109 protein-coding genes, 3 tRNA genes and 1 pseudogene (2 of these 113 cut by a window edge) are annotated in these 109,438 nt (G+C 64.7%); 55 read left to right on the top strand and 58 right to left on the bottom strand.

Annotated elements, in window-relative coordinates; all coding sequences use genetic code 11:
- The 5 genes in view from IEY28_RS13475 to IEY28_RS13455 are tightly spaced (at most 4 nt apart) and all read right to left on the bottom strand, a layout consistent with a single transcriptional unit that may run on beyond the window.
- On the bottom strand, positions 1-453 hold the 5' portion of the coding sequence (locus IEY28_RS13475) for a 50S ribosomal protein L2 (protein WP_188998581.1). The gene continues 270 nt to the left of window position 1, outside the view; only the first 453 of its 723 coding nucleotides appear in the window; it begins with the start codon at positions 451-453; its stop codon lies beyond the left edge, outside the window.
- A 2-nt stretch (positions 454-455) separates the two neighbouring features.
- Positions 456-713, bottom strand: a complete 258-nt coding sequence (locus IEY28_RS13470) for a 50S ribosomal protein L23 (protein WP_166971534.1) — start codon at positions 711-713, stop codon at positions 456-458.
- Complete coding sequence (rpl4p, locus tag IEY28_RS13465; protein WP_188998578.1) at positions 710-1,450, bottom strand: 50S ribosomal protein L4; 741 nt, start codon at positions 1,448-1,450, stop codon at positions 710-712. Before rpl4p ends, IEY28_RS13470 begins: the two co-directional genes overlap by 4 nt.
- Before the next feature lie 3 nt (positions 1,451-1,453).
- A complete protein-coding gene (gene rpl3p / locus IEY28_RS13460) occupies positions 1,454-2,470 on the bottom strand; it encodes a 50S ribosomal protein L3 (RefSeq protein ID WP_188998575.1) in 1,017 nt (338 codons plus the stop codon).
- 4 nt (positions 2,471-2,474) lie between these two features.
- Entirely contained in the window at positions 2,475-3,320 is an 846-nt protein-coding gene (locus IEY28_RS13455) for a putative RNA uridine N3 methyltransferase (RefSeq protein WP_188998572.1), read from the bottom strand.
- 298 nt (positions 3,321-3,618) lie between these two features.
- Between IEY28_RS13455 and IEY28_RS13450 the strand changes: the two genes are divergently transcribed.
- Positions 3,619-3,690 (top strand) — tRNA-Gly (locus IEY28_RS13450).
- 406 nt (positions 3,691-4,096) lie between these two features.
- On the opposite strand, the gene IEY28_RS13445 is transcribed toward IEY28_RS13450, so the two are convergent.
- Positions 4,097-4,648, bottom strand: coding sequence for a response regulator (locus IEY28_RS13445; RefSeq protein WP_188998569.1), 552 nt, complete (start codon positions 4,646-4,648; stop codon positions 4,097-4,099).
- 90 nt (positions 4,649-4,738) lie between these two features.
- On the opposite strand from IEY28_RS13445, the gene IEY28_RS13440 reads away from it, so the two are divergent.
- From IEY28_RS13440 to IEY28_RS13430, 3 genes are read left to right on the top strand one after another with little or no spacing between them, the layout of a single operon-like run.
- The gene (locus IEY28_RS13440; RefSeq protein ID WP_188998564.1) at positions 4,739-5,071 is read left to right on the top strand and encodes an MTH1187 family thiamine-binding protein; all 333 of its coding nucleotides are present in this window, start codon (positions 4,739-4,741) and stop codon (positions 5,069-5,071) included.
- Between the two features lie 24 nt (positions 5,072-5,095).
- On the top strand, positions 5,096-6,028 hold the full coding sequence (mch, locus tag IEY28_RS13435; RefSeq protein WP_188998561.1) for a methenyltetrahydromethanopterin cyclohydrolase: 933 nt from the start codon (positions 5,096-5,098) through the stop codon (positions 6,026-6,028).
- Positions 6,028-6,504 (top strand): double winged helix-containing putative transcriptional regulator, encoded by a 477-nt coding sequence (locus IEY28_RS13430; RefSeq protein WP_188998557.1) that lies wholly within the window; start codon positions 6,028-6,030, stop codon positions 6,502-6,504. Before mch ends, IEY28_RS13430 begins: the two co-directional genes overlap by 1 nt.
- A gap of 112 nt (positions 6,505-6,616) precedes the next feature.
- Here the strand turns inward: IEY28_RS13430 and IEY28_RS13425 are convergent, their stop codons facing one another.
- The 3 genes from IEY28_RS13425 to IEY28_RS13415 all read right to left on the bottom strand — a co-directional run bounded on the left by IEY28_RS13425 (position 6,617) and on the right by IEY28_RS13415 (position 9,873).
- The gene (locus IEY28_RS13425; protein ID WP_188998553.1) at positions 6,617-8,254 is read right to left on the bottom strand and encodes a GTPBP1 family GTP-binding protein; all 1,638 of its coding nucleotides are present in this window, start codon (positions 8,252-8,254) and stop codon (positions 6,617-6,619) included.
- A gap of 263 nt (positions 8,255-8,517) precedes the next feature.
- A complete protein-coding gene (locus IEY28_RS13420) occupies positions 8,518-9,198 on the bottom strand; it encodes a phosphoglycolate phosphatase (RefSeq protein ID WP_188998550.1) in 681 nt (226 codons plus the stop codon).
- 120 nt (positions 9,199-9,318) lie between these two features.
- Positions 9,319-9,873, bottom strand: coding sequence for a J domain-containing protein (locus IEY28_RS13415; protein WP_166971514.1), 555 nt, complete (start codon positions 9,871-9,873; stop codon positions 9,319-9,321).
- Between the two features lie 84 nt (positions 9,874-9,957).
- Between IEY28_RS13415 and IEY28_RS13410 the strand changes: the two genes are divergently transcribed.
- Positions 9,958-10,158: a hypothetical protein gene (locus IEY28_RS13410; protein ID WP_166971512.1), complete on the top strand. Its 201-nt coding sequence runs from the start codon at positions 9,958-9,960 to the stop codon at positions 10,156-10,158.
- A gap of 1 nt (position 10,159) precedes the next feature.
- Here the strand turns inward: IEY28_RS13410 and pyrF are convergent, their stop codons facing one another.
- On the bottom strand, positions 10,160-11,035 hold the full coding sequence (gene pyrF / locus IEY28_RS13405; RefSeq protein WP_188998547.1) for an orotidine-5'-phosphate decarboxylase: 876 nt from the start codon (positions 11,033-11,035) through the stop codon (positions 10,160-10,162).
- Between the two features lie 123 nt (positions 11,036-11,158).
- Here pyrF and IEY28_RS13400 point away from each other — a divergent pair, with 123 nt between their 5' ends.
- A complete protein-coding gene (locus IEY28_RS13400) occupies positions 11,159-11,641 on the top strand; it encodes a hypothetical protein (protein ID WP_188998544.1) in 483 nt (160 codons plus the stop codon).
- Here the strand turns inward: IEY28_RS13400 and IEY28_RS13395 are convergent, their stop codons facing one another.
- Both IEY28_RS13395 and IEY28_RS13390 read right to left on the bottom strand, forming a co-directional pair.
- Positions 11,642-11,995 (bottom strand): DUF7993 family protein, encoded by a 354-nt coding sequence (locus tag IEY28_RS13395; protein ID WP_188998541.1) that lies wholly within the window; start codon positions 11,993-11,995, stop codon positions 11,642-11,644.
- Positions 11,995-12,435 (bottom strand): DUF2240 family protein, encoded by a 441-nt coding sequence (locus tag IEY28_RS13390; protein WP_188998538.1) that lies wholly within the window; start codon positions 12,433-12,435, stop codon positions 11,995-11,997. The genes IEY28_RS13395 and IEY28_RS13390 overlap by 1 nt, the downstream gene beginning before the upstream one ends.
- Positions 12,436-12,683: 248 nt before the next feature.
- On the opposite strand from IEY28_RS13390, the gene IEY28_RS13385 reads away from it, so the two are divergent.
- The 3 genes from IEY28_RS13385 to ppk1 all read left to right on the top strand — a co-directional run bounded on the left by IEY28_RS13385 (position 12,684) and on the right by ppk1 (position 16,563).
- Positions 12,684-13,055 (top strand): 30S ribosomal protein S8e, encoded by a 372-nt coding sequence (locus IEY28_RS13385; RefSeq protein WP_188998534.1) that lies wholly within the window; start codon positions 12,684-12,686, stop codon positions 13,053-13,055.
- 344 nt (positions 13,056-13,399) lie between these two features.
- Positions 13,400-14,110, top strand: coding sequence for a metallophosphoesterase family protein (locus IEY28_RS13380; RefSeq protein ID WP_188998531.1), 711 nt, complete (start codon positions 13,400-13,402; stop codon positions 14,108-14,110).
- The gene (gene ppk1 / locus IEY28_RS13375; RefSeq protein ID WP_188998527.1) at positions 14,107-16,563 is read left to right on the top strand and encodes a polyphosphate kinase 1; all 2,457 of its coding nucleotides are present in this window, start codon (positions 14,107-14,109) and stop codon (positions 16,561-16,563) included. The genes IEY28_RS13380 and ppk1 overlap by 4 nt, the downstream gene beginning before the upstream one ends.
- Here the strand turns inward: ppk1 and IEY28_RS13370 are convergent.
- Entirely contained in the window at positions 16,560-17,558 is a 999-nt protein-coding gene (locus tag IEY28_RS13370) for a phosphate uptake regulator PhoU (RefSeq protein WP_166971495.1), read from the bottom strand. The two genes, ppk1 and IEY28_RS13370, sit on opposite strands and share 4 nt — an antisense overlap.
- A gap of 308 nt (positions 17,559-17,866) precedes the next feature.
- Here IEY28_RS13370 and IEY28_RS13365 point away from each other — a divergent pair, with 308 nt between their 5' ends.
- From IEY28_RS13365 to pstB, 4 genes are all read left to right on the top strand, one after another.
- Entirely contained in the window at positions 17,867-18,892 is a 1,026-nt protein-coding gene (locus IEY28_RS13365; RefSeq protein ID WP_396275527.1) for a phosphate ABC transporter substrate-binding protein PstS family protein, read from the top strand.
- A gap of 92 nt (positions 18,893-18,984) precedes the next feature.
- A complete protein-coding gene (gene pstC, locus IEY28_RS13360; protein ID WP_188998521.1) occupies positions 18,985-19,992 on the top strand; it encodes a phosphate ABC transporter permease subunit PstC in 1,008 nt (335 codons plus the stop codon).
- Positions 19,993-21,645, top strand: a complete 1,653-nt coding sequence (gene pstA, locus IEY28_RS13355) for a phosphate ABC transporter permease PstA (protein ID WP_188998518.1) — start codon at positions 19,993-19,995, stop codon at positions 21,643-21,645.
- Positions 21,645-22,526 carry a phosphate ABC transporter ATP-binding protein PstB gene (gene pstB / locus IEY28_RS13350; RefSeq protein ID WP_188998515.1) on the top strand — a complete coding sequence of 294 codons (882 nt, stop codon included), beginning with the start codon at positions 21,645-21,647 and terminating at the stop codon, positions 22,524-22,526. Before pstA ends, pstB begins: the two co-directional genes overlap by 1 nt.
- A gap of 24 nt (positions 22,527-22,550) precedes the next feature.
- On the opposite strand, the gene IEY28_RS13345 is transcribed toward pstB, so the two are convergent.
- Both IEY28_RS13345 and IEY28_RS13340 read right to left on the bottom strand, forming a co-directional pair.
- Positions 22,551-23,396, bottom strand: a complete 846-nt coding sequence (locus IEY28_RS13345; RefSeq protein ID WP_188998512.1) for a TatD family hydrolase — start codon at positions 23,394-23,396, stop codon at positions 22,551-22,553.
- A 36-nt stretch (positions 23,397-23,432) separates the two neighbouring features.
- Complete coding sequence (locus IEY28_RS13340) at positions 23,433-23,897, bottom strand: NYN domain-containing protein (protein WP_166971483.1); 465 nt, start codon at positions 23,895-23,897, stop codon at positions 23,433-23,435.
- A 144-nt stretch (positions 23,898-24,041) separates the two neighbouring features.
- Between IEY28_RS13340 and IEY28_RS13335 the strand changes: the two genes are divergently transcribed.
- From IEY28_RS13335 to IEY28_RS13310, 6 genes are all read left to right on the top strand, one after another.
- Complete coding sequence (locus IEY28_RS13335) at positions 24,042-24,740, top strand: YqjF family protein (protein ID WP_188998508.1); 699 nt, start codon at positions 24,042-24,044, stop codon at positions 24,738-24,740.
- 371 nt (positions 24,741-25,111) lie between these two features.
- Positions 25,112-26,203, top strand: coding sequence for a glycine cleavage system aminomethyltransferase GcvT (gcvT, locus tag IEY28_RS13330; protein ID WP_188998505.1), 1,092 nt, complete (start codon positions 25,112-25,114; stop codon positions 26,201-26,203).
- Positions 26,200-26,583 (top strand): glycine cleavage system protein GcvH, encoded by a 384-nt coding sequence (gcvH, locus tag IEY28_RS13325; protein ID WP_188998502.1) that lies wholly within the window; start codon positions 26,200-26,202, stop codon positions 26,581-26,583. The genes gcvT and gcvH overlap by 4 nt, the downstream gene beginning before the upstream one ends.
- A gap of 118 nt (positions 26,584-26,701) precedes the next feature.
- Positions 26,702-28,045, top strand: coding sequence for an aminomethyl-transferring glycine dehydrogenase subunit GcvPA (gene gcvPA / locus IEY28_RS13320; RefSeq protein ID WP_188998499.1), 1,344 nt, complete (start codon positions 26,702-26,704; stop codon positions 28,043-28,045).
- Positions 28,042-29,466 carry an aminomethyl-transferring glycine dehydrogenase subunit GcvPB gene (gcvPB, locus tag IEY28_RS13315; protein WP_188998496.1) on the top strand — a complete coding sequence of 475 codons (1,425 nt, stop codon included), beginning with the start codon at positions 28,042-28,044 and terminating at the stop codon, positions 29,464-29,466. Before gcvPA ends, gcvPB begins: the two co-directional genes overlap by 4 nt.
- A 54-nt stretch (positions 29,467-29,520) precedes the next feature.
- Entirely contained in the window at positions 29,521-32,991 is a 3,471-nt protein-coding gene (locus tag IEY28_RS13310) for a PAS domain S-box protein (RefSeq protein ID WP_188998493.1), read from the top strand.
- On the opposite strand, the gene IEY28_RS13305 is transcribed toward IEY28_RS13310, so the two are convergent.
- The 3 genes from IEY28_RS13305 to IEY28_RS13295 form a co-directional block, all read right to left on the bottom strand.
- On the bottom strand, positions 32,988-33,356 hold the full coding sequence (locus IEY28_RS13305) for a response regulator (RefSeq protein ID WP_188998490.1): 369 nt from the start codon (positions 33,354-33,356) through the stop codon (positions 32,988-32,990). The genes IEY28_RS13310 and IEY28_RS13305 overlap by 4 nt on opposite strands.
- 38 nt (positions 33,357-33,394) lie before the next feature.
- Positions 33,395-33,601, bottom strand: coding sequence for a DUF7511 domain-containing protein (locus IEY28_RS13300; protein ID WP_188998487.1), 207 nt, complete (start codon positions 33,599-33,601; stop codon positions 33,395-33,397).
- 73 nt (positions 33,602-33,674) lie between these two features.
- The gene (locus IEY28_RS13295; protein WP_166971461.1) at positions 33,675-33,845 is read right to left on the bottom strand and encodes a DUF7838 family putative zinc beta-ribbon protein; all 171 of its coding nucleotides are present in this window, start codon (positions 33,843-33,845) and stop codon (positions 33,675-33,677) included.
- Between the two features lie 105 nt (positions 33,846-33,950).
- Here IEY28_RS13295 and msrA point away from each other — a divergent pair, with 105 nt between their 5' ends.
- From msrA to IEY28_RS13260, 7 genes and pseudogenes are all read left to right on the top strand, one after another.
- Positions 33,951-34,619, top strand: coding sequence for a peptide-methionine (S)-S-oxide reductase MsrA (gene msrA, locus IEY28_RS13290; RefSeq protein ID WP_188998482.1), 669 nt, complete (start codon positions 33,951-33,953; stop codon positions 34,617-34,619).
- 173 nt (positions 34,620-34,792) lie between these two features.
- On the top strand, positions 34,793-35,674 hold the full coding sequence (locus tag IEY28_RS13285) for a hypothetical protein (protein ID WP_188998476.1): 882 nt from the start codon (positions 34,793-34,795) through the stop codon (positions 35,672-35,674).
- Between the two features lie 111 nt (positions 35,675-35,785).
- Positions 35,786-36,322 carry a cob(I)yrinic acid a,c-diamide adenosyltransferase gene (locus tag IEY28_RS13280; RefSeq protein ID WP_188998471.1) on the top strand — a complete coding sequence of 179 codons (537 nt, stop codon included), beginning with the start codon at positions 35,786-35,788 and terminating at the stop codon, positions 36,320-36,322.
- 47 nt (positions 36,323-36,369) lie between these two features.
- Positions 36,370-37,224, top strand: coding sequence for a M14 family metallopeptidase (locus IEY28_RS13275; RefSeq protein ID WP_188998468.1), 855 nt, complete (start codon positions 36,370-36,372; stop codon positions 37,222-37,224).
- A gap of 96 nt (positions 37,225-37,320) precedes the next feature.
- A pseudogene (locus IEY28_RS13270) lies at positions 37,321-37,494 on the top strand (HVO_2922 family protein); the annotation flags it as partial.
- A gap of 51 nt (positions 37,495-37,545) precedes the next feature.
- Positions 37,546-38,520, top strand: a complete 975-nt coding sequence (gene mvaD, locus IEY28_RS13265; RefSeq protein WP_188998462.1) for a phosphomevalonate decarboxylase MvaD — start codon at positions 37,546-37,548, stop codon at positions 38,518-38,520.
- Between the two features lie 60 nt (positions 38,521-38,580).
- Positions 38,581-39,777 carry an NAD(P)/FAD-dependent oxidoreductase gene (locus IEY28_RS13260; RefSeq protein WP_188998459.1) on the top strand — a complete coding sequence of 399 codons (1,197 nt, stop codon included), beginning with the start codon at positions 38,581-38,583 and terminating at the stop codon, positions 39,775-39,777.
- A gap of 6 nt (positions 39,778-39,783) precedes the next feature.
- Here IEY28_RS13260 and IEY28_RS13255 read toward each other — a convergent pair whose 3' ends face one another.
- Positions 39,784-40,752: a chemotaxis protein CheW gene (locus IEY28_RS13255; RefSeq protein ID WP_188998456.1), complete on the bottom strand. Its 969-nt coding sequence runs from the start codon at positions 40,750-40,752 to the stop codon at positions 39,784-39,786.
- On the bottom strand, positions 40,749-41,642 hold the full coding sequence (locus IEY28_RS13250; RefSeq protein ID WP_188998454.1) for a ParA family protein: 894 nt from the start codon (positions 41,640-41,642) through the stop codon (positions 40,749-40,751). The genes IEY28_RS13255 and IEY28_RS13250 overlap by 4 nt, the downstream gene beginning before the upstream one ends.
- Before the next feature lie 172 nt (positions 41,643-41,814).
- Here IEY28_RS13250 and IEY28_RS13245 point away from each other — a divergent pair, with 172 nt between their 5' ends.
- Both IEY28_RS13245 and IEY28_RS13240 read left to right on the top strand, forming a co-directional pair.
- On the top strand, positions 41,815-42,312 hold the full coding sequence (locus tag IEY28_RS13245) for a FlaD/FlaE family flagellar protein (protein WP_188998447.1): 498 nt from the start codon (positions 41,815-41,817) through the stop codon (positions 42,310-42,312).
- 72 nt (positions 42,313-42,384) lie between these two features.
- The gene (locus IEY28_RS13240; RefSeq protein WP_166971443.1) at positions 42,385-43,449 is read left to right on the top strand and encodes an actin-like salactin; all 1,065 of its coding nucleotides are present in this window, start codon (positions 42,385-42,387) and stop codon (positions 43,447-43,449) included.
- Here IEY28_RS13240 and IEY28_RS13235 read toward each other — a convergent pair whose 3' ends face one another.
- The gene (locus IEY28_RS13235; protein ID WP_188998444.1) at positions 43,450-43,626 is read right to left on the bottom strand and encodes a hypothetical protein; all 177 of its coding nucleotides are present in this window, start codon (positions 43,624-43,626) and stop codon (positions 43,450-43,452) included. It abuts the gene before it with no gap.
- Positions 43,627-43,831: 205 nt separating this feature from the next.
- On the opposite strand from IEY28_RS13235, the gene IEY28_RS13230 reads away from it, so the two are divergent.
- Both IEY28_RS13230 and IEY28_RS13225 read left to right on the top strand, forming a co-directional pair.
- On the top strand, positions 43,832-45,718 hold the full coding sequence (locus IEY28_RS13230; protein WP_188998441.1) for a hypothetical protein: 1,887 nt from the start codon (positions 43,832-43,834) through the stop codon (positions 45,716-45,718).
- 483 nt (positions 45,719-46,201) lie between these two features.
- Positions 46,202-48,367 (top strand): GH32 C-terminal domain-containing protein, encoded by a 2,166-nt coding sequence (locus IEY28_RS13225; protein ID WP_188998438.1) that lies wholly within the window; start codon positions 46,202-46,204, stop codon positions 48,365-48,367.
- Position 48,368: 1 nt separating this feature from the next.
- Here IEY28_RS13225 and IEY28_RS13220 read toward each other — a convergent pair whose 3' ends face one another.
- The 3 genes from IEY28_RS13220 to IEY28_RS13210 all read right to left on the bottom strand — a co-directional run bounded on the left by IEY28_RS13220 (position 48,369) and on the right by IEY28_RS13210 (position 52,418).
- Positions 48,369-49,688, bottom strand: coding sequence for a glycoside hydrolase family 68 protein (locus tag IEY28_RS13220; protein ID WP_188998435.1), 1,320 nt, complete (start codon positions 49,686-49,688; stop codon positions 48,369-48,371).
- An 89-nt stretch (positions 49,689-49,777) separates the two neighbouring features.
- Positions 49,778-52,087 carry a heavy metal translocating P-type ATPase gene (locus IEY28_RS13215; RefSeq protein WP_188998432.1) on the bottom strand — a complete coding sequence of 770 codons (2,310 nt, stop codon included), beginning with the start codon at positions 52,085-52,087 and terminating at the stop codon, positions 49,778-49,780.
- A gap of 91 nt (positions 52,088-52,178) precedes the next feature.
- Entirely contained in the window at positions 52,179-52,418 is a 240-nt protein-coding gene (locus IEY28_RS13210) for a DUF7996 family protein (protein ID WP_188998429.1), read from the bottom strand.
- Between the two features lie 162 nt (positions 52,419-52,580).
- Between IEY28_RS13210 and IEY28_RS13205 the strand changes: the two genes are divergently transcribed.
- The 3 genes from IEY28_RS13205 (at position 52,581) to IEY28_RS13195 (ending at position 54,526) form a co-directional block, all read left to right on the top strand.
- Entirely contained in the window at positions 52,581-53,627 is a 1,047-nt protein-coding gene (locus IEY28_RS13205; RefSeq protein WP_188998426.1) for a phytoene/squalene synthase family protein, read from the top strand.
- 91 nt (positions 53,628-53,718) lie between these two features.
- Complete coding sequence (locus IEY28_RS13200) at positions 53,719-54,096, top strand: hypothetical protein (protein WP_188998423.1); 378 nt, start codon at positions 53,719-53,721, stop codon at positions 54,094-54,096.
- Positions 54,097-54,175: 79 nt separating this feature from the next.
- Positions 54,176-54,526 (top strand): TRAM domain-containing protein, encoded by a 351-nt coding sequence (locus tag IEY28_RS13195; RefSeq protein WP_188998421.1) that lies wholly within the window; start codon positions 54,176-54,178, stop codon positions 54,524-54,526.
- Positions 54,527-54,553: 27 nt separating this feature from the next.
- On the opposite strand, the gene IEY28_RS13190 is transcribed toward IEY28_RS13195, so the two are convergent.
- The gene (locus IEY28_RS13190) at positions 54,554-55,117 is read right to left on the bottom strand and encodes a hypothetical protein (RefSeq protein WP_188998418.1); all 564 of its coding nucleotides are present in this window, start codon (positions 55,115-55,117) and stop codon (positions 54,554-54,556) included.
- Between the two features lie 134 nt (positions 55,118-55,251).
- Between IEY28_RS13190 and IEY28_RS13185 the strand changes: the two genes are divergently transcribed.
- Entirely contained in the window at positions 55,252-55,533 is a 282-nt protein-coding gene (locus IEY28_RS13185) for a hypothetical protein (protein ID WP_188998415.1), read from the top strand.
- Positions 55,534-55,772: 239 nt separating this feature from the next.
- Here the strand turns inward: IEY28_RS13185 and IEY28_RS13180 are convergent.
- Both IEY28_RS13180 and IEY28_RS13175 read right to left on the bottom strand, forming a co-directional pair.
- Positions 55,773-55,847, bottom strand: a tRNA-Val gene (locus tag IEY28_RS13180).
- Positions 55,848-55,897: 50 nt separating this feature from the next.
- Positions 55,898-56,167 carry a DUF7553 family protein gene (locus IEY28_RS13175; protein ID WP_188998412.1) on the bottom strand — a complete coding sequence of 90 codons (270 nt, stop codon included), beginning with the start codon at positions 56,165-56,167 and terminating at the stop codon, positions 55,898-55,900.
- Between the two features lie 89 nt (positions 56,168-56,256).
- On the opposite strand from IEY28_RS13175, the gene IEY28_RS13170 reads away from it, so the two are divergent.
- Positions 56,257-57,207 (top strand): MBL fold metallo-hydrolase, encoded by a 951-nt coding sequence (locus IEY28_RS13170; RefSeq protein WP_188998408.1) that lies wholly within the window; start codon positions 56,257-56,259, stop codon positions 57,205-57,207.
- On the opposite strand, the gene IEY28_RS13165 is transcribed toward IEY28_RS13170, so the two are convergent.
- The 14 genes from IEY28_RS13165 to IEY28_RS13100 form a co-directional block, all read right to left on the bottom strand.
- Positions 57,199-58,764, bottom strand: a complete 1,566-nt coding sequence (locus IEY28_RS13165) for an NADH-quinone oxidoreductase subunit N (protein ID WP_188998404.1) — start codon at positions 58,762-58,764, stop codon at positions 57,199-57,201. The two genes, IEY28_RS13170 and IEY28_RS13165, sit on opposite strands and share 9 nt — an antisense overlap.
- Complete coding sequence (locus IEY28_RS13160; protein ID WP_188998400.1) at positions 58,765-60,294, bottom strand: complex I subunit 4 family protein; 1,530 nt, start codon at positions 60,292-60,294, stop codon at positions 58,765-58,767. It lies immediately after the preceding gene.
- A complete protein-coding gene (nuoL, locus tag IEY28_RS13155; protein WP_188998397.1) occupies positions 60,295-62,388 on the bottom strand; it encodes an NADH-quinone oxidoreductase subunit L in 2,094 nt (697 codons plus the stop codon).
- A gap of 3 nt (positions 62,389-62,391) precedes the next feature.
- Positions 62,392-62,694, bottom strand: a complete 303-nt coding sequence (gene nuoK / locus IEY28_RS13150) for an NADH-quinone oxidoreductase subunit NuoK (protein ID WP_188998394.1) — start codon at positions 62,692-62,694, stop codon at positions 62,392-62,394.
- Positions 62,691-63,107, bottom strand: a complete 417-nt coding sequence (locus tag IEY28_RS13145; protein WP_188998390.1) for a proton-conducting membrane transporter — start codon at positions 63,105-63,107, stop codon at positions 62,691-62,693. The genes nuoK and IEY28_RS13145 overlap by 4 nt, the downstream gene beginning before the upstream one ends.
- On the bottom strand, positions 63,104-63,373 hold the full coding sequence (locus IEY28_RS13140; RefSeq protein WP_188998387.1) for an NADH-quinone oxidoreductase subunit J: 270 nt from the start codon (positions 63,371-63,373) through the stop codon (positions 63,104-63,106). Before IEY28_RS13140 ends, IEY28_RS13145 begins: the two co-directional genes overlap by 4 nt.
- A gap of 127 nt (positions 63,374-63,500) precedes the next feature.
- The gene (locus IEY28_RS13135; protein WP_166971403.1) at positions 63,501-63,962 is read right to left on the bottom strand and encodes a NuoI/complex I 23 kDa subunit family protein; all 462 of its coding nucleotides are present in this window, start codon (positions 63,960-63,962) and stop codon (positions 63,501-63,503) included.
- A 40-nt stretch (positions 63,963-64,002) separates the two neighbouring features.
- The gene (locus IEY28_RS13130; RefSeq protein WP_188998384.1) at positions 64,003-65,049 is read right to left on the bottom strand and encodes a complex I subunit 1/NuoH family protein; all 1,047 of its coding nucleotides are present in this window, start codon (positions 65,047-65,049) and stop codon (positions 64,003-64,005) included.
- Entirely contained in the window at positions 65,049-66,731 is a 1,683-nt protein-coding gene (locus IEY28_RS13125; protein WP_188998381.1) for an NADH-quinone oxidoreductase subunit D, read from the bottom strand. The genes IEY28_RS13130 and IEY28_RS13125 overlap by 1 nt, the downstream gene beginning before the upstream one ends.
- 2 nt (positions 66,732-66,733) lie before the next feature.
- Entirely contained in the window at positions 66,734-67,426 is a 693-nt protein-coding gene (locus tag IEY28_RS13120) for an NADH-quinone oxidoreductase subunit B (protein ID WP_166971396.1), read from the bottom strand.
- Positions 67,419-67,832 (bottom strand): NADH-quinone oxidoreductase subunit A, encoded by a 414-nt coding sequence (locus tag IEY28_RS13115; protein WP_188998378.1) that lies wholly within the window; start codon positions 67,830-67,832, stop codon positions 67,419-67,421. The genes IEY28_RS13120 and IEY28_RS13115 overlap by 8 nt, the downstream gene beginning before the upstream one ends.
- A 117-nt stretch (positions 67,833-67,949) precedes the next feature.
- A complete protein-coding gene (locus IEY28_RS13110; protein WP_188998374.1) occupies positions 67,950-68,597 on the bottom strand; it encodes an AIR carboxylase family protein in 648 nt (215 codons plus the stop codon).
- A gap of 49 nt (positions 68,598-68,646) precedes the next feature.
- On the bottom strand, positions 68,647-69,039 hold the full coding sequence (locus IEY28_RS13105; protein ID WP_188998371.1) for a hypothetical protein: 393 nt from the start codon (positions 69,037-69,039) through the stop codon (positions 68,647-68,649).
- A 6-nt stretch (positions 69,040-69,045) separates the two neighbouring features.
- Positions 69,046-70,692, bottom strand: coding sequence for a uracil-xanthine permease family protein (locus IEY28_RS13100; RefSeq protein ID WP_188998367.1), 1,647 nt, complete (start codon positions 70,690-70,692; stop codon positions 69,046-69,048).
- A gap of 133 nt (positions 70,693-70,825) precedes the next feature.
- On the opposite strand from IEY28_RS13100, the gene IEY28_RS13095 reads away from it, so the two are divergent.
- Both IEY28_RS13095 and IEY28_RS13090 read left to right on the top strand, forming a co-directional pair.
- Positions 70,826-72,097, top strand: coding sequence for a HEAT repeat domain-containing protein (locus IEY28_RS13095; RefSeq protein ID WP_188998362.1), 1,272 nt, complete (start codon positions 70,826-70,828; stop codon positions 72,095-72,097).
- 39 nt (positions 72,098-72,136) lie between these two features.
- Positions 72,137-73,807 (top strand): phospholipase D-like domain-containing protein, encoded by a 1,671-nt coding sequence (locus tag IEY28_RS13090; RefSeq protein ID WP_188998360.1) that lies wholly within the window; start codon positions 72,137-72,139, stop codon positions 73,805-73,807.
- Between the two features lie 27 nt (positions 73,808-73,834).
- Here IEY28_RS13090 and han read toward each other — a convergent pair whose 3' ends face one another.
- A complete protein-coding gene (gene han / locus IEY28_RS13085; protein ID WP_188998359.1) occupies positions 73,835-75,748 on the bottom strand; it encodes a Hef-associated nuclease in 1,914 nt (637 codons plus the stop codon).
- A gap of 153 nt (positions 75,749-75,901) precedes the next feature.
- Between han and IEY28_RS13080 the strand changes: the two genes are divergently transcribed.
- From IEY28_RS13080 to IEY28_RS13065, 4 genes are all read left to right on the top strand, one after another.
- Positions 75,902-76,399 carry a Mov34/MPN/PAD-1 family protein gene (locus IEY28_RS13080; protein ID WP_188998356.1) on the top strand — a complete coding sequence of 166 codons (498 nt, stop codon included), beginning with the start codon at positions 75,902-75,904 and terminating at the stop codon, positions 76,397-76,399.
- Positions 76,396-76,824 (top strand): FAD synthase family protein, encoded by a 429-nt coding sequence (locus IEY28_RS13075; RefSeq protein ID WP_188998353.1) that lies wholly within the window; start codon positions 76,396-76,398, stop codon positions 76,822-76,824. The genes IEY28_RS13080 and IEY28_RS13075 overlap by 4 nt, the downstream gene beginning before the upstream one ends.
- A 95-nt stretch (positions 76,825-76,919) precedes the next feature.
- On the top strand, positions 76,920-77,633 hold the full coding sequence (locus IEY28_RS13070) for a hypothetical protein (protein ID WP_188998350.1): 714 nt from the start codon (positions 76,920-76,922) through the stop codon (positions 77,631-77,633).
- A gap of 46 nt (positions 77,634-77,679) precedes the next feature.
- Entirely contained in the window at positions 77,680-78,966 is a 1,287-nt protein-coding gene (locus IEY28_RS13065; RefSeq protein ID WP_188998348.1) for a PGF-CTERM sorting domain-containing protein, read from the top strand.
- On the opposite strand, the gene IEY28_RS13060 is transcribed toward IEY28_RS13065, so the two are convergent.
- Positions 78,963-80,123 (bottom strand): pyridoxal phosphate-dependent aminotransferase, encoded by a 1,161-nt coding sequence (locus IEY28_RS13060; protein ID WP_188998347.1) that lies wholly within the window; start codon positions 80,121-80,123, stop codon positions 78,963-78,965. The genes IEY28_RS13065 and IEY28_RS13060 overlap by 4 nt on opposite strands.
- Positions 80,120-80,524 (bottom strand): 6,7-dimethyl-8-ribityllumazine synthase, encoded by a 405-nt coding sequence (gene ribH / locus IEY28_RS13055; protein ID WP_188998345.1) that lies wholly within the window; start codon positions 80,522-80,524, stop codon positions 80,120-80,122. Before ribH ends, IEY28_RS13060 begins: the two co-directional genes overlap by 4 nt.
- Positions 80,525-80,616: 92 nt before the next feature.
- Here ribH and IEY28_RS13050 point away from each other — a divergent pair, with 92 nt between their 5' ends.
- The 3 genes from IEY28_RS13050 to IEY28_RS13040 all read left to right on the top strand — a co-directional run bounded on the left by IEY28_RS13050 (position 80,617) and on the right by IEY28_RS13040 (position 84,401).
- Complete coding sequence (locus IEY28_RS13050; protein ID WP_188998343.1) at positions 80,617-82,554, top strand: flippase activity-associated protein Agl23; 1,938 nt, start codon at positions 80,617-80,619, stop codon at positions 82,552-82,554.
- Between the two features lie 66 nt (positions 82,555-82,620).
- On the top strand, positions 82,621-83,778 hold the full coding sequence (locus tag IEY28_RS13045; RefSeq protein WP_188998340.1) for a 5-(carboxyamino)imidazole ribonucleotide synthase: 1,158 nt from the start codon (positions 82,621-82,623) through the stop codon (positions 83,776-83,778).
- Between the two features lie 185 nt (positions 83,779-83,963).
- A complete protein-coding gene (locus tag IEY28_RS13040) occupies positions 83,964-84,401 on the top strand; it encodes a plastocyanin/azurin family copper-binding protein (protein WP_188998338.1) in 438 nt (145 codons plus the stop codon).
- A 21-nt stretch (positions 84,402-84,422) separates the two neighbouring features.
- On the opposite strand, the gene IEY28_RS13035 is transcribed toward IEY28_RS13040, so the two are convergent.
- Genes IEY28_RS13035 through IEY28_RS13020 form a run of 4 tightly spaced genes read right to left on the bottom strand, consistent with a single transcriptional unit; the run spans position 84,423 to position 86,884 of the window.
- Positions 84,423-85,067, bottom strand: coding sequence for a 30S ribosomal protein S3ae (locus tag IEY28_RS13035; protein ID WP_166971362.1), 645 nt, complete (start codon positions 85,065-85,067; stop codon positions 84,423-84,425).
- Positions 85,060-85,299 carry a KEOPS complex subunit Pcc1 gene (locus IEY28_RS13030; RefSeq protein WP_188998335.1) on the bottom strand — a complete coding sequence of 80 codons (240 nt, stop codon included), beginning with the start codon at positions 85,297-85,299 and terminating at the stop codon, positions 85,060-85,062. The genes IEY28_RS13035 and IEY28_RS13030 overlap by 8 nt, the downstream gene beginning before the upstream one ends.
- On the bottom strand, positions 85,296-86,414 hold the full coding sequence (locus IEY28_RS13025) for a hypothetical protein (RefSeq protein ID WP_188998332.1): 1,119 nt from the start codon (positions 86,412-86,414) through the stop codon (positions 85,296-85,298). The genes IEY28_RS13030 and IEY28_RS13025 overlap by 4 nt, the downstream gene beginning before the upstream one ends.
- Entirely contained in the window at positions 86,414-86,884 is a 471-nt protein-coding gene (locus IEY28_RS13020) for a 30S ribosomal protein S15 (protein ID WP_166971356.1), read from the bottom strand. Before IEY28_RS13020 ends, IEY28_RS13025 begins: the two co-directional genes overlap by 1 nt.
- A 227-nt stretch (positions 86,885-87,111) precedes the next feature.
- Here IEY28_RS13020 and IEY28_RS13015 point away from each other — a divergent pair, with 227 nt between their 5' ends.
- The 3 genes from IEY28_RS13015 (at position 87,112) to IEY28_RS13005 (ending at position 91,413) form a co-directional block, all read left to right on the top strand.
- On the top strand, positions 87,112-87,657 hold the full coding sequence (locus tag IEY28_RS13015) for a DUF4382 domain-containing protein (RefSeq protein WP_188998330.1): 546 nt from the start codon (positions 87,112-87,114) through the stop codon (positions 87,655-87,657).
- 70 nt (positions 87,658-87,727) lie between these two features.
- Entirely contained in the window at positions 87,728-89,437 is a 1,710-nt protein-coding gene (locus IEY28_RS13010; RefSeq protein WP_229783138.1) for a DUF7289 family protein, read from the top strand.
- 131 nt (positions 89,438-89,568) lie between these two features.
- A complete protein-coding gene (locus IEY28_RS13005) occupies positions 89,569-91,413 on the top strand; it encodes a DUF7289 family protein (protein WP_188998328.1) in 1,845 nt (614 codons plus the stop codon).
- On the opposite strand, the gene IEY28_RS13000 is transcribed toward IEY28_RS13005, so the two are convergent.
- Genes IEY28_RS13000 through IEY28_RS12980 form a run of 5 tightly spaced genes read right to left on the bottom strand, consistent with a single transcriptional unit; the run spans position 91,414 to position 94,760 of the window.
- On the bottom strand, positions 91,414-92,163 hold the full coding sequence (locus IEY28_RS13000) for a DUF7289 family protein (RefSeq protein ID WP_188998326.1): 750 nt from the start codon (positions 92,161-92,163) through the stop codon (positions 91,414-91,416).
- Positions 92,156-92,599 carry a DUF7266 family protein gene (locus tag IEY28_RS12995; protein ID WP_188998324.1) on the bottom strand — a complete coding sequence of 148 codons (444 nt, stop codon included), beginning with the start codon at positions 92,597-92,599 and terminating at the stop codon, positions 92,156-92,158. The genes IEY28_RS13000 and IEY28_RS12995 overlap by 8 nt, the downstream gene beginning before the upstream one ends.
- Complete coding sequence (locus IEY28_RS12990; protein ID WP_188998321.1) at positions 92,592-93,647, bottom strand: DUF7261 family protein; 1,056 nt, start codon at positions 93,645-93,647, stop codon at positions 92,592-92,594. The genes IEY28_RS12995 and IEY28_RS12990 overlap by 8 nt, the downstream gene beginning before the upstream one ends.
- Positions 93,635-94,222: a DUF7288 family protein gene (locus tag IEY28_RS12985; protein ID WP_188998318.1), complete on the bottom strand. Its 588-nt coding sequence runs from the start codon at positions 94,220-94,222 to the stop codon at positions 93,635-93,637. The genes IEY28_RS12990 and IEY28_RS12985 overlap by 13 nt, the downstream gene beginning before the upstream one ends.
- A 1-nt stretch (position 94,223) precedes the next feature.
- The gene (locus tag IEY28_RS12980) at positions 94,224-94,760 is read right to left on the bottom strand and encodes a DUF7287 family protein (protein WP_229783137.1); all 537 of its coding nucleotides are present in this window, start codon (positions 94,758-94,760) and stop codon (positions 94,224-94,226) included.
- Between the two features lie 246 nt (positions 94,761-95,006).
- Here IEY28_RS12980 and IEY28_RS12975 point away from each other — a divergent pair.
- The 7 genes from IEY28_RS12975 (at position 95,007) to IEY28_RS12945 (ending at position 100,937) form a co-directional block, all read left to right on the top strand.
- Positions 95,007-95,078, top strand: a tRNA-Ala gene (locus IEY28_RS12975).
- Between the two features lie 472 nt (positions 95,079-95,550).
- Positions 95,551-97,368, top strand: a complete 1,818-nt coding sequence (locus IEY28_RS12970) for a DUF8148 domain-containing protein (RefSeq protein ID WP_229783136.1) — start codon at positions 95,551-95,553, stop codon at positions 97,366-97,368.
- Positions 97,369-97,464: 96 nt separating this feature from the next.
- Positions 97,465-98,151, top strand: coding sequence for a hypothetical protein (locus IEY28_RS12965; protein ID WP_188998315.1), 687 nt, complete (start codon positions 97,465-97,467; stop codon positions 98,149-98,151).
- On the top strand, positions 98,151-99,212 hold the full coding sequence (locus IEY28_RS12960; protein ID WP_188998312.1) for a GumC domain-containing protein: 1,062 nt from the start codon (positions 98,151-98,153) through the stop codon (positions 99,210-99,212). Before IEY28_RS12965 ends, IEY28_RS12960 begins: the two co-directional genes overlap by 1 nt.
- The gene (locus IEY28_RS12955; RefSeq protein WP_188998308.1) at positions 99,205-99,657 is read left to right on the top strand and encodes a thiamin pyrophosphokinase; all 453 of its coding nucleotides are present in this window, start codon (positions 99,205-99,207) and stop codon (positions 99,655-99,657) included. Before IEY28_RS12960 ends, IEY28_RS12955 begins: the two co-directional genes overlap by 8 nt.
- Positions 99,658-99,812: 155 nt before the next feature.
- Positions 99,813-100,493: a hypothetical protein gene (locus tag IEY28_RS12950; RefSeq protein ID WP_188998306.1), complete on the top strand. Its 681-nt coding sequence runs from the start codon at positions 99,813-99,815 to the stop codon at positions 100,491-100,493.
- Between the two features lie 78 nt (positions 100,494-100,571).
- Complete coding sequence (locus IEY28_RS12945; protein ID WP_188998304.1) at positions 100,572-100,937, top strand: hypothetical protein; 366 nt, start codon at positions 100,572-100,574, stop codon at positions 100,935-100,937.
- Positions 100,938-101,316: 379 nt separating this feature from the next.
- On the opposite strand, the gene IEY28_RS12940 is transcribed toward IEY28_RS12945, so the two are convergent.
- The 5 genes from IEY28_RS12940 to IEY28_RS12920 all read right to left on the bottom strand — a co-directional run bounded on the left by IEY28_RS12940 (position 101,317) and on the right by IEY28_RS12920 (position 109,104).
- On the bottom strand, positions 101,317-102,441 hold the full coding sequence (locus IEY28_RS12940; RefSeq protein WP_188998301.1) for an MBL fold metallo-hydrolase: 1,125 nt from the start codon (positions 102,439-102,441) through the stop codon (positions 101,317-101,319).
- A gap of 290 nt (positions 102,442-102,731) precedes the next feature.
- Complete coding sequence (locus tag IEY28_RS12935) at positions 102,732-104,771, bottom strand: type II secretion system F family protein (protein ID WP_188998299.1); 2,040 nt, start codon at positions 104,769-104,771, stop codon at positions 102,732-102,734.
- A complete protein-coding gene (locus IEY28_RS12930; protein ID WP_188998297.1) occupies positions 104,768-107,281 on the bottom strand; it encodes a type II/IV secretion system ATPase subunit in 2,514 nt (837 codons plus the stop codon). The genes IEY28_RS12935 and IEY28_RS12930 overlap by 4 nt, the downstream gene beginning before the upstream one ends.
- 186 nt (positions 107,282-107,467) lie before the next feature.
- Entirely contained in the window at positions 107,468-108,613 is a 1,146-nt protein-coding gene (locus IEY28_RS12925) for a pyridoxal phosphate-dependent aminotransferase (protein ID WP_188998294.1), read from the bottom strand.
- Positions 108,610-109,104 (bottom strand): Lrp/AsnC family transcriptional regulator, encoded by a 495-nt coding sequence (locus tag IEY28_RS12920; protein WP_188998290.1) that lies wholly within the window; start codon positions 109,102-109,104, stop codon positions 108,610-108,612. The genes IEY28_RS12925 and IEY28_RS12920 overlap by 4 nt, the downstream gene beginning before the upstream one ends.
- 121 nt (positions 109,105-109,225) lie before the next feature.
- Here IEY28_RS12920 and IEY28_RS12915 point away from each other — a divergent pair, with 121 nt between their 5' ends.
- A protein-coding gene (locus IEY28_RS12915; protein WP_188998287.1) for a hypothetical protein crosses the window boundary here: on the top strand, positions 109,226-109,438 show its 5' portion. 120 nt of this gene lie beyond the right edge of the window; 213 of the gene's 333 nt are visible here — the first part of the coding sequence; it begins with the start codon at positions 109,226-109,228; its stop codon lies beyond the right edge, outside the window.

Genomic DNA, 109,438 nt, shown 5'->3' with positions numbered 1-109,438 from the left:
CGGGTCGAGGCGCTTCATCTCCCCGGAGGGGAGCTTCACGACCGCGACGTTGCGGTCGTGGGTCAGCAGCGTCGCGTTGACACCCGACGAGCGGGCGAAGCGCCCACCGTCGCCGGGGCTGGACTCGACGTTACAGACCGGGACCCCTTCGGGAATCTCCGCGAGTGGGAGCGTGTTCCCGGGGGCGATCTCGGCGCTGACGCCGACCTGCAGTTCGTCGCCCACGCCGACGCCTTCCGGCGCCAGCACGAGGCGGTGGTCGCCGTCCTCGAACTCGACGGCCGCGACGGGCGCCGAGCGAGCGGGGTCGTGTTCGATGTCCACGACGGTCCCGGCGACGAGGTCGCCGTCTTCGACTTTCCGGTGCTGAAGATCGGCCTTGTAGCGGTGCGAGGGCGCCCGGAACGTGGACGTCCCGCGACCGCGTCGTTGTCCCTGAATTCGTCGTCCCATCGTTAGAACACCCCGATTCTGGAGGCGACTTCCTGGGCGTCGTCGTCCTCGGAGAGGCGAACGACGGCCTTCTTCTCGCCGTCCATCGTGTTCTGTGTGTTCACGTCGACGACGGTGACGTCGTACTGGGACTCGACGGCCTCGGCGACCTCGGGTTTCCCAGCGGCGTCGTCGACGACGAACTGGAGCTTGTTGTCGAAGTCCATGTCGTTCATGGCCTTCTCGGTGACGTGCGGGTACTTGATGACGTCCCAGCTCATCGGTCACCAACCTCCTCGAGTGCGGACTCGGTGAAGACGGTGAGTCGACCGGGCTGTGCGCCGGGTGCGAGGTCCTCTGCGTTGACCTCCCGGGCCGTAGCCACGTCGACGCCCGCGAGGTTGCGGGCGGCCTTCGACGGCTCGTCACTGGTCACGAACAGGATAGAAGACGGGCGGCGGTACTTCCGGCCGCGTGCCTTCCCCTGTCCGGCCTTGATCTTCGTGTCGTCGGCGCGCTCGATGTCGGCGTGAACGTCCAGCGCTTCCAGGAGGGAGACGACCTCCTGGGTCTTGACGAGGTCCTCGAAGTCGTCGGAGACGACGACGGGCACCTCGTCGCGGTCGAACTCGTGACCGCGTTCGGCGACGAGTTCGGCGTCCGTGGTGGCGGCGAGCGCCGAACGGACGGCGAGCTGGCGTTCCTTGTCGTTCAGGTCGAGCGACCGGTCCGTCTCGGCTTTCGGCGGGTGGGCGCGTCGCCCCTTGACCGCCTGCGGGACGCGGCGGGCACGACCGTCCTGTTTCGGGACGTGTGCCTGACCGCGACCGCTACCGAACGACTCGGCCGGCGTACGGAGGCCGGCGTAGTCGTCGGACCCGTAGTCCTGCTTCCGGTTTGCCTGGGCGGCGCGAACGGCCTTTCCGATGAGGTCGGGTCGCACGGGCGTCTCGAAGACGTCCGGCAGGTCGACCTCGCCGTCGGCCTCGCCGTCCAGAGTGTAGATAGTTGCCTGCATAGGTTATCCCTGGTTCGATTCTGTGGAGACGTAGCGCACCTCGGGGTCGAGGCGCGGCTGGTCGTTCGGACGCACCGCGGGCCGGAAGCGAACCAGACGCTTGTCCGGACCGGGCACCGACCCCTTCACGAGCGTGTAGGGGCCGTCGACCTCGCCGTAGTTGACGAAGCCACCGTCGACGGTCGCGTCGTCGCCCTCGCCGATGTCGATGAGGCGCTTGTTCAGTTCCGTGCGCTGGTGGTAGCCGGTCTGCCCCTGCTGGGGGACCGTCGAGCGCACGCGGGAGGGGTTCCACGGGCCGAGGTTACCGATTCGGCGCCGCCAACCCTGCCGGGCGTGCTTGCCCTTCCGCTTCTGGACGCCCCAGCGCTTGACGGGACCCTGGGTCCCTTTACCCTTCGTGACGCCAGCCACGTCGGCGTACTCGCCGGCGCGGAAGACGTCGTTCATCGAGTGCTCGCCGCCGTCTGCGACGAGTTCGAGGGCGTGACTGAGGCGGTCCTCGAGGGAACCACCGCCGACGCGAGTCTCCATCACGTCGGGCTTTTTCTTCGGGACGCTCGGGACGGCGTCGGGGACGGTGTGCGTGATGAGACGCACGTCCCCGAGGGTTCCGGCCTCGAGTGCGTCGCGTACCTGTTCCTCTGCAGCGTCCGGGTCGTGGTCCTCCGGCAGGTTCAGTGTCCGGTCGAGTTCCCCGTGGAACTCGTCCGTCCAGACCTCCGTCAGCGGACGCTTGCCGTACGGCGTATCTTCGTACGCTCGCAGGGCGACGGCGCGCATCGGCGGCGTCTCGACGACCGTCACCGGGACGGTCTCTTCCATCCCCTCGCGTGGGGAGTTGGGTTCGTCGTTGACGAGCACGACGTGAGTCATGCCCGCCTTGTAGCCGGCGAACCCTTGAACGCCGGGCTGGCCGTCGTCGGACGGCCAGCTGTTGAAGCGCGGCGTCTCGCTCGTCGAGCGCTTGCGCGGGCCGAAGCCCAGCGAGCCTTTGCGTGGTCTGCTTGATTGTGGCATACGTTTACTCCGTGAGGGTTAGACAGGCGAGGGAGGCGAACAGTGCTTCTTCCGTTCGCACGACCTCGCTGCCCTGGTTCGGAACCGTATTCAGCCAGAGGTCGAACCCTGTGGGGTCGTCGTCTGTCTGGTCTCGTCCGACGGAGCCCGGGTCCACGTCGAGTATCGACGGTAACCCACGCTCGGGGGCTCCGAAGGCGACTGTCATGCCGCCCTCGGCGTCCCGTCGCTCGGCCAGACGGCCGAGACGGTGTGTCGTTGCCGGCTCTCCGTACCTCGAAGAGGCGATGGTGAGCCCGGCGTCGTCACGCGAGAGTGCTGCATCGAGGTCCGCGGAAACGACGTCGAACCCCGGCGTGGGGTGGTCGACGAGTTTCGCCCGGACCGGCCGTCGCGAAGAGACCCTGACGGTCACGCGCTCCCCCTGACCCACGTCCAGACCGTCTGGAACGGGGAGGGAGATCGGGTGTTGCATGCCGCAATTGACCCGGACGCGCCCATCAGCTCCGACCTCGGTCACGATTCCCTGTCTTAACGACCCCGAACCCTCAGATCCGGAGCCGGTCTGTGAACGCACGCGGAGCGGCGGCAGGACGCCGACGTACTCTAGTTCGTCCCGCTTGCCCCACATCTCCTTTCGGAGGTGCGGGGGCGTCGCGGCGTACCGCAGGACGGTTTCGACGAACCCGTCTTCCCACTTTCCCGCCCCGTCTGGGTCGGGGAACACTGTCAGCCGGTCGACCCGGAACACCGTGGCCGCGCGGGCCACGTATCCGAGTTTGCGAGTCGCCTCGCGGCGGTCTTCGGCTTCCCGTGTGAGGGAAGACGGCACGAGTACGCTGGTCGTCATGCCGTGACGCTTCCACGTCACGCCACTAGACTGTGCCGATACTTCTCCGCCCCTACCGTAAAAAGACCCCGCTTCGGGCACGCGTTGAGACGCGTTCACACGGCCCGTCACAGCCCCTCGCCCGTGAACCGCCTGCACGGGCCTTGCCGGTTCCGAAAGGTCGTGGCGTGCTATTCACTCCCGGGAAATGTATGCGCCGAATGCCCTCACGTCCCACGATTGGGCTCGGAAAACGGAAGGCTTTTTACTATCACCCCCACCAGATTAGAATGCAGAGAGGCGCGGTGCGCCACGCTGGGCGCTGGTAGTGTAGTTGGTATCACGTGACCTTGCCATGGTCACAACCTGGGTTCAAATCCCAGCCAGCGCATTTCTTCGACGAACTATCTCGGTGAGCACCGCGTAGCGTGTGCTCGTCATCCGGTGAGCCGTGAAATCGCACTGGTTTGAAGCCTATCAGTCGCGCGCAGCGAAGCGAGCACGTCTGATTTCGGTTCAAATCCCAGCCAGCGCATTTCTTCGACGAACTATCTCGGCGAGCACCGCGTGGCGTGTGCTCGTCATCCGGTGAGTCGTGAAATCGTACTGGTTTGAAGCCTATCAGTCGCGCGCAGCGAAGCGAGCACGTCTGATTTCGGTTCAAACACCGACGGACGGCGTCCGTCGGGGCTCGCAATCGCGGAGCGATTGCGCACTCCCAGCAAGCGTATTTCTCCAAATTCCAACCGATGAGCGGTCGCGCTACGTGCCATCACGCGAGCGCCGGTCCCGCGTGCCTACTGTTCTAGTTCGCGTTCTACGTCCGCACACTTGTCGGCTATCTCTTCGAGTTGGGCTTCTAAACGCTCGATGTCCGCCTGCAGGCGGCGGAACTCCTCGCTTTCGCCGAGTTCCGGCGGTGCTTTCTCCTGTTCGAGGACGTTGCGTTTCACGCGCTTCTGACTCAGCTCCCTGTAGGTCTCGTCGTATTCGGCCAGCGACAGCAGTCGTTCGACGGCGTCTCGAATCGCATCGGTGGTCACCGGTTTGACGAGGTAGTCGTCGACGCCCATGTCGATGATCTCGAAATCGGGCTCGACGGCGGTGACCATCGCGACGTAGCAGTGGTAGTTTCGGGCCTGAACCTCTCGGAGGACGTCTTCGCCGTCGGCGTCGGGGAGTGCGCGGTCGAGGAGGAGGATGTCGGTCCCGTCTCCGAGACGGTCGATAGCCATCGCTGCAGTCGCGGCGGTCGACACGTCGTAGGACTGTGAGAGGACGCGGGCGTAGGTCTCACGGAGAGGGGTGTCGTCCTCGACGACGAGGACAGTTGGGCGGGTATCGCTCACGACAGTGGTTTTTTCTGTCGGCTGTATAATAAATCTAGGTGCGAGGTCGCGAACGCCACTGTTAGGGTGTCCCCTACTTGATTGTCACGTATGACCTGTATCGGGTTCCTGTCCGTCGCACCGGTCGTCGAAGAGAGCATGGCTCCCTACGTCGCCGACGCCGTCGCGGCCTTAGAGGCGTTCGACGTCGAGTACGAGACGACGCCGATGGGGACAATCATCGAGGCCGAGGACAGCGAGGAACTGTTCGCGGCGGCCCACGCCGCACACGAGGCCGTCGGCGCGCAGTCCGACCGCGTCGAGACGTTCCTGAAGATAGACGACAAGCGCGGCGTCGACCAGCGTGCGAGCGAGAAGGTCGACGCCGTCGAATCGCAACTGGGGCGGGCGGCGCGAAGCGAGCGGTCCGAAGGTGGAGATTAAAAGGCAGGCTGCCAAAGGCGGCGTATGGACAGCCTCAATCGGATGGCCACGGAACTCGTCGACGAGGCCATCGACTTCGCCGACGAACTCACGATAGACGTACACGCACTCTCTGGCGACGCCGCGGTGCTCGACTTCGGCGTCGACGTCCCCGGTGCCGTCGAGGCGGGGATGGTGCTCGCAGAGATACAGACCGCTGGGCTGGCGACGGTCCAGTCGACGATGGACACCGTCGCCGGCGCGCCGCTGACACACGTCGAACTCTCGACTGACCACCCGGCGCTGGCCCTGCTGTGTTCGCAGAAGGGTGGCTGGGAGCTCTCGGCCGACGGCTTCGAGGGCCTCGGAAGCGGCCCGGCCCGCGCGCTGGTCGCCGAGGAGGAGGCGTTCCAACGTATCGGGTATCGAGAGGAGGCCGACTTCGCGGTCCTCGCCGTCGAGACGGACCAACTGCCCGACGAAGCCGTCGCTGCACAGGTCGCAGAGCGTACCGGCGTCCCCGAGACGGGCGTGTTCCTCCCGGCGTTCTCGACGGCGAGTGTCACCGGGAGCGTCGCCGCCGCCGCCCGCGCGGCCGAACTGGCCGTCTTCCGGCTAGCCGAACTTGGCTTCGACCCCGTCTCGGTGCTCTCGGCGAACGCACGCGCCCCCGTGGCACCCGTCGCCGGCGACGAGGCGACGGCGATGGCCCGGACGACGGACGCACTGGCCTACGGCGGCGAAGTCCACCTCACCGTCGACGAGTCGTTCGACCGGTTCGAGGAGGTGGCCTCCGTGGCAGGGGCCGAGTACGGTGAACCGCTGGCGGCCGTCTTCGAGGACGCCGACTGGGACTTCGCCGACCTCCCCGTGGGGCTGTTCGGGCCGGCACAGGTCACGATCGACGTCGTCGGCGGCGAGACACACGTCGTCGGTGAGACCCGCGAGGACGTGTTGGCCGAGAGCTTCGGGCTCTGATGCGGTACAAGGTGGCCCCGCCGGCGCGGTCGCTATCGTTTCTCGCGGACGCGCGGGCGGCGATTCCGCTTGTCCCGGACGACGAGGCGGACTGCTGTCGGGCTATCCAGCGGACGACAGACGTCCCGGACCGCGAGACGGCCCGCGAGTACCTGACGTTTCTGCGAGCGCTGGCCCTCCTCGAAGAGAGCGACAGAGGGTACTACCGGACGCGGACTGCTCTGGAGCGGGACACGCTGGCGGCGGCGTTCCGAGAGAACGTCTTCGGCGCCGCCGAGGTACTGGACGTACTCGGCACCGACCCACGAACGGCCGACGACGCCTTCGAAGCCGTCCGGAACATCGTCCCCCGCTGGGAGCGCGAACGCCGCGCCAACTGGGAACCCGTCTGGCGCACGCGGGTCGAACACCTGCTGGCGTGGGCGGCAGTGTTCGGGGCGGCACGGCACACGGACGCAGGCTTCGAGGCACCGTAGTGTCCCGTCGGGCATCTGGGGCGGACAGACCAGCGTCCGCTCGCGCCGACGACGTGCATATCTACGCCACGGCGAAAACGACCGACGGATAACGGCGTCGTACCTAACGGAGTCAGTCTGTGACGATATCGGTGACGGTGCCGACGCCTTTCGACCGCCCTTCGCGGAAGACGAACTTCTGGCCCTCCTCGACGAGGTACGACCGGAACTTGAACTCGACGGTGGTCTCGCCGGCGTCGCCGGGGAGGAGTTGGCCGTCTTCAGGGTGGAACGCCGCCGCTTCACTGACCGTTTCGAGGTGGACGACCGGTTCGTAGCCGTCGCCGATGCGTGTCGGGTGGTTCAGCACCATCACTTCGGCCTCGAACTCGCGGACGGGCGTCGGGTCGGCGTCCCGCGGGAGTAAAACCATCCCGCGTTCGATGTCCGCCTCGCGGACGCCTTTGAGTGCGATACCGACGATGCGGCCCGCTTTGGCCTCGTCGACCCGGTAGTAGTGCATCTCGATGGATCGGACTTCTACCTCGCGGAAGGTCCCGTCCTGCATCGGTCCTAACAGGAGTTCGTCGCCGGCTTCGACCTCGCCGGACTTGATCGTGCCCGACGCGACGGCGCCGACGCCCTGTACGTTGTACGTGCGGTCGACGTACATCCGGAACTCACCGACTTCGCCGGCCGTCTTCGGGAGCGCCTCGAACATCGCGTCGAGGGCGTCGAGGCCCGCCTGTGTGACGGCACTCGTCGTCACGACTGGGACGACGGTCTCGGATATCTCCTCGATAGCGGCCTCGATGCCGTGGCGCTCGACCCGGAGTGGCGTCTTGTCGACATCGCGGAGCGCTCGCTCGACGCTTCGCTCGACCTCGGTCACTCGTTCGTCGGGGACGAGGTCGACCTTGGTGATGGCGACGATAGTCGGGAGGTCAGTCGCCAGCAAGATGCCTAGGTGCTCCCGGGTCGTGTCGGTCACGCCGTCGTCTGCCGCGACGGTAAGCAGGCCATAATCGAGTTTCTGGCCGACCAGTCCGCGGATCGTCGTCCGGAGCCACGGTTCGTGGCCGACCGTGTCGACGAACGACACCAGTCGGTCGGACTCCTCTACGACGCGTGCGCGGTCACTTTTCCGATGTGGGTTGTCCATCCGGACCGGTCCGTCCTCGTCGAAGCCGTAGACGCCATAGGAGAGGTCCGCCGAGAGGCCGCGTTCGACCTCGTGGGGCTGGACGTCGAGGAAGCCGCGCGTGTTACCCTCGCCGTCGTCGGCCTCGCCGGTGACGAGCGACCCGACGAGCGTGGACTTGCCGTGGTCGACGTGACCGGCGGTCCCGACGACGATGTGGTCGTCGTCTTCGAGAACGGCGCCCTCTCTGACGGTGGCGACCCCGACGATGCCTTCTGGCCCGTCACCACCGCCTGCCGAGTTCGTCTCCGGGACGCCGTCTGTGCCCCACGTCTGGACGTCTTCGATGTGGGCACCGGCCTCCTCGGCCAGTAGGCTCAACACGTCCATCGACTCAGAGAACTCCTCGGGAGCGATCCCGGCGAGGCCGCCGTCGTCGGTGACGCCGACGACGTAGGTCGCTTCACCGTCGCCCGAGAGGACGCGGTGGCGAAGTTGCGCAGTCAGGGATTCGAGCCGGCCCTCCGAGAGGTGCAGATCCTCTGTGAGCCGTTCTTTGAACTCGACGCTGCCGCCCTCCTGTTCGCCGCGCTCCAGCGCGCGCCGGAGGACAGCCCGGTCGGGGCTCATGCGAGTCCGTAACGGAGGACGAGATAAAAGCCTTCCCCGGGTTTGGGGCCGCTTACCGGTGTTTTGGCGGGTGAATGGGTCTGTCTCTCACAATAGTTTCGCCCGAGGATTTATGTACGTGTACGGAACGATGCCCGGGCCGTGCCCAGACTCGCCGCACGGAACTCGCGGGCGCGCGACACCCACTCGTGCGGACGGTAGCGGGGGACTCCCGTGACGACTCCGACGATTTCCGGGTGTCGCCAGTTCGCCCCTGAAGGCCGCTACGGGCGGTACGGAGCGACGGCTTCGAGAAACCCGTCGGCGTACCGGGCTTCGGTCACCCGGTCGGCGCGCGCCTTCGCCGTCTCGTCAGCGTTGGCCACGGCGATGGCCTCCCCGGCCACGTCGAACGCCTCGGCGTCGTTCTCGGAGTCGCCGACGGCGAGGAACGACGACGGGTCCATCTCCAGTTCCGCACAGATGGCCGCCAGTCCCGTCCCCTTGTCCACGCTCGGGTCGGTGACGTGATACGCGAATCCGGTGTCGAGGACGACGAGGCCGAACTCCTCGGCCACCCGTTCCAGTGGCTCGAGCGGTTGGTTCAGACTGACGACGATCTCCGTCTCGCGCCAGCGGTTCGCCAGATCGACGGCCCCGAAGCCGAGTTCGTGTCCCAGTTCGCGGTAGGCTTCCGCGACGGCGAGACTCGCCTCGTGGTCGCCGCGCAACTGGAGTTCGTCGGTCGCCTCGACGAACACCACGCCGCCGTTCTCCGCGACGACGGTGCGTTCGATGCCGAGGAACTCACAGAGCGCGATGGGGAACGGCATCGCCTTCCCGGTGGCGATAACGACGGTTTCGGGCCACTCGCGTAACACGGGGAACACGCGCGGGTCGATGGCGCGTGACTCGTCGGTGAGCGTCCCGTCGATGTCGACGAGCAACGGCGGCGTCTCGGACATACGCCAACTGACGCCCGAGGCGGTTTGGCCGTTGCGATTACACGGGTTGGCGTCGGTCACGACCGGTGGGTCCCCCGACCGGTTCGGCGAACCGCCGGGACACAGTTACAACCACCCGTATCAGTCGTCGGTCAGCCTCTCGTAGGCGGCTTTGACCCGTTTAAACTCGGCCTCGCTCCCGGTGTCTGTGTCGGGATGGACCTCTTTGACACGTTCTCGGTAGGCCTGCTTGACCGCTTGCTCGTCCGCGCTGGGGTCTAGTCCGAGGCGGTCGTAGGCCTCCGACGGACTGGGGCCGCTCGACTGGCGGACGCGACGGTGCTGGCGTTGCTGGGTCCGCTGTCGACGCTGCTGCTGTCGGGCCTGCTGAGCGCGTCGACCGAATCCGTCTGCACGTCGGCCGTCCCTCGGCGGGGTCCACTCCTCGCGCGGCCCGGCACCGAACCCGCCTCGACGACTCCCGCGGGACTGTGTGGCAGCGCGCCGTTCGACTCGTTCGTAGAGGTTAGCGGCCATCTTGCCGCTTAGATGGTAGTACATGACGTACGTGGAGACAGCGAACATCAGGGCCAGAAAGAGCACGGCCGGGTTCACCAGTATCCCCACCACCGTCAGCACCGCTGTCAGTACCGCGAACACCGCGGCGACGCCCGTGATGAGCCGGTCGTACTGCACGAATCGTGGTTCGGTCCACAGGACTGTAAGCGTCTCGCCTGTCGCCCCCAAGCGTTCAAGACTCCGAGCGTGCTAGAGTGTAGCATGAGCGTCTCCGGGCTCTGTGACCTGTGTGACCGGCCCGACGTCGACCACGGCTGTGACCGTTGTGGCCGACTCGTCTGTGACCGCCACTGGGACGAGACTACAGGACTGTGCGTCGAGTGTAGCGTCGAGGCCGGAAAACCGGGCGAGCGAACCGACCCCGAGAACCTGCCGGACGGCGTCGACACCTACCGGTTCTGAGCTACCGGTACTGGTTGAGTTGGGCCTTGAGTCGCTTCGCCGACTGGCCAGCCGCTTCGAAGAACTGCTCGGGCGACCCGCGGCCGGCGGCGTCTCCCGGCCCCGTCGCTCGACTGTCCGAGGCGCGTCGCGCCTCGCTATCTTCGCCGGCGAAGATGATACCCCGCGAGGAGTTCACGAGGCCGACGCCGTCGGCCAGTCCGTACTCCACGGCGGCCTCGGCGTCGCCGCCCTGCGCACCGACACCGGGGACGAGAAACGGGATGTCGGGGACGAGTTCACGTATCTCCTCGAGTTCTTCCGGTGCGGTAGCGCCGACGACGAGGCCGACGTTCCCGTTGTCGTTCCAGCGGTCCGCGAGGTGGACGACGCGCTCGTACAGTTTCTCGCCGGAGGCCAGTTCGAGGTCCTGCAGGTCGGCGCCGCCGGGGTTCGAAGTGCGTCCGAGGACGAACACGCCCTTGTCCTCGTGCTGGAGGAACGGTTCCAGCGAGTCCCGGCCGAGGAACGGGTTGACCGTGATGGCGTCGGCGGCGGGACCGTGGTCCTCGTCCAGAATCGTCGCGTACTGCCGGGCCGTGTTCCCGATGTCGCCCCGTTTGGCGTCCAGCAGGACCGGGACGTCCTTGCCGTGGGCGTACGCGATGGTCTCCCGAAGCGCCCGCCAGCCGTCGGGGTCCTCGTAGAACGCCGCGTTGGGTTTGTAGCAGGCGGCGTGTTCGTGGGTCGCGTCGATGATTCGGCGGTTGAACTGCCAGCGCGGCAGGTCGGCGTCCTGTACCGCCTCGGGCAGGCGGTCCGGGTCCGGGTCCAGTCCCACCGAGACGACGCTATCCGCGGCCACGATGCGGTCGTGGAGGCGGTCGAAGAAGTGCATAGGTACCGCGCCGACGGCGACGGATACAAGCGTTTCCCTCTGCCGCCGCGACCGGCGTCTTCTAAAATCAACGTTGAGAATCAGACCCCGCGTCTATTTCATACCGGACGTGGAACGGTAGCTATGGATCGATCCCTCGATGTCGGGCACGTCGCGGAGACGCTCCCGAACCTGTGGCAGGCACTCGAGGACCCCCGGTTACGGCCGTTCGGACTCGTCGGCGGCGTCGGACTGCTCGCCGTCGGTGCGGTGCTCTCTCTGGCACCGACCTCTGGTACGTCTGCGTTCTGGTCGAACGCGGTCGCTGCCACGCTCGTCTTCGTCGGGGTCCCGCTCTTCTGCCTCGGCCTCGCAGCACGGGAACCCGCGTCGGACTCGTGGTTTCACATCGGTGTCGACCTCTCGACTAAACAACGCCAAGCCGTCGCTATCGGCACGTTCTGTATCACGCTCGCTCCGATAGTGATGGTTCTTGGCTCGCCACTCGGACTCAAGACCGTGGTGCTCGCGACGGCGGCGACGATGACCTTCGTCGGGTCGGCGCTGATACTCACCGGGTTCGTCGCGTGGACGGCCGAAACGCTGGCAGAACCGGGGTCGAACTGACTACCCGAGTCGGTCGGCGAGGACGTCGACGAGCGCTTTGACTGCGGCGCCGCTGTGTGCGACGACGACGGCCCCGTCGTCCGCTGCTTCGACCGTGACGTCCTCGCGGCCTACGTCGACGGTCACTGGTTCGGTCAGCGTCAGGCGTGCCGTCTCGGGCGTGACGTGGACCTCGCCCAGGCGAGTTCCGTCGGCCTCGACCCCGAAGGCGAAGGCACCACCCGGTGTCGGGTCCACGTCCGGGTCGGCGTCGACCACCGACAGCGTCCCGAGCGCACCCCGTTCCAGTCCGGTCACCTCCGAGGCGAGCAACTGGCCGATGCGTTTCCCGTCGGTGATGCGATCGTCGACCATCAGATTTCCTCCCGCGCCTCCGCGGCGATGCTCTCTACGGTGACGCCCTCGCTGCGGGCGTAGACGACCGCCGCGGCCTCCAGCGTCACGCCGAGGGTCGACTGCAGCGAGTTGATCCCGGCGACGGCCGTCTGCTTTTCGACGCCGCTCTCGACGACGGCGTCTAACACTCGTTCGAACGTCGAGCGTGACTGGAGGACCGCTTCCCCCGGGGCGAAGCCGTCCGGAATCTCGACGTTGCCGGCGTCGAACGTGACGACGAGGGCGTCGTCCGCGCGTTCGACGAGGCCCTCGCTCGCCGCGACGTCGACCAGCGACTTCGCCTGATCCGGCGAGAACCAGTTCCGGTCGAGCGACAGGGCGACGACGAACTCACTCTCGGCCATCCGGTCGGTCCCCCGCTGACGGAACGGCGCGGCCACGGCCGTCTTCAGACTCATCGTTCGGGTAACCGTCTCGCCCCCGGGTAACGATTACGATCACTGCTCTCTCACCCTATAGTAACAATTGAAACGATTCACACACCGACCGCACCGCCGTCGTGCGGTCGGGTGTGCATTGATTTTCAATGGCTACGATAGACGGCCGTTGGCCCAGCGCCGATGCGGACTCAGAACGCCCGTCATACAGCTACACACCCCGGCCGGTCATCGAACGGTTCAAGTAGCCGCTGGTTTATGAATCGGGTATGAAAGACCAGGGACGCTCCCCTCGCAAGCGCACAGGCGGTCGACGACGCCCGAACCACAAGAAGAAAAAGCACGAACTCGGCCGTGAGCCGACCGAGACGCAGGTCGGCGACCAGAAACTGAAGGTCGTCGACTCCCGCGGCAACACGCAGAAGGTCCGTGCGGTCACGACCGACGTCGCGAGCGTCGCCGACGGCGCCGAGACCATCGAGGCGACCATCGAGAACGTCGTCGAGAACCCGTCGAACCCGAACTACGCCCGCCGAAACATCATCACGAAGGGCGCTATCGTCGAGACCTCCGAAGGCGAGGCCCGCGTCACCTCCCGCCCCGGGCAGGACGGACAGGTCAACGCTGTTCTCGTCGAGTAACCACTCTCCGAGCATTCTACCGCATCCGACGGCCCGATACCGACTGGTACGTCAGGAGAGCCCTCGCGCTGCGAACCGTTGACGGCGGCTGGTGCAGGGCCGCCGTCGAGGTGACGTGCTCGAATCGACTGACGAAGTAGTGGCTGGTTGGGTGCCAACAGCACGTCACCGAGAACTACACAATCGGTCATGATAAAGAGCTAGGGCGGGTACCACGCGGTCACAGCGAGTGCTGCCGTGGACACGGTAGTGGTACGTACCGGTATATACCGCTATTATAAAGCATCTAACTGGGATCCACCGTCCTGACTGGTAAGGCCAACCCAAGCGGTGGCTACTCGCACATGGTACTGCAACCGACACTGAACCCGACCATCGACGCCTCGCATCGACGCATCGACAGCGGCCAGTGGGACGACATCTACGTCGTCGGCGACGTCCACGGCTGTCGAGGAACGCTGGAGCAGTTGCTCGACGAACTCGACCCGGATCACGACGACCTCGTCGTCTTCGTCGGTGACCTCGTCAGGAAGGGACCGGACAGCAAGGGCGTCCTCGATATCGTCCGCGACCGTCCGAACCTCGTCAGCGTTCGGGGCAACAACGAGCAGAAACTCGTCGACGGTCGCAAGACCATCGACGCGCTCACCGACGACGACGTGGCGTACGTCGAGTCGATGCCTGCGGCCGTCTCGTGGGACGACACACTCGTGGTCCACGGCGGCGTCGACCACCGGAAACCGCTGGTCGAACACTCCCTGACCGAACTGCTGAACAACCGCTCGCTCGTTCCCGACGCGAGTTACGAGCGACCGTACTGGTTCGAGACGCGGCGGGAGACCCCGCGCGTGTTCTTCGGCCACACCGTCCTCGCCGATCCGTTCGTCAGCGACTACGCCGTCGGACTCGACACCGGGTGCGTCTACGGCGGGCAGTTGACCGCATACGACTACCGCGCCGACGAACTGATCTCGGTCGACCCGCCGGAGACGTACGTCTCGCGCTCGTCTGACAGCATCGTGGAGCCACGACTTGCGTCGCCGACAGATCAATGACAGCGGAGGAAACTCTCGACATCTCGCCGTACGAGCCAGCTAGCGTCGATCTCTCGGACCCGGACCTGTACCTCAATCGCGAACTGAGCGAACTCGCCTTCCAGCGCCGGGTGCTCCACGAGGCCCTCGACGACCGGAACCCGCTCTTAGAGCGAGTTCGGTTTCTCTCTATCGTCACCCGGAATCTGGACGAGTTCGTCATGAAGCGCATCGGCGGCCTGAAACAACAGGTGGAGGCGGGCGTCACCGAGCGAACGGCCGACGGACGGACTCCGAAAGAACAGTGGGCGGAAGCCCACGAAACGCTCGGGCCGATGCTCACCAAACAGGCCAACTGCTACAGCGAGATGCTCCGCCCGGCGCTCGCCGAGGCGGGTATCGACGTCCTCGACTACGACGACCTGAACGCGGCCGAACGCACGGAGATGCGTGAGTACTTCGAGGAGTCCGTCCTGCCGACGCTGACGCCGCTCTCGTTCGACCCTGCCCACCCGTTCCCGTTCATCTCGAACCGGTCGCTCTCGCTCGCGGTGTTGACCCGACGACCCGACAGCGACGACCCGACGTTCACTCGCATCAAGATCCCGCCGAACCGGCCCCGACTCGTCCAGCTCGGCGACGACTCGCGGTACGTTCTCGTCGAGGACGTGGTTCGGCACAATCTCGACCTCCTCCTCCCGAACGTCGATATCGTGGACACGGCGCTGTTCCGCCTGACCCGTAACGCCGAGGTCCGGCGCAACGAGGAGGTCGCAGAGGACCTCATCGACATGATAGAGGAGGTGCTCGAACAGCGCCGCTTCGCCAGCGTCGTCAGGATGGAGATAGAGAGCAACGCGCACCCGCGTATCCGCGCGACCCTACGGAACCAACTCGACCTCGACGAGCGCGAGATATACGACCTCGACGGACCGCTCGACTACCGGGAGTTCGCGTCGCTGACGGACCTCGAACGACCGGCCCTCAAACTGGAGTCGTGGACGCCACAGCCACACCCACGGCTTCGGGACCGCCGACCCGCGGCCTTCGAACGCGACGAACACGACCACCACCAGAGCGTCTTCGACGACATCGACGAGGGCGACATCCTGTTGCACCACCCGTACCACGATTTCGGGGACACCGTCCAGCGGTTCCTGAGCGAAGCCGCCAACGACCCCGACGTCCTCGCGGTGAAGGCGGCGATCTACCGGACCGCGAGCGACTCGCAGATCATCCAGTCGCTCATCGAGGCCGCCAAGAACGGCAAGCAGGTGGCCGTGATGGTCGAACTGAAGGCCCGCTTCGACGAGCAGAACAACCTCGAATGGGTCCGTAGACTAGAGGAAAACGGTATCCACGTGGCCTACGGCACCATCGGGCTGAAGACCCACACGAAGACGGCGCTGGTGGTCCGCGACGCCGAGGACGGCGTCAACCTCTACTCCCACGTCGGGACCGGCAACTACCACTCCGAGACGGCAAAGGGGTACGTAGACCTCGGCCTGTTGACGGCCGACCGCGACGTCGGGCAGGACCTCGTCACGCTGTTCAACTTCTTCACCGGGCCGGGACTGGACGAGGAGTTCAGGAAACTACTCATCGCGCCGGTGACGATGCGACCCGAGTTCACTCGGTGCATCCGACGGGAGGCCCAACACGCACAGGCCGGTCGGCCCGCCCGCATCGTGGCGAAGGTCAACGGACTGGAAGACCCCGACATCGTCGCAGAACTGTACCGGGCGTCGATGGCGGGGGTCGACATCGACCTCATCGTCCGCGACATCTGCCGACTTCGGCCGGGACTGGAAGACGTCAGCGAGAACATCACGGTCCACTCGGTCGTGGGACGGTTCCTCGAACACTCTCGCGTCTTCTACTTCGAGAACGGCGCACGCGCCACGGACTGTGAGACGACCGGCCCGGAGTACTACATCGGGAGCGCCGACTGGATGACTCGGAACCTCGACTATCGCGTCGAGGCGGTCACGCCGGTCGAAGACCCCGCTATTCGTCGGCAGTTGCGCTTCGTACTGGCGCTCATGCTGGCGGACAACCGCAAACGCTGGACGATGAACGCCGACGGAAGCTACGACCAGCAGTATCCGAAAGACGGCGAGGCCGTCGTCAACACGCAGGAGATTCTGATGCGTGAGACGCTGAAAGCGAGTCGCCGGGAGGACGCCGAGACGGGGATACTCGCGGACTACCCGGTCGACAGCGACCTCCTCGTCCAAGCGAGTCGTGGCGAGAGCGAAAGCGCGGGGACGGCGTCCGCTGACCGGACGGACGCGCCGGTCCAGAGTTTCGATGGCGGACAGTTGCTCTCGGACCCGCTCGACCGCTATCCTGAGAAGTGGTACCGACCAGACAGCGACGTCTACGACTACGCCGTCCGGACACCGGACGGTGAGCGGCGATACCTGAAAACGAGAGACGGCGTGGCGTCGCTGCTGGAACGACTCTACGACTAGGGGCGCGGGGCTGCTTTCTGGAGCGCGCTCTCGGCGATGTTACCGCCGTAGTCGGCCGTCCGGGAGAGGGAGTCGACGACGCGGCCGAGAATCTGGGCGCTCTGTGGGTCCTGTTCTCGGACGTCGGTATCGACTTCCCGGGCCGTCTCGTCGACGCTGGGTATCTGGCTGCGTGCCTCGTTCGCCAGTTCGACGGCGTCGTCGGAACTCTCAGCGAGGAGTGCGTCCATCGCCGTCTCCGAGACGGAGGTCGCTTCCTGCTCTAGCTGTCGGAGCAACTCGGCCGTCTCGCCGGTGATCTCGCCGATCTCCTGGGACAGGCCGGCTATCTTCGTCGCGTGGTCGGCGATGCGTTCCAGTTGCCGGGCGCTGGACTGGTAGTCGAACACCGTCTCGCGGGGGAACCCGATCTCGTTGGCCGCCGTCGGGTTCCGGAGGACCGTCCGAAACACCCGAGAGACCATGTACCAGAGGCGGTCGACGTCGTCGTCGCGTTGCATCACGTCCGCTGCGAGGTCGTCGTCGTCCTCGATGAGCGCCTCGACGGCGTCCGAGAGCATCGTCAGCGAGACCAACCGCATCCGAGTGATGGCGTTGTGGACCGACAGTTCCGAGGAGTCGAGGAGGTCCTGTAACACGACGCGGTCGGACGTCTCCTCGATGACTTCCAGCCCCACGAGCCCCTGTGTCGCGTCCCGGATGATACGCCGCTGTTCGGCGGTGATACGTGGTGCTTCGAGGCGGATGACGTCGAACCCACTGACGTACATCGTCATCACCGCACGCGTGAGTTCGTGTTTGTTGTCCAGACCGCCCACGTCAAGCGTCCCCTCGACTCTGTCGTCGTCTCGCTTCGGTGCGAGCAACAACAGGTCCTCTTCGGCGTGGAACTCGACGACGCTGCCAGCGCTCACGTCGTTCTCTGTCGCCCAGTCTTTCGGGAGCGAGACGGTGTACGTCGAACCACCAGTCACCTGCACCTTGCGGGTCTCCATGTACGTCCGTATCAGCCCCCCTTTGACATAAATCCACCCCCATCTATATATCCGGAAAATATTTCACCTTCAACGGGACGAATGCCATCCTGAAGGGCTCTATAGTCGTTTTCTACCTCCGAGCGCGTTCCCACAACTGGTTTCAGAACGCCCGTCGAGAGTCGCGCGCTACCGGCAGAATTCCGCTGTTAGACGTATATTCGGCACTAATTTCGATACCCTTGACACACACCCTCAACATTTGACTATATAGATAACGTAGCAATCTATACACGTCATAGTAGAGTACTTATTTATCACTGGCCTCGATTGGGGCGATGACAGACTCACCGAACGGCGGCGTCTCGCGTCGTAGTTTTCTGGCAAGTACCGGTGCAGTCGGAGCACTCGCTCTCGCAGGCTGTACGGAAGGGCCCTCCAACGGTGGCTCCGGTGATGGCAGCGGTTCCAGCGGTGACAGCGGTTCGAGTCAGCTCTCCGGCGAGATAAACATCACGGGGAGCAGTACGGTCTACCCCATCGCGTTCGCCGTCGCGAAGAAGTTCCAGAGCGCCCACTCGGGCGTCGATATCAGCGTGAGTCCGACCGGGTCCGGCGGCGGGTTCAGCAACCACTTCTGTGTCGGCAACGCCGCGTTCAACAACGCGTCCCGGCCCATCACGAAAGAGGAAGAGCAACTCTGTAGCGACAACGGCGTCGAGTACCACGAGATTAACATCGCCACGGACGCGCTGACGGTCATCGTCAACTCGGAGAACGACTGGGTCGACTGCATGACCCCCGATCAACTGAAACAGATCTGGCGCGCCGACGGGGCTTCGACGTGGGCCGAGGTCAACAGCGACTGGCCCGACGAACCCATCAGCCGCTTCGGCGCCGCCGAGACGTCCGGGACGTTCGACTACTTCAACGAGACTATCCTCGGCGAAGAGACGAGCCACACCACGAAGTACGAGGCCACCGAGAAGGACAACCTCATCCTCCAGGGCGTCCAGAAAGACCAGTACGGCATCGGCTACTTCGGCTTCGCCTACTATCAGGGCAACAAGGACGCCGTCAAAGCGCTGGGCATCGACAACGGCGACGGCTGCGTCAAGCCGTCGCTGGAGACGGCCAAGTCCGGCAAGTACAAGCCCCTCTCGCGCTCGCTGTTCACGTATCCGAAGAAGAGCGCCCTCGCGGAGGAACACGTCGCCGAGTTCGCCCGCTACTACGTCGAGCAGAGCGCCAACTCCTCGCTCATCGCCGACGAAATCGGTTTCGTCCCGAAGACGGAGGAGGACATGCAGGCCGAACTGGACGCGCTGAACGCGGTCATCGACGAGGTCCAGTAACCGTCACATAGGCGAGTATTGAGAGACAATAGAACTATAGATACAATCCGGGTACTTTTTCCCGAGATACAGTATATGACACAACGACCACGATGAGCAACGAGGGACAGACTCCCGACCTCACAGGGGACCGGGGGTTCAGGACGGTTCGGGAGTCGACGTACAGATACGCCCTTGCCGGGTGTGCCGTGTTGTCCGTCCTGACGACCGTCAGTATCATCGCGGTGCTGGTTCTCGACGCGGCCGACTTCTTCTCGGTCGTTCCCATCGCGGAGTTCCTGACCGCGACGGAGTTCAGCGCCAGCGAACCGACGACGTTCGGGGTCCTGCCGCTGGCGCTCGGGACGATGCTCATCACCATCGGTGCGGCCGTCATCGCGCTCCCGGTCGGACTGCTGACGGCCATCTATCTCAGTGAGTACGCGACCGAACGGACGCGCTCGGTGCTGAAGCCGATGCTCGAAGTGCTGGCAGGCGTCCCGACGGTCGTCTACGGCTACTTCGCTATCGTCTACATCACGCCCGCGCTCAACGTCGTTATCGGCTGGCTGAACGGGGCACTGGGCCTCGGCTTTCCGAATCTGGGCCTGTTCAACGGGCTCTCGGCCTCGCTGGTCGTCGGTATCATGATCATCCCGATGGTCTCCTCTATCAGCGAAGACGCGATGAGTTCGGTGCCGGACTCGCTGCGACAGGCCGGCTACGGGCTCGGTGCGACGAAGTTCAACGTCTCGCTCCGCATCGTCGTCCCGGCCGCCATCTCCGGCATCGCCTCGTCGTTCATCCTCGCTATCTCGCGGGCCATCGGCGAGACCATGGCCGTGGTGCTCGCCGCCGGGTCACAGCCACCGGACATCCCGGCGGTCCAGTCGGCCTTCGGCATCCCCTACGTCGCACCGGGTGACCTCATCGGACTCTACACCGAGAGTTCCGCGACGATGACCGTCGCGATGATTAACATCGCCAGCGGGGACATCTCCGGGGGGTCGACCGCCTACAAGTCACTGTTCGCCATCGGCCTCACGCTGTTCGTCATCACGCTGGCGATGAACGTCGTGAGCGACGTCGTGGCGAGCCGCTACCGGGAGGAGTACGAGTAAATGGCGACACAAACACCGACACAGACGGAGTTCGGCGAGGTCAGCCGGCTCAAGGGCATCGCGTTCAAATACATCTCGTTCGGGGCGTCCATCGTCGGTATCCTCGCGCTGGGTGTCCTGCTCGCGTACGTGTTCTGGGACGCCTTCGGGCTGGAATCGGCTGGCACGACGTGGTACCTCTCTTACACCGCGACGCTGCTGGTGCCACTCCTCGCGTTCTTCGTGTACGCACGCACGAGGCCCGACGTCGTCGCTGGCGCCTTCGAACTGTTCAGTATGACGCTGGGCGGGGTGATGCTCACCGTCGCGACGGTCATCATCCTCTCTGTCATCGCCAGCCCGCCGGTCTGGTTCGCCTACTTCCTGACCGTCGTCGGCCCGACGCTCGGCCTGTTCGTCTACGGGCAGTACAACCGCGAGGCGACGTGGGTCGGGCTGGGGATGCTCGCCGCCGTCGTCCTCGGCCCCGTGGCCGGGACGCTTGGGTTGGGCGTCCTCAGTTCGCTCGGCGGGATGCTGGGCGCACCGGGCGTCTACTTCCTGTCGCTCGTCCTCCCCGCCGCGGGACTGGCTGCCTTCCTCGCGCACGACCGACTGGAACTCTCGAAACGACAGAGCATCGGCATCGGCGTCGGCCTCCCGGTGCTGGCTATCGTCGGCGTGCCGGTCGTCGACATGGTTCCCCAGATAGCTCGCTCGGTGTGGCTCATCGGCCTCGTGATGTTCGGCCTCCCGGTCGGGTTCGCCGCCATCGACACGGCGCGCCACCGCGAGCGCTGGGCCGCCTTCGCGTTGCCGGCCATCGCCGTTCTCGGCTTCCTGCTCGGTGAGTTCATCGTCGGCGCGCTCGGTGCGACCGAACCGACGCCGTGGCTCACGTGGCAGTACGTCACCAGCCCGCCAGCGATTCAGGCCTCGAACGCGCGAGAAGCGGGGCTGTACCCGGCCATCATCGGGTCGGTGTTCCTCATCGTGCTGGTCAGCGTGTTCACCTTCGTCTTCGGCGTCGGCACGGCCATCTATCTCGAAGAGTACGCGCCGACGAGCGGCCCGTTCTCTAGCGTCTCCCGAATCATCAAGGTCAACATCTCGAACCTCGCTGGCGTCCCGTCGGTGGTCTACGGACTGCTGGGCCTGGGTATCTTCGTCAACGTCGAAGCCAGTCTCGGTCCGGTTACCTACGGCGGGTTCGGGGTCGGGACGGTGCTCACGGCAGCGCTGACGCTCTCTCTGCTCATTCTCCCGATCGTCATCATCTCCGCGCAGGAGGCGATTCGGTCCGTGCCGGACTCGCTCCGGCAGGCCTCCTACGGAATGGGTGCGACCCGCTGGCAGACCATCCGGAACGTCGTCCTCCCTCGGTCGATTCCGGGCATCCTGACGGGGACGATTCTGGCGCTCGGCCGCGCCATCGGCGAGGCGGCACCGCTCATCATGATCGGCGTGGCGACGACGAAGTTCTCGCCGCCGTCGGGGCTGTTCAGCCAGTTGACCGCGATGCCGTTGCAGATCTACGCGTGGGCGTTCCAGCCCTCGCCTGACTTCCGGTACGGCGTCGTCGCTGCGGGCGTGGTGACCCTGCTCATCGTGATGCTGACGATGAACAGCGTGGCGATTCTCGTGCGGAACAAATACCAACAGGAGGCTCATTAATGACCACAGAGGACATGGCGACAGAGACCGAGGCACAGCACGACGAGGCAGAGGAGGAGTCGCTCATCAGTACCGATCCCGGCAAGGGCGGGTTAGACGAGAACGCCGAACGCGGCGGCGTCACGTCGGGTAAGACCGTCATCCGCTCGCGAGACCTCGACGTGTTCTACGGGGAGACGCAGGCGCTCCAGCACATCGACCTCGAAATCCCCGAGAATCAGGTGACCGCGATGATCGGCCCCTCCGGGTGTGGGAAGTCGACGTTCCTGCGGTGTATCAACCGCATGAACGACCTCATCGATATCGCCCGCGTCGAGGGAGAACTGACCTTCAAGGGCAAGAACGTCTACGACGACGACGTCGACCCGGTGGCGCTCCGCCGGCGCATCGGGATGGTGTTCCAGCACCCCAACCCCTTCCCGAAGAGCATCTACGACAACGTCGCCTACGGCCTGCGCACGCAGGACAAGACCGAAAATATGGACGAGGTCATCGAGGAGTCCCTGAAGAAGGCGGCCCTGTGGGACGAGGTCAAAGACCGCCTCGACGAATCCGCACTCGACCTCTCGGGTGGCCAGCAACAGCGACTCTGCATCGCGCGGGCCATCGCCGTCGACCCCGAAGTCGTGCTGATGGACGAACCGGCCTCGGCGCTAGACCCCATCGCCACCTCCCAAATCGAGGACCTAATCGAGGAACTCTCCGAGGAGTACACCGTCGTCATCGTCACGCACAACATGCAGCAGGCGGCCCGCATCTCCGATAAGACGGCCGTCTTCCTCACCGGCGGCGAACTCGTCGAGTTCGACGACACGGACAAGATATTCGAGAACCCCGAGAGTCAGCGCGTCGAGGACTACATCACCGGGAAGTTCGGATAACGTCCCAACCGCTTCGTTCTGTCCTCACTCGGTGAGCGTCGCTTCGGTGTCGATACCGTACACCGCACGCGGCGTCTCGACGTGTGCGGTCCGCACCGCCTCCTCGTGCCCCGCTTCTAACAGCCACCGGACGCGCCGTGGCACCGTCTTCGGCCCCAGTACTGCGCCGGGTCGGTCCGGGTCGTCGATGTAGTCCGTCTCCATGAGGAACGGGTCGCCCTCCTCGATAGCGATCTCCAGTTCGTCCTTGTCCGCGAGGACGGACTTCGTGGGGCCCTGTAACCGGCCGCCGGAGTAGTGCTTGACGACCTGTCGGCGGTCCATGCCACGTTCCTCGGCCCACTGTGCCACCTGCTCGAAGTCCTCGCCACCTTCAGTGTGCAGCTGGACCGCGAAGTCCCCGTCGGCGGCCAGTTCGAAGGCGTGACACATCACGGCGTTCGAGGCGTCCCACACGTCCTCGTCGACGTCGTAGTGGGGTCGCCCCGACTTGATGGCCAGCGCCGGGCCGTCTCTGACGTACTCCGCGGCCACGTCCAGCCCCGTCTGCATGATGTCGCGGGCCGCCGCGGGCGTGTAGCCGTCTTCGACCAACTTCGAGACGAGTGCCGGGTGGACCCCCAGCACCGGCCACGCCCGGCCGGGCAGTACCTCCGTCGCGGACTCGACGGCGCCGACAGTCAGGTCGAACGCCTCGCGGAACGTCGACTCGTCGGTCGCGGCCTCGACGAGGTGCCACGACGGTTTGTTGAGGACGAGCAGGTGGGTGCCGCCCTGTTCGGCGAACTCCTCTACGGCCTCGACGTTCCGGCCCTGCACCGGGTCCAGATGCATGTGGTTGTCGAGTACCGGCGTCTCCTCGATGTCCATATCCGGTGGTCCGGTGCCCGCACAAAAAGGCGTTCGCTATTCGACGTCGGCTTCCAGCGAGAGGGCGTCCTGGGCGGCGTTCTGGAGTGCATCGGACTTCCCGTGTTCGCCGGGTGCAAGCGCGACGGTCCGGACGTCGTTCCGGGCAGCGACCTCCAGTGCTGGTTTGAAGTCCGTATCGCGCGAGGCGACGACGAGCACGTCGATACGGTCGGCCGCGACGGCCGCCGTCGCGTCGACGGCCAGACGCACGTCCACGTCGCCGCTCGTGGTGACGACTTCGAAACCGCGGGCTTCGCCGGCCTGAATCAGCCCCGGCGAGGCGTTCTCGTCGAGGTACAGTCTGGTCGTTGCTAACGGCCCGTACGATTCTGCGATGGTCCGAACCTCGTCTAAGTCGACGTCGAACTCCGAGCGCAACACGTTCGGGCCGTCGACGTACAACCCGACGCGCGTCCGGTCGTCGGCGTCGTCACCGACGAGGCGACGAAACAAGTTCATGCGCCCTCTCGCCCGCCGCTGGGCTTATGTGTGGCGTTTCGGGTCTCGGTGGTCGTTCGAGTAATAAATCAAATACCGCTATATCGAATCGAGTGCTTGGCCCGCTGCCCAAAGGGATTTTCCTCCGGACCGCAGAGTGGCTCTATGGTCCTCCCGCTGGAGATGGGATGGCGGCACCTTCTGTTCGAGAACTGGCCGGTCGACCCGGCGGTGATGGACGCACACCTCCCCGACCGGTTGGTGCCCGACGTGTTCGACGGGTCGGCGTGGCTCTCGATCGTGCCGTTCACCAACGTCGCCGTCCGGCCGAAGGGCCTTCCCGAAGCGTTCGGTATCCGGTTACCCGAACTCAACGTGCGGACGTACGTCACACGCGAAGACGTCCCGAGCGTCTACTTCTTCAGCCTCGACGCGCAGGGTATCTCGAGCGTCGTCGGCGCGCGCCTGTTTCATCACCTCCCGTACTACTACGCGCGCATCTCGCTGTGCTGGGACGACGGCCGAGTGCGGTTCAGCGGCCGCCGTCGACATCCGGGCTCCCGCCCCGCGCAGTACGCGGGGGCCTACTGGCCGACCGGCGTGCCGTTCTCGGCATCCGACGACCCGTTCGGCGAATTCCTCGTCGAGCGCTATCGGTTCTACACCGAAGCACAGGACGGGTCGCTCAGATACACCGACGTCGAACACGACCCGTGGACGCTGTACCCCGCCGCCGCCGACGTCGAGACGAACACCTACCTCTCGGCACACGGGTTCGCACGACCCGACGGCGACCCAGTCTACTACTACAGCCCCGGCCTCGACGTGGTCGCATCACGGAGCAAGCACGTTCGCGACGACTAGGTCTCGTCGGTAGGGTATCGAAGGTAGCGACGCGAGGCGGAACAGTGAGGCCGATGAACCCCACGTCGACGAGCCAATCACCGGTCTGCGACCCCGCGTGTCGCTTCATCGCCGCCCCGAGGAACGTCATCCCGCGCCCACACGAGAAGCGGTCCGCAGCCCCGCAGACGCCGTCTACCGCTACGACTCTCCGTCTGGTGTCGTCACCGCCGTATACCGAACCGCCGTTCTATCGCTCCGCTCCGCAGGCCGCCCGTGACGCCACGAACGTGATTTGATATCGCGATATGTGATTTATGAGTTCTGTCGAAACCGTCCCAGACCGCGACCAGAGGCCAAGTAGTAAGGTGACCGGGGGCGATTTCTCGGCTATGTCACTGCGGACACCCCCGCTCTCGGGGGTCCACGAGGAGGCCGGTGCCAGCATGACGGACTTCGGCGGGTGGGAGATGCCCGTCGAGTTCGAGTCGATTCGCGAGGAACACGCCACCGTTCGGTCCGCCGTCGGGAAGTTCGACGTCTCGCACATGGGCGAGGTAACCGTCGACGGGCCCGAGGCAGAACGCCTCACCCAGCGGTTGACGACCAACGACGTGGCGGCGCTGGACCCCGGAGAGGCACAGTACGCCGCGATAACGGACGGCGACGGCGTCATGCTCGACGACACCGTCGTCTACCGATTACCGGCGGAAGCAGACGACGAGTTCCTGTTCGTTCCCAACGCGGGCCACGACGAGGAGATGGCCGAGCGGTGGACGAGCCACCGAGAGCAGTGGGGCCTGGACGCGACAGTCACGAACCGGACCACGGAGTACGCCATGATCGCACTTCAAGGGCCGGACGCGCCGGATCTGCTGGCCGAGCGAACCGATATTCGCCTCGCCGAGATGGACCGGTTCGGCGTCGAACGCGGACCGGTCGCTGGCGTCGACTCGCTGGTCGCGCGAACGGGCTATACGGGCGAGCGCGGGTTCGAGATACTGTGTCCGTGGGACGCGGCCGAGACGGTGTGGACAGCACTGGAGTGTCCGCCCTGTGGCCTCGGTGCGCGGGACACCCTTCGTCTGGAGATGGGGTTTCTCCTCTCGGGACAGGACTTCGACCCCGAGGACGAACCGCGGACGCCATACGAGGCCGGCATCGGCTGGACGGTCAAACTCGACACCGAGTTCGTCGGCCGCGACGCGCTCGAACAGCAGGACGCCGAGGGCATCACGGAGAAACTGGTCGGCATCGAACTGGTCGACCGAGGGATTCCGCGCCACGGCTACGAGGTGCAGACTCCGGACGGCGAGTCGATAGGCCACGTGACGAGTGGGACGATGAGTCCGACGCTCGGCGAGGCTATCGCGCTGGCGTATCTCCCCGTCGAGTACCGCGACCCCGGCACGTCGCTGCGCGTCGTCGTTCGCGGCGAACCGAAGAAGGCACGTACCCGGGCCCCCCCATTCATCGACAGATGAGCTTCGACGTTCCCGACGACCTGCGATATCTGGAGTCCCACGAGTGGGTGCGCGTAGACGACGCGACCGCTCGTGTCGGCATCACCGACTTCGCTCAGGACGAACTGGGCGACGTGGTCTTCGTCGAACTGCCCGACGACGGCGAGGAACTGACCGCCGGCGAGGAGTTCGGCGTCGTCGAGTCGATAAAGGCCGTCTCTGACGTGTACGCCCCGGTTTCGGGGACGGTGACCGCCGTCAACGACGCCCTGTTCGACGAACCGGAACTGGTCAACGAGGACCCCTTCGGCGAGGGCTGGATGCTCGAAGTCGAACTGGCCGACGCGGGCGAACTCGACGACCTGCTCTCGCCCGAGGAGTACGGCGACCAGATCGCGTAGTCACGCGTTCGACCGCGTGGGACTCTCTCGCGCGGACCGGGGGAAGGAGTAGGCTAATGTACAGTCGGTTGCTAGCATCAGCCATCATGTCCACCCGTGCGGATGGGCGTTCCTACCAATGAGCGAGAGTGACGTATCCACGACTGGCAGTCCGTACGCACCGCACACGCCGGCCGAGACGGCGGCGATGCTGGAGGCGCTGGGAGTCGACGACGTCGAGGCACTGTTCGACGTGCCCGACGCCGTCGCCTTCGACGGCGACTTTGGCATCGACGCCCGGGGCGAGCGTGAGACACGCCGGGAGGCGGCCCGTCTCCTCCGGCGCAACGACGACCTGACGGAATTTCTCGGTCGGGGCCACTACGACCACTACGTGCCGAGCGTCGTCGACGACCTCTCGAAACGGTCCGAGTTCCTGACCTCCTACACGCAGTATCAACCCGAAATCGCACAGGGGTTCCTGCAGGCGCTGTTCGAGTACCAGTCGATGCTGGTCGAGTTGACCGGACTGGGGGTCGCCAACTGCTCGATGTACGACGCCGCGACGGCGCTGGGCGAGGCGGCGACGCTCTCCCAGCGGGTCCGCTCGGTGTCGGGCGACCGGATTCTGGTCCCCGAACACCTGCGTGACGGCAAGCACGCGGTGCTGGAGAACTACGCGGATGGCCCCGACCTCTCTGTCGAGTCGTATCCGATGGACGACGGGCAAGCCGACGTCGCCGCCCTCGCCGAGATGGCCGACGAGGACGTGGCGATGGTGTACGCCGAGACGCCGAGCGTGCGGGGCGTCGTCGCGGAGAATCTCGCGAGCGTGGGCGACGTGACCGACGACCACGACGCCCTGTTCTGTCTCGGATCGGACCCGGTCGCACTGGCCCTGCTGGAGCGCCCGGCCGACGTGGGCGCCGACGTGGTGGTCGGCGACGCCGCCTCGCTGGGCATCGGCACCGCATACGGCTTCGGTCTCGGGATGTTCGTCACCCGCGAGGAGTACCTCCGGCAGGTCCCCGGTCGTCTCGTCGGCGCCAGCGAGGACGCCAACGACCGCCGGGCCTACACGCTGACGCTCCAGACGCGCGAACAACACATCCGCAAGGAGCGTGCCACCTCGAACATCTGTACGAATCAGGCGTGGGTCGCGCTCCGCACCGCGATGCACGCCGCGTGGCTGGGTCCGCAAGGACTGGTCGACCTCGCCGAAGAGTGCGTGACGCGCGCCGAGGGTCTCGCCACCCGACTCGACGAAGTCGTGGGCTTGCAGGCGCCGGTCCACGACGGCCACCACTTCCGAGAGTTCGTCGTCCGCACCGACCAACCGGCGCGGGCGGTCGTCGAGGACCTCGCCGCGCGCGGCTACGCCGTCCACGCCGTCGACGAACACCTGTTACAGGTGTGTACCACCGAGGTGACCGCCGACGAAGAGGCGGCGTTCGTCGAGGCGATGGCGGAGGTGGCCCGATGAAGTACGATCAGGCCCGGTGGACGGACGACGACGACGAGCGCTACGAACCGCTCCTCTCGGAGAAGGCAAACCGCGAGGTCGCCGTCGAAGATTCGCCCCTCCCGGACGACCTGACGCGGGACTCGCTGGAACTGCCCGACCCGGCCGAACCGGAACTCGCCCGACACTACACGCGCCTCTCGCAGATGAACTACGGCGTCGAGAGCGGGCCGTTCCCGCTGGGGTCCTGTACGATGAAGTACAACCCGTCGTTCACCGAGGACATCTCGCGCCGTGCCGACGCCGCCGTCCATCCGGACCGACCGGACAGTACTGTACAGGGGACGCTCGCGCTCTGTCACCGCCTCCAGGACTATCTCGGTCGCATCGGCGGGATGGACGCGGTGACGCTCCAGCCACCGGCCGGGGCGGCGGGTGAGTTCACCGGCATCCAGATAGCGAAGGCCTACCACCAGCACAACGACGACGAGCGCTCCGAGGTCGTCATCCCCGACTCGGCCCACGGCACGAACTTCGCCACGGCGGCGATGGCAGGGTACGACGTGGTCGAACTCCCGAGCGGCGAGGACGGCCGGGTCGACATCGAGGCGCTCGAAGCGGCCGTCAGCGAGGAGACGGCGGCGCTGATGCTCACCAACCCCAACACGCTGGGCCTGTTCGAGCGCGACATCGAGGCGATCGCCGACGTCGTCCACGACGCCGGCGGTCTGCTGTACTACGACGGCGCGAACCTCAACGCCCTGCTGGGGAGGGCGCGCCCGGGCGACATGGGCTTTGACGTGATGCACTACAACGTCCACAAGACGTTCGCGACGCCCCACGGCGGCGGTGGGCCGGGTGCCGGCCCCGTCGGCGTGACCGAGGATCTAGCCGGGTTCCTGCCGGACCCGCACGTCCGCTCGAAGGACGGCGGGTTCGAGTACTACACGCCCGACCACTCCGTCGGGAAGGTCCACGGCTACTACGGCAACTGGCCGGTCCTCCTGAAGACGTTCGCCTACGTCACCCGTCTGGGCGATGCGGGACTGATCGACGCCAGCGCCAAAGCGGTGCTGAACGCCAACTACCTCGCCGAACAGATTCCCTACGAGGTGCCCTTCGGGCCGTTCCACCACGAGTTCGTCGCCAGCGCTAGCCCGCAGGACGCCGCCGACGCGGCCAAGCGGATGCTCGACCACGGCGTCCACCCGCCGACGACGAAGTGGCCCGAAATCGTCGACGAGGCGCTGATGACCGAACCGACGGAAGGCGAGAGCAAGCGCTCGCTGGACCAACTGGCGGCCGCCTTCGAGGCCGTCCACGGCGAGGACGACGAGACGCTAGCGTCGGCCCCGGAGCGCACGGCGGCGGGGCGCATCGATCAGGTCGAAGCCGCGAGAACCCCACGGCTCTCGTGGCAGGCGCTCGATTCTGAAACCTGATAATCTGGGCCGAGTTTATTAGTTCCCGGCCCCCGGTTACGACGTACCACCAGCATGTCCGAGCAGTCCGTCGTTTTGCACGTCCGTCCCGCCACCGTGGCCGACGGTGTCACCTCGCTCTCAGGGGGCACCGCCGTCGAGGTGACGTCGGTCACGTCTCGCGATGCAGCCCTCGACACTGCGGCCGCCATCGACCCCGACGTCGTCGTCTGCGACCACGTCCCCGGCGCCGGCCTCGACGGCCTCGCCGTTCTCGACGCACTCAGCGACCGGCACCCCGACGTTCCGGTGTTGCTGTGTACCCCCGACCTCGACGGCAGCGTGGCCGCCGAGGCGACGCGCCGCGGCGCCACCGAGTACGTTCCCCGGAGCGAGACGGACCCCGCCGAGCGGGTCCGGGCGGTGCGAACGGAAGGGGATGGCCCCGAGAGGGCGACGGACGACACCGGGCAAAAAGAGCGGGAACGCGAACTCCGGACGAACAACGAGGCCCTGCGGGACCTGACACGGCTGGCGACCCGGGACGACCTCACGAACGCGGAGACCATCGACGCGGTGCTCGAACTCGGCGCGGAGCGGTTGAACCTGTCGCTGGGGTACATGAGCCGCATCGAGGGACAGGACTACGAGGTGGTACAGGTCGTCGGTGACAGCGAGGTCATCCAGCAGGGCGCGACCACGGACCTCGCGAACACGTACTGCAAACGTATCGTCGAAACGGGGGAGACCCTCGACGTCCTCGACGCGCCGGCAGAGGGGTGGGCCGACGAACCCGCCTACCAGACGACCGGGTTCGCCTGTTACTTCGGCGGCGCGATTCACGTCGACGGTGACCTGTACGGGACGCTGTGTTTCGCCGACGCGGAGTCCCGGACCGAACCGTTCAGCGAGGCCCAGCAGACGTTCGTCGAACTGCTCGTCGAGTGGGTCAGCCGGGAACTCGAACGCCGTCAACGAGAGAGCGAACTCGAACGCTACGAGGGCATCATCGAGGCGGTCGACGACGGCGTCTACGCCCTCGACGACGAGGGTCACTTCGAGTTCGTCAACAGCGCGATGACGGCCCTCACGGGGTACGACGAGGACAGCCTGTTGGGTGCGTACACCGGGGCCGTCAAAGACGATGCGAGCGTCACGCGCGCGGAGTCGGTCATCCGGGAGATGCTGTTCGGTGACCGCGACGACGAGGCCACCTTCGACCTCGAAATCCAGCGGGCCGACGGCACGGCGTTCCCCGCCGAGGACCACATGACGCTGCTGTACGGCGACGACGGGGAGTTCGTCGGCAGTGCAGGCGTCGTCCGGGACGTCACCGAGCGAAAAGCGCGCGAACGGGAACTCCGCGAGGCGCGCCGGCGTATCCAACAGATACTCGACCGCATCGGTGCGGCCTTCTTCGCCGTCGACGACACGTGGCAACTCACCTACTGGAACCACCGTGCCGAGGAGGTGCTAGAGCGGGACGCCGAGGACGTACTCGGCGAGAACCTCTGGGAGATGTTCCCCGAGGCCGTCGGGAAGACGTTCCACGAGGCCTACCGCGAGGCGATGGCGACGCAAGAACCGGTCTCGTTCGAGGAGTACTACCCGCCCGTAGAGAAGTGGTTCCGGGTCAACGCCTACCCCTCCGAGAACGGCCTCTCGGTGTACTTCCACGACGTCACCGACCAGAAGGAACGCGACGAGAAACTCTCTGGACTCCTCGAAACCACGCGGTCGCTGATGCAAGCCCACACCGCCTCCGAGGTGGCCGAGACGGTCGTGGCGGCCGCGGAGGCTCAACTCGAGTTCGACCTCAACCTCGTCAGACTCCACGACCCGGAGACGGACGTTCTGCGGCCGGTGGCCGGGTCCAGTTCACTGCCTGACCGGCCGCTGTACGACGCCGACGAGGCGTTCCCCGGCGAGGCGTTCCAGCGCGGCGAGACCATCCGTGTCGACGACTTCGACGACGTCGAGCGGTACGACAACCGCGACGCCAACGCCGCGATGTACGTCCCCCTCGGCGACCACGGCGTGCTGAGCGTCGCCGCCGTGGAGACGCCCGAGTTCGACGACGCCGACGTCTCCGTGGCCGAGATTCTCGCCTCGAACGCCGCTGCCGCGCTGGACCGCGTCGAGCGCGAGGAGGACCTCCTGCGCTACGAGACGGCCGTCGAGAACGTCCGTGACATGGTGTACGTCCTAGACGAGGACGGCACCTTCCAGCTCGTCACCGAACCGCTCGCCGAATGGCTCGGCTTCGAGCGCGAGGAGATGCTCGGCGAACACCCGCGGTCGGTGCTCGACGACCGCTCTGTCGCTGCCTTCGAGCAGCGCATCCGTGACCTCCGAGCGCAGACCGACGACGCGTCGATGCAACTGGAGACGTCGCTGGTCACCGCTGCGGGCGTCGAACGTCCCGCCGAAATCGAGGTGTCGCTCATCGACGACGACGTGTTCCGCGGGACCGTCGGCGTGGTCCGGGACCTGACCGAACTCAAACAGGCCCGCGAAGAGCTCCGCGACGAGCGCGACCGCTTCTCGTATCTCTTCAACAACCTCCCGGACGCGGTCGTCGAGACGGAGTTCGTCGACGACCAGCAGGCGGTGCGCTCGGTCAACCCCGCGTTCACCGAGGTGTTCGGGTACGACCACGCGACGGTCCTCGACCGGGAACTGACGGACCTCATCGCCCCGCCGGACGAGGCGGCCCGGGCAGAGGCCGACCGTCTCGCCGCTGTCAACGCGACCGGGGAGTCCGTACAGGCCGAGATTCGACGCCGGACCGACCAGGGGTTCCGTGACTTCCTCTATCGGGGCGTTCCCTACCGGCGCGACGACGGACGGATGTGGGGCTTTAACATCTACACGGACATCACCGACCAGAAAGAACGCGAGCGTCGACTGGAGGTGCTCAACCGCGTGTTGCGCCACAACCTCCGGAACGACCTCACCGTGGTGATGGGGCTTGCCGACGAACTGGCCGAGCGACTGGACGATACCGACCGACTCTCGCTGGTCGAGCGACTCCAGCAGAAGGCCGCCGACGTGGCCTCGGTCAGTGACCGGGCCCGCGACATCGAGCGTGCCGTCCGCCGGGACGACGCCGGGACGAAACCGGTCGACGTCCCCGACGCCGTGGCCTCGCTGGTCGACACCTACGACGAGGCCGACGGCGCTATCGAGACTGCCATCCCGCCGGTCGACGCGGCGGCCGCCGACGGGCGGTTCACGCGCGTCGTCACCGAGTTACTGGAAAACAGCCTCGACTACGCCGGCCCGGACCCGTCCATCACCGTCGACGTCAGCGTGGCCGACGAACGCGTCTCGGTGACGGTAGCCGACGACGGGACGGGAATCCCCGAGTACGAACTGGACGTCCTGACTGGTGACGAACCCATCACGCAGTTGAGTCACGGCAGCGGCCTCGGCCTGTGGCTCGTCATCTGGGTGACGGAGTCCTACGGCGGGACGGTGACGTTCGAAGAATCGGACGCAGGCGGTGCGTCGGTCACGCTCACTCTCCCACGGACGGACGTCTAGACCGCGTCCCGGATGCGGTCGGCGAGGACGCTGTACTGTTCGGTCCCGGTCCCTTTCTGGACGAACGCGGTCACGCCGGCGTCCGCAGCCGCCGGCTGGACGTCCTCGGGTTCCCGGGCACTGAACAGGAAAAACGGGAGCGACTCGTCGTGTTCTCGAATCGCCGTACAGAGCTCTACCCCGTCGAGTTTCGGCATCTTGAGGTCGCTGACGACGGCGTCGTAGTCGCCAGTCAACGCCATCTCCAGCGCCGCTTCCGGGTCAGACTCGCTCGTCACAGAGAGATCGTCTTCTTGGCCGAGGAACGTCGCTACGATTTCGAGTACGTCATGGTCTTCGTCAACCAGTAGGACCTCCACACTCATCATATAATGCTTTCGGCCCGAGGTGGTAAAACTCCCGGTCACCGCATCTCGTCCAGCGCGACGAACGCCGACCGGTCGGCAGTGAGCCACGTCGACATCCGCGGCACGCCGGACAAACCGGGCGGATAAATCGTACACCGGTCGGGGCCGTCGGAGTACTGCACGACCGTCAAGGACAGTTCGACGTCGGGGTCGCCGGGACCGCTCCGAGTCTCGGCGGTCTCCCAGTCCGGGTCGAGGCTCATTGCGTCTACGTGACGTTCCACTGACCACCGATAAAACGGCTGCTAAGAACACTCTATACGGCTATTGAGGCGTCTATGCCGTCTGTCCGGTGTCGACTTCGCCGTCGATACGGACGAACCCGTACTCACACTCGGGGCAGTGCCACTTGACTTTCGTCCCGAGGTGCATCGTGGTGCTTGCGACCTTCCAGAAGTTCCGGTACTCTTCGCACTCCGGGCAGTAGTGCTCCAATTCGAGGCTCATACACCCCGATTCTTCACGGGCCCAATTGAAGGTCCCGGTTTCCGCCGGTTCGCGGTCGTCTCGCCGGTCCCGAACACGCAAACCGCTCGCGCCCCTGTCGTCCGTATGGGACTATCGGACCGAGAGTCGACGCGACCGACGGCACTGGGCGTAGACGCCGAGGCGCTCCCGCCCGAGGAGACGGCGACGGCGACGTTCGGAATGGGCTGTTTCTGGGGACCCGACGCCCGCTTTGGCGCGATGCCGGGCGTGGTCCGTACGCGTGTCGGCTACGCGGGCGGGAGCGACCCGGACCCGAGTTACTACGCGCTCGGCGACCACACCGAAGTGATACAGGTCGAGTACGACCCCGCGGAGCGCGCTTACGAGGACCTACTGGGCGTGTTCTGGGCGAACCACAGTCCGTTCTCCGCGCCGCACAAGCGCCAGTACCGCGGCGTCGTCCTCGCACACGACGACGCCCAACGGGAGGCGGCAGCGGCCTCGAAGACGGCCCTCGAGGAGCGAACCGGCAAGACGGTTCAGACGCCCGTCGAGACGCTAGCGCGGTTTCACCGGGCGGAAGAGTACCACCAGAAGTACGAACTCCGGTCGACGCCGGTCGTCGCCGACGAACTCGAAGACGTCTACGGGCCGGCGTTCGTCGAGTCGACGGTCGCCGCCCGCCTCAACGGCTTCGTCGCCGGCCACGGCGACGCGGACCAGCGACGGGAACTGCTCGCCGAGTTGGACCTCTCGCCGGCGGCCCTCTCGGAGGTCCGGCGACGGATTTGATAGTTGGGAAATTCTAAGGGTAGTTTTGCTATAGAGTATGATGATCTAGTTCGTTCACATATAATCAACATAAATACTGTCGAGAATGGCGATGTTCTCAATAAGAATATTATATTAATACTAATATGTAACTAACAGAAAATATATGCGTGCTTGGCGTAATATCCATTTTTATGATGGAACACTCGATTCGAGGAATACGAAAGGAAGCGCATCGGTATCCGATCTGGGTTGCGACCATCCTGTCAACTCTCTATTATTTTGGTGTGCGTGATGGGGTTAGATTTGGGATTTCACGACATATCGCTGATATTGTCGGCCCAGACATGGTGGTGTTGGAGGCCATCAATGCCATTTCACCGACGGTTTTCGTTGGAGGGATGTTGCTTGGATGGTGGCGAGTAACGGCAATTCTCGAATCCGATGCGGAGGGCAGACGGACAGACGCCTTTGAGATGTGTGCAGGAATCACTGGCCTATTGAGTGTCTTCGTCATCGGAATCGTAGTGGTAACAGTCTGCGTCAATATTCCTCGCTATGGAGTACCATCACTGGTATTGCTACTACCGCTTTTCGCGGTGACAGTTGCGTACACTGCTGTAAGCACAGTTATTGGAGCCGCTATCGGCACGGTAATGGGCCGGTCGATTACGGGCCGTGTTGGTGCGGGATTTACCTTTATCATCATGTTGTTTCAAGAGATATTTGCAAATTTCGCGTACGTCCTTATTTCAAACACATCGCTGAATCCGTTTAATCAACCCGCCGACCCTGTTCTCTTCTTTTTCCACCGGAGTTCCCCACTCAATCTGTATAACGTACTGACGAACTGGCTATACGGAATCGGAAATTCCAGCAGTGCAGCGTACATTACGACCAAGCAATTGTACCCACGGCCTGGGGTCCACGAGGTTCGGACGAATGCGTACATCGTACAGCATACGTTCGATGGGTCAGCCCCATGGTTTCTCTCCGAGTGGGTCGGATTGTTGCTCATGGGAGGGTGGTTCGTCGCCTCGGTCGGACTTATGTACTGGCGACTGCCTTCGTCGTAAATCACCCTGTGGCTGTGTGCATCGCGTACAGGAACCAGATTGTTCCCCGAGTCGAGAGCGCCCCAAACGGTTCGCCCACGGCTATAAGAGCGTGGCAGACCCACCTCCTGTATGACCATCTACACCGGCCGCGGCGACCAGGGGCAGACGGACCTCCGGACGATGGAACGAGTCTCGAAGGACTCCCGCCGCATCGAGGCCTACGGCACCGTCGACGAGGTGAACGCCCTCGTCGGCGTCGTCCGACCGACGGGCTACGACGACTTAGACGACCACCTCCGGGCGGTGCAGAACCACCTCCACATCGTGCAGGCCGACTTCGCGAATCCCCAACCCGACGAGGACGACCCGCAGATAACCGAGGGACACGTCGAGGAGATAGAGGCCATTATCGACGAGGCCAACGAGGAACTGGACCCGTTGGAGTCGTTCATCCTCCCGTCGGGGTCCGAACCCGGCGCGAAACTCCACCACGCGCGAGCGGTCTGTCGCCGGGCGGAGCGACGGTCCGTCTCGCTGGCCGCCGAGGAGGCCGGCGTCAACGAGACGGCGATCGTCTATCTGAACCGCCTCTCGGACGCCCTGTTCACCCTCGCGCGACTGGTCAACAAGCGCGAGGGCGTCCGCGAGGAGAGCCCCGAGTACTGAGCGAGTGCCCCACGTTTTTCGACGTCCAGCCCGGTAGGTCAGCGTAGATGTCCCAGATAGAGTCCCCCGAAGTGACGGTGCGTGGCCCGGACGGCGACCCGGCGGTGACGGTCATCGCAGGGGTTCACGGCGACGAACCCAGCGGCGTGCGAGCTATCCAGCGGGTCCTCGACGCCGACCACGAGTTTGAGCGCCCGGTGCAGTTCGTCTACGCGAACCCCGCCGCGCTGGCGGCCGACCGTCGGTACGTCGACGTCGACATGAACCGGGCCTTCCCCGGCGACGCGGAGAGCGACGAACTGGAGGAGCGCCTCGCGGCCGAACTGCTCGACGTCGTCGGCGAGACGCCGACGCTCTCGTTGCACGCGACGCACTCCCAGCCGGAACCGATGGCGCTGGTCTCCCGGGAGTATCCGACGGCGCTCGAAACGTCCGCGGCCCTCCCCACGCCGTCAGTCGTCGACACGAGTCAGACCGTCGATGGGACGCTGAACCGATGCGCGCCGGTCGTCACTGTCGAGTCCGGCCGACAGCGGACCGAGGACGCGACGGACACGGCCACGATGGTCATCGAGACGTTCCTTCGGCTCCACGACGCGCTCCCCGGCACCGTCGCAACCGGCGACCCGAGGTTCTACGAACTCGACGACGTCGTCGAGAAACCCGAGGACGCCCCGCCGGGGACCGCCTCCAGCGAACTGTACGACCTCGAGGCCGAGAACTTCGAACTGGTCTCCGAGGGGGCGGTCTGGGCGACGATAGAGGGTGAGGAGGTGACTGCCGACGAACCGTTCGTCCCTATCCTGATGTCCGAGTGTGGCTATCAGGACATCTTCGGCTACAAGGGCGTCCCCGTCGGCGAATCGCTCGCTGACGCACGCGAGTACTGGGGGATGGGCTGACGCCTCTCGGCGTCGACGGTGCCCGCAGTGCCCCGTCGTCTCGGTTGGCCCACACTTTCTTGCCCGTCGGTTACGTGTTCGGTGGTAGTCATGGCAGCGACCTTCGAACTGTACACCGACAAGTCCGACCAGTGGCGGTGGCGGCTTCGCCACTCGAACGGGAACATCATCGCAGACAGCGGCGAGGGATACGCCAGCAAGGCGAAAGCGAAGCAGGGCATCGAGAGCGTGAAGTCGAACGCGCCGGACGCCGACGTCGAAGAGCAGTGACGACCGGCGCGGGTTCGCAATAGCAAAGTGACCGGCCCGGAAGGGTGAGGTATGAAAGCGACCGCGAAGGCCCACCCGATTCAGGGCTTGGTCAAGTATCACGGGATGCGCGACGAGGAGCTTCGGCTCCCCTACCACGACAGCATCTCGGTCTGTACGGCGCCGAGTCACTCGAAGACGACCGCCGAGTTCGACCCGGCCCGCGAGGACGACACCTACGTCATCGACGGCGAGGCAGTCGAGGGTCGCGGGGCCGAGCGCATCGACGCCGTCGTCGACCACGTCCGCGAGTTGGCGGGCATCGACCACGGCGTCCGCTTCGAGTCGACGAACAACTTCCCGACCAACATCGGCTTTGGCTCTTCCTCGTCGGGCTTTGCCGCCGCGGCGATGGCGCTCGTCGAGGCGGCCGGACTGGACATGACTCGCCCGGAGATTTCGACGGTCGCCCGCCGTGGCTCCTCGTCGGCGGCCCGCGCCGTCACCGGCGCGTTCTCGCACCTCCGGACCGGGATGAACGACGAGGACTGCCGGAGCGAGCGCATCGAGACCGACCTCGAAGACGACCTGCGAATCGTCGCCGGGATGGTCCCCTCCTACAAGGAGACGGAGGCCGCCCACGAGGAGGCCGCCGACAGCCACATGTTCGAGGCCCGGATGGCCCACATGCACGGCCAGATCTCCGACATGCGTGATGCCCTGTACGACGCCGACTTCGACCGGGCGTTCGAACTCGCCGAGCACGACTCCCTCTCGCTCGCGGCGACGACGATGACCGGCCCCGCAGGGTGGGTGTACTGGCAACCGCGCACCATCGAGATTTTCAACGCCGTGCGGGACCTCCGCTCCGAACACGACGTGCCGGTGTACTTCTCGGTCGACACCGGTGCCAGCGTCTACATCAACACCACCGAGCAGTACGTCGACCGCGTCGAGGAGACGGTCGCCGACTGCGGCGTCGACACCCGCGTCTGGGAGGTCGGCGGCCCCGCCCGCGTCCTCGACGAGGACGCCGCGCTGTTCTGACCCGACTTCTGACCGACGGGCTGGAACAGGATTATCCCGCTCCGGACACAACCAGCGGCCATGCGCGTCGCCGTTCTCGGTGCCGGATACGCCGGCCTGACACTCGCACGGTCGCTCGAACGGACACTCCCCGAGGCCGTGGACCTCGTCGTCGTCGACGAGCAACGTGACCACCTCGTCCAGCACGAACTCCATCGAGTCGTCCGACGGCCGTCGCTCGCCGACGACATCACCGTCCCCCTGACCGACGTGCTCGACTGTGAGGTTCGGCGGGCCGAAGTCACGGGCCTCGACGCCGACGACGGGCGCGCGACGCTCCGGACGGCCGACGGGGAGGAGACGCTGGAGTACGACGTCGGCGCGGTGTGTCTGGGTGCCGAGACGGCCTACTACGACCTCGACGGGGTTCGGGAATACGCGACGCCGCTGAAACGCCTCGAAGACGCCCGAGAGATCCGCAAGGACTTCCTCGGACTCGGCGACGGTGACAGGGTAGTCGTCGGCGGGGCGGGCCTCTCCGGCGTGCAGGTCGCCGGCGAACTCGCGGCGCTGGCCGACGAGGAAGCCGTCGACGTGGCGGTCGTCCTCGTAGAACAGGCGGCCCACGTCGCGCCGACGTTCCCCGAGTCGTTCCAGCGAGCGGTCCACGACTCGCTACTCGACGCCGGCGTCACCGTCCACACGGGCACCGGTGTCTCGGGGGCCGACGCCGACGCCATCGCGCTCGAATCCGGCGCGGACCTCGCCTACGACCAGTTCGTCTGGACGGGCGGGATTCAGGGGCCGGAGGCGCTGCACGACGAGCGACCGGTCGTGCGGGCGGACCTCCGTCTGGGCGAGTCGACGTTCGCCGTCGGGGACGCCGCCCGTGTCGTCGACAGCGACGGTGAAGCGGTGCCAGCGAGCGCCTCGGCCGCAATCCGTGAGGCCCGCGTCGCGGCGGACAACGTCGCGGCACTCGTCGACCACCGTCGCGACGGCGACGACGGGTTCGAACCGCGCCTGACGCAGTACAACTTCGACGTGCCCGGGTGGCTCGTCTCCGTGGGGAACGACGCCGTCGCGAAAGTCGGTCCGACGGTGTTGACCGGCCGGGCGGCGCTCGCGCTGAAGACGACGGTCGGTGCGGGCTATCTCGGTAGCGTGGGTGCCATCCAGAACGCGACGGACCTCGTCCGGGAGGAACTGAACGTGGCCGTCGACGAGGCCGACGTCGACGCGGACGTGCCGGACGTCGTGGACGTCTCGGAGAAGTAGGCCGCTTCAGTCCTCGCCGGTCGCCGATTCGAGGGCGTCGTCCGGTTCGACCCAGATGACGAACTGGTCGTGGTCTTCCCGGTCGACGACGCCGCGGACGTACTCGGCGTCGACCGGCGGGTCGTTGACCTCGGATTCGGCGACAGGGACGACCTGCCGAACGTTGTCGACGACCCATCCGACCGCGCCCTGTTCTTCGAACATATCGGGGTCGAAGACGACGATGAGGTCCTGACTGCCGTCCGCGTCGATGTCCATCATCTCTTTCGGTTCGAGGATGGTCGTAATCTGCCCGCGCAGGTCGACGACGCCCTCGACGTAGTCGGGGGTGTTCGGGACTCTGGTCACCGCGTCCCGTTTGACGATCTCCTCGACGTACTCGATGTCGAGACAGTAGTACTCCTCGCCGAGTGCGAACTCGAGGACCCGGACGAGTTCCTCCGTCTGTGTCGATTCCTCTTCCAGTGCGGCGGCGCGGGCCCCGCCCTCGGTTCGGCCGACGTCGCCGGTCGCCATCGCCTCCTCTAGAAGTTGCTGGTCCGGGAGTTCGACGCCGGTCGGCCCCTGCATCGGCGACGCCGTCGCGGAGACGTCGCCGGTCTGTGTCGCGGGCGTGGCGTCGGCGTCGCCACCCGTAATCTCTTCGGCGGCGGCCGCCGCTCGCTGGGCGACTTCGGCCGGGTCGACCTCGGCGTCCGACTCGTCGGTCACCGCCGCCTCGGTGCCGGTTCCGTCGACCGATTCGTCGGCAGGTTCGGCCGCCGTGTCCTCGGCCGTCTCCGTCGTCGGTTCCTCGGACGCCGACTCGCCGTCCGACTCGGCCTCGGCCGCTCCGTCGCTCGCGGCGTCGGTCGCCCCGTCGTTCGCGGCCTCGGCCTGTTCGTCCGTCGGCGCTGCCGATTCGTCGTCGTCCCTGTTCCCCGCGCGCATCTTGCTGATGCGCTCTGCTCGGTCCATGCGGTCGTCGTCACTCATGCTGTTACCTCTGTGTAGCCGAACTGCTCGTCGAACGTCGCGGCGACGTCGCTGAAGACCTCGGCCATGTCACAGCGCTCGTCGGTCGCGAAGATGGATTTGCCCTCGGTGTAGGCCCGCTGGAGCGCGACGCGCTTGCGGACCTCCCACACGGGACTGTCCGGGAACGCGGCGTCGAACCACTCCAGCATCATCTCGTCCTCGGACGTCGTCTCGATACGGTTCGCGACGACACCCAGCGTCCCGACGGTGGTCCCGGTCTGGCGCTCCATGGCGGCCATCTGGTCCATCAGGAGTTCGATGGCTCGCTCGGAGGTGGCTTCGGCCAGCGCCGGGATGAGGATGTGTCCCGCGGCGAACACCCCGGTGTCGGTCAGTTTGCCGTAGAACGGCGGCGAGTCGATGATGACGTAGTCGTACCCCGACACCGTCGAGAGCGCACGGTCCAGCGTGTCCAGCGCGTGGTCGCCGGTCACCGTCTCCGGCGTGACGTTGAGGGCGAACCCGGCCAGCGCCGCCGGGTCGACGCCGTGATCCTGCGTTCGGATCCGGGCGATGAGGTCGGCGATGGTCAGTTCGTGTTCCGCCTGGAGCATGTCGATGCTGGAAGGAATCACGTCCATCTCCTCGTGTTCGACTACGAGGTCGCCCAGCAGCGAGGGGTCCCGCGTCAGCGCGTCGAACAGTGTCGGTGGCTGGGCGTCGTAGGCGTCGGTCAGCCCCAGTCCTTCCGTAGCGTTGCCTTGCGGATCGAGGTCTACGAAGAGGACGTCCCGACCTCGGTCGTTCAACGCACCGGCTACGTTGATGGCTACCGTCGTCTTACCGGTCCCGCCCTTCGCGTTGGTCACGCAGATACGGGCAGGGTCGGTCGTTGCGTGCCGGCTCATCGTCGAAGTGGCTCCACCTCGGTCGTGGGTCCCTATAAAAATACGCCCCCGATTATCAACCGCGTAATTCGGGTATCAGCGACGGAATCGACTGGCAAGGGGCGTGAGCGAGTGTCTGACGGCCGTCAGACGGGTGCAAGATTTAACTTGACGTAGGTGAAACAGTTGTGCCATGACTATCAACCCGCGCGACTACGATCTAGACGAGTTGCGCAAGATGGCCCGCAAGCGCGGCGATCGTAACGGCGGGCTGGGTGAGGACGAGGAGGTGCCCGACCCATCAAATCTCGAAATGGGACTCGAAGACGCCGACGAAGAGGTACTGGCCGGCAGTTCCTTCCGGTCGGGGCTGTACCGCGAACTGCTCCCGTTCCTCGCGGGTGACAGTCAGGAGAAACCGTATCTCGCCTCGCTCCCGGAGACGTACGCCGCCGAGTTCGTCGTTTTCGAGTGGCTCGAGTTCCTGTTGATGCACTCGGGGTATCAGGGCGCAGACGAGGCACTGGCCTACTACGAGTCCATCGATTGGATAACCGAGACGGTCGAGTCGGACCTCTCCGATTACCTGCTGGGCATCGATGAGTCCGCCACCAACGACGGCAACGACCTCAGCGTCGACGACCACATGCTGAGTCTGGTGTACATCGCGAAACTCACCGCGATGACGTAGGGCCGGGTCGCTATCAGCGCTGATTCTTGACGTGAGGTTATATACCGAGGCGGCGACAACACGCCATCGTACATGAGTGACGACGACGCGGAGGCAGGCGGTGGGAGCGGCCGTTCGGTGCCGATCGGTGTGAAACTGGGTAGCACGCGGACGGTCATCGCCCTCCCCGACGAACACGGGACCGAGAACCGCATCATCAAGACCCTGACCTGCATGGCCACCTACGAAGACGCGCTGACCGGCGAGGAGAAGATCCTCTACGGCGAGGAGGCGGCCCGCGAGTACCCCGACCGAGTGCAGTACATGCTCCGGTCGGGCCTCCCGGAGGACGAAGACCGCGCGGCGATGACCAAGACGTTCTTCGAGGCGCTCATCGAGGAGAACGACATCCCGGCCGACAGCGGCGTCGTCTACGCCATCCCGACCATCGACAACCCCGCTGGATTGGACAACCTCAAAGACGTCATCGAGGGGTCCTCTATCGGTCTGAGTATGGTCGAGAGCTATCCCGAGTCGCTGTGTGGCTCGATTCCCGCCTTCGGCGACGACCTAGAGGCCATCGACGAGATATTCATCTCGGTCAACATGGGGTCGACCAACCTCGAAGCCTCCGCGTACCGCCGGGGCGAGCAACTCGCTCCCTTCACGACGGGCGCGGTCACCGGCAACGAAGTCGACCGGATGATAGCGAACTACGTCGAAGAAGAGACGCAGGGCCGGGTCAACATCGACACCCAGACCGCCCGCGAGTACAAGGAGGCCCACGCCGACTTCGTGGAGTTCGAGCCGTTTACGGACATCATCCAGCAACCCGGTGGCGGCACCCACGAGTTCACCATCGAGCGCTCGGTGATGGACGCCGTCGACGAGTATCTGGACGACGCCGTCGACGAACTCGCCAACACGTTCCTGCCGGAGTTGGCCAACGACTACATGAAGGTGTACCAGTTGGCACTGGACCGCCCCGTCGTCCTCACGGGCGGGATGGCCTGCATCCCCGGCATCGTCGAGGAGTTCGAGCGGCGACTCAGCGAGGAACTGAACCGAGAAATCGAGGCGACGGCCGCGGACGAACCGGACGTCGCACCGACCGTCGGCGCACAACGTATCGCCGCACGACTCGTCGAGAACAGCTAATCAGCCGCTCCAGCAGTCGAGCCACTGCTCGATGACCGGTCGCATCGCTCGGTCGCGCCGTGGGCGCTTCCCCGAGAGGATATCGAACACGTCGGTGTCGATTCGGACGTCGAGTCGCCCCTCGACACGGTTCTGTCCCCCGCTGTGGTCCGTGGTATTCAGCCGTACCCGTGGCATGGAACTGGCTATGAAACCCTGAGTTGTAAACCTCAGTCAGACGCCCGTCTGCCGTCTCGGCGACGAGCGGACGACACGAAATTGTGAGACGGGCTCGGTTCTCGCGACCGAACTGTCAGACCACCGACGGAGCCGAAAAATTCCACCTAGTATTATCGGATTAGATGAGTGAGTATCATAGTCACCGACGCTGTAGGCCGTATCGATGGGTCAGGTTATCAAGGTAGATAATCGAGGGGGTACGCTGCCAGACGTACTCACTCGGACCGGACAGGGTGGGTTCCTGTCCACGGGCTATCTCCGCGACCAACCGGCAGCAGCGGTACTCGACGACGACGAGACACCACAGTTCGTCCTCACGAACCGCAAGAACGGCGTCACTATCGAGTCGCCGGATTCGACCGACCACGTCACGCCCGGAAGCGGGTATCGGACGGTCGCCGTGCTGACCGACCGCCGCGTCGTCGTCTTGGTGGGCGACGCGGACGGCGACACGCAGTTCGTGGTGCCGCTGGTCGAAATCGAACAGGTCGAACACACCACGAGTATCCGGCGTGGTCGACTCACCTTCCGCCGCGAGGGCGGGTCGACGTGGCACGTCCACACCGGGACCGACGGACTGGCCGAGGTTGCCGACTACCTCGCCGCCGCGTCACAGGCGTGGATACGCGTCGAGAACGAATGCAACAGGGTCACACAGACGCTCGTCACCGCCACGGACTACAGAGACGACGGCGAGTACGACGAGGCGCTTTCGACCGCTGAGAGTGCCGAGGACCACCTCGAAACTGCGCGGGCGACGGCGCTCCGATTCTCGACGGCCCGGCCCGGCGATGCCCTCCGGAAGCGACTGGACCCCGTCGAATCGCGCTGTGTGAACACTGTCGCAGAGATTCGGGTCGGCCGCGCCAGACAGGCCACGGACGAGGGCGAATCCCTCTGGCGCGAAGACGACTACGAGGCCGCCTACGAGGCCTACGAGCGGGCCCGTGAGGAGTACGAAGCGGCGCTGGCACTCGATCAGACCCGTCTCGACGACGTCGACGGGATACGCGAGGAACGGGAGCGCCTCGACCGCATCGTCGGCCACCTCGAACAGTCCCCGCTCCGCCACGCCGTCAGGGCCGACAACGCGGCCGTCGACGCGGACGACCCGGCGGTCGCGGCCGACCGCTGGACAGAGGCGATGGCTCACTACCGGCGCGTGCTGGAACTGGACTGGGGTAGCGGTGACCGGCGCTTCGCGGGTGACCCCGAGAAGGTGCGCGAGCGACTCGGGACCGTCGCGGAGCAACTGACCGGGGCCCAGCGAGCGATCGCCGTCGACGCGATGCGGGCCGGCGACTGGTACAGCGACGCCGAGCAGTACGATGCGGCCCTCACGGAGTTCGAGGCCGCTGCAGAGGCTTTCGAGACGGCGCTGGCGACCGCCCGAGACTGCTACCCGGACGCGGTCGACCACCTCGAAACCGAACGGGACGCGGTCACACAGCGTATCGAGCGAACCGAGGCGATACTGGCCGGCGACGAGGTCACGGACCACATCGAGGGCGGCGTGGAACCGGCCGATTCGGTGACAGCGACCATCGGTGATCCGGTTCCCGACGACGACGGTCCCACGGCCATCGAGGCGGCTATCGAGGCCGCGGAGTCGGAGTTCGGGCCGTCGCTCACCGGACAGGGTGCGCCCGAGTCGACGACGGAGCGCCTTCGATCGCTCGACCGGCAGGAACTGACGGCGGTGGTCGCCGACGCACTCGACGAGACGGTGTGGTCGACCCAGCGCGGGGCCGGCGAGTCGCCGTTTGACCTTCTGGTCCGGCGGGACGACGGCGACGTGATGGGTGTCGTCGTCGAGGACCCCGAGGCGGACTCGGTCGGCGCGGCCACACTCGACCGCTGTGCCGACCTCGCGTCCTCGGACGACGCCGACGCGGTGTTGCTCGCGGCGGCGGTCCCCTTAGAACAGGAACGCTCCTCGCTCGCGGGCGACCGGGAGGTTCGAGTCCTCGATGGCGACTCGCTCTCGGCCATCGTCGACGCGCAGGACGTCGCCTTACCCGAGTCGACGCGGCGCATCCTCGAAGAGTGACTGGCGGGTACTCCCCGAATCCGCGCGAGCGGGTGGCCAGACCAGAGACCAGACAGACGAGTCGACCGCCCGCTGTCCCGTCGAAGTCCCGGGATTCGGACTGCGCAGGACCGCGAGCCGGCGTATAGGCCCGACCCAGCCCGGTTTGCCGATATGGGGGCGTTAAATTAAACGGAATTTGCATGGGGGAAGCAACGCTTAATACTGCCCAAAGACCATCATCAACTATAATGTACTGTTCGAACTGCGGTACACGGATGACGTACAACGACGAGACGACGAAACTGACAGAGTTCGTCTGCCCGAACTGTCACGACACGCTCATCGACTGGAAGGCCGAGGCTCGGAACGCGCGTATCGACTGACGCGACGGCACCGTCTTCGCCGGTAGGACGGTGCTTCCGCCGACCCACTCACGATCGGTCAGTAACAGACACGAACGATTGCCGAATGTTTTTATATTTGAGAGGGTGAGTACCTCCAATGGTAGAGTCGCGACGCGTCGGCTGCCTGTTCGTCGACTCCTGTTCCGACGAACAAACGGCAGCGTACGAATGGTGCGAGGAGGCGTTCGACGACGTCGAGCGGTGTTCTCTCGCAACTGTCGACCCGACCGACTACGACGTGCTCTGGTGGCACCGTGACGACCCCTTCGACGGGGCGGCCGTTGCGGGCCCCCAAGGGGAGGCACTCGCCGCCTACGTCCGGTCCGGTGGGTCGCTCCTGCTGACTCTCGGCGCGATGGCCGCCGTCGAACCGCTCGGCTTCGACGCGGTCGGTCCCGACGCGGTGGGCTGGGAGGAGATTCCGGAACCCACGGGTCCGCTCTGGAAGACCCTCTATGCCGACCACCCGGTCGCAGAGGGGTTCGACACGCTCAGAGTCCACACCCGCGGCCCCGGGATAACGGTGCCCTACGCGCGCTATGAACACGTCGCGCCGATGGAGGGTGACGTTCTCGCCAGCACGGTGCGGGGCGACACCGACGTGGTGAAAGGAATGGCCACTGTCGTCTGGGAACCCGGCGACGGCCACGTCCTCGGCATCGGTTCGGCCGTCTCCTTTCGCCAACCGACCCACGACATCTGTCACCGTAACCGCGAGACGCTGGTGTCGAACGCGCTGGGGTACCTCGCCGACGGCGACGGTGTTCGGTTCACCGGTCGTCCGAAAGACGTCGAGACGCTTACCGCGATGCGCGAGGGGCTGGCCGACGACCCGCTCCGGCCGACGTTCCACGTCACCCCGCCGGCCAACTGGCTCAACGACCCGAACGGACTCATCCACTGGAACGGGCGCTATCACCTGTTCTATCAGTACAACCCGACCGGGCCGTTCCACAACACGATTCACTGGGGCCACGCGGTCAGCGACGACCTGATACACTGGGAGGACCGGCCGGTGGCGCTCTCGCCGTCGCCGGACGGTCCGGACCGCGACGGCTGTTGGTCCGGGTGTGCGGTGGACGACGACGGCACCGCGACCATCCTCTACACCGGCGGCCGGGACAAGAAACAGTTGCCGTGTATCGCGACGGCGGCCGACGAGACGCTCTCGTCGTGGGTCAAGGACCCCGCGAACCCCGTCATCGAGGAGACGCCCGCCGAACCCGAGGTCCTGCGGACCGAGGACTGGGAAGGCGAGTTCCGCGACCACTGCGTCTGGCGCGAGGACGGCGTCTGGCACCAGCTCATCGGCGCCGGCATGGAGGGCGGCGGCGGCGCGGCCCTGCTGTACGTCTCCGAGAACCTCCGGGACTGGGAGTACCGCGGTCCCATCCTCAGCGGCGACCGCGACACCGCCGGCACCGTCTGGGAGTGTCCCGAACTGCTGGACTTCGGGGACCGACACCTCCTGCACGTCTCGAACTACGAGGACGTGGTGTACTTCCTCGGTACCTACGACGACGGCGAGTTCACCGCCGAGCGCCGGGACAAACTCGATCACGGCGACTTCTATGCGCCCCAGTCGATGTGGACGGACGACGGCCGCATCCTCACGTGGGGCTGGATTCCCGAGGCGCGTGACGTAAGCGCCCAGTGGGACGCGGGCTGGTCCGGGACGATGTCGCTCCCGCGCGAACTGACGCTGGCCGACGACGGCGGCCTCTGTCAGCGGCCCGCGCCGGAGCTGACGGCCCTCCGCGGGGCGAACACCCACCACGACGAACTCCGCCTGTCGAGCGGCGACCGACAGCGCGTAGACGTCGAGAGCCGGGCGTTCGAACTGCGCGCGACTGTCCGACTGGAGGACGCCGAGGCCGTCGAGCTCTCCGTGCTGGAGACACCGAACCGGGCCGAGCGAACGCCGATTCGCTACACGCGCGACAGCGAGATGTACGTCGACCGCTCGGAGTCGAGCCACGACCCGGAGGCGACCACCGCCACCCAGCGGATGCGGGTCACGCCGTACGATTCGCCGCTCTCGCTGCGCGTGTTCGTAGACGGCAGCGTCGTCGAGGTGTTCGCCAACGAGCGCCACTGCCTGACCAGTCGCGTCTACCCGACCAGCGAGGACGCCACGGGCATCTCGCTTGCGGCCGACGGCGGGCGTGCGACCGTGGCGTCGCTCGACGTCTGGGAGATGCAGAGCGCGTGGGACGCAGAACGCGAGCCGAGTGTCCGCGAAAAACCGTCGACCCGTCCCTGAGTCAGTCCTCGGAGACGTAGCCGCCGCGGCCGTCCTCGTCGGTCCGCGCTCGACGAATCAGTTCTCGCTCGGTCGGCGGTAGTTCCTCACCGGCCATCGGGACGTGCCAGTGACCGAGTTTCCCGATGATACGCGTCTCCGTTCCCTGCACGTCCAGTCGGAGCGTCGGCCCGAGCGTCCCGCCGAACCGGCGCATCTGTTCGGACTCCGGGAGGTGAGCGATCTCGTCGAGCGTCTCGCCCGCGAAGTCGAAGTAGTTGAAGAAGCTCTGTACGAGCACCTCGTCGTCGTGAGGGAACGCCATCCACGAGTACGACTGGAACGGTGCGTTCTCGGGGTTAGTGACGACGAGGCCCGACTCGTTCAGCGGGACGTAGTCGCCGCGCAGTTCCTCGGCGACGAAACCATAGAGCGCGTCGTACCCCTCGAGTCCCGGCGCGAACGTATGGAGGTGACTGGAGACGAAGAGGTAGTACAGGTCGTCCTTGTAGACGATGTGGGGGCGTTCGAGTTCCTGATTGACGCCCACGGCGTCCAGCAGCGGGTCTTCGAGTTCCCACGAGAGCGGGTCGCCCGTCGGCGAGCGTGCGATGCCGACGCTGCCGTTGTACCCCTGCTGGGCGGCGTCGCCGTCACAGACGTCGCTCCCTTCGGGCACGGGGGAGTTGGCCTCGAAGAGGAGCCACGTCTCGCCCGTCTGGGGGTCCTCGAAGAACCACGGGTCGCGGAACGTGTAGATCATCGCGCGCGATTGATCTTCGCGCTCGTACCGGTCGCCGTCCGGACGGAGCAGTTCGTGGTGGGTCCACGGGCCGCGAAGGGCGAACCCCTCGCTCGTGTCGACGGTGCCACCGCCGGCCCCGACGATGCGCTGGGAGTACGTCAGGTCCTCGGCCCCTTCCTCACCAGCGGCGGTGTAGAACAGGTAGACCGACCCGTCGTCGTACAGCGCGGAGCCGGCCCACTGGCGCTGGCCCAGTGCGTCCTCGAAGACGGGGCCGCCGTCGTGCCAGTTGCGGCCGTCAGCAGAGTAGAAACAGCGGACGCTCGCCACGTCGTGGCGCTTACCCGGCAGGAGGTCCGATGGCGCGGTCAGCGAGAAACAGACGCGGTAGCCGTCGACCTCGGCGAGGGTGCCGTCCCGGTTCCGGAGGAACCACGTATCCCAGATGTGGAGATGGGGTATCTGGTCGCTCTCGGGCGGGTAGACGATGGGCCCCACCGTCTCGTCGGTCCGTTCGATGCGTGCCGCTTGCTCACGTGTCCAGCCGGCGCGGGCTCTGAAACCGGGTGCCCCGTCGCCGAGCGAGTGGTCGTCCATGCATCCGTGTGCGTCCACGACCGGGATAAGGGTTTCTGGATGACTACAACTGCTGTTGTATACGCGTTTCTGATCGGTTCTCCGTGTGCCTACTCACGGGCCTCGCCGAACTCCTCGGCCTCGACTCGCGAGAGACGCATCGCGTTGCCGGTGACTCCGACGGTCATCCCCGCGTCGCCCAGCAACACCGCCAGCGCGACGCCGACGTATCCGGTGACCGCACCGACCGCCAGCAGGAGTTTCAGGCCCAGACTGGACCAGACGTTCTGCCGGATGACGCCGGTGGCCTTCTTCGAGAGGGTGGCGAGATAGGGCAGTCGCCCGATGTCGTCGCCCAGCAGGGCGATGTCGGCCGTCTCGATGGCCGCGTCGCTGCCGGCCGCGCCCATCGCGATACCCACCGTCGCCGTCGCCAGCGCCGGCGCGTCGTTGACACCGTCGCCGACCATCGCCACGCTGTCGTACTCGCCTAGCAGTTCCTCGACGGCGGCCACTTTTTCGTCGGGCATGAGTCCTGCCCGGTAGTCGGTGATACCGACCTGTTCGGCGATAGCGCGGGCCGTGCGCTCGTTGTCGCCGGTGAGCATCACCGGTTCGATACCGAGGTCGCGTAGACGCGCGACCGTCTCGGCGGCGCCCGGGCGCAGTTCGTCGGCGACGGCGACGATACCCTCTAGCGAGTCCTCCGTCCCCACCAGCACGACGGTCTTGCCCTCGTCCTGCAGTCGGGGGATGGTGTCCTCGACGAGGTTGAGACAGCCCTGTCGGTCACACATCTCCCGGACCTCGCCGGCCAACTCGCCGGAGGGGTCGACGACGTGGGCGTGGTCGAGTTCGAAGCCGAGGTCGTCGAACAGGCCGGGCTTGCCGGCGTAGTGGCGCGTCCCGTCGAGCGTCGCCTGCACGCCCTCGCCGGTCAGGCTCTCGAAGCTCGTCGGTTCGGTGACCTCGACGGCCGCCGCCTCGGCGTGGGCGACGATGGCCTCGCCGATGGGGTGTTCCGACCGGGCTTCGAGGCCCCGCGCACAGCGCAGGACGTCCGTCTCGGTCCGGTCGCCGACGGGGACGACGTCGGTGACGGAGAGTTCGCCCTTCGTGAGCGTCCCCGTCTTGTCCAGCGCTATCGCGTCGACGCCGCCCATCGCTTCGAGGTGGGTCCCGCCCTTCACGAGGACGCCGTGGCGGGCGGCGCTGGTGATGCCCGCGACGACGGTGACAGGCGTCGAGATGACGAACGCACAGGGGCAGGCGAGCACCAGCAGGGTGATACCGGTGACGAACCACTCCAGCCACGGTGCGCCCAGCAAGAGGGGCGGGCCGACGGTGACGGCGACGGCCAGCGACACCATCAACGGCGTGTAGTAGTTCGAGAACCGCTCGACGAACTGCTCGCGGTCGGTCTTCTTCGCCTCGGCGTCCTCCACGAGGCGGATGACCTGCGAGAGGGTGTCCTCGCCCGGCGGCGCGGTCACTTGCAGTTCGAGGTAGCCCCCCTCGTTCATCGTCCCGGCGTAGACGGCGTCCCCCGGTTGCTTGTCGACGGGGACGGACTCGCCGGTGACGGGCGATTCGTCGACGGCGGACTCGCCTTCCAGAACGTCGCCGTCGGTCGGTATCTTCTCGCCCGGCCGGACGACGACACGGTCGCCGACGGTCACCTCGTCGACGGGGACCGTCACTTCCTCGCCGTCCCGCACGACAGTCGCCTCGTCGGGCGCGAGGTCGACCAGTTCCCGGAGGGAGTTCCGGGCGCGGTCCATCGCGTACCCCTCCAGCAACTCGGCGATGCTGAAAAGCACTGCGAGCGTCGCCGCCTCGACGTACAGCGTCTCGTCGCCGACCAGCGAGGCGGTGATGGCGCCGACGATGGCCGCCGACATCAGGAAGTCGATGCCGAGGTTGCGCTGCCGGGCGGCGACCACTCCCCCGCGCAGAATCTCCTGTCCGGCCGCGGCGACCGCTCCCAGAAAGAGGAGGTCCGCGAGGACGAACTCGACGAGGCCGACCGGTCCGACCGGACCGACGGTGGCGACCGGTATCGGGGCCAGACCGAACTCGGCGACGAGGCCGACGGCGAGCAACACGCCGCCGACGGCCGTCTTCTTCGCGCGGGCCGACCGCCAGACCGAGGCGCGGGCCTCGCTTCTGGGTACGTCGGTCGCGTCGTCGTCGCTCGCGCCCTTGACGGCGTAGCCCGCCCGTTCGACGGCCGAGACGAGCGTCTCTCGCTCGACGGCGCCGGGGTCGTAGGTCACTACCGCGATACCGCTCCCCGGCCGCGTGTCCACGGATTCGACGCCCGGCAGGTCGGTCATCGCCGAACCGACCGTCGTCGCACAGGACGAACAGTCCATCTCCGGGACACGGAGGCGGAGCGTGCGCGTATCCTCGCTGCTCATATGCGAGGGTAGACGACGGTGTCTTATTAATCCAACTGCTACAAAACGGGGTACAGTTGGTCGAAATTATTAAAAAATCCGCGATGAGTTATTATCGATCTTCGACGGCGTCCTCGTCCTCGGGCAGGCCCACGCCCTCGGGGGCGCTGATGTCGAGCGGCCGGATCCACTCGTACCAGATGTACACGACCCCGAGGCCGTAGCCCAGCGCCCAGACGGCGCTGCCGACCCACGGATACCCCATCTGGCTCAGGAACCCGTTCGCGAGGCCGGGGACGATTACCACGGCGGCGATGGTCACGGCGAGCGCTATCGTGTCGTCGCGGTTCATCGACCCTTCACCACCGCACGGAGGACAGTCATGGGTTATCGTACGTACTTGCTCGGCTTAGGCGTGGCGTTTGCCGCCACGCCGGTGACTACCGGACCGTCTCTCGGCCGCAACATAGCCGCCCCATTTTTATCACAGTACGCCCTACGCCGGGTGACGGGAATGTCTCAGAACCACACTGGCCGGTCGTCACAAGAAGATATTGAGTGGTGCTACGACGCCGTCCACCGGGTCTCGCGGACGTTTAGTTTGACAATTGCGGAACTCGACGAGCCGATGGCACGCGACATCTGTGTCGGCTATCTCCTCTGCCGCGTCGCCGACACTATCGAGGACGCCGGGCACATCCCTCCGGGGGTACAGGCGGACCTCCTCCGACTGTACAGTCGGACGCTCGATCCCTCTGCCGACGCCTCGGTTCGCGCGTTCGACGAGGCGGCGTCGGAGTGGCTCCCCGCCACGATGACCGACGACTGGGAGGTCGTCGACAACGCCGGTCGTGCGGTCGGTGTCTTCCGTTCGCTCGACAGTCACTCGCTCGACGCGATTCGCGGCCCGGTCCGCGAACTCGTCGACGGGATGGCGATGTTCGTCGACCGCTACGCCGACGAGGGTGGCCTGCGCATCAAGAGCCTCGAAGAACTCGAAGAGTACTGCTGGTACGCCGCCGGTACCGTCGGGACGCTGGTGACGGGGCTCGTCTCCCACGAAGCCACCGACGAGCAGGTCCAGCGGATGGAGGAGAACGCACGCTCCTTTGCCCTCCTGCTCCAGTTGGTCAACGTCGCGAAAGACGCCGCGACCGACATGGAGGAAGAGAACAACGTCTACCTCCCGCTGGAACTGCTCCGCGAGGAGGGCCTCGACCACGGCGACGTGGGCGACCCGAGCAACGTCGACTCGCTGGTCCCGGTCATCGAGCAGGTGACCGCTCGGGCCGAGAGCTACCTCGACGGGGCCCAGACGTGGCTCGACGCCATGCCCGAGACGCGGGGCAACTCGCTGTCGGCGTGGGCCATCCCCTTCCTGCTCGCCGTCGGCACCATCCGCGAACTCCGCACTCGCCCGGCCGACGTCATCGAGCAAGGCAACGTGAAGATAACTCGCGAGGAGGTTCACGCGGTGTGCCAGCAGTTCGTCGGCGACGGCGACCCCGCTATCGGCGACCTGCGGAGCAAGATTCGCCAGCGACCCCTCCACGAGTACTGATCCGGCGACCGACCAGCCGACTCGACATTCCTCTCTCGGGCCGAGCGTGGTCCGCACAACCCTGAAACGTCGCCCACACGTACTGCCGTCCATGAGCGAGACGCTCGAACTCCCGAACGGCGACGAGGTGTCGCCCGACGACGTCTTCCTGTACAACGATTACCCCTACCGACTCGTCTGGCTCGATAGCGAGACGCACGCCTTCGAACTGTCGCCGCTGTACTGGGGCGACAGCGGCATGGACATCCCGTTCCGTGACCGAGAAGCGCTCGTCGACCAGTGGGAGTCCGACTCCAGAGGCCTGCTCTCGGCCGAGGAATGGGCTGGCTGGCTCGACGACGCCACAGCGGACCCGCGGTTCGGCGAGGAGGAAGTGGCCGAACTGGCCGCGGAACTGCCGACGGAGTGGGAACCGCCCGGCAGTGACTCGTCGTCGACCGGCGGCCTCCGCGACAAACTCGGGCTCTGAACTCGGGCGGTTCGCCCGGTCGACGCGACGCCGTACCGACTCTGTAACCTATTAGAACGCGGAACCTGAGACACCGCACATGGAACTTATCTGGTTCGCGGCCGGCGGGGGATTGCTCGCTCTCGTACTGGGTGTAGCGGCGCTCCGGCATCGCGGCACCTCGGACGCACGTGCGTCTAAGCGTGCCCACGACGAAGCCAAAGCGCGTGCGCCACCGGTCGACATCGGCGAGACGTACGCGTTCGGTATCACGGAGTTTACCGACCACCACTCCGGTGAGCGCGTCGCCGTCGGGAAAGTCGAGGGGTTCGTCCTCTTCACTGAGGACGTCCCGTCGTCGCTCTCAGAGGGCGACGTCGTTCGTGCGCAGGTGCTGTCGTTCAACCGCGGTCACACCTCCGCCGACGCGAAGTTCGTCGAGACGGCATAATCCAGAGCGCCCCGGTCCGTGCCCCGCTCAGTACCGTGAGAAGTTCTCGTCGGGATACACCCGGCCGTCGGCGATGTCGACGATGTCAAGCGTCGCCAGTCGACTGAGGCGGTCGGCGGCGTCGCTCCGCTCGACGCCCAGTTCCGCGGCGCGTTCGAGGACTGTCTTACGAGACGGCACCGACTCGATGAACCCGTCGGCGTCCATCACCGTCGCCTCGGCGACGATCGCCTTCAAGATAGCCCCGTGTTCACGCTTCGATGGCGTCCGGTCGTCGCCGGTCCACTCGATACCCAGCGACCCGTCGTCGTTGACGTTCGAGACGACGAAGCCTTCCGGGAGGCTCTCGGTCAATCTCGCGACCAGTGCAGCCCTATCCAACCGCGCTGTGAACCGGTAGCGGTGTCCGTCAGCGGACCGGTCGAGTGGTACCACGTTGGTTCCTTCGACTTCGACTGCCTCGGTAATCACGTCGGCGAGAGCAGCGCCGACCTCGTTCGCTACTTCGTCGCGCTTTCGCTCTGCGTCCGCCGCCTCGGCGGCCAGCGTCTCGTAGCGGTCCATCCGTTCGTGGAGTGGTTCCTCGGCCATACTGTGTTCCCCGGACCCAGCGGATTACGTGTTCCGCTGATCGGCGGGCCGCCGGCTCTGCCCGTCTCACCACCGAGCCACCGTAATTATAATAGTACTAATATTTATCCTCGTGGTTCGTAGGCGGATACGGTATGGTACAAACACTCACCCGGACCGCCGTCACGCTCGCCGTCCTCGCCATTGCCGTCGTGGGCCTCCCGATGCCTGCCGCTGCCGTTCCGCTGGACGGCGACGACGGCGACGTGGCCGTGATGCCGGGGGACAACGTGCAGGCCCCCGGTCAGGTCGGGGTGATGCCCGGCGACAATCCGCAGATTCCCGACGGAACGTTCCTGAAAGCCAAGAAGGCCTTCGACGAGAACGTTCCCAAGACGAGTGCGTGGACCGCTCGAGACCGACTCTTTACCGAGTGACTGGGCGGCTTCCCGCCGTCTCGACGCACGCTACGGTACTCCCAGCGTGAGTCGGGGCGGAGTCGAACCGACGCGAGATTCGCCGTGTTCGTCCCGCAAGCTGCTCGCTCGTCGCGTCGTGCCGGCAGACTATGGGTTGGGGCGGATTCGAACCGACTGAAGACTCGCTCTGCTCGTCTTCCGGGGTTCGAATCACCCAGACCATACCAGTCGCTCACGGATTCGTTCGCGACAGGATATGGGTTGGGGCGGATTCGAACCGCCGACTTCCTCCGTGTGAAGGAGGTATCATAACCGGACTAGATCACCAACCCCGGCTACACCCGAGGCTATTCGACCGGATACATTAAGAATTGCGTTCCGACTACGCTTCCGTCTCGTCTTTCTGCCGGTAGGAGTCGATCTTCTCGCGGGCGTCGGCGATGGCCTGTTCGGCCTCGCCCTCGGCGTTCTGCTGGAGTTCCTTCAGGTCAGATTTGACCGTATCGAGGCGTCCGGCTTCCGGTTCGCTCTCCTTACCGGTCAGTTCTCGGAATCGCTGCTCGACGGGTTCGAGTTCCTCTTTGACGCCCTTGCTCGCGGTTTCGCCCGCGCGCTTGAGGTAGTACCGAGCGTCTTCGAAGTGCTTGTTCATATCTGTCCCTTGGCGGACGACGAATAAATCCTTTGTGCCCGACTGGGCGTGTACGAACTGTTTTCCATCCTGCCACACATCATCGTGGTATGTTCACACGTGTATCTATTCCGACGCCGTTTCAGGTCGGGGCGGTCAACGCGTACGTCGCCGGCCGAACCGTCGTCGACCCGGGACCCGACAGCGAGGAGGCGTGGTCGCGGCTGCTGGAGACGCTGGAGGCACGCGAACTCACGCCCGCTGACGTCTCGCAGGTCCTCGTCACCCACCCCCATCCCGACCACTTCGGACTCGCGGCCCGCCTGCGCTCGGAAGGGGCACGTGTCATCGCCAGTCCCGACGCCGCGGGCATCATGCACGACTTCGCCACCCGTCTGAAGTACGAGCAATCGTACTTCTCGGATTTCTTCGAGCGCTGTGGCATCTCCCGAGAGACCGCGGAGGCGGTCACACAGCTTCCAGAGGCGTTTCTGGCGTACGCCCAGAGTGTTGCCACCGACCGCGAGGTGACGGCCGGTGATACGCTTACCGTAGACGACGAGCGACTCACGGTCGACAGCGTCGCCGGACACGCCGTTGGGGAACTCATCTTCTCGTACGACTGGGACGGCCGCCGCGAGGCCATCGTCGGCGACAACGTGCTGGGCGACATCACGCCGAACCCGTTCCTCCAGCCACCCGAGGACCGCGGCGGTCAGCGTCCGCGCGTCCTCCCCGCGTTCAACGAGTCGTTACGCTGGCTCCGAGAGCAGGGTCACGACCGCTTTCTCACCGGCCACCGAGAACCCGTCGAGTCACCGACGGAGCGTATCGACGCCATCCTCGCCGAACACGACCAGCGAAGCGAGGAAGTCACCGACATCGTGAGCGAGGGCGCGACGACGCCCGCGGACGTGATGACGGCGCTGTTCGGTGACCTGCCGGCGACGGAGTACTTCTCGGGGATGAGCGAGGCTATCGGGCATCTGGACGTGCTGGAAGCACAGGGTCGCGTCGAAAAGCGGGAGAGCGGCGGCGTCTTCGTCTACGAGTTACAGTAGTTCGACGGCCCGGAACGCGAGACTGGAGACGTAGTCGAACCCGGGGACCAGCAGCACCGTCACGACGGCGGCCGAGACGATAGCCGTGTAGAGACCGGTCGGGTACGACTCGATGGACCGGTCGCCGGTCGGCTCCTCGATCCACATCGCCTTGACGACCCGGGAGTAGTAGAACAGCGACAGCGCGCTGTTGATGACGAGCGCGGCCGCGAGCGACCACGCGCCGACGTCCAGCGTCGCCGAGAACAGGTAGAACTTCGAGAAGAACCCGCCGCCGATGGGCAGGCCGGCCAGACTGAAGAGGAAGATCGTCATCGCGGCACAGGCCAGCGGGGCCTGCCGGCCGAGGCCGTTGTAGTCCTCGAAGCGGCGGCCGACGCCCCAGTACTCGGCGAGCGCGATGAACAGGAACGCGCCGGTGTTCATGAACCCGTAGACGAGCAGGTGGGCCATCCCGGCGCTCATCGAGAAGGCCATCCCGTCACCGGAGGCCGACAGCGCGGCCAGGCCGATGAGGATGTAGCCGGCGTGGCCGACGCTGGAGTAGGCCATCATCCGCTTGACCTTCTCTTGGGTGGCCGCGGCGAAGTTCCCGATGAACATCGTCGCGATGGCCAGCACCTGGAAGACGACGAACCAGTTCAGCGCCTCGCCGCTGGAGACGAGCGCCCCGATGGGGAACGCGACGGCGAAGGTGCGGAACGCGAGCACGAACCCGGCGGCCTTCGAGGCCGACGAGAGGAACGCCGAGATGGGCGCGGGCGCGCCCTCGTAGGCCTCCGGCGCCCAGAAATGGAACGGGACGGCGGCTATCTTGAACGCGACGCCGCCGATGACCATCATGATGCCGACGCCCAGAATCGACATCGGGACGGCGGGCGACCCGGACTGGGCCTGCACCGTGCCGTCGACGATGGTCTGGACGGTACCGCTCTCGATGGCCGTCGCGATGCCGTCGAACCGGAGGACGCCCGTCGCGGCGTACACCAGCGAGATGCCGTAAGCGAACACCGCCGAAGACACCGCGCCGATGAGGAAGTACTTGAGCCCGGCCTCGACGCTGCCGCGGTTCTTCTTGAGGAACGCGACGAGCGCGTAGGAGGGCAGCGAGACGAGTTCCAGTGCGACGAACGCCGTCGCCAGACTGTTGGCCGCACTCAGGACGGACATCCCCGTCGCAGCCAGCAAGACGAGGGCGTAGAACTCCGCCTGATAGGCGTGTTCTCGCACGTAGTCCGTACTGGCGAGCGTCACGAGCGCCGTGACGCTCGCGACGATGATCATGAAGAACAGGGCCATCTGGTCGACGACCAGTTGCCCGTTGAACAGCACGGGCGTGCCGACCCCGCCCTCGCTGGTGGGGATGCCGGTGCCGCCGAAGATGAACCACACGGCGAACGCCAGCGACGCCAGCGATCCGACGACGGAGACGCCGCCGAGGAGACTCGTGTTCGTCGTATCGGGGTCGACGCTGTCGATCAGTAGCAGGACCAGCGCCGTCACGGCGAGTGCAAGCGCAGGTGCAAGCCCCGCCCAGCTAGGTAGCTGATGAACCATCTATGCACCACCTCCAGTGAGCGGCGTAATCGCGTGTTGAATCATATCGTAGGAGAGGTCAGGGGCGACACCGAGTGCGATGACTAGCAGGAGGAGGACCGCGAGCGGTGCGACGTCGTGGAACGCGGCCGGACCGACCTCGTAGTCCGTCTCCAGACTGAAGCCACCGAACAGCGTGCGCTGCATCGCCCACAGCAGGTAGCCGGCGACGACGACGATACCGAACATGGCCAGCGAGGTTAGCACCGGCGCGGCGCTACCCAGCGTGGCCGCGTCGAACGCGCCCTGGAAGATGAGGAACTCTCCGGCGAACCCGGCCATCAGCGGCAGGCCCATGTAGCCGAACGCGGCGGCCACGAAGATGCCGACCGTCCACGGCATCCGGTCTGCGAGGCCGGACATGTCGCCGACCATGCGCGTGTGTGTGGTGTTGTAGATGACGCCGACGGTCATGAACATCAGCCCCGAGATGAGGCCGTGTGCGACCATCTGGAAGGTCGCACCGCCCATGCCGTGGGGCGTGAACGCGACCAGTCCGAGGATGACGTACCCCATCGACGAGATGGAGGAGTACGCGACGATGCGCTTGAGGTCGCGCTGTGCCAGCGCCAGCATCGCGCCGTAGATGACGCTGACGACGCCGACGATGGCCAGCGGGACGGCGAGTGCCTGTGCCGTCTCCGCGAGCATCGTGAAGTTGAACCGCAGCAGTGCGTAGGTCCCCATCTTCAGGAGGACGCCCGCCAGCATCACCGACACCGGCGTCGGCGCCTCGACGTGAGCGTCGGGCAGCCACGTGTGCAGCGGGAAGACGGGCACCTTCACTGCGAATCCGAAGAACATCAGGACGAAGGAGATGGTCGCCAGACTGAACCCGGCGATGGTCGGCAGTCCGGAGGCGTTGCGGAACGCTTCGGCCATCGCCGGCAGGGCCAGCGACGTGAGGTCGGTGTTGAACACCAGCGCGAACAGGCCCGCGAACATGACGAGCGAGGCCACGTTCGTGTAGACGAAGAACTTGATCGCGGCGTACTTCCGCCGGGGGCCGCCCCAGACGCCGATGAGGAAGTACATCGGGATGAGGACGCCCTCCCAGAAGACGAACCAGAGGAAGAAATCGAGCGCCGCGAAGACGCCGATGAGGCTCGTCTCCATGAACAGCATCAGCCCGTAGAACTGGGACTGTCGCTCGTCGATGGGCGTCCACGCCGAGACGATGGCCAGCGTGGTCAGGATGGTCGTCAGCGCGAGCAGCGGCATACTGACGCCGTCCAGCCCGACGTAGTAGGCTATCTGGTAGCCCGCGAGGTCTATCCACGGGATCTGCTGGCCGAAGGCCACCTCACCGGGCGAGAGGAGCGCGTTGCCCGCACCGCCGTTCTGGGTGAGGAACACGTAGTACATGTACACCGACGCCAGCGCCGGGACGGCGCTGACGGCGGCGGCGAGTTTGCCGGCGTAGCGGTCCGGCGAGAGCATGACCGCGGCGCTCCCGAACAGTGTCACCGCGAGGAGTGCAGCGACCCACATTCAGAACCACCCCCCGGCGAGACCGAAGATAGCCAGCAGGAGCACCAGCCCCAGCGTCAGCAGCGTCGCGTAGTTGCTGACGACGCCCGACTGGATGCGGCGGATGCGACTGCCACCGAAGAGGCTCACGCTGGAGATGCCGTTGACGACGCCGTCGACGACACCCTGATCGAACTTGTCCATCGCGCGTGCGAGCGGGTACGTGAGACCCGTCGCGAGCCACACCTGATACTCGTCTTGGTAGTAGTTGTGCATGAGTAGCGTCTTCAGACTGCCCAACTTGTCCGTGTGTTCGACGGGGTCGGATCCGCGGTACAGCGCGGTCGCGGCGCCGGCACCGGCGAGCGCCAGCCCCAGCGAGACGGCCGCCGAGGCGAGCAGCGTCGGCGTCTCGTTGAGCGGGTACCCCGCGGTGACGTGGGCCACGTCGTGCAGCAGTCCCTCGTAGTGGTGGGAACTGGTCACGAGTGCGGCCGGCCAGCCACCCTCGTCGGGCCCGGCGAGCCACGCGTGCAGGAAGTCGATGTGCGCGCCGGTCAGTTTCGCGACGGGTTTCATGTTGATGAACCCGACCGTCGCGGCCAGCACGCCCAGCACCGCGAGCGGCCCCTTGACGTTCCAGCGAACGCCGTGGGGGTTCCGCGCGGTGTCGGAGCGAGCGTCGCCGTGGAAGGTGAGGTACACCATCCGGAAGGTGTAGAAGCCGGTGAAGAAGACGGCCAGTAGCCCCATGGCGTACGCGACGAGGTAAGCCGTTCCGAGACCGCCCTCAGTTCCGAACCCGTGGATGAGCGCCTCGTACAGCACTTCGTCTTTCGACCAGAAGCCGGCGAAGGGAACGATGCCGGCCAGCGCCAGCGACCCGGAGAGGAACGTCCAGTAAGTCACCGGCATCTTCTCTTTCAGACCGCCCATGTCCCACATGTTCTCGTTGTGGTGCATGGCGATGATGACCGACCCGGCACCGAGGAACAGCAGCGCCTTGAACACGGCGTGGGTGGTCAGGTGGAAGACGGCGGCGATGTAGCCACCCGAGCCCAGCGCGAGCATCATGTACCCGTACTGGGAGATGGTGGAGTACGCGAGCACCTGTTTGATCTCCTGTTTGACCAGCCCCATCGTCGCGGCGAACAGGGCCGTGAAGCCACCGATCAGCGCGATGACCGCGAGCGCCGTCGGCGAGATGGCGTAGAACCCGTACATGCGCGCGACGAGGTAGACGCCGGCCGCGACCATCGTCGCTGCGTGGATGAGCGCGGAGACGGGCGTCGGGCCCTCCATCGCGTCGGGGAGCCACGTGTGCAGCGGGAACTGTGCGGACTTCCCGACGACGCCACCGAGGACGAGCAGTCCCAGCACCGTGAACCACGCCTGCGCGGAGAGGCCGACGGTGTCGAGCATCGCGATGGCCTCCGTCTCGCCGTCGACGACGGCGTGCTCTGCGAGCACGGGGAAGCTCTGGGCGACCACCTCGCCGTTCTGCGTGATGGGGGCGAAGAGGCCAGTACCGAAGGTGGCGAAGATGCCGACGACGCCGATGAGGAAGAAGTAGTCACCGAAGCGGGTGACGAGGAACGCCTTCTTCGCGGCGCTCGGCGGGCCGTCCTCGCGGAACCAGAACCCGATGAGCAGGTACGAACACAGGCCCACCAGTTCGAAGAACATGAAGGCCATCAGCAGGTTGTTCGCGACGACGAACCCGAGCATGCTCGCCGTGAACAGGCCGAGGCCGGCGTAGTAGCGCGGCAGGCCGGTCTCGTCCTCGTCGTTCATGTAGCCCAGCGAGAAGATGTGGACGAGGAACGAGATGAGCGTCACGATGAGCAGCATGAGCGCCGACAGCGGATCGAGCAGTAGCCCGAACCGGAGGGTGACCGACTCGACGCCGGCGACCCACGTGTAGACGAACTCGTTGTGGTAGCCCCCACCGGCGACGGTGAGCGCGACCCAGATAGAGAGCAGCAGCGACCCGCCCGTCGCGGTGATGCCCGCGAGCGCGCCGCCTTTCGGCATGCGGTCGCCCGCGAACAGTGCGACGAGGAACGATACGAACGGCAGCAGGACGATCGCCGGAGCGTATGTGAATGCAGCCATCTGTTACCACCTCATCGTCGTCGCCTTCGTCACGTCCACGTCACTGAAGTTACGGTACAGCACGAGGATGATACCGATGCCGATAGCCACCTCGGCGGCGGCAAGGGCCATCCCGAACAGCGCGAACACCTGCCCGGTGAGGTTGCCGTGCTGGAGCGAGAAGGCGACGAAGTTGATGTTCGCCGCGTTCAACATTAGTTCGACGGACATCAGGAAGACGAGCGCGTTCCGTCGGGTCAGAATGCCGAACAGGCCGATACAGAACACGGCAGCCGAGAGCAGGAGGTACGTCTCGGCGGGGATCACGCACCGTCACCTCCGTGACTGTCGTCGGACTCCGCACCGCCGTCGGCCGCGACGGCCGGTTCGTCGGTGTCCGTGTTGTCGACGCCGAGGTCGACGATTTCGCCGGCCTCCTCGCGGCGGGCCAGCATGACGGCGCCGACCAGCGCCGCGACCAGCACGACGTCGATGATCTCGAAGGCCACGAGGAACCCTTCGGAGGGGACTGCGGCCTCGTTCTCACCCATTATCGCGCTCGGCGCGATGTCGAACATCGCCGCGCCCAGACTCTTCGTAATCGCGGCGGACTCGCCGAACCCGGCCGGGTTCGGGAACGAGACGCCGAGGAACACGACGCCGAGGACGACGAACAGCGCGACGGCCGCCAGTCCCGCGACGAAGTTCCCCTCGGTGTTGAGTCTCGGTTTACTGGTCATGGTGTCACCTCGACCACCGACTCGTCCTCCCGAGTGAGCATCACCGCGAAGGTGATGAGGATGAGGACGCCGCCGACGTACACCAGAATCTGCATCGTTGCGACGAACGCCGCCTGGTTCATGATGTAGAACACGGCGACGCTGACCAGTGACACGCCCAGTAACAGCGCCGAATGCCAGACGTCCCGAACTAACACGACGCCTGCCGCGCTGCCCACCGTCACCAACGCGAACAGCGCGAACGCGATTGACTCGTACAGTGCCATCTTACTTTGAGACTCTTTGCGGCGCCCCTTTGAAGATTCCTCTTTCGTCTCGCGTGAGCGCGGGTCCGCACGGGGGACCATCGGCTACCGACGGCCCGAATCGGGCGTGAAAAGAACGGCCGGCAGGTTACTGGTAGTCCACTTCGCCGTCGCCCTCGCCGATCCACGCGCCCCGGTCGGGTTCGCGGGATTCGAGCGGGTCGATGTCCTTGTACCACGGCACGTTCTTGAGTTGCTCCTTGTCGTAAGCGAACTCGTCTTTCGTGTCCGCGGTGAACTCGAAGTTCTGGGTCAGCAGGATGGCGTCGGTCGGGCAGACCTCCTCGCACAGTCGACAGTAGATACACTGGCCGATGTGGAGGTTGTACTGCTCGCCGTTGCGCTGGTCGTCCATCACGATCTGGATGGTGTTGTTCGGGCAGACGTTCTCACACTGCCGACACCAGATACACCGCTCTTGGCTCCACTTGTGGACGCCGCGAAAGCGGGGGCTCACCTCGGGGGCGACGTCCGGGTACTCCACCGTGAACGTCTCCCCGTCGAGGGCGTGTTTCATCGTCGTCGCCATGGACTTCAGGATGCCAATCATTGTCAGTTTCCTCCAGCGGATTCGGTCGTGAGTGCGGTCATCAGGCGATCACCCCGACGATGACCGCGGTCAGCAGCAGGTTCGCCAGCGAGAGGACGAGCATTCCCTTCCAGCCGATCTCGATGAGCTGGTCGATGCGGACGCGCGGAACCGCCGAGCGGGCCCACTGCGTGAACAGGAACACGCCCCAGATCTTGATGAAGAACCAGACGATGCCGAGACTCGCCGGTCCCGGACCGGCCGGGCCGCCGAGGAAGATGGTGGCGATGATGGCCCCGCCGAGGAAGATGTGGATGAACTCACCCAAGTAGACGAGGACGAAGTACACCGAGGAGTACTCGGTCTGGTACCCGGCGACAATCTCTGTCGGCGCTTCGGGAATGTCGAAGGGGTTACGGCCGACTTCGGCGAGGTTCGCGATCATGAACAGCACGAACGCGAAGGGGTTGACGAACGCGTACCACGAGGGCAGCGGCCCGATGAGGGTCTGTTGCTGGGCCGCGACGATTTCGCTCATCTGGAGCGACCCGGTGAAGATGACCACCGACGCGCCGGTGAGGATGAGCGGAATCTCGTAGGCCACGTTCTGTGCGACGGCGCGCAGACCGCCGAGGAACGAGTACTTGTTGTTCGACGCGTAGCCGGCCATCACCAGACCGACCGAAGCCATCGAGGCCGTCGCGAACACGTAGGCCAGACCCACTTCGGGGTCGGCCAGGTGGATACCGCTGCCCATCGGAACGACTGCGAACCCGAGCAAGGCAGTGCTAGCGATGACGAGCGGCGCGAGGTCCCACGCGGGGCGGTCGACACCGTCCGGAACGATGAGTTCCTTCGAAAGCAGGCGCACTGCGTCGGCCACGATGATAAACAGGCCGTACGGTCCGATTCGGTTGACGGCGATGCGGTCGGTGAACGCCGCCGTGATCTTCCGTTTCGCCCACGGGCCGGCCAGGGCCGTGTTAGTCATCATCAGCGTCCCGATCAGCGCCGCGCCGACGAGACTCATCAGGATCATGACCGGCGTGCTGTTGGGGTCGAGTCCGACGAGGTTCGCCAGCGTCTCCGGGAGCGGTGCCGACTGCATCAGCGGTCCACCTCCCCGAGGACGATGTCGAGGCTACCGAGCGAGGCCACCATGTCCGGGACGTACTCGCCCTGTGACATCTCGGGCAGCGTCTGGAGGTTCGAGAAGCACGGACTCCGGATCTTGAACCGGGCGGGCTTGTCGGTGCCGTCCGACCGGATGTAGATACCGAGTTCGCCCTTCGCACCCTCGACGGCGCGGTAAATCTCCGTATCCGGGTCCGGACGCAGCGTCCGTGGGACGTTGGCCTGAATCTCGCGTTCGTCTTCGGGCCACTGTTCGAGGAGGTCGATACACTGTTCGATGATGCGGGCCGACTCCTCGACTTCGCGCATGCGGACGAGGACGCGACTGAAGTTGTCGCCGCCCTCCTCGGTGACGACGTTCCAGTCGAGTTCGTCGTAGTAGCCGTAGGGGTCGTCACGGCGGAGGTCGTAGTCGACGCCGGACCCGCGTGCGACCGGGCCGGTGGCGCCGTACTGCTTGGCCTCTTCGGGTGAGAGGACGCCGGTGTCGACACACCGCATCTGGAATATCTCGTTGCCCGTGATGAGGTCGTGGTACTCCTCCAGTTTGTGCGGCAGGTCGTCGAGGAAGTCGCGGGTCTTCTCGAAGAACTCCTCGCGCGGTTCCGGCAGGTCCCACGCGACGCCACCCAGCCGCAGGTAGTTGAACATCAGGCGCTGGCCGGTGAGGTCTTCGAGGATGTTCTGGACGACCTCGCGGTCGCGGAACGCGTACTGGAAGATGGCGGTGAAGTCGCCGAAGACGTCCAGCGCGAAGGTTCCGAGTGCGAGCATGTGTGCCGCGATGCGACACAGTTCCGCGCTCATCGTCCGGATGACCTGCGCGTACTCGGGCACCTCGATGTCCGCGAGGTCCTCGGCCGCGCGGGCGTACGCCCATTCGTTGAGGATGCCGGCCGAGACGTAGTCCCAGCGGTCCGGGTACGGCATGATCTGGTGCCGGTAGGTGCCCTGCTGGCACATCTGCTCCTCACAGCGGTGGAGGTAGCCGATGTCCGGTTCGAGGTCGGCGATCTGCTCGCCGTCGAGCACCGTCTTCACGTGCAGGACGCCGTGGGTCGCCGGGTGGTGGGGACCGATGTTGACGAACATCGTGTCCGAGTCGTCCTCGCTACGGTGGTCGGCCTCCAGCGGGTTGGCGTTCTCACGCAGCGTGACGATCTGTGGCTGGTCCTGATTGAAGTCCTGCGAGAGCGGGTGGCCCTGCCACGTCTCGGGGAGGAGGATGCGCCGCAGGTCGGGGTGGTCGTCGTAGTTGATGCCGACGAGGTCGTAGGCCTCTCGCTCGTGCCAGTCGGCCGTCGAGTAGACGCGAGCGGCCGACTCGTTGTGCGGGTCGTCCTTCGGCGAGGGCACGATGACGGACAGTTCCTGCGTCGGGTCGTCGAACTTCCGGAGATGGTAGATAGACTCGTACCGGTCGTCGTACTCCTGTGCCGTGACACACGCACAGTGGTCGAACCCGGCCTCGTTCTTCAGCGTCGAGAGGACCGCCTGCACTTCGTCGGGACGGATGACGAACCCCTCGGCGTTGACGTGTTCCTCGCGGTCGAGGACGTGCCCGCCGAGCAGGTCGGCCAGTGCGTCGTAGTCGAGGCCGTCCTCGGTGACACCGACCTCGGCCGCCGTGTCGGGTGTGGGTTTTTCCAGACTCATGGTTATGGGGAGTTGTCCCAGTTGTACCGCATGACGAGGTCGTCTTCGTCGATCTCGTCTGCGAGTTTGTCGACGAGTTCGTCCTGTTCTAAGTCACCGAACTGTTCGAGTTCGTACGGTTTGACCGTCACCGGCGAGGACTCGCCGTTGGCGATGCGCTCCTGTAGTTTGGCGACGCCGTAGACCAGCGCCTCGGGACGCGGCGGGCATCCGGGGACGTGGATGTCGACGGGGATGACCTCCTCGGCGCCCTTGACGACGTTGTACCCTTCTTGGAACGGGCCGCCGGAGATGGTACACGACCCCATCGAGACGACGAACTTCGGTTCGGGCATCTGGTCGTAGACGCGCTTCATCCGCGGGGCGAACTTCGAGACGATGGTCCCCGGGACGATGATGACGTCGGCCTGCCGCGGCGACGCGCGCGGCACCCCGGCGCCGAACCGGTCGAGGTCGTGCTTGATGGCGTAGGTGTGGATCATCTCGATGCTGCAACAGGCGATACCGAACTGCAGCATGAACATCGAGGACCCCCGGACCCAGTTCATGAACTTGTCGAACTTGGTCAGGATGAACGGCGTCGACCCGAACGCCTCGCGCAGCGTCGAGTTGAACCGGTCGTCCACGCCGTCACCCATGCGGGCTTCTTGCGTCGATACATCTTCGACCGCCGGCGGTGTCTGGTCACTACTCATATGTGTCTGCCCCCTTCGTGGCACGCGGACTGCGCACCCATCTGACTGCGCCGTTACGCCACGCCCAGCCGAGTCCGACGACGAGCACGCCGATGAACACGACCATCGGCAGCAGGACCTTCGTCATCCCGACCGCGCCGACAGCGTCGCGGTAGATGACCGTCCACGGGAAGATGAGGACGGTCTCGATGTCGAAGATGACGAACAGCAGGGCGACCATGTAGTACTGGATATTGAACTTGATCTGCCTGCTGCTGCCGGTCGGCACCTCACCGGACTCGTAGGTGGCGGTTTTGCCTTGTTCGGGCACGCGCGGACGCAGAAGGCTCGACACGGCCATCATCGTGATGGGGATAGCGAGCGCCACGACCGCGAGTGCGCCGATGGCGATCCATGGATTACTCATTCCGAAATCTCCTATCGTACGACGGTTAGAAGTACTGGCATATAAGGGTTGATAACCACTACGGCGCCGGATTTCGGGCGGTTCGGGGGTCTTTAAAGTGGCCGGACAGAGCGTCGGTTAGTCCCAGTACGCCGCTTTGAACCCGGGGGTCCCGAGTTCGTGAAGGTCCCGTGACACCTTTCCGACCTCCTCCTGCAGACCCTCGTGATACTCGACCAGACGGTCGCGGAGTTCGTCGTGTTCTCTGGAGAGAATCTGGACGGCGGTGAGCGCCGCGTTGAACGACTTTCCGGCGTCGACGGCCGTGATTGGCGCACCTTGGGGCATCCCGATGACGGAGTCGACGGACTTCTCCTGGACGGGGACGCCGATGACCGGCAGCGGGTAGGCGATGCTCGCGGTCATGTTCGGGAGGTCGGCGGACTTCCCGCCCGCGCCGGCGATGATGACGTCGACGCCGCGAGCCTCGGCCGTCTCCGCGTACGCGTACATCAGGTCCGGAGTGCGGTGGGCCGAACAGACGAACGTCTCGAAGGTGAAGCGAGCGTCGGGTGCGTCGGTGTAGTCGGTCTGTTCAGCGAAGCCGAGTTCCTCGGCCAGTGCGGCGTAGGCGCCGGGTCGTTTCCCCTTCCCGCCGGCCATCGTCGGCAGGTCCGAGTCGGACCCCATCACGATTCCGACGTCCGGCGTCGCTTCGTCCGGGCGGTCCATCGCCGCTTCCTCGTGCAACTGGTCGACGAGCGACTGGACGCTGTCTGCGGTCATACGAGAGCGTCCGAACGCTGGGGGTGTAAGTGTAGGCGGTTTCGCTTCGTCACTCGGCGTCGAGCACGGTCGCGAGCGCGTCGTAACACGCCCGCGGGTCGGCGGGAAAGAGCTTGAGAGGACGGGTCTCACCCGAGATGCTGACCCGAAGCGCTCCCCGTTTCCGGTAGGTGAGCGCGGTGCTACCGATTCCGGCGACGACGAACAGTACCGCGAACAGGAGGTTGCGCCCGACCGACGCGAGGCCGAATCCGACGAGGCCGAGACTCATCACGACGAGGAACCAGTCGACATCCTGTAAGGTCACGTCCACGACGCCGGACAACGGGACGGCGACGGACTCGCCGTCCGGGCGGTCCACCAGCAGTCGGTCGCGAGTGACGGTAATCCGGCCACCGCGTCGCAGGACGCCGTCGTACACTGTTTCGCTCTCGTCGGACATCGCGACTCAGTCGTCGCCCGAGACTGGCGGTCGGTCGCCGCCGCGACCCCGGAGGCGGTCGAACGCCGAGACGAACTCGTCGTCGTCCTCGGTGAGTTCGGCCCACGCGCTGAGGCCGCGTTCCTCGCGGGTGCCGGGGATGGTGTTGTCGAGGACGAACGCGACGATGCCGCCGACGACCATCCCGGTACCGCCGACGACGAACAGCGTCGTCGCCACGACGTCCGTTCCCAGTATCGCGCCGAGGACGGGGACGCTCGCGAGGCCCTGTTGGAGTGCCGTCGCACCGGACGCCTCCAACCCTTGCCCGACCTGACTCATGTACTCGGGGACGGCGAGGCCGGCGAACAGCGCGAAGCCGACGATGAAGATGTTGCGATTGGCGTCTAAGTCGACGTACTTCAACTGCGAGAGGCCCACGGCGGCGATTTGCCCGAACATGACCATGTAGAGGCCGCCGATGATAGGCGCGGGGATGGTAGCGAACAGTTCCCCCATCGGGCCGAAGTAGCCGACGACGATCATCACCGCGGCACCGATTTGGACGACGTAGCGGGAGGCGACGCCGGTGATGGCGATGGCGCCGACGTTCTCGGTGTAGGAGGTACAGCCGTTCCCGGTGCCCATGATGCCGGCGAAGACGTTACCGACGCCTTCCATGCCGATGCCGTGGTCGATGCGCTTCGCGCTCGGGGCGCCCTTGCCGGCGATGCGGGCGACGGAGTGGTAGTCGCCGAAACTCTCGACGACGGACGCGAGCATCCCCGCCATCATGCCGACGACGAACCCGGGCGTGAACTGCGGGAGGCCCCACTGGAACGGGTAGATAGGCTGGAGCAGCGGGGCACTCGTAACGCTCCCGAGGGCGACGTAGCTCACCGACCCCTCGGCGAAGACGCCGGTCACAGAGAGGACGGCGGCGACGCCCCACGCGACGGCGATGCCCAGCAGGACGGGGAACAGTTTGAACGCCCGATGTCGACGGTCGAGGTACTGCGAGAAAACGACGATAGAGAGCATCGTCAGCCCGAGCAACCACCAGTTCTGCCCGGTACCGGGCGCACCGAAGTTCGGGTTCGAAATCTGGGGGACGTTGAACAGCGCGAGGCCGATGAGCGCGATGACGGGCGCGATGACGACCGGCCCCATGTACCGCTTGAGTTTGCCCATCACGCCGGTGTAGCCGATGCCCATCTCGACGAGGCCGGCGACGATGACCGCGCCCTGTAACTCGACGAGCATCGTCTGCCAGTCGGCCCCCTGCTGGGCCAACACGCCGACGATGGCCAGTCCGGGCGCGAGCATCGAGAACGTCCCGCCCTGCACGATGGGGTAGCGGTTCCCGATGGTCGTCTGGGCCAACGTCGCGATACCGGAGACGACGAAGAACGTACCGATGAGTCGGCCGACCTGTCCCGGTGCCGCCTCGAACATCCCCATCGCACCCGCGAGACCCAGCGGAATCGCGACGGATGCCCCTATCATCGTCAGGTAGTGCTGGACGCCCAGCAGCATCGACGCGCCTCTCGGTGGTCTGTCTTCGATGCCGTACTCCACGAACCCGGCGGCCGACGTTTCGCCCCCGGCGTCGGGCCCCTCGGGTGTGAAGTCTTCTTTCACTTCCTCGAAGTCGTCCGCGCTGTCAGAGCCCATGTGCCAACTACGGTGGACGTGGCTACGACGCCACTAATCTCTTGCCAGTTAGGTCGCTCTCAGCCGCACGAGAGCGCTGGGCGCCCACACCGAAAGGAAAACGCTCTTAGCCCGGACCGACACATCTGCGTACATGAGCAACGGGGACGACGAGACCGCCGAGGACGCCCCTGCCGAGGAAGACGGCGACGGCGTCGGTAGCGAGGAACTCGAATCGCGACTCGACGAGGCCAGCGAGGCGCTAGAGGCCGCCGAGACGGAAGCGGACCTCGACGAGGTCGAGACGACGCTCGACGACGTCGAGAGCGACCTCGAAGCCGCCGACCTGCCCGAACCCGACGAGGACGACGAGGACGCGGAGGACCCCCGCGAGGAACTCGAATCGCGCCTCTCGGACCTGCGTGACGACCTCGAATCCCAGCGCGGGCCCTACGCCGAGGACGTCGTCGACGTCGTCGAGACCGCACAGGGAACCGTTACCGACAGCGAGTGGACCGACGACGGCGAGGACGAGGCCCACGAGGCCGTCGATACGTTCCTCGCGGCAAGCGAGGAGTACGTCGACCACGGCGCCGACGCCGGTGCCGACCTCGACGCCGCGGCCGACGCTCTCGGCACCGTCGCGGACGCTATCGAGGATGCGGCCCTCGACGCCGACGACGACGAGGAGACCATCGCCGGCCTCCTCGAAGCGGCCGAGACCCTCGAAGACGACCTCGAAGCAGCGGAGGTCTGGGACGACCTCACCGTACGAGAGCAACTCGACGCCAAGGGGTTCTACGACGTCCTCACCAACGAGAACCGCAAGGACTTCCCGGCCGAGTGGAACGCCGCGAAGATCCACGCCAAGGAGGGCAACCTCGACATCGTCCTCTTCGCGCTCGACAAACTGGGCTCTGAGTTCATCGAGGAGTACTTCATCGACATCCTCTATCACCTCGGGAGCGACGCCGCACCCGCCTTCGACGTGATGCACCAACGCGCACAGAAGCGCGATAAGGGACCGATCAAGGTCCTCGGGAAGATCGGCGACGACCGTGCCACCGAGACGCTCCACGACTTCATCGACGGCGACGGCGACCCCGCCCTCCAGACGGTGACGATGCGCTCGCTGGGCGCTATCGGGAGCCCCGAGTCGGTCCAACCGGTCGCGAACCGACTCGACGCCGACGACGACGAGATCCGCTCGGTGGCGGCCCGGTCGCTGGGACTGCTCGGTGACACCCGCGCGGTCGCCCCCCTCGCTGACGTCCTCGAGAGCGACGACAGCGACGAAGTCCGCGCGTCCGCCGCGTGGGCGCTCCGACAGATCGGGACACAGGAGGCCCTCGACGAGGCGGCGAAGTACGCCGACGACCGCGCCTACCTCGTGCAGGCCGAAGCGGAGAAAGCCGAGAGCGCGTAGGCCGAACCCTTTTGTCCGAAGGGGCGACCAGCCCCGCCGATGCGGTTCCCCGTCGACGTTTCAGATTCGACTGCTCGTACCCCGCTCGCCCAGCGACTCGCGTCGCTGGCACTCGTCTCGCTCGTCCTCGTCAGCAGCGTCACCGCCGGCGGGATAGCGGTCGGTACCCCGACAGCAGGTGGTCCCTCGACGACGACACCGACCATCCACGCCGTCTACCCGGACCCGGTTGCCGGCGGTGATCGGGGCGAATTCGTCGTCCTCGACGTCCCCGCGGCAACCGATCTCGGCGCGTACACGCTCACGGACGGCCACACCACTGCTCCGCTGCCGGACCGGGTCGTGCGGGGACGGATCGTTCTCACCGCCCATCCCGACCGGGTACAGAACCTGACCGACGAGTCCGTCTACGGTCTCGATTCAGCCGTCGCTCTCGCGAACGGCGGTGACACGCTCCGCCTACGCCACAACGGCAGCGTCGTGGACCGACTGCGGTACCGCGACGCCGACGAGGGTGCGGTCGGCGTCGTTCACGGCTCGACAGTACGGTGGCGTCCGCTCGGCGCGACGGACCGCCCTGTCGTCACGGGCGGTCCCGGGTCAGTCCGGGTTTTCACCCTCCCGGACGCGCCGAGCGCCCCGGTCGAACCCCTCGATGACGCCGACGAACGGCTCTATCTGGCAGGCTATACGCTTTCGTCGACCCGCGTCGCGGACGCACTCGTCGCCGCCCATCGACGAGGGGCCGACGTGCGCGTCCTGCTGGAGGGGTCACCGGTCGGGGGCCGAACCCGCGCGGAAGCCCAAACGCTCGACAGACTCGTCTCGGCGGGCGTGAGCGTGCGACTCGTCGCTGGCCCACACGCTCGATACACCTACCACCACGCGAAGTACGCCGTCGCGGACGAGCGCGCGGTGGCCCTCACCGAGAACTGGAAGCCCGCCGGGACGGGCGGCAACAGCAGTCGCGGGTGGGGCGTCACGACGAGACAGTCGCGGGTCGTTGCGGGTCTCGCGGCGACGTTCCGTGCCGACGCTGGCTGGCGGGACGCCGTTCCGTGGTCCCAGTACCGACGCGGACGGCAGTTCGAACGCGGCGAACCCGCCGACGCGACGTATCCGTCGCGGTTCGAGGCGCGGTCCGTCGCCGTCGACCGAACCGACCTGCTCGTCACGCCGGACAACGCACAGCGGGCGCTCGTCGACGAACTCGACGGCGCGGACGACTCCATCGCGGTCGTTCAGCCAACTATCGGCGGATGGAACGAACCACTGCTCCGGGCACTCCGGCGGGCCGCCGACCGCGGCGTCGAGGTCCGTCTCCTCCTGAGTTCGGCGTGGTACGTCCGCGAGGAGAATCGACGGACCGTCGAGCGGTTCGAGGCGTGGGCCGACCGGACCGGCGCTCCGCTCTCGGCGAAACTAGCCGACTCCGGCGGCCGTTTCGCGAAGATACACGCGAAGGGGGCCGTCCTCGACGGTGACCGGGTCGTCCTCGGGAGCCTCAACTGGAACGAGCAGGCCGCGACGACGAACCGCGAGGTGGTGCTTGTCCTCCACGGCACCGAGGTGGCAGCGTACTTCGGCCGCGTGTTCGAGGCGGACTGGTCCGGCGGTCGACCGGCGGTACCGGCTGGGCTTCTCGGTGCCGTCTTGGGCGTCCTCGTCGTGGGCGCACTCGCCGCTCGGCGGGTTCGGTTCACGAGATAGGGGTTCGAGAAGAGGGTGTCGCGCCGCTCAGACTTCTTCGGGGAGCGCCGTCGAACTGCCGAGGTCTTCGTCGATCTCGGCGTCGGCCATCTTCTCTACCAGCGCGTCGATGACGGCGTCGCGCATCCCCGAGACGAACTTGATAGAGCCGACGACGAGGTGGCCGCCGCCGGAGACGCCGCCGCCGTCGACCTCCTCAGTCAGTTCGGTGACCATCCGCGGGATATCAAGACGGACGCCGTCACTCCGGAGGACGGCGAAGTCGGGGCCGTAGCCGATGGTGATGACGGGGTCGCCCGTCTCGGCGACCTTCCGGTCGTGTATCTCGCCGGTGGTCTTCCCGGGTGCGGGGTAGGTAAAGCGGTGGGCGTGGTTCTCCACGTCGATGCGGTAGAGGTGCGCGCCGTTGTCGAGTCGCTCGTGTTCGACGTGGCTCATCGCCGCGTCGAGTTGCTCGTCGACGTCGCGTTCGGCCTTCTCGGCGAGGACGTCGACGAGTTCCCCGTGGCGCTCGCGGTTCTCACAGTCGACGTTGAGCACGTCGCTGATGAGTTGTTCACCGGAACTGTAGCGGAGCCAGTGGGTGGCGTAGTCGAGCGCTTCACCGATGTCTCGCAGGTCGGTCTCGTCGTACCCCTTCTCGCCGGCCAGTTCGAGGTAGTCGCTCATCGCTTCGGCCTCCGAACGGTCCGAGAGGCCGGCCACGGCGGGGACGTGCTTCAGGTCCTCGGTGAGGTCCGGGTCGATCATCCGGGCGAGTTCCACACACAGCATCCCCGTCGTGATGCGGTAGTCCTCCCCGTGGAGGTACGGGTTGACGTGCTGTTCGATGAGCGGTTCGACGGCCTCCGGGTCAGGGTGGTGGTGGTCGACGACGACCACGGGGATGTCGTAGTGCCGGAGGTTGCGGTAGGCCGGCGTGTCCTCCTCGGTCGACCCGTTGTCGAGCATCAGGACGAGGGGGAGTTTCTGGCCGTGGCGGGTGCGGTCCTCCAGCGCGAAGTTGAGGTCGCGGGTGACGTCCTCCATCTCGTAGTAGGGCGCCTTGCTCGGGAGGCGCTTGAGGAGGTGCTGGGGCGCGTCGCCGTCCTCGTAGTGGTCGGCGATGAACCGTTCGAGCGCGACTTGCAGGGGGACGCTGGCACAGAGACCGTCGCCGTCGGCGTGGTGACGCATCCGGATGGGTCGCCCTTCCAGAACGGTCTTGCGAAGTTCCGTGGCGACGTCACGCAGGTCGTCCCACAGTTTCTCGAAGGCGGGCCACTCGACCAGTGGGTCGATGTCCGTCGGTTCCGCGGCAGCGGCAAGCGCCTCGTCGAGGTCGTCCCCGACAGCGGCGGCCTCGTCACCGTCGAGAACGGTCAGGGAGTCGACTTCGACCTGCACGCCGCCGTCTCGTTCCTCGGCACGGCCGGAGACTCGAATCACGTCGTCCATCTCCACGTCGGGGTAGGCGCGGACGCCGGCCTCCTCGAAGGCGGCGCAGGGGACGACGCCGGTGCCGTCTCGGACCTGAAAGACGGTCGGGCCGCCGGTCTGTTTGATCTGGACGACCTGCCCCTCGACGACGACGGTGTCGCCCGTCTCGTCGTCGAGGTCGGTGACGTCCGCCGCGGTCCCGTGTGGCACGTGTTTTTGCTCGTAGTCGGTCAGGCGGACCTCCTCGAAACTGAGGTCGCCGTCGGGACGGACCTCACCGAGTTCGACGACGAGGTCGTCCCCGACGTCGTAGTTACCCAGGAGGTTCGACCTGTGGACCAGCCCGGACACTTTCTCAGAGAGGTCGACGAAGGCGCCGTAGTCGACGACGCCGTTGACCGTCGCTCGGTAGCGGGCCCCTTCCTCGACGTCGTCAGCGGTACACTCAGCAGCGAGATCGTAGACGATGGTTCCCCCGTCGGGAACCGCGGCACCGTCGTCGGTGCCAGTTGGCGGAGACATTTAGCGTCTCTTCGGCACTCCCCGGTTTGTACTCTTCGAAATCGCTGGCTAGACGAGACGCGCGTGTCTGGCGTTCGCGCTTGCGCACACGGCGGCGAAGGTGGACTGCCGAGAGCGGAACCCTTAGAAAGCGCCCGACCCCACCGTATAGATATGGGGCTGTTTCGTTCGGGCGGCATCCTCGGCATCGCCGAGTCGGCGCTCGACTTCGCGCGGGCCGCGTCCGAGGAATCCCATCCGAACGAGTACATGGGACTGCTTCGCGGCGACGACGCCGCCAAACTGGGGCTCGACGAGGACGGCACCGTTCTCACGGACGTACTGGTCATCCCGGGGACCGAATCGAACCCGGTGAGTGCGACGGTCAAGACGAGTATGGTACCTAACGACATGCGCGCCGCGGGGTCGATTCACTCACACCCCAACGGGGTCCTCCGGCCGAGCGACGCCGACCTCGCCACGTTCGGTCGAGGCGACGTCCACATCATCGTCGGCTACCCGTACGGGCCCGACGACTGGCAGGCCTTCGACAACGACGGCGAACCGGTCGACCTTCCGGTGCTGGATGTCGAACCGCCCGAAGAGTCCTTCTTCGACTTCGACCAGAGCGACATCGACCGCGAACTGCGCGAGGAGGAGTTCGACTCGTGACACGCGTCGTCGCACAGGGCACGTTCGACATTCTCCACCCCGGCCACGTCCACTATCTGCGAGACGCCAAAGCGATGGGCGACGAACTCCACGTCATCGTCGCCCGGTCGGTCAACGTCACGCACAAGGAACCGCCGGTAATGCCGGACGACCAGCGTCGCGAGATGGTCGCCGCGCTCAAACCCGTCGACGAGGCTCACCTCGGCCACCCCGAGGACATCTTCGTCCCCATCGAGCGCATCGACCCCGCTATCATCGCGCTGGGGTACGACCAGCACCACGACGAGGAGCGACTGCAGGCGGCGCTTGCAGACCGCGGCCTCGACTGCGAGATTCGCCGCGCGAGTCCGCTCGACCGCGACGACTCGGATCGCCTGCTCTCGACGGGCCGTATCATCGACAGAGTCCTCGAAGAGCGGTCGTAGCCGGCCTCTCCGGCAGACGTGTCGGGTTTCGGCCGATCAGAACACTTTTTACCACGACATTTGCAGATGCGGTAACCTCGAACGGGTGGGGGAAAATGCAGAGAGCTACCGTCAACGACGTCGAATCGCTGTCGTACCGCATCATCGAAGTACTGCTGTTGCTGCCGACGGCCGCTTGGGGGCTGTTCGGTCTGGGGGCTATCTTCCTCGGTATCACGGGCGGCGTCGGGGGGTTACAGGGGCCGGCCGGTATGGTCGGGATCCTGGGAACGTTCGGCCTCGGGTACGTCGCGCTCCTCGTTTTGGCCGTCGTCTCGTGGCTGGTGACGCCCGTCGTGTTGTATCTGGACACCAGCCGTATCGCCGAGACGGACGTCGACTGGGACCCGAACCCGATTCTCTGGGCCGTCGGCGGCTTCTTCCTCGGCCACCTGATGAAGTTAAACCACCTCTACTACCGCCACAAGGTCGTCGTCGACTGGGTCGACCGGGACTGGTGGTGGGTCTTCGTCACCGTCGGAGCGGTCTGTCCGCTTACGTTCCTCGCACTCGGAGTCGCCCTCGCGGAGACGCTCGGGACCGCGGTGACCATCGTCCTCGTCGGCCTCGGCATCCTCTCGGCCGTGCCGTTCGCGCTCGCAATCTACCGGGACGCGACGTACGTCCGCCTCAACTCGGCCGAGTGGCGACCCAACCCCGGTACCTACGTCTCGCTGGGACTCATCTTCCTGCTGCTGGCACCGGTCGCGTACCCGCTCGTCGGTGGGTACTATCTGGTCCGGCGGTACGGGGCCGTCGGCTTCGAGTGATACCGCCGTCCCAAAGCATATGATTGGGTGGGTGCTGTCGTAGCCCATGCCCCTCCGTCGCCGCTCCCTCCTCGCTGCCATCGCCCTGTCACCGCTGGCCGTCAGCCCCGCCGACGCGGCCGACCCCGGTTCTCTCGCCGTCGACTGGCGGACGACGGTCGGTGACGGCAGACTGCTAGACAGCGCCCGGGTCGACGGTCGGACGCTGTTGCTCACCGACCACTCCGACCAGACTGCCACGCTCCACGCGGTCGACGACGACGGGACGAGCGTCTGGTCCCGGCAGTTCGACGACGTGCCCTCGCCCGAGACCGTCACCGGAACCGACGACGGTGGCGCTCTCGCCGCCGGGCGCACGGAGACTGACGACCGGGTGATGGTCGCACGGCTGTCGGCCGACGGGGCACTGTCGTGGCGACACCGCGTCCCGGTGGGGTATCACGACGATAAACTCGGCGTCCAACCGCTCGATGGCGACCGGGTGGCGGTCGTCTCGAACGACATCACGACACACGCCGTCTCGGCCCGCATCCAGTGTCTCGACTCGTCGGGGACCGTCCGCTGGGACCACACTCGCGACGGGTTCGGGGCGACCATCACCGACGCTCTCGACGGCGACTTGGTGACCGGTGGCTACGCGTACGAGTCGGCGTTCGACGGCTGGTTCGACCGAATCGACGCCGAGGGACAGCGGGTTTGGGAACACCGATGGACGGAGGAGTACATGGACGCCGCAGGGTTCGGACCCGGCGGCGGCGTCGCCGCGTCCGGCATCTACGAGGACGACGGCACGGACGCGTGGCGCATCAGCTATCTCTCGGCCGACGGCCGGATGCAGCGCGAGTGGACGCACAACTTCGCGGACGACGACCGAGCGAACCCGCGGGCGGCCCTGCGACTGGCCGACGGGAGCGCCGTCTTCGTCGGCGACCGAGACGACTCGCCCCGAGTTCGACTCCTGCGGACCGGGTCGGCAGGGTCGCCCGACACCGTCACGCTCGAACCGTTCGACGCCGCCGTCGCGCCCCACGACCTGTTCCCGGTCGACGGTGGGGTCTTGCTGACCGGCGATTTCGAGTCCGCTTCGGACGGCGGGAGTTGGGTGGTCCGCATCGCCGAACGCGGGGCAGACGCGACAGCGACGCGGACTGACACACGGACGACGCGGACGGGAACCGACACCGAGGTGACGCCCTATCCACCGCCACCGACGGACGTGACCGAGACGACGACCGGGGACAGCGGCCCCGGATTCGGGCCACTGGCGGCGCTAGCGGGACTCGGGGCCGCGTCCCTAGCGCGACTTCGAAACGGCGAGAAAGACGCTGATTAGATGAGGTCGTGTTCGGCCAGTCGGTCGACGGCTTCCTGCAGGCGCTCCTTGCTGTTCGCGTAGGAGATGCGGGCGTAGCCGGGCGTCCCGAACGCGCTACCGGGGACGGTGGCGACCTGTGCGTCCGAGATCGCGGCGTCACACCACTCGGTGTCGTCGCCGTCCGGGGCGACTTCGGGCATCATGTAGAACGCGCCCTGCGGTTCCGGGACGTGGACGCCGTGTTCTTCGAACAGGCCGATGAGGAACTCGCGGCGCTCGGCGAAGGCCTGACGCATCTCCTCGACGGCCTCGTCGGTGTTGGTGAGCGCCTCGATGCCGGCGTGCTGGACGAAGTTGACGGCACAGGAGACGGAGTGAGAGTGGACCTTCCCGGCCTGCGAGACGAGCGCCTCCGGCGCGGCGAAGTAGCCTAGCCGCCATCCGGTCATCGAGTAGGCCTTCGAGAACCCGTTGAGCGTGATCGTGCGGTCCTCCATGCCGTCGAGGGTGCCGAGGCTCGTCGCCTCGACGCCGTCGTAGGTGATCTCCTTGTATATCTCGTCGGAGATGACGGTGATGTCGTGTTCGACGGCGAGGTCACGGACCCCCTCCAGCGCGGCGTCGGAGTAGACGGCCCCGTGTGGGTTGCCCGGGGAGTTGACGACGAGCAGTTCGGTGTCGTCCGACACCGCGTCGGCGAGGTCGTCGAGCGCACCCGCTAGCTGGAAGTCGTGAGCGGCCGTGTCGACGCGGGTGAGTGACCCGCCGGCGAGTTTCGCCATCGCCTCGTAGGAGACCCACGCGGGGTCGAGCAGGGCGACTTCGTCGCCGTCGTCGATGAGGGTCTGGAAGATTTCATAGAGGGCCTGTTTGCCACCCGGCGTGACGATGAGGTTCTCGGTGCCGTACTGGGTGAGGCCGTCGTCGTGGAGTTTCTCGACGAGGGCCTCCTTGAGTTCGGGGATGCCGTTCGACGGCGTGTACCCGGTGTGGCCGGCGTCTAGCGCGTCCTTTGCGGCCTGCTTGATGTTCTCGGGCGTGTCGAAGTCGGGTTCGCCGACCGAGAGGTCGACGACGTCCTTGCCCTCGGCTTCGAGTTCGGCGGCCTTGTTGCTAATCGCGAGTGTCGCGCTCGGTTCTACACGTTCGACGCGGGAAGCGAAGTCCATAGTCATAGGTTTGCGAGTTCGATGGCGCTCGTGACGGCCGAGCCACCCTTCTGCGTGCGTGCCTCGGCTTCGTCCTTGCTCATGCCCGGACCGATGATGCCCAGCGTGACGGGGGTGTCCCGTTCGAGCGAGACGTCGGTCAGGCCCTGTGCGGCGGCGTCGGCGATGACCTGGTCGTGGTCGGTGTCGCCTTCGATGATGACCCCCAGCACTGCCACGGCGTCGACGTCCTCCCGACGCGCCAGTCGGTCGGCCGCCAGCGGCGTGTCGTAGGCCCCGGGCACGGTCACCGTCTCGACGATATCTGCGTCGTGGTCGGCCGCGGCAGCGCTGGCCGACTGTCTCATCGCCTCGATGACGGCACCGTGTTTGTCGTACTGGGCGACGACCAATCCGAGCTGCACCATACCTGTGTGGGTGGCTGTTATCCCTAAAGAACTACCGTTCCGGCACGGCGAACCAGAAGGGTTCTAATCCTGCCCCTGCTTGCCACCACCATATGGCTACGTCGAGCGGTGTACTGCCCGTCCTCAAGAACACGCGCCGCCGCGTCAGTTCGTGGGCACGATCCGACGAATACGCGACGATCAAACTCGTCGTCGGCGTCACGCTCCTCGCGCTCGTCTTGCGATTGGTCTCGCTCGGACAGCGCGTCGCCCACTTCGACGAGGGCCGGGTCGCCTACTGGGCATGGCACTTCGGCGACACCGGGTCGTTCGCCTACCGGTACATCATCCACGGACCGTTCATCCAACACGTCGACCGGTGGCTGTTCGCCGTTATCGGCCCCTCCGACTTCGCGATGCGCCTCCCCGTTGCGGTCATCGGCGGCCTCATGCCACTCATCGCGCTCCTGTTCCGCCGGCATCTCCGCCGGACGGAAGTCGTCGCCGTCGCGCTCTTGCTCGCGGTCAACCCGGTGTTGCTGTACTACTCGCGGTTCATGCGGAGCGACGTCCTCGTCGCCGCGTTCATGTTCGCCGCGTTCGGCTTTCTCGTCCGCTTCTACGACACCCGCAAACCGCGCTACCTCTACGCCGTCGCCTTCTTCATGGCACTCGGGTTCGCCTCGAAGGAGAACGCCCTCGTCTACGTGCTGACGTGGCTCGGCGCGACGGGGCTCTTGCTCGCGAAGGTGCTCGTCCTCCCGAACGGGTTCCGCGACGCCGTCCTGTTCGTCACCGACACGCCCTCGGCGGGCGAGATTCGGGACCGGGTCGTCGGCCGCGTGAGAGGCGATATCGCCCTCGTCGTGGAGACTGTCCGGTCGTTCCGCGCCCGCCACGACAGCCCCCTCGGCGTGTTCGGCATCTACGTCGGCCACGTCGCCCTCGGCGTCGTACTGTTCGCCGCCGTCTCGCTGTTCTTCTACGCGCCACGCGGTGCCGGCGTCGCCGGTATCCAGCACCCGCCCGCCCCGCCGTCGGCTGGCTCCGTCGGCTTCTGGGAGGGCGTGACCAACCCGGCGCTGTTCGGCGAGATGCTCCAGACGACCGTCGACCGCGTCGTGAACCAGTGGGGCGAGTGGCTCAACCCCGCCTCCGAGAAGACCCTCGACGACTACGAGCGCCACCTCGGCGTGTTCGTCAAGGCGATGGCGTACGCCTCGGCTCCGCTGACGGCCTTTGCCGGCCTCGGCTACGTCCTCGACCGACTGGGCTACACCGCACCGCGCCACCTCGTCCCGTTCCTCTTCTACGGCGGGTTCGTCTCCATCTTCGGCTACCCGCTGGGAACCGACATCGGCGCACCGTGGATCGTCACCCACGCCGTCGTCCCGCTTGCTGTCCCGGCGGGCGTCGCCCTCGCGGCGGTGTTCCGCTGGGGGGTCGAGTCGCTGTCGACCGACGACGAGACGGGCGTCGCCATCGCGGCCGTCGTCTTCCTCCTGTTGACGGTGCTCGTCGCCAACGTCGCCGTCACCCGCGTCTACACCAACACGACCGCCGACAGCAACGAACTCGTCCAGTTCGCCCAGCCAGACCAGTCTGTCAGACAGGCACTGACCGAGATGGACCGCGTCGCGACGGCCCACGACGGCGGCCCCGACGTCGTCGTCTACCACGGCGAGTCGGGCGACGCCTACGACGACAACAACGCCTACGTCGAGGAGAGCAGGGACACGTGGGACGACGCGTGGTGGAACCTCCAGCCGACCTGTCTGGAGTGGCACAACACGCTCCCGCTACCGTGGTACTTCGCGGCCAGCGACGCGAACGTCGCCTGTGAGAACCAGGAGACGGCGCTCGGCGTGCGAGCGATGCAGAATCAGCCACCTATCGTCATCACGCAGGTGTACGACTCGACGGTGCCCAGAGAGCGCCTGCGGTCGGCGGGCTACACGAACGAGAGCTACATGATGCGCACCAGCGGCTACAAGAACACCTTCACCGTCTGGACACACGAGGAGTACGCGGACAACGCGACGGTCGAGTGAGGCCGACCGTCGCTCTCGTCGGCCCAGAAATCAACGTTTAAGCGCTCGCCAGCGAAAGCGCGGCACATGACACGTACGTCGCCCGGCCCGACCGTCGGTGTGGTCGGCGGTGGGCAACTCGGACGCATGATGGGAGAGGCGGCCGCGCCGCTGGGCGTCGAACTGGTCGTCGCCGACCCGACGCCGGACTGTCCGGCCACGCCGGTCGTCCGCGACCAGTTGGTCGGCGACTTCGACGACGAGGAGACGTTCCGCCGACTGGCCGAGCGCGCGGACGTCCTCACCTACGAGATAGAGCTGGCCGACCCCGACGTCCTCGAACGAGTCGCCGAGGAGACGGGGACGCCGGTCCACCCCGATCCCGAGACGCTCCGGACCATCGAGGACAAACTCGTCCAGAAACGGCGGCTCTCCGAGGCTGGGGTTCCGGTCCCGGCGTTCCGCGCCGTCGAGACGGCCGAGGACTTGCGCGAGGCCTGCGAGGAACTCGGCTACCCCGCGATGCTGAAGGCCCGCACTGGCGGCTACGACGGGCGCGGGAACGTCCCGGTCTCCGGTCCCGAAGACATCGAGGCGGCCGTCGACGACGTCGCCGGCCCGGCGATGGTCGAAGAGATGGTCGACTTCGAGCGTGAACTGGCCGTGATGGGTTGTCGCGGCGACGGCGAACGCGACACGTTCCCGGTCACCGAGACCATCCACGAAGAAGAGATCCTCCGCGAGAGCGTCGCGCCGGCCCGCGCGAGCGAAGCGGTCCGTGACCGCGCCCGCGAGGTGGCGCTGGACGTCTTAGACGTGATGGATGGCCGCGGCGTCTTCGGCATCGAACTGTTCCAGACGGCCGACGACGAGATTCTCCTGAACGAAATCGCCCCGCGGCCGCACAACTCCGGCCACTGGACCATCGAGGGCTGTCACACCTCGCAGTTCGAACAGCACGTCCGGGCGGTGCTGGGGATGCCGCTGGGAACGACCGAGCAGCGCGACCCCACCGTCTCGACGAACATTCTGGGCGACGTCGACGAGCGTCAACCAGCGGTGCTGTACGGCGACGACGCCGTGTTCGACACTGACCGAGCGCACCTCCACTGGTACGGCAAGCACGAGGTGTACGAGTTGCGGAAGATGGGCCACGTCACGATGCCCGGTGACGGCGAGCGCGACGTCGACGAGTTGCTCGCCGACGTCCGCGAGTTGCGCGACGGACTCACGTTCCGGGACTGATACTGGTGGCTGTAAGTTCGTAACGATATTCGCCGCCCCGGGGTGGCGAATTACTTCAGTTTGTTACAGCCACCAGTATGAGAACTCGCCCCTCGACAGCGGCGCCCCGCTCACGGCCCGCTACTCACTCTCGCTCACTCGTACCGAACCGAGTCGTCTTTGTCCGTCCGGTACCGAGCGAGGCTATGGACCGACGAGCATTTCTCCGGGCAGTCGGGCCGACCACGGCAGTCGGTCTGGCCGGGTGTATCGGTGGTAGGAGCGCCAACACCGACTACGACGTCGGGATGGGCGCGAAGGTGTTCCGGCCACAGGAACTGCGGGTCGAACCGGGCACCACCGTGACGTGGCTCAACACGAGCAAACAGGGCCACACCGTCACCGCCTACGAGGACACCCTCCCCGAGGGCGCCGACTTCTTCGCCTCGGGCGGGTTCGAGTCGGAACAGGCCGCCCGAGACGCGTGGGGGAACAGTTCGGACGGGACGCTGTTCGAGGGACAGTCCTTCGAACACACGTTCGAGGTGCGCGGCGAGTACCCGTACTTTTGCATCCCGCACGAACGCGGCGGGATGGTCGGCACCGTAGTCGTCACTGACGACCCGGAAACGACCGAAGAATAGTCGGCTGTGTGCCGAACGGAGTTAGGCTTCTTCGACTTCGACGTCTTCCTCGTCGACGTCGACGGCCGTCTCCTCTTCGGCGGCGACTTCCTCGGGGCGAGCCTCGAGGGTGGTCTTCTGGATCTCGACGCGGCGGAGGGGGTAGATCTCCTTGGCCTCGCCGTAGATGGCCGAGGAGAGACGCCCCTCGACGACGCTGTCGACGAGTTCCTCGAAGGTGCGGTCCTTCGCGGTCTCCTCGACGAGGTCGATCATCGTGCGGCGGATGGCTTTCTCCTGGGAGGCGTCGGCCTTCTTCGTCGTGACGGCGACCGGCTGAATCTGGACGCGGTAGTCGTCCGTCGTCAGCACGGTGATGAAGGCCTCGACCTTCGAGGAGCCGCGGCGGACGAGCGAGCGCAGGTAGTCCCGCGTTAGCTCGTGCTTGACGAACTCCGTGTACGCGGAGTCGCTGGCGACCTCGTTGATCTTGAAGGTCAGCTTCGTGTTGTTCTCGCTGGCGTCCTTGTTCAGTTCGCCCAGCGTCGTTTCGATGGTGCGACCGAGCACCTGGTCCGGTTCGTCTGCGGGTGTCTCACCGAGAACCTCCCGGTCGAACTGTTCGGGAGCCTGCACGGTGTACCACCGCTTTTGCTGTTTGCGCTTTGAGACGCTTCGTTCACTCATGGTTGGATTGTATGGATTGGTCGGATAGCTGTGCTGCGACCCGGAGGTTGACGACGTAGTCGTCGACGGTCGACTGCAACCCGCCCGTCGAGTCGCGCTCGACGGTGGTGACCACGGCGTCGTCTTCGACGCGGGTGGTCATCTCGTCGGTGTTGTCCGGCCGGAGTGCGGCCGCGACGCGTGCTGCGCGGGCTGGCGAGCCGTGTGTCGTGCGGATCTCGGCCCGTCTCATAGTGCCTCCCTGAACGCTTCGATGAGGTCCGCGGTCGGCACGTCGAATCTCGCGCTGGCGCGGGTACCGTGCCCAACCGCCTCGCCGTCGACGGCGTCGGCGGCGGCCCGCATCGTCGCGGCCACGTCCCGGTCGTCGGTGGCGCGGGCCGCGGCCTCGCCGTCCGTGACGACGAGCGTCACGGGTTCGGGCGCGCGGAAGTCGGCCACGAGACGGGCGACGGTGCCGACCGGCATCTGATCGCCGCGGGCGACGAACAGGCCGTCGTATCGGCCGGTCGTCGCGTCGTCGACGGCGGTGTGGGCCCGGCGGGCGTGGGTTCGCCACGCCGAGAGGGCGTCCTCGCGGACGCTGTCGTGCCCGAGCGCGAGTGCGACGCCCGTTCCCGGTCGCTCCCGGGCAACAGCGTCTAACACGTCGGCGTAGCCGCCGATCGTCTCGAACGGCCCGCCCACGTAGGGGTGGAGGACGCGACCGAGGGCGTCGGCGGCCCGCGGCGGCGCGTCGTCCACACCGGTGACCGACAGTGCGACCAGCGACGCGACGCGCCGGTGGTCGTCGTCGGTCGGGTCGGCGGGCAGGGCCAGTTCGGCCAGCGTCGCTCGTGCCTGCTCCTCGTCCCCCGAGAAGGGGCCCGAGAGCAGCGTCGAGTGGGCCAGTCCGTCGGCGAGGTCCGCGACCGGTACCGCGAGTCCGGGGCGGCGGTCGAGGCCCGCCTGTTCGGCGGCGCTCTCGACCGACCCGTCCACGTCGCCGCCAGCGATCGTGCCGGCGAGCGCGAGGGTCGGACTGGTCGCGGTGCCGAGTTCGCGCGCCACCTCGAAGGCGGCCGCGGTCGGCCGGTCGGCCAGCGTGTGGTCGGCAGTCGGGAGCGAGCGACCGAGGGCGACTGTCGCGTCGGCCTCCGTCGTCCGGTCGGGGTCGGCGAAGGGGGCGACGACGCTCGCCTGGAACGGCGTTCCGGCGGCGTCGAGTGCCCGTGCCAGTACGCCCGTCGCGGCCAGCGAAGCGCCGGTCGCGTCGCTGACGAGCCGAACGAAGTCGGCGGCGCCGAGCGACGCGGCGACGTCACTGGGGGCGGGGGCTGGCGGCTGTTCCCGACCGGTGGTCGACATCAGTCTTCGTAGAGCAGCGCGACGGCCTTGTCGTAGCTGTAGGTGAAGTCCTCGTCGAGTTCGTCACCGCGGTAGTAGTCGACGAGTCGGCGAATCTTCGACTGCGTGTTCTGGAGTGCACGCTTGTTCTGGTGGTCGCCGGGGTTCTCGTCCATGTGGTCGCGCAGACGCACTGCGCGCTCCATCAGGTTCCGGAGGTCCTCGGGGACGTCGCCGTCGGCGTCGTTCTCCTCGAGAATCTCGGTGACCTTCTTACCGGTCGCGAGTTTGACGTTCGGGACGGGCGTGCCCTGAACACCTTCGTCGCGTAGTTTGAGACCGATTTCGCTGGGCGAGTGACCCTGCTCTGCGAGTTCGACGACGCGCGCTTCGACGGCGTCGTCGTCGACGTCGCTCCACTCCGGGGGTTCGTCTGCCGCGGGCTTGTCCGAGTCGGACGAGCCGCGACGGCGTGTGTGCATTCGTGCCATTGTTGTCGATTGGAACCGCACGAACCGCTCGTCGCTGCCGGTAGCGAGGCGTATCGGCATCGGACGATGCCAAACACGGCCGCAATCCCGAGCCGTGGAATCCCACGGCGTGTCAGATTTGCGGTCGTGCTGTTCCCGTAGAGGCGTCGTCGGTCACGCGACTAAACCGTTTCCATCTCGTCTCCGTGGCCAGTAGACATTTGTACTGGTACATCCACGGTGGGTGCATGGATAGGCGTGCGTTCCTGCAAAGCGGCGTCGCGGTCACCGGCGCCGTCGTCGCCGGGTGTGCCAGCGACGGGCCGACGGGGACGCTCGCCACGTACGTCAGTGACCAGCCCGGCGACATCGGCGATTTCGAGTCCTGTGTCGTCTCCGTCGACGAGATTCGCGTCCTGCCGGCGGCGTCGGCCACCGGGACGGCAGACCACGACGGCGACGAACTGACCTTCAGCGTCAGCGGCGTCACCCTCGACCTCGTCGACCTGACCGGCGAGGCGGCCGCACTCGCCGAGACAGTAGAGCTCCGAACCGAGGAGTACGCCTACCTCAAACTCGGTATCTCGACCGTCGAAGCGTCGCTCGCGGACGGCGGCATGGCGATGGTCACGACGCCCGGGAACGCCCGCCTGAAGTTCCCGCAGTCGTTCGAGATTCGCACCGGCCGGACGACGCGCTTTACTGCGGACTTCACGCCGGTGGCTCGGGGCGGGACCGGCCGGTACGTACTCAAGCCAGTCGCCGAGGAGACTACCGTCAGCTACGGTGAGTAACGGTACCGAGCCACATTCAGTGTTCGATACCACGCCAAGAGTATTATGTCAGAAGCGACTGTAATAAACCATGCCGGGAAGGGGTGGCAGCGTCGGGTCTCGGGGGCAGAGTGCGCCGTTGGGAGTCGTACTCGTCCTCGCGGTCATGATCGTCTCGACGACGGCTGTCGTCGCGCTGGGTGCCGACGCCATCGCGAGTACGCAGAGCCAACTGGACACCGAGCGGACCAATAAAGTACTGACGCAACTGGACTCACAAGCCGCGCTCGTCGCGCTCGGTCAGTCGGAGGTCCAGCGAGTCGACCTCTCGGCGGTTGGGTCGAACAGATATCGGGTGGTCGATGGGACCGACGGCGGGGAGATACGTGTCGAAGTCGACGGCGTCGCGACGCCCATCATCGAACAGGAGATGGGCAAAGTCGTCTACGAGGGCGAGGGCGGAACGAGAGTCGCGTATCAGGGTGGTGGCGTCTGGCGGACGAACGCGGACGGGCAGGGAGTGATGGTCTCGCCACCTGAACTGCACTATCGGAACGCCACGCTGACGCTTCCGCTAGTGACGGTCTCCGGCGATTCGTCGCTCAGTGGGCAGGCCACCGTCACCGACAACGGGTCGATGCAGGCCTATCCGAACACGACGCTCGGTCGGACGAATCCCCTACAGAGCGGTCGCGTCAACGTCGTCGTCCAGAGCGAGTACTATCGAGCGTGGGGCGACTATTTCGAGGAGCGGACGGACGGCGGGGTGGCGTACGACCACGTGAACGAGGAGGTGACGCTTACCCTCTCTGTTCCAGCGACGAACCCCCCAGTCGCCGGCGGTATCGTCTCGGGGGCGCCCGGCACGTCGATGACCATCAAGAACAACGCCGAGGCAGACAGCTACAACTCCTCGAACGGCGACTACAGTGCGACGGTAGCAGAGGAGACCCGAATCATCGCTGCCGGCGACGTCGACGTCGAGAACAACGCCGTGATCAAGGGGAGTCTGGAGGCTGGCGGTGACGTCGATATCGCCAACAACGGTGAGATTCGTGGCAACCTCTCGTACGGCGGGACGGCCTCTGGAGGGGGGTATCCGGGCGGCGTCGACGGCTGGGACGAACAGAACGCGTCCGTCACCTCGCCGGACTCCGTGGAACTGCTCATCGACAATCGGCGAGTCGGCGCCGACGACAGCAGCGAGAACGACAACGACGACCCGAGCGTGGACATCGACGAGAGCACGAACACGCTGGAGAACTGCGGGTCGACCTGTGAGGTGACTGCCGGGACGTATTACCTAGATTATATGAACGTTCCGGGGACCCTCCGAATCGACAGCAGCGGTGGGCCAGTGAATATCGTCGTTGATGGCGACGTCACCCTTCCGAACAACGCGAACATCGAAGTCGTCGGTGGCAACCGCGTCAACCTCTACGTCGAAGGCGACGTGACCTACGGGCAGAACGCCTACAACTCCGTTACCGGTGACGAGGCCCCGAACTTCTGGGTGTACACGAACCCCGGCGCGAGCGCCACGTTCAACAACAACGCCGTCTTCGTCGGAGTCCTGTACGGTCCGGGGGACGGTGCCAATCCCGGGACGTCTGCGACGCTCGACAACAATGCGCACGTCTATGGCGGTATCGTCGGCGACGTCTCGTTCATCAGCAACAACTACGGCGTCCACTACGACGAAGCGCTGACGAACGTCCAGAGCGTCCAGAACGCGCGAACGATACCTGCACTGACCTACCTCCACGTCTCGGTCAACCGAGTCAACGTCACGGCGTCGTAATCAGCGCCGTGCGGGAGTGACAGTTCGGTTTCTCCGACGATACTCTCACCGTAGGCGGTCGCTCCGATGAAGCTATCAGTTCTCACCAATCGGCCATCGTGCTTATCACGGATGATATCTAAGTCGTCGCAATGCGATCGCCAATCGACTCCGAGGATGGCCAGCGGCGCCAACGCGCGCAGTCTGCGCCACTCGGGGTGGCACTGATGCTCGCCGTGATGATCGTCGCGACGACGACGGTGGTCGCGCTCAGTGCTGGCGCAATCACCGGCACGCAGTCGGAACTCGGCACAGAACGGACACAGAAGGCGATGACCGAACTGGACTCCCGGACGGCCCTCGTCGCACTGGGCCAGTCCGGCGTCCAGCAGGTCAGCCTCTCGGAGCGCGGCAGCCAGCAGTACCGCGTCGAGGAGGGCGCTGGGTGGATGAACCTCTCGTACGAGAACACGACGACGGGCACCCAGACCACGATCTACAACGAGACGATGGGTGCCGTCGTCTACGAGAGTGAGACCGACCGGACGATAGCGTATCAGGGCGGCGGCGTCTGGCAGTCAGGTCGCGGCGACCGCTCGGTGATGATCTCGCCACCGGAGTTCCACTACCGGAACGCGACGCTGACGCTCCCGCTCGTGACCGTACAGGGCGAGTCGTCGCTCGACGGGAAGGCGGTCGTCACCCACAACAACACCACGCGGTACTTTCCGAACAAGAAACTCAACACCCAGTTCCAGAACCCGCTGAACAACGGCCGCGTCACCGTCACGGTCAGGAGTCGATACTACCGTGCGTGGGGGGCGTTCTTCGAGACGCGAACAGACGGCGACGTCGAGTACGAACACACGAACAACGTCGTCACCGCGGAACTGGTCGCCCCCGTCGACAAGCAGCGGCTCACCTCCGCGACGTCTAGCCTCTCGGCGAGTGGGGGGTTCACCGTCAACGGGGGTGCGACGCACAACGACACCTGTGGGGCCGCGACCGACGTCTACACGGACAGCTACAACTCCAGTGGCACGACCAACGACTACTGTACGCAAGCGAGCAACGGGAACCTCGGGGACGACGGGGACGTCGTCTACGGTCGGAACATCGACATCAGCGGTGGCGCCGCCGGCGAGGACTTCAACGGTGACCTCGTCTCCGGTCGGAGCGTCGTCGTCGGGAACGGGGCCGGGAAACCGGACGTCGACGGGAACATCAGCTACACGGACAACTGCAGTCCCAGCGTAAGCGACTGCCAGAGTCGCATCGTCGACCCCGACGGGGGCGTCAAGCAGATCAGCGGCGTCGACCAGGCCGCAGCGATAAACGGCATCGTCCGCGACCGACTCGAAACGGCCGCCAGCGACAACGACAACGCCGGGACGCCGGCAGACGGCGCGAGCATCGATTACACCTCCGGCACCGCGGAACTGGAGGACGGGACGTACTACCTCACAGACCTGACCGTCGCGTCCGGCGACACGCTGACGCTCGATACGACGGGCGGCGACATCGTCCTCGCGGTGCAGGAGAACGTCGAACTGGGCGACGGTGCGACCATCGAGGTCGAAGGTCCGGGCACCGTCAGCCTCTACGTCGGCGGGACCGGCGGACACACGGACCACGTCTTCTTAGACGACGACGCCGCGGTGACGAACCTCGGTGACGACGCACCGCAGTTCCGCGCCTACGGTCGCGACAACCTGACCGTGACAATCGGCGGCGGGAGTAGTTCTCACCCGGCGAAGTACGTCGGCGTCATCTACGCGCCCCCGGGCGTCACTGGCACCGGCAGCGTGACTATCGACGGCGGCCTCGTCTACGGCGGTATCCTCACCGGCCAGACCACCATCGAAAACAGCGGAAAGGGCGGCATCCACTACGACGAGGCGCTACGGACCCAGAACATCCTCTCGCGGGACGACTCCGTCGTGAAGGTCACGTACATTCACGCGTCGGTCAATCAGGTCAACGTCACCAGCACCTGATCACGTATCGATGTTGACCCTGATGTCGTGATAGACGACGTAGACGCGGTCGATGTTGCCCGGATTGTACGTACACTCGACGCTCGTCTGACTCAGCAGAGTGCAACTGAAGCCGTATCTACTGTACACCTCGGCCCAGAGCGACGCTCGCGGCGTCGAACTCATCGTGATCTGGACGCTGTCGACGTCGGCAGACCGGTTCCGGTAGAAGACGTTCGAACCGCGGTGGTTCATCCGGACGAGTACCGTCGACCCGCTGAGACTCTGGACGTTGGGTCGGTTGACGCCCACTACCGTCACGAGCATCCGTTTCTCGTCGACGACGAGTGGCGGTTCGCGGACGACCACGCCGCCGTCGCGGTTCGTCCGGAACACGGCACCGGCCTCGTAGACGATTTTCCGGTCGTCGTTGCCCTCGTAGACGACCGGTCGGATATCTTTCGTTAAGGTCGTCGGTAGCCCGCCACTACCACCATCGAGTTTCACTTCCATCGTCACGTTGTCGCCGGTTCGAAGCTGGGACTCGCCGAGGCTGATCTCGGTCGCGCGACTCGGCGCACCGCGTTGGTGGATGTCCGCGACGTTGTCGGCGAGCACGTCGAAGGCGCGCTCTGCGCTCTCCAGTTGCTCGACGTCGCGAACGTCTTGCAGGCTCCCGAGGCCGCCCACCGAGATGAGTGCGATAGAGGCGACGATGAGCGTAAAGACCAGCGTGAAGCTCAGCACCTCGCTCACGGCGCGATCAGACATCGGTTATCACCAGTTCACTCGGGCTCGGACCTTTGTCGTACCAGATCTGGACGACGCCCCCGTCGGCCGTCGACCCGGACCTGAGGTCCGTCTTGACCTCCAGACTGACCGTGACAGACACCTCGGGGTCGGTCGACGTCAGGACGAGCGTCTCCTGATTCTCGACTGCGACGTCGTAGCTACTGCCCGAGACGCGGTCCGGGAACGTCTGGTTCATCCGGACCGTCGGACTCTGTCCGGCCCGGACCAACCGGTCGGCCCGTGAGAGATCAGACGCCACCTGATGTCCGATGATGGTGAGTTCCTCACGGACGACCTGTTCCCGTCGGTCGTTGACGTAGTCGGTGCCGGCGACGAGGAGGCCGGTTATCAGCAACGCCGATATCGACAGTGTCAGCGTGTACGACAGCGTCGTCGAGACGGCGCGATTATGCATCTGGCTCACCCGGTGCGACCCTGATGTCCGTCACGTACCGCAGGTTCGGTGTATCGTAGCTGTACTCGACGGTAATCTCGTAGTATGCGTCGGTCCAGTAGGGGTCGCCCGGTGTGATACCGAGCGCTCCCTCGTCGACGTTGGTGTTGAGCAGGCTCGACCCGCGGACGACCATCGAGTAGTTGCCGTGCATCGCCGTCGCGTTCTTGAACCGAATCTTGTAGTCCTCGATGGGGCCGTCGGGCGCCCCAGCGGCGAAGTGCATATTCTCACCGCTCGAGGTAATTCCGAGCGCGTCACATGGCTCGGCGGCCACGGTACCGCCTGTCACGTCGATGCGGACGAAGCTGTGTTTTTTCGTTACCTCACAGGCCTCCCTGGTTACCGACCCGCCGTCATTCTTGACGACGACGACACGGACGACATCGCCGGTCGGGTTCCAGATGTGCATCTGCCATGTGTTCGTGTTGCCGCTCGCTGCGAGTGAGTCATCCCTGACCTCTATCTCGAACGACGTGGCGTTGTTCGATCCGTCTATCTCGCTCGCATTGATGACGAACGCGCGCGTAGCATTCTCGCCGGCTATCCCGGACCGCGTGACGTCCTCAGCGACCACGTAGTTCGCACTCCCCGATGTGGACGTGAAGTCGTCGCCGGTCGAACTATTCTGGGCGATGCGCCGCCCGTCGACGTTGGCGCCGGGGTCGCCGGGTCTGTACGAGACGTTCACCAGCGTGCCGGTCATCGCCTGCTGTTGCTCTGTCTGCATGCTCGTGTTGTTGACAGCGAACGTGATGGCCTCGTCACGGACGCTGTCGGTGCTGTAGTTGTATCGGTTGGCGTCGTCCAGCGCGTAGCCGGCGTTGGTCTCGACCATCGCCCGCATCGCCAGCGCGTCGTCGCTGCCCGCCGTCTCGCCCCGGCTCGCGAGGTTCTCGGTGAAGATGGCGGAGTTGACGATGAGCGCCAGCGCGACGAACGTCACCGCGAGCGCGAACGCCGCGATGAGGATTATCTGCCCCCGGTCGTCGCGGTTTAGATCCGCCACGCGATCACCTCCACACGGACCGTGTTGTAGACGTTAGAGGGGAGGTTCGGTATCGGATACGTGTCCCTGTCGTCCCGTATGACCGTCGCGTTCCTCGTCTCGTTGGCGTCGTACAGGTGATCGTGGTCCATCAGCGTTATCGTGTGGCTCGCGCCGACGGCGTTGTCGCTCGGGACGCCGCTGTAGATGTACCGTCGACTGATGACGTCGCCGTCCTCGTTCTGGAACCAGAAGTAGACGTTGTAGGCGATGCCTCGCCTGTCGAACGACCGGTTGAGCATCTGACCCAGCGTGTTGTTCGGTGGCCCACTCGTATAGTAGCCTAAGTTCTCGTTCGTGCCGTGGAACTGCTCTGAGGTGTTGTTCCAGTAGAGGACGGCGGGCTTGAGCGAGTCGTTCTGTGCCGCCGCCGCCAGCACGCCACTCCCCGTCGCCTGCTGCTGGTTTTCGATGTGCTGGCTCGACGTACTCGCAGACAGCGGCGTCACCGCCGTCATCTGCAACGCGAAGACGAGACTCGACAGCAACATCAGTCCGGCGACGACTGCCTCCAGCGTGTGTGCTTGCCCGCGCATGTTACCACATCTCCACGTAGAGGGTGACGTCCTCCAAGTTCAGCGAGACGACCCGCAGTGCGGTCACCGTCTCGTCGTTCGTCGACGGCGGCGTGTCGCCGCGGGCGAGTCGGATGTCGCTCCCCACACAGTCTGACTGCTCCAGTAGCCGTTCGTCCGAGACATCCCAACACAGAATCTCCTCTCGTTCGCTCGGCTGTTTCGTCACGTTCCCACGGATGGTGACGTTGACGTGCTGCCGATTCGCGTCCAGTCCCAACTGCTCGCTGAGCGACTCGTCGTCGAACACACAGCGGCCCGGCCCGTTCCCATCGAAGAACTCGACGGTACAGAACCGGTCGATGGTGTACGGCTGGTCGGGCCCGCCGAGCGTCGACTTCGTCAACTGGTCTGCGACCCGGTTGGTGGTGACCGTCTCGTCCTGTGCCCCCGCCGTGAACGGAGACAGCAGGCCGGGAATGAACAGGAAGACGAAGATGAGCACCGCCAGAAAGAGACTCATCCCGATGGCGAAGTCGAGCGTCGTCTGTCCGCGCATCAGTTCCCCCGCCCCACTTCGAAGCCGTACCACTGACGGCCACCCAGCCTATCGGTGCTAGTTCCCTTGCCGTACATGTGTCGCCTCGCGCAGCCCCACGCTACGCGGTGTCTGACGGACTGTCGCACTCGACGCTCTTGTACATTGTGGCAGTCCCGGCCGGGAGTGCGGGACGGCAGCGACTCGCACGTTCGATTCGGTTCGATGGGTTTAAGAAAGCCCGTCGGATACGATTGGATGCAACGAGGGCTCGTAGATCAGGGGTAGATCACTCCCTTGGCATGGGAGAGGCCCCGGGTTCAAATCCCGGCGAGTCCACTCAAATTTTACCGGCGTAGCCGGGGAAATTACAACACGGAGAGCGAGTCGCTTCTTTCCGATTTCACCGGAATCGGGGTTCTGCGTATCTCCCTCTGGAAAGAGAGTTCACCCGGAATCCGGATGCACCCCTCGCTGTCCTGCGGTTATTTCGAGGGAGTGTCCTCTTTCGACATTTCTCGGAGGTGGTCGCTGTGTCGCGTAAGCGCGACCTCGCTCGTCCTACTACTGATTGGCCCTATCCTCGTGACGAGTTCGTCCGCGCGTCGCGCCTCCTGGAGGCGACCGACGAGGATGTTCGTCGAGCCATCGAGCGCCAATCACCGTCCGCACCAACTCGACCAGCCGGCAGCACCCCCTCGCGGGGTGACCCGGAAGCCCGAGCGTCTCCCCCGAACCCGGAGGGTGAGGGGAATCCTAACAGCGACACGCCGGGCCAGCACGTCGACGATGCCCACCCAACCAGTCCCGAATGAGCGTCGTCGAGCCGCCGGGACACCTGGGCGGGCTCGACCTCGCCGATAGATGTAACACTCCCGTACTGGCAGACCTTCTGGAAGAGCGCGACCTACTCGGTCACGGTCAACTTATCGACGGAACTCTCACAGAACGTGACACAGATCGCGTGCGCGTCGCTAAGTTCATTGCGGCGCATCCAGAGGGTACACCGCTCTCTCACGTCGTTTCGTACGCAGTCAAAGGTGTCTCGCCCGAAGCCTGCGAGCGTGTCGAAGGCTCTGATCCCGACTACCAGTTTGCATACCGCTTCGTCGACGACCTCGTAGCTCCCGAGGACCCCTACGTGCAGAAATCACGTTCCTCAGGGGTCCTGATGGTGACCCCAACCCTCCGCCTTCTTGACTTGATTACAGAAGGCATTACTCAAACGGCCCACCAGAACGAGGACCAGACGTACGACCGCCAATTCGTCCGCAACTACCTCAAGCGGGTTGATTCCGTCGACGACGACCTTCGTGACCTGCTGGTGGACAGTTTTACATCCTACCTCAATCGCATCGAGGACTACCGACTGCTGTTCGATGTCCACTTCGTCGGTCGTACTGGTGGTGAGACGACCCGCCGGATGACGAAGCGGTACAAGACGCGATTCAACGACGAGGGCCGTGTTTCCAAACAGTTCGCCCGGTTCAATGATGCTCTCGAATATGGTTACGAATACGCTGACAACGCCGTCCTCGCTACGTTCACTACCGACCCCAAACAACACGATTCCCTGCTAGCGGCTATCAACTCCATCAACGAAAACTTCAATCGCCTGCTCTCGTACTTCGACTCCGATCCTTCGACGAAGGACGACACTCGCTGCCCAGAGGTTCGAAATTGGCGACCCGACCTTGATAGTGATGTGACTGGACGGCCTCGATGCCGCCCCAACTATATCAAGGCGCTTGAATTTACCGAGAAGGGCTACCCACACCTGCATGTTCTGTTTTTTGACGTGCCAACACGTGAATCAGACGGAATGCCGTGGCTCTGCGATAAGCAAGAGATCGCGAAAAAGTGGAACGACTACGGTCAGGGCCGTATCATCGACACGTATCCGCTCGTCTACCGAGACGATCTCGATGACCTTGATGCCAACTTCGATACCGATGAAGGTTTCGTCGACTGGTACCGCTTCGGTGATCACAACCATGGTGACGGCTGGGTTCGTGACCGAACAAGGGCACACGATCTCATTGAATTCGATGATGAAGGCCAGTCTATGGAGTCGACAGCTGGCGCGTATCTCGGAAAGTATCTGAGTGCAACGTTTGGTTCGCTACTCGACGCCACGGAATCGTTTGAAGAATCTAAGGAAGAACTTAATTCGTATGCTGATAAAGCAGCGACCTGGAAACTTGCTCTTTACTGGGCATCGAACCGGCGGTTCTGGTCCTGTTCGAAACCGATTACTAAAGGCATTGACCCAGACGACCACCTACAAGACTTGAGCGTGCGTGAGGCTGTTCGTTGGTGTTCGCTTGATTCGACGAAAGCCGCTAGCGAGCAAGAGATACGTGACGACCTTGCACGTCGACAATGGGATGATATTGCTGATCTCGAAGCCGCAATTGACCGGGCAATCTCAGATGTGGAACAACCACCGGTTCGCTCAACATTACCTGAAAAATCGACTTTTTCCTGCGTTATTGACTATCTCGGAGCGTATGCGTACTGGGATATTCCGAATAACGAGTTTTTTCATAGTACTCAACATTTAGATACATATCCAAACTCAACTCATAACGACGAGAATATCTCGATATTCGATATTGAAACGGACTAGACTAAATGTCTGTGTTAGAAGCCTACTTGTTTGAATAAGTGAATGTCTAACCTTTTCCAGTACATTTTAGACCTTCACTGAGTCAATATTATACTAATGAGTGAATCTACCAATCAGGATATGATCTTTGAAGAAGAGCGGATTGACCTATTACTTGATAATGCTGATGGAATCATAGAGCAAAAAGAGGAGATTAGGTCAGTATTTGAAGAAACTATTGGAACGGAACGCAAATTCAATAACTTTGATCTGTTCTTTCGGTATCTTAGTGGTTGTCTGTACGGAAAAGTGGACGAAGAGGAACAGGACGATGTTACAGAAGCTCTTTTGAATACTGTAAATGCTTTTTCTACGGATGCTGCTGACCGACTTTGTGAAAATGGTGAGAAGGGTCAAAAATTATTTGAGTTCATTACCGAACTAGAAGTTGAATATGGAGTTGATCTTGATCAGAGAACAAATCGAATTTACAAGGGTCATGACTGGTGGAGTAATATAAGAACTCAACCAGGATACCGTTCTGGCCGACCTCATTTCACCCACGAGATTATAAAAGACTATGATGAGCGTGTTGTGATTGGGACTGACGCTCAAAATACGTTAGTTCTTGCTAGACATCTGATTAATGAAGTTGAGAACGCTAGAACTGACCTTGGTGAAGATATTTTAGATTATATCGATCCTGAACTAGTCCGGAATATCAATGATCTCGCTGAAGAACTTGAGGACGCCGTAGTGGAATACAATAGCGAAAGTAACGAATCACCTGAGACTGAAGAATAATGCCGGAGGAGGCAGGTGGTGCGTCACCAAGGAGAGGGTTTAGATATCAAGATTTAGCTGCAGCATTCTATTTCCTTACTGATTATCCGGAATTCCTACCCAAAAAGCCAGAAAAGCTCCATATCGAACGATTCGATTCCGACTTCGCTTTTGTATTGGAAGATGACTGTGGTAAATCGCAGCACTACTTTGAGGTGAAATTTGTTGAAACTGGAGAGCTAAAGTGGGGAGGTAAGTTCAAGAGTTCGGTCTTTCCGGAATTTTATCGAATTAATTCCAAGCATGCTGAAAAAGGTGGAGAGGATATTGCGTTGTTCCATCTTGTTACAAATGGCGCTGCGGCTACTAGAGTTAATAATTTCATTGAAAATTCAGAATATCTCCGGAATGGTACACCATGGGCCACATTCAAGAAAAAATATAGCCGTAATGAACTGAGTAAGCTACTGTCTGGGATTCAGTCTAATAAAGAAATCAAGAACGACGGCGAAGTAATCCCAGCATCAGATGTAGATGACTTATATCGCACCGTTTGGGGACTCCATCTACATACACCGACTAAGGCTGAATTGGAATTGAAAATAGAAAAATATCTCCGAAGGTGCTCTCCTGCTCGGTTTAAAGAACCGATGAACCTAATCCTAGATGAAATAGCTGACACAGGGTCTGGCGTTCTTGAAAGGCGAGAACTGGAGGAGAAAGCACAGATATCACTAGATCCGCGAGACAGCGGAACATCTCCGTCTAATACGAAGAATCAGGAGGAGCTTCATTCAGAAGTAGAAGAGATCGGCTCATCTCGGTCAGAAAGTACTCCCAATACGCCTCAAATTCGACAAGAAAGAGAGAACGTCAGAGAGCTGGGTGAACGCTTAAAAAATCACCCGGAAACGGACCGAATTACTATAGAGGCGGCGACTGAGACAGTAGACGAATTATATGGAAAGCTTGAGGAAGAAGCGAGAGAAAAGTCTGCTACGGAGTCTCAAATCGGGCAACAAATTGATACTCTGTTAAAACAAACAGAACTCACATCTACAAGTCCCGAAGATCATGACTAGAATCACGTTTCAGTTTGTGCCTTCCTCCTTCATCCACACTGATGAGATTATATTAAAAAATCAATATACTGACTCAGCTTGTGTTGATTCAAATAATCTCGGTGTTACAACAATTGAACTGCAAGACGGTCGTCTCGACAAGGTTGCTTCCGGAAGCATTCGATATTCTGTCGATGACAAAGCACTCTCCGAAGACACGATTGAGCGAGTCTACGATGAGGCTATACAGACGCTAAACGAAGTTTTAGCTGAAGGTGGACATGATTACCGAGTGAGTCTTATCATTGGAGACATGGATTCATATGAACAATATTATCGAAATCGGGGTTCTATTTTGAAATTTGGTTCAAACGTCTTGGAAAGCGAAGACCCAGAATACACCGAACTCGATGAATTTTCAGTCAAAATCTCATTTGCAGCTGACGGTCGTCAGGTATCTGTATGACCTTTTCGCCGAGTGATTGACTTTTCTGCCATTTTATGATTGTCGCTGCTTGACACCTACCACTTATTTATTGTATATACTGGCACGGATACATCCTCATATCTGGAGATCTAACCCTTGAATATTTATGCTGTTCAACTAGTTGTGAAATTATATTGAAATCGAAACTCCCCGCGGTTCATCTGACGTTTAGTGAGTTAGAAGAGATAGAGGAAATTCTAGTTTCACAGACGACGCAGCCAAGATTAACCGTATCTGTTAAACTTGACCCTGTAGCAGAGATCTCGGCGCATTCAATCAGGCAATTTTCGCAAGAAGATATTGATTCGTTCGGCGTCGGTTACTCTATTGAGGTATCTGGAGATGAGGGAACAATCAAGATTTCAGGAGCAGCACGTCCCTATGAGAGTCATCAAATGCACTCTATTGGTGACTCCATATGGGTGAATGAGATTGAGACTCAAGTATTGGAATATTTTGACGAGAGAAAAACAAATCTCGGTAGAATACGCACCTATATTGCTGATGAAGGTGCTACTACGTTATCTATCTTTTTGGCCTTACTCGTCGGATATCAGATTGTCAGCGTCACTCCTGGGAAAATTATACATTATTATCCAACTGTTCAAGATTCAGTTGTTTTCATCTTATTGCTCTCAACATATCTTTCTGTTCGGTTTAGAGACTGGATTTTTCCTTATATTCGAATCAGTGGTGTAGAGTCAGTCTCTCCATTCAAGCGACTCAAGGAGATCTTCTACGCCTCAGTCTTTGTTACCGCCTTATTGATATTGGTTCGTTCAATCATTGGGCCTGGCCCTACAATCGTGTTTTAATTGTCTATCAGATGCCGATTATACTTTCACCGAGCCTCAGCACCTAGTTAAGTCCAACCACTCGGAATCTCTCCATGTATGGCAACTCAGGAAACGCCATCCTTCGACGACCTCGAACCGGTTGAAAGCAACTCCGACGACGACTACGATTCCGAGTGGATCGAACTCGAACCCGGAGAGAACGTTGTGGGCGTGATTCGTGATGTCGTCCCGAACTGCGGTCAGTACGACACCACCGTTATCGAACTCTCCCGTGGCATCGGTGACGTCGTCGCCATGTGGTCCAACAACCAGATCGACAACGCCCTCGACGACAACGATCTCGGTGAGGGAGATGTCGTCGGCATCAAGCACACCGAAAAGACGCGTACGTTCACGACCGACGACGGTGAGGAGCGGGAGTACGACGTGTGGGAAGTCCGGCAACTCGGTGGTAGCGAATGAGCTACCAGAAGCGTGCCAGCGGGATGATGGATGACTACCTGAACGTTCGCAACGCCCCGATTGGCCACCGTACACGCTCACGGCCGATTACGCCGTCATGGTGTCGCTCGGCGTGTGGGTCGTCGCGTTCGCTAGCTCGGAGCCCAAACGGTACCACTACCGTTCTTCGGCCGATTCGCACCATCAGTCGTTCGTGAACTCGCCGAACGCCGTGCGTTCGCTCACTCTCGGCGAGTCCTGGCTCTCCCGTCGTGACCACAGTCCCGAGCGGTGTGCACGTTCGTCGACGCCCGGCTTGGAACCGCTGCCAGTCACGGCGCCGAGTGGAGCGAGGCGATCGCTCCCGCTGGGACGACGGTCCGGCGCGCTCCGCCTCCTCTCACAGCCCGAACGGTCCGAGGACGCCGAAGTCGATGCGGAGCGATTCGATCATCGTCGCGGCGTGGCTCTGCATGAACACGTCGGCGCCGCGGAGTCGGTCGTTCCCCCACGTCTCCAGCGTGGCGTCCGCCGCGACCCGCGACGTCTCGTCTAGATACGCCGCGAACGTCTCCCAGAGGTTGGTTGGCTGGCGTTCCTGGACGACCTGCCCGAGGTCCACCGTGGCGATGGCCTCGCGGCAGTTCGCCTCCAGATCCGTAACGAACTCTCGCTGGGTCCGGACGTCCGCCGGCGTCCCGAGTCGAGTCAGGTGGCCGGCGACGAGCGTATCGAAGTCGTACTCGAGGATCTGATCGTGGGCCCTGATGTAGCCCGGAATATCTGACGACTCGGCGAGGTTCTGGAAGGGGATCCACCTCGGGAACACGACGTCGACGAACATGAGGACTCGGTGGGTTGGCGCGTGGATGAAGACGTTTCCGGCGGCGTGGTTCGGTCCGCGGTGTTCGAGTTCGAGGCGTTGGTCCCCGACTTCGAGGGTGTAGCTGTTGCCATCGACGTGTCGACGGTCGGGACGTTCCTGCTGACCGGCAGTGCTCGGAGTGGCGTTCGTTCTCGGACCGAACACAGTCGTCGGAGACGGGCGGTTGTCGTCACCGACCCGGTCGAGGAATCTGGCGGTCCCCACGTGGGCGATGTACTCGGCGTCGTCGGGGTAGAGCGTCGCAGCGCCGATGTGGTCCGCGTGGTAGTGGCTGTAGACGACGTGGGTGATCGGTTCGTCGGTCACCTCGTCGATCGCGGCGAGGATGTTCTGCCCGATGGTCGGGGGTGCGTCGACGACGACCACGCCCTCGCCCGTCGTGAGAAACAGCATCTGGTAGACGCCCTCGGTGATCCAGTAGATGCCGTCGCCGAGTGCCGCCACCAGATACCCCTTGTCGGGAATCTCCGGGTCTTCGGGGGCCGAAGTCTGTGCCGCGAGCGCGCTCGTCGCGTCTGAAAGGTCCTGTGCCGACACGGAACCGCTCAAGCCTGCCATCCCGAGCAGACCTGCCGCGCTGGCGGTGAGGTAGCTCCGTCGTGTGACGTCGGGGTCTACCGGACGATTGTTCCCCTGCATGGTGTCTCGACGACGAGTGACGCGCGCAAAGTTATGACCGAGATACCCCTCTCGTCCTGACGGTACCGGTACTGGACGGGGTCACGGGACGCGGATTACCGGCGTGAGCGAGACGGGTGGCGTGGCTCATACTGGTGGCTGTAACAAACTGAAGTAATTCGCCACCCGGGGTGGCGAATATCGTTACGAACGTACAGCCACCAGTATCACTCACAGAGTTGGCTCGGATTACTTCCGACGGAGTGCGGGGGAGACGAAGAGTCCGCCACCGCGGGCGAGACACGGACGGGTTACCCGACGGCCATCCACACGACGAGCGCTATCGTCGAGAGGACGACGGCGAACTTCACGCCCGCCATCAGGTTCACCTCGCGGATATAGCCGGCGATGAACGAGGAGAGGAGCGCCTGCAGGGTGACCGCGTGGAAGAACAGCATCGACAGGAGGTCGACGTCGACGCTGCCACCGAACCCGCCGCCGGGCGCGCCGGACCCGCTGGCACCGGAGGCCTGACTCGACAGGCCGGACATCACGTCGAGGAACTGCGTCTTCAGCAGCGCCATCACGCCCAGCAGGGTGAGGTAGGTCATGATGATGATGACCATCTGCATCCGGGTTCGGGACTTCCGCTCGCGCTCGATGTCGTCCTGATTCTCCGAGGCCTGTGCGGCCGTCGAGAGGACGTCCTGAATCTGGCTGGAGGCTTCCTGTGCCTCGGCGATGAGTTTCACCGTCCGAGCCAGTCGCGGGACGTGGTACTTGTTGTTGAACTCTCGGAGGGCCTCCTTGAGACTGGTGCCGTAGTTGACCTTCGCGTGCATCGTCTCGAACTCGTCTGAGAGCTTCCCGGCGGACGTCTCGGAGACGACTTTGATGGATTCGAGCAGGGTCATTCCGGTGTCGTTCGCCGAGGCGAGTTTCCGGAGGTTGTCCGAGAGGTTACCGATGATGGCTTTCCGCGAGCGCTGGTTCCACTCGTAGAATATCGTCAGCGGCACGAAGTTGATGTACATCGGGACGTACACCCAGAAGAACGTCCCCGGTACAGGCCGGTTGATCATCCCGTCGAGCGAGAGGGGGGCTTGCCCGAGGACCACGGCGGCGACGATCGAGAGGATAGAGAGCGGAATCGTCAGCCCCAGCACGAGCATCGGGTGGTCGCGGAAGAACAGGTGTGGCTTCTTGAGAATCTGGAGGAACTCGTAGGTCCCTTCGCGACTCTTCACGCGGTCGAAGACGGCGTAACTGCCGCTGTACTGCTCGACGAGACCGAGGTTGAAGACGCCGATGCCTTCGTCGACGACGATGTCGTCTTCGCTGGCGTCTGGCCGGAGGTACCCATCACCGATGGAGTCCTGCGTGACCGTCGAGACGAGCACCAGGAAGGCCATCCCGGTCAGCGGGATGAGACCGTAGACGGTGCCGTAGATGAGCCGCTGCTGGGCGTTGCCCATCATCGACATGATGACGAGGATGATGATGAGCAAGAGCGGGAACAGCGAGAGGGTCATGTACATCTCGCCGAACAGTTCCAGCGTCTCCAGCATCTTCTCTTGCTCCTGCCGGGCGGTCCGCATGTGCTTTTCTTTCTGGTCTTCGAGGAACGAGGTCATGTCCCCACCGGAGTTGATGATAGAGAGCATGTCGGTGAGGAACTGAGAGAGGCTGTCGGAAGGGGTTTCGAGCGCCTGATTCCGAACGGCCGTCCGATAGTCCGTATCGAAGTATTCGGTCTCTAGAACGATAGACTGGAACTCGTGGGCGACCTCTCCGTAGGTATCGTCGGCTTTCGCCATCGCCTGGAGGATTTCGAGTTGGTTCAGCCCACCCACGGAGAGGGCGTACATAAACGAGATGGAGTCCGAGAGGAGGATGTTGATCTCGCGCTCGCGAGCACTGGCCCGGAAGTACGGAATCGAAACGAGCGAGCCGAAGCCGATGCCGAAGCCGATGGCACCGAAGACGACGCCCGTCACGAGAATCAGGAAGGGGAGTTTCAGCGCATCGATGATGGCAAGCAGCGTCTCGTTCTGGATGACGACGCCGATGAACGTCGGCCCCTCCGAGCCAGTAAACAGGATACTGACGAGCAGGTACCCGAGCAGGGTGCCGACGAGCCAGAGTGCCAGTCCCGCGATGACGCCGACGGCGAGGGCACGTGCGAGGAACATCTCGACGTTGTCGGCCATCCGTGCCTCGGCGAGTTTCGTCTGCACGCTGTCGACGAAATCGCCCTCCTCGTCGAACAGCGTCTGGTAAGCGGGGTAGAAAGCGTCACCCAGAGCGCCACCGCTCCCGAGTTGTTGCTGGCCCTTCGTGTCGAGGCTCATCCGCTATCTGCCTCCTTCCCGGCTTTCGGGACGAACTGGCCGAAGCCGCCGGTCTCTTCTTCCTCTTTTTCGGCCTCCGCCAGTGCGTCGCCGTCCATCAGCGCCGAGACGATGTCGGTGGTGTCGCCGCTCGTGAACTGGTCGAACAGCGGGCCGGCGTTGTCCAGTACGCCTTTCGTCTCCTCGACCATCTCCGGTGGGGCGTCGGGCCGCGGGACCATCTCCTCTTTCTCGGGATCGATGTCGATCTTGACAGACTCCATCTCCCGGAGGTCTTCGAGCGACTGTTCGAGTTGGTCGTTGGCGATGAGTGTGAGGATGGTCTCCGGGTCGTTGATGAACGCCTGAATCGTCGCGGCGACTTGCGTGTAGGTGTTTAGCCCCTGTTCGATGAGGTACGCGAGGACGACTTTCCGCTTGAACAGTTCCTCGTCGAGTTTCTCCTGGGTCCACCCGCGGTCGAACTTGACCTCCTCTAAGGTGTTCGAGTTCCCCATCTGGATGTACTCGTCCGTCTCGGCGCGCCACTCGTAGACGTCCCGGACGTTGATTTCGTCGTTCTCGGCGGAGTACTCGTTGATCTCGGTCAGAGACTTGTTCCGGCGGACCTTGTTGCCGTCGACCCGCGTCTGGGTCTGGATCGAGACGAGGTCCAGCGCGGTAAACAGCGTCTTCGAGACGTTGATCGGTTCGGTGGTGAAGCGCTTGATGACCTCGCCGACGGAGTCGGCGTGGAAGGTGGTGTAGGTGGTGTGACCGGTCGACATGACCTGAAACAGGGTGCGACCTTCCTCACCGCGAATCTCACCCATGACGATGTAGTCCGGACGTTGCCGGAGTGCGGCCTCCAGCAGGTCGAACTCGTCGACGTCGCCGGTGTCGTCCTCGCCGAAGGAGGGGCGGGTGACGCTCGCGACCCAGTTGCGCTGGGGCAGTTCCACCTCGCGGGTGTCCTCGATGGAGACGATTTTCGAGTTCGAGGGGATGAACAGCGAGACGGCGTTCAGACTCGTGGTCTTTCCGGATGCGGTCCCGCCCGCGAAGATGAGCGACTTGTGATTCTCGATACAGAGCCAGAGGAACGCCATCTCGTCCAGCGAGAACGTGTTCCAGTTGATGAGGTCGATGGGCGTGAAGGGGACGTCCTTGAACTGACGGATGGTGTAGTTCGTCCCGTGGTCGGACACTTCCCGGCCGAGCGTCAACTGGGCACGCGACCCGTCCGGCAGCGTCGCGTCGACCTGTGGTTGGCGCTTCGAGATGCCCTTGCCCGAGCGCTGGGCGAGTTTGACGACGAAGTCGTCGAGTTCCGTCTGGCCGTGTTCGACGTTCGAGATGATCTGCTCGTAGTCGGTGTGGTAGACGAACACCCGGGAGTTGTACCCGTCACAGGAGATGTCCTCGACGTTGATGTCGTGTTTGATGCCGTCGATGCGGGCGTACCCGATGAAGTCCCGCTTGAGCATGTACAGCAGTTTCTCGACCTGGTACTCGTTGAGCGTCGCGGGGTCGTCCTCGAGAATCGCCGGTTCGGGCCGCGTCGAGATACCGTCGAGTTGCCCGGCCTCGTCCGGGTCTTCGGCCGCTTCGCCCATGTCGAACAGCTCTTTCACCTGGTCGAGGATGCCGCCGCCGTCGCCGCTGCCGGCACCGACTGTCCCGTCGTAGAGGTCGTACCGCGAGAGGAGGTTCTCGGCCTCTCGCTGGATGACCTCGGCCCGGTCGGCGTTCGACCCCTGAACGATGACCTCGTCCTCGGAGTACTTGATGGCCGTCTTGAGCTTTCCGGAGAGGAACTGCTTGAGGTCGTCCTCGATGGCGTTGAGGTACGGTTCGACGACGTAGTACTTCTTCTCGTTCTCCTTGCGGGAGTGGAAGATGACGACGCAGGCGTAGGGCTTGTTGACCCAGTAGCGCTCTAGCTCTTTGAAGTGAGACTTCTTGCTGTGTGGGACCGCCTTCTCTAGGTCGTACCGGTTGACGACCGTCGTGTGGCCGTGTCTGGTCGAGAAGAACGCGTCCTCGTCTAACTCCGGATTGACGTCGACGGTGTTCTCGTCGACGACGTCGACCAGTTCGGACGCGAAGTCGTCGGCCTGTGAGAGTCGGGTCTCGGTGTGGTCCGGATCGAAGCCGAGGTGCTCTTCGGCGTCGAACGGGACCACCTCGCCCTCCTCGTCCCGAGGGAGAGAGCCGTCCTCGTAGTAGTACTCTTGCTTGAAGTGTTCCCACGTGTAGGCGCCCTTCGTGACGGGCGTCGTCGAGGGGTCGAGATACTCCTCGAACGGCCCGTTCAGCGTGAGCGCCGTACTCGCTGCCGTCTCTAGCTTGTCTCCGAGTTGGCGTGGCTCGAACCCGAGATACTCGCTCCGGTCGAACCGACCTCCATCGTGGAACTCCCGTCGCAAGTCGTCCCACGTGTACTCCCCGACTGCCGCCGACTGGTCGGCACCAGTCCCACCCTCGCCGACCTGATTCGGCTCTGTCCCCCCTGTGTCATCAATTGCCATTATCTGTCATCTGCCGGTCGGCGTGAAAAAACTTATTGCCGGTGAATTGACCCACGATCCCCCGGACGGTGACCCTATGCTGCACGGTTTGACAGTGATTGTGGAGGAACTATCCTTAAGCTTTCGGCACCGCTATTGTGGTTGATAATTGGGTGTCCGCCCCGTCCCGAAACGGTTCTCGAGGCGCTACTGGAGGAACGACTCCATCCGGTTCATCGCCTCTTTGAGGTCGTCTAGCCCCGTCGCATAGGAGAGGCGAAGGTGGCCGTCCCCGCCTTCGCCGAAGGCGGTACCCGGCACGACGGCGACACCCTCGGACTGGAGCAACGACTCGGCGAACTCGCTCGCGTCGTCCCACGGACACTCGGGGAAAGCGTAGAACGCCCCCGACGCGGGGAAGCAGTCCAGTCCCATGCCATCGAGACGCGAGAGGACGTAGTTCCGCCGTCGGTCGTACTGCGAGGTCATCTCCTCGACCTCCTCCCAGCAGTTCTCCAGTGCCTCGATGGCGGCGTACTGAGCGGTGGTCGGCGCCGACAGCATCGTGTACTGGTGAACGCGGTTCATCGCGGTGATGGCCTCCGGCGGCCCCATCGCGTAGCCGAGTCTGAATCCGGTCATCGCGAAGGCCTTCGAGAACCCGTTGAACACGACGGTTCGTTCGCGCATCCCCGGGAGCGTCGCGATAGAGGTGTGGTCGTGTTCGTAGGTCAGGTCGGCGTAGATCTCGTCGGCGAACACCACGAGGTCGTTCTCCCGGCAAAAGGCCGCCACCTCGCGGAGTTCCTCGCCGGTCATCGTCGCGCCCGTCGGGTTGTTCGGGTAGCAGTAGACCAGCGCGTCGGCCTCGGCCGCGCCCGACTGTTCGAGCACCTCGCGGGTGAGTTTGAACTCGTCCTCGACGCGGGTCGGCACGTCGACGACGTCGACGCCGGCGAAGGTCGCACCCGGGACGTAGGAGACGTAACACGGCTGTGCGACCGCGATACTGTCGCCGGGGTCGAGCAGCGCGCGGAACGCCAAGTCGAGCCCCTCGCTCGCGCCGGCGGTGACCAGAATCTCCTCGTCGGGGTCGTAGGTCAGGTCGTGGCGCTCGGTCTCGTAGCCGGCGATGCGCTCGCGGAGTTCGCGCTTCCCGCGGTTGGCGGTGTAGGAGGTCTGGCCCCGTTCCAGCGAGGTGATGGCGGCCTCGCGGGCGGCCCACGGCGCGGAGAAGTCCGGTTCGCCGACGCCCAGCGAGATGATGTCGTCCATCTCCTCGGCCAACTCGAAGAACCGCCGGATACCCGACGGTGGCACCGCGTCGACTCGGTCTGCTGGCTCGAACGTCATGGCGAGACGGAGAGTCTGTCGTCGTCGTCGTGGTCGTCGAAGGTCATCCCCTGTTCCTTGTAGGACTCCATGATGTAGTGGGTGACCGTCTGCGTAATCTCGGGGATGGGCGCTATCTTGTCGCTGATGAAGTGCGACACCTCCCGCATGGAGTCGCCCTCGACTTCGAGGTCGAAGTCGTAGTCACCGCTGACGAGGCGCAGCGAGGTCACTTCGGGGAACTTCCCGATGCGGTCGGCGATGTCGCTGTAGTTGGTCTCGCGGTCCAGTGCCACGTTGAGTTCGACCGTCGCGCGCACTCGCTCCTCGTCGGTGTCGACGGCGCTCCAGTCGACGACGGCCTGATACCCACAGATGACGCCGGCCTCCTCGAACTCCTCGACGATGGTCTCGACCTCGCTCTCGGAGAACCCCGTCATGTGGGCGAGGTCCTCCGTCGTGTAGCGGGCGTTCTCCCGCAGCAGGTTCAGAATCTCGCGGCGACTGCTCATACACAGAGGCGGACGGTCCCGAACAAAAGCCTTGCTCAATGGTGAGACTGACTGGCACGCTTCCGGTCGGTCGCCGAAACCGACGCGAGGTTTAACTAGGTAGCGTCCTACGACTCGGCTGATGTTCGAGGAGGCCGCAAACGAAGAGACAGTCGAGACGGGGTGGGGGAACGTCGCGTCGTACGACGGCGCGCCGGCGGTCATCGACACGCTCCTGCGTCTCGACGCCGAGACGACGTACACCAAGACCGAACTGAGCGACGAGGCCGGTGTCCCCCTGAAGACGCTGTATCTCGATGGCACGTTAGAGCATCTCGTCGAGATAGGGTTCCTG

This window comes from Haloarcula pellucida, assembly GCF_014647235.1.
Taxonomy (GTDB): Archaea; Halobacteriota; Halobacteria; order Halobacteriales; family Haloarculaceae; genus Haloarcula; species Haloarcula pellucida.
The sequence above is the reverse complement of the archived record's forward strand: the minus strand, read 5'-3'. Positions and strand labels throughout refer to the sequence as shown.

What these genes read in the sequence shown, in the direction of transcription:
- IEY28_RS13470 (WP_166971534.1), bottom strand. Translation starts at nt 713, where the DNA reads ATGAGCTGGGACGTCATCAAGTACCCGCACGTCACCGAGAAGGCCATG.
- rpl4p (WP_188998578.1), bottom strand. Translation starts at nt 1,450, where the DNA reads ATGCAGGCAACTATCTACACTCTGGACGGCGAGGCCGACGGCGAGGTC.
- rpl3p (WP_188998575.1), bottom strand. Translation starts at nt 2,470, where the DNA reads ATGCCACAATCAAGCAGACCACGCAAAGGCTCGCTGGGCTTCGGCCCG.
- IEY28_RS13455 (WP_188998572.1), bottom strand. Translation starts at nt 3,320, where the DNA reads ATGACGACCAGCGTACTCGTGCCGTCTTCCCTCACACGGGAAGCCGAA.
- IEY28_RS13440 (WP_188998564.1), top strand. Translation starts at nt 4,739, where the DNA reads ATGACCTGTATCGGGTTCCTGTCCGTCGCACCGGTCGTCGAAGAGAGC.
- mch (WP_188998561.1), top strand. Translation starts at nt 5,096, where the DNA reads ATGGACAGCCTCAATCGGATGGCCACGGAACTCGTCGACGAGGCCATC.
- IEY28_RS13430 (WP_188998557.1), top strand. Translation starts at nt 6,028, where the DNA reads ATGCGGTACAAGGTGGCCCCGCCGGCGCGGTCGCTATCGTTTCTCGCG.
- IEY28_RS13425 (WP_188998553.1), bottom strand. Translation starts at nt 8,254, where the DNA reads ATGAGCCCCGACCGGGCTGTCCTCCGGCGCGCGCTGGAGCGCGGCGAA.
- IEY28_RS13420 (WP_188998550.1), bottom strand. Translation starts at nt 9,198, where the DNA reads ATGTCCGAGACGCCGCCGTTGCTCGTCGACATCGACGGGACGCTCACC.
- IEY28_RS13410 (WP_166971512.1), top strand. Translation starts at nt 9,958, where the DNA reads ATGAGCGTCTCCGGGCTCTGTGACCTGTGTGACCGGCCCGACGTCGAC.
- pyrF (WP_188998547.1), bottom strand. Translation starts at nt 11,035, where the DNA reads ATGCACTTCTTCGACCGCCTCCACGACCGCATCGTGGCCGCGGATAGC.
- IEY28_RS13400 (WP_188998544.1), top strand. Translation starts at nt 11,159, where the DNA reads ATGGATCGATCCCTCGATGTCGGGCACGTCGCGGAGACGCTCCCGAAC.
- IEY28_RS13395 (WP_188998541.1), bottom strand. Translation starts at nt 11,995, where the DNA reads ATGGTCGACGATCGCATCACCGACGGGAAACGCATCGGCCAGTTGCTC.
- IEY28_RS13390 (WP_188998538.1), bottom strand. Translation starts at nt 12,435, where the DNA reads ATGAGTCTGAAGACGGCCGTGGCCGCGCCGTTCCGTCAGCGGGGGACC.
- IEY28_RS13385 (WP_188998534.1), top strand. Translation starts at nt 12,684, where the DNA reads ATGAAAGACCAGGGACGCTCCCCTCGCAAGCGCACAGGCGGTCGACGA.
- IEY28_RS13380 (WP_188998531.1), top strand. Translation starts at nt 13,400, where the DNA reads ATGGTACTGCAACCGACACTGAACCCGACCATCGACGCCTCGCATCGA.
- ppk1 (WP_188998527.1), top strand. Translation starts at nt 14,107, where the DNA reads ATGACAGCGGAGGAAACTCTCGACATCTCGCCGTACGAGCCAGCTAGC.
- IEY28_RS13370 (WP_166971495.1), bottom strand. Translation starts at nt 17,558, where the DNA reads ATGGAGACCCGCAAGGTGCAGGTGACTGGTGGTTCGACGTACACCGTC.
- pstC (WP_188998521.1), top strand. Translation starts at nt 18,985, where the DNA reads ATGAGCAACGAGGGACAGACTCCCGACCTCACAGGGGACCGGGGGTTC.
- pstA (WP_188998518.1), top strand. Translation starts at nt 19,993, where the DNA reads ATGGCGACACAAACACCGACACAGACGGAGTTCGGCGAGGTCAGCCGG.
- pstB (WP_188998515.1), top strand. Translation starts at nt 21,645, where the DNA reads ATGACCACAGAGGACATGGCGACAGAGACCGAGGCACAGCACGACGAG.
- IEY28_RS13345 (WP_188998512.1), bottom strand. Translation starts at nt 23,396, where the DNA reads ATGGACATCGAGGAGACGCCGGTACTCGACAACCACATGCATCTGGAC.
- IEY28_RS13340 (WP_166971483.1), bottom strand. Translation starts at nt 23,897, where the DNA reads ATGAACTTGTTTCGTCGCCTCGTCGGTGACGACGCCGACGACCGGACG.
- IEY28_RS13335 (WP_188998508.1), top strand. Translation starts at nt 24,042, where the DNA reads ATGGTCCTCCCGCTGGAGATGGGATGGCGGCACCTTCTGTTCGAGAAC.
- gcvT (WP_188998505.1), top strand. Translation starts at nt 25,112, where the DNA reads ATGTCACTGCGGACACCCCCGCTCTCGGGGGTCCACGAGGAGGCCGGT.
- gcvH (WP_188998502.1), top strand. Translation starts at nt 26,200, where the DNA reads ATGAGCTTCGACGTTCCCGACGACCTGCGATATCTGGAGTCCCACGAG.
- gcvPA (WP_188998499.1), top strand. Translation starts at nt 26,702, where the DNA reads ATGAGCGAGAGTGACGTATCCACGACTGGCAGTCCGTACGCACCGCAC.
- gcvPB (WP_188998496.1), top strand. Translation starts at nt 28,042, where the DNA reads ATGAAGTACGATCAGGCCCGGTGGACGGACGACGACGACGAGCGCTAC.
- IEY28_RS13310 (WP_188998493.1), top strand. Translation starts at nt 29,521, where the DNA reads ATGTCCGAGCAGTCCGTCGTTTTGCACGTCCGTCCCGCCACCGTGGCC.
- IEY28_RS13305 (WP_188998490.1), bottom strand. Translation starts at nt 33,356, where the DNA reads ATGAGTGTGGAGGTCCTACTGGTTGACGAAGACCATGACGTACTCGAA.
- IEY28_RS13300 (WP_188998487.1), bottom strand. Translation starts at nt 33,601, where the DNA reads ATGAGCCTCGACCCGGACTGGGAGACCGCCGAGACTCGGAGCGGTCCC.
- IEY28_RS13295 (WP_166971461.1), bottom strand. Translation starts at nt 33,845, where the DNA reads ATGAGCCTCGAATTGGAGCACTACTGCCCGGAGTGCGAAGAGTACCGG.
- msrA (WP_188998482.1), top strand. Translation starts at nt 33,951, where the DNA reads ATGGGACTATCGGACCGAGAGTCGACGCGACCGACGGCACTGGGCGTA.
- IEY28_RS13285 (WP_188998476.1), top strand. Translation starts at nt 34,793, where the DNA reads ATGATGGAACACTCGATTCGAGGAATACGAAAGGAAGCGCATCGGTAT.
- IEY28_RS13280 (WP_188998471.1), top strand. Translation starts at nt 35,786, where the DNA reads ATGACCATCTACACCGGCCGCGGCGACCAGGGGCAGACGGACCTCCGG.
- IEY28_RS13275 (WP_188998468.1), top strand. Translation starts at nt 36,370, where the DNA reads ATGTCCCAGATAGAGTCCCCCGAAGTGACGGTGCGTGGCCCGGACGGC.
- mvaD (WP_188998462.1), top strand. Translation starts at nt 37,546, where the DNA reads ATGAAAGCGACCGCGAAGGCCCACCCGATTCAGGGCTTGGTCAAGTAT.
- IEY28_RS13260 (WP_188998459.1), top strand. Translation starts at nt 38,581, where the DNA reads ATGCGCGTCGCCGTTCTCGGTGCCGGATACGCCGGCCTGACACTCGCA.
- IEY28_RS13255 (WP_188998456.1), bottom strand. Translation starts at nt 40,752, where the DNA reads ATGAGTGACGACGACCGCATGGACCGAGCAGAGCGCATCAGCAAGATG.
- IEY28_RS13250 (WP_188998454.1), bottom strand. Translation starts at nt 41,642, where the DNA reads ATGAGCCGGCACGCAACGACCGACCCTGCCCGTATCTGCGTGACCAAC.
- IEY28_RS13245 (WP_188998447.1), top strand. Translation starts at nt 41,815, where the DNA reads ATGACTATCAACCCGCGCGACTACGATCTAGACGAGTTGCGCAAGATG.
- IEY28_RS13240 (WP_166971443.1), top strand. Translation starts at nt 42,385, where the DNA reads ATGAGTGACGACGACGCGGAGGCAGGCGGTGGGAGCGGCCGTTCGGTG.
- IEY28_RS13235 (WP_188998444.1), bottom strand. Translation starts at nt 43,626, where the DNA reads ATGCCACGGGTACGGCTGAATACCACGGACCACAGCGGGGGACAGAAC.
- IEY28_RS13230 (WP_188998441.1), top strand. Translation starts at nt 43,832, where the DNA reads ATGGGTCAGGTTATCAAGGTAGATAATCGAGGGGGTACGCTGCCAGAC.
- IEY28_RS13225 (WP_188998438.1), top strand. Translation starts at nt 46,202, where the DNA reads ATGGTAGAGTCGCGACGCGTCGGCTGCCTGTTCGTCGACTCCTGTTCC.
- IEY28_RS13220 (WP_188998435.1), bottom strand. Translation starts at nt 49,688, where the DNA reads ATGGACGACCACTCGCTCGGCGACGGGGCACCCGGTTTCAGAGCCCGC.
- IEY28_RS13215 (WP_188998432.1), bottom strand. Translation starts at nt 52,087, where the DNA reads ATGAGCAGCGAGGATACGCGCACGCTCCGCCTCCGTGTCCCGGAGATG.
- IEY28_RS13210 (WP_188998429.1), bottom strand. Translation starts at nt 52,418, where the DNA reads ATGAACCGCGACGACACGATAGCGCTCGCCGTGACCATCGCCGCCGTG.
- IEY28_RS13205 (WP_188998426.1), top strand. Translation starts at nt 52,581, where the DNA reads ATGTCTCAGAACCACACTGGCCGGTCGTCACAAGAAGATATTGAGTGG.
- IEY28_RS13200 (WP_188998423.1), top strand. Translation starts at nt 53,719, where the DNA reads ATGAGCGAGACGCTCGAACTCCCGAACGGCGACGAGGTGTCGCCCGAC.
- IEY28_RS13195 (WP_188998421.1), top strand. Translation starts at nt 54,176, where the DNA reads ATGGAACTTATCTGGTTCGCGGCCGGCGGGGGATTGCTCGCTCTCGTA.
- IEY28_RS13190 (WP_188998418.1), bottom strand. Translation starts at nt 55,117, where the DNA reads ATGGCCGAGGAACCACTCCACGAACGGATGGACCGCTACGAGACGCTG.
- IEY28_RS13185 (WP_188998415.1), top strand. Translation starts at nt 55,252, where the DNA reads ATGGTACAAACACTCACCCGGACCGCCGTCACGCTCGCCGTCCTCGCC.
- IEY28_RS13175 (WP_188998412.1), bottom strand. Translation starts at nt 56,167, where the DNA reads ATGAACAAGCACTTCGAAGACGCTCGGTACTACCTCAAGCGCGCGGGC.
- IEY28_RS13170 (WP_188998408.1), top strand. Translation starts at nt 56,257, where the DNA reads ATGTTCACACGTGTATCTATTCCGACGCCGTTTCAGGTCGGGGCGGTC.
- IEY28_RS13165 (WP_188998404.1), bottom strand. Translation starts at nt 58,764, where the DNA reads ATGGTTCATCAGCTACCTAGCTGGGCGGGGCTTGCACCTGCGCTTGCA.
- IEY28_RS13160 (WP_188998400.1), bottom strand. Translation starts at nt 60,294, where the DNA reads ATGTGGGTCGCTGCACTCCTCGCGGTGACACTGTTCGGGAGCGCCGCG.
- nuoL (WP_188998397.1), bottom strand. Translation starts at nt 62,388, where the DNA reads ATGGCTGCATTCACATACGCTCCGGCGATCGTCCTGCTGCCGTTCGTA.
- IEY28_RS13145 (WP_188998390.1), bottom strand. Translation starts at nt 63,107, where the DNA reads ATGACCAGTAAACCGAGACTCAACACCGAGGGGAACTTCGTCGCGGGA.
- IEY28_RS13140 (WP_188998387.1), bottom strand. Translation starts at nt 63,373, where the DNA reads ATGGCACTGTACGAGTCAATCGCGTTCGCGCTGTTCGCGTTGGTGACG.
- IEY28_RS13135 (WP_166971403.1), bottom strand. Translation starts at nt 63,962, where the DNA reads ATGATTGGCATCCTGAAGTCCATGGCGACGACGATGAAACACGCCCTC.
- IEY28_RS13130 (WP_188998384.1), bottom strand. Translation starts at nt 65,049, where the DNA reads ATGCAGTCGGCACCGCTCCCGGAGACGCTGGCGAACCTCGTCGGACTC.
- IEY28_RS13125 (WP_188998381.1), bottom strand. Translation starts at nt 66,731, where the DNA reads ATGAGTCTGGAAAAACCCACACCCGACACGGCGGCCGAGGTCGGTGTC.
- IEY28_RS13120 (WP_166971396.1), bottom strand. Translation starts at nt 67,426, where the DNA reads ATGAGTAGTGACCAGACACCGCCGGCGGTCGAAGATGTATCGACGCAA.
- IEY28_RS13115 (WP_188998378.1), bottom strand. Translation starts at nt 67,832, where the DNA reads ATGAGTAATCCATGGATCGCCATCGGCGCACTCGCGGTCGTGGCGCTC.
- IEY28_RS13110 (WP_188998374.1), bottom strand. Translation starts at nt 68,597, where the DNA reads ATGACCGCAGACAGCGTCCAGTCGCTCGTCGACCAGTTGCACGAGGAA.
- IEY28_RS13105 (WP_188998371.1), bottom strand. Translation starts at nt 69,039, where the DNA reads ATGTCCGACGAGAGCGAAACAGTGTACGACGGCGTCCTGCGACGCGGT.
- IEY28_RS13100 (WP_188998367.1), bottom strand. Translation starts at nt 70,692, where the DNA reads ATGGGCTCTGACAGCGCGGACGACTTCGAGGAAGTGAAAGAAGACTTC.
- IEY28_RS13095 (WP_188998362.1), top strand. Translation starts at nt 70,826, where the DNA reads ATGAGCAACGGGGACGACGAGACCGCCGAGGACGCCCCTGCCGAGGAA.
- IEY28_RS13090 (WP_188998360.1), top strand. Translation starts at nt 72,137, where the DNA reads ATGCGGTTCCCCGTCGACGTTTCAGATTCGACTGCTCGTACCCCGCTC.
- han (WP_188998359.1), bottom strand. Translation starts at nt 75,748, where the DNA reads ATGTCTCCGCCAACTGGCACCGACGACGGTGCCGCGGTTCCCGACGGG.
- IEY28_RS13080 (WP_188998356.1), top strand. Translation starts at nt 75,902, where the DNA reads ATGGGGCTGTTTCGTTCGGGCGGCATCCTCGGCATCGCCGAGTCGGCG.
- IEY28_RS13070 (WP_188998350.1), top strand. Translation starts at nt 76,920, where the DNA reads ATGCAGAGAGCTACCGTCAACGACGTCGAATCGCTGTCGTACCGCATC.
- IEY28_RS13065 (WP_188998348.1), top strand. Translation starts at nt 77,680, where the DNA reads ATGCCCCTCCGTCGCCGCTCCCTCCTCGCTGCCATCGCCCTGTCACCG.
- IEY28_RS13060 (WP_188998347.1), bottom strand. Translation starts at nt 80,123, where the DNA reads ATGACTATGGACTTCGCTTCCCGCGTCGAACGTGTAGAACCGAGCGCG.
- ribH (WP_188998345.1), bottom strand. Translation starts at nt 80,524, where the DNA reads ATGGTGCAGCTCGGATTGGTCGTCGCCCAGTACGACAAACACGGTGCC.
- IEY28_RS13050 (WP_188998343.1), top strand. Translation starts at nt 80,617, where the DNA reads ATGGCTACGTCGAGCGGTGTACTGCCCGTCCTCAAGAACACGCGCCGC.
- IEY28_RS13045 (WP_188998340.1), top strand. Translation starts at nt 82,621, where the DNA reads ATGACACGTACGTCGCCCGGCCCGACCGTCGGTGTGGTCGGCGGTGGG.
- IEY28_RS13040 (WP_188998338.1), top strand. Translation starts at nt 83,964, where the DNA reads ATGGACCGACGAGCATTTCTCCGGGCAGTCGGGCCGACCACGGCAGTC.
- IEY28_RS13035 (WP_166971362.1), bottom strand. Translation starts at nt 85,067, where the DNA reads ATGAGTGAACGAAGCGTCTCAAAGCGCAAACAGCAAAAGCGGTGGTAC.
- IEY28_RS13030 (WP_188998335.1), bottom strand. Translation starts at nt 85,299, where the DNA reads ATGAGACGGGCCGAGATCCGCACGACACACGGCTCGCCAGCCCGCGCA.
- IEY28_RS13025 (WP_188998332.1), bottom strand. Translation starts at nt 86,414, where the DNA reads ATGTCGACCACCGGTCGGGAACAGCCGCCAGCCCCCGCCCCCAGTGAC.
- IEY28_RS13020 (WP_166971356.1), bottom strand. Translation starts at nt 86,884, where the DNA reads ATGGCACGAATGCACACACGCCGTCGCGGCTCGTCCGACTCGGACAAG.
- IEY28_RS13015 (WP_188998330.1), top strand. Translation starts at nt 87,112, where the DNA reads ATGGATAGGCGTGCGTTCCTGCAAAGCGGCGTCGCGGTCACCGGCGCC.
- IEY28_RS13010 (WP_229783138.1), top strand. Translation starts at nt 87,728, where the DNA reads ATGCCGGGAAGGGGTGGCAGCGTCGGGTCTCGGGGGCAGAGTGCGCCG.
- IEY28_RS13005 (WP_188998328.1), top strand. Translation starts at nt 89,569, where the DNA reads ATGCGATCGCCAATCGACTCCGAGGATGGCCAGCGGCGCCAACGCGCG.
- IEY28_RS13000 (WP_188998326.1), bottom strand. Translation starts at nt 92,163, where the DNA reads ATGTCTGATCGCGCCGTGAGCGAGGTGCTGAGCTTCACGCTGGTCTTT.
- IEY28_RS12995 (WP_188998324.1), bottom strand. Translation starts at nt 92,599, where the DNA reads ATGCATAATCGCGCCGTCTCGACGACGCTGTCGTACACGCTGACACTG.
- IEY28_RS12985 (WP_188998318.1), bottom strand. Translation starts at nt 94,222, where the DNA reads ATGCGCGGGCAAGCACACACGCTGGAGGCAGTCGTCGCCGGACTGATG.
- IEY28_RS12980 (WP_229783137.1), bottom strand. Translation starts at nt 94,760, where the DNA reads ATGCGCGGACAGACGACGCTCGACTTCGCCATCGGGATGAGTCTCTTT.
- IEY28_RS12970 (WP_229783136.1), top strand. Translation starts at nt 95,551, where the DNA reads ATGAGCGTCGTCGAGCCGCCGGGACACCTGGGCGGGCTCGACCTCGCC.
- IEY28_RS12965 (WP_188998315.1), top strand. Translation starts at nt 97,465, where the DNA reads ATGAGTGAATCTACCAATCAGGATATGATCTTTGAAGAAGAGCGGATT.
- IEY28_RS12960 (WP_188998312.1), top strand. Translation starts at nt 98,151, where the DNA reads ATGCCGGAGGAGGCAGGTGGTGCGTCACCAAGGAGAGGGTTTAGATAT.
- IEY28_RS12955 (WP_188998308.1), top strand. Translation starts at nt 99,205, where the DNA reads ATGACTAGAATCACGTTTCAGTTTGTGCCTTCCTCCTTCATCCACACT.
- IEY28_RS12945 (WP_188998304.1), top strand. Translation starts at nt 100,572, where the DNA reads ATGGCAACTCAGGAAACGCCATCCTTCGACGACCTCGAACCGGTTGAA.
- IEY28_RS12940 (WP_188998301.1), bottom strand. Translation starts at nt 102,441, where the DNA reads ATGCAGGGGAACAATCGTCCGGTAGACCCCGACGTCACACGACGGAGC.
- IEY28_RS12935 (WP_188998299.1), bottom strand. Translation starts at nt 104,771, where the DNA reads ATGAGCCTCGACACGAAGGGCCAGCAACAACTCGGGAGCGGTGGCGCT.
- IEY28_RS12930 (WP_188998297.1), bottom strand. Translation starts at nt 107,281, where the DNA reads ATGGCAATTGATGACACAGGGGGGACAGAGCCGAATCAGGTCGGCGAG.
- IEY28_RS12925 (WP_188998294.1), bottom strand. Translation starts at nt 108,613, where the DNA reads ATGACGTTCGAGCCAGCAGACCGAGTCGACGCGGTGCCACCGTCGGGT.
- IEY28_RS12920 (WP_188998290.1), bottom strand. Translation starts at nt 109,104, where the DNA reads ATGAGCAGTCGCCGCGAGATTCTGAACCTGCTGCGGGAGAACGCCCGC.